The sequence below is a fragment of the Streptomyces sp. NPDC048650 genome, from assembly GCF_043199095.1.
In the GTDB taxonomy this organism is placed as follows: domain Bacteria; phylum Actinomycetota; class Actinomycetes; order Streptomycetales; family Streptomycetaceae; genus Streptomyces.
Genome location: NZ_JBICVM010000007.1, coordinates 112,909 through 225,445 on the forward strand (window position 1 = coordinate 112,909; position 112,537 = coordinate 225,445).

Annotated in this window: 116 protein-coding genes and 4 tRNA genes (2 of these 120 running past the window's edge); 99 read left to right on the forward strand and 21 right to left on the reverse strand. The window is 69.8% G+C overall.

Going from position 1 to position 112,537, the window contains the following annotated elements; genetic code table 11:
• The 5 genes from ACGFML_RS21010 to ACGFML_RS21030 all read right to left on the reverse strand — a co-directional run.
• Positions 1-716, reverse strand: the 5' portion of a protein-coding gene (locus ACGFML_RS21010) for a 2-oxoacid:ferredoxin oxidoreductase subunit beta (RefSeq protein ID WP_393545784.1). The gene continues 379 nt to the left of window position 1, outside the view; 716 of the gene's 1,095 nt are visible here — the first part of the coding sequence; it begins with the start codon at positions 714-716; its stop codon lies off the left edge, out of view.
• Entirely contained in the window at positions 709-2,649 is a 1,941-nt protein-coding gene (locus ACGFML_RS21015) for a 2-oxoacid:acceptor oxidoreductase subunit alpha (RefSeq protein WP_393545786.1), read from the reverse strand. The genes ACGFML_RS21010 and ACGFML_RS21015 overlap by 8 nt, the downstream gene beginning before the upstream one ends.
• Positions 2,650-2,944: 295 nt before the next feature.
• Positions 2,945-3,604 (reverse strand): response regulator, encoded by a 660-nt coding sequence (locus ACGFML_RS21020; protein WP_393546386.1) that lies wholly within the window; start codon positions 3,602-3,604, stop codon positions 2,945-2,947.
• Positions 3,605-3,833: 229 nt separating this feature from the next.
• The gene (locus ACGFML_RS21025) at positions 3,834-5,147 is read right to left on the reverse strand and encodes a sensor histidine kinase (RefSeq protein WP_393545788.1); all 1,314 of its coding nucleotides are present in this window, start codon (positions 5,145-5,147) and stop codon (positions 3,834-3,836) included.
• Between the two features lie 171 nt (positions 5,148-5,318).
• Positions 5,319-6,515 (reverse strand): sensor histidine kinase, encoded by a 1,197-nt coding sequence (locus tag ACGFML_RS21030; protein ID WP_393545790.1) that lies wholly within the window; start codon positions 6,513-6,515, stop codon positions 5,319-5,321.
• 417 nt (positions 6,516-6,932) lie between these two features.
• Between ACGFML_RS21030 and ACGFML_RS21035 the strand changes: the two genes are divergently transcribed.
• The 22 genes from ACGFML_RS21035 to ACGFML_RS21140 all read left to right on the forward strand — a co-directional run bounded on the left by ACGFML_RS21035 (position 6,933) and on the right by ACGFML_RS21140 (position 32,410).
• A complete protein-coding gene (locus tag ACGFML_RS21035) occupies positions 6,933-7,253 on the forward strand; it encodes a hypothetical protein (RefSeq protein ID WP_393546388.1) in 321 nt (106 codons plus the stop codon).
• A gap of 87 nt (positions 7,254-7,340) precedes the next feature.
• On the forward strand, positions 7,341-7,652 hold the full coding sequence (locus ACGFML_RS21040; protein ID WP_393545792.1) for a pore-forming ESAT-6 family protein: 312 nt from the start codon (positions 7,341-7,343) through the stop codon (positions 7,650-7,652).
• A 62-nt stretch (positions 7,653-7,714) separates the two neighbouring features.
• Positions 7,715-8,200, forward strand: a complete 486-nt coding sequence (locus ACGFML_RS21045; RefSeq protein WP_393545794.1) for a DUF6507 family protein — start codon at positions 7,715-7,717, stop codon at positions 8,198-8,200.
• Between the two features lie 58 nt (positions 8,201-8,258).
• Positions 8,259-10,886 carry a hypothetical protein gene (locus ACGFML_RS21050; protein ID WP_393545796.1) on the forward strand — a complete coding sequence of 876 codons (2,628 nt, stop codon included), beginning with the start codon at positions 8,259-8,261 and terminating at the stop codon, positions 10,884-10,886.
• Positions 10,883-11,416, forward strand: a complete 534-nt coding sequence (locus ACGFML_RS21055; RefSeq protein WP_393545798.1) for a hypothetical protein — start codon at positions 10,883-10,885, stop codon at positions 11,414-11,416. The genes ACGFML_RS21050 and ACGFML_RS21055 overlap by 4 nt, the downstream gene beginning before the upstream one ends.
• Before the next feature lie 166 nt (positions 11,417-11,582).
• Positions 11,583-11,858 carry a hypothetical protein gene (locus ACGFML_RS21060; RefSeq protein ID WP_393545800.1) on the forward strand — a complete coding sequence of 92 codons (276 nt, stop codon included), beginning with the start codon at positions 11,583-11,585 and terminating at the stop codon, positions 11,856-11,858.
• Between the two features lie 14 nt (positions 11,859-11,872).
• Positions 11,873-13,201: a type VII secretion integral membrane protein EccD gene (gene eccD / locus ACGFML_RS21065; protein WP_393546390.1), complete on the forward strand. Its 1,329-nt coding sequence runs from the start codon at positions 11,873-11,875 to the stop codon at positions 13,199-13,201.
• 662 nt (positions 13,202-13,863) lie between these two features.
• Complete coding sequence (locus tag ACGFML_RS21070) at positions 13,864-15,012, forward strand: hypothetical protein (RefSeq protein ID WP_393545802.1); 1,149 nt, start codon at positions 13,864-13,866, stop codon at positions 15,010-15,012.
• A complete protein-coding gene (gene eccCa, locus ACGFML_RS21075) occupies positions 15,009-19,115 on the forward strand; it encodes a type VII secretion protein EccCa (RefSeq protein WP_393545804.1) in 4,107 nt (1,368 codons plus the stop codon). Before ACGFML_RS21070 ends, eccCa begins: the two co-directional genes overlap by 4 nt.
• A complete protein-coding gene (locus tag ACGFML_RS21080) occupies positions 19,112-20,560 on the forward strand; it encodes a DUF6177 family protein (protein ID WP_393545806.1) in 1,449 nt (482 codons plus the stop codon). The genes eccCa and ACGFML_RS21080 overlap by 4 nt, the downstream gene beginning before the upstream one ends.
• Positions 20,561-20,799: 239 nt before the next feature.
• Positions 20,800-21,201: an NADH-quinone oxidoreductase subunit A gene (locus ACGFML_RS21085; protein WP_393545808.1), complete on the forward strand. Its 402-nt coding sequence runs from the start codon at positions 20,800-20,802 to the stop codon at positions 21,199-21,201.
• Positions 21,192-21,833, forward strand: a complete 642-nt coding sequence (locus ACGFML_RS21090; RefSeq protein WP_393545810.1) for an NADH-quinone oxidoreductase subunit B — start codon at positions 21,192-21,194, stop codon at positions 21,831-21,833. The genes ACGFML_RS21085 and ACGFML_RS21090 overlap by 10 nt, the downstream gene beginning before the upstream one ends.
• Positions 21,830-23,122 (forward strand): NADH-quinone oxidoreductase subunit C, encoded by a 1,293-nt coding sequence (locus ACGFML_RS21095; protein WP_393545812.1) that lies wholly within the window; start codon positions 21,830-21,832, stop codon positions 23,120-23,122. Before ACGFML_RS21090 ends, ACGFML_RS21095 begins: the two co-directional genes overlap by 4 nt.
• Positions 23,119-24,084: an NADH-quinone oxidoreductase subunit H gene (locus ACGFML_RS21100; protein WP_393545814.1), complete on the forward strand. Its 966-nt coding sequence runs from the start codon at positions 23,119-23,121 to the stop codon at positions 24,082-24,084. The genes ACGFML_RS21095 and ACGFML_RS21100 overlap by 4 nt, the downstream gene beginning before the upstream one ends.
• Positions 24,085-24,675 (forward strand): NuoI/complex I 23 kDa subunit family protein, encoded by a 591-nt coding sequence (locus ACGFML_RS21105; protein WP_393545816.1) that lies wholly within the window; start codon positions 24,085-24,087, stop codon positions 24,673-24,675.
• Positions 24,672-25,322 carry an NADH-quinone oxidoreductase subunit J gene (locus tag ACGFML_RS21110; protein ID WP_393545818.1) on the forward strand — a complete coding sequence of 217 codons (651 nt, stop codon included), beginning with the start codon at positions 24,672-24,674 and terminating at the stop codon, positions 25,320-25,322. The genes ACGFML_RS21105 and ACGFML_RS21110 overlap by 4 nt, the downstream gene beginning before the upstream one ends.
• Positions 25,322-25,690 (forward strand): NADH-quinone oxidoreductase subunit NuoK, encoded by a 369-nt coding sequence (gene nuoK, locus ACGFML_RS21115; RefSeq protein WP_393545820.1) that lies wholly within the window; start codon positions 25,322-25,324, stop codon positions 25,688-25,690. The genes ACGFML_RS21110 and nuoK overlap by 1 nt, the downstream gene beginning before the upstream one ends.
• Positions 25,687-27,684: an NADH-quinone oxidoreductase subunit L gene (locus tag ACGFML_RS21120; protein ID WP_393545822.1), complete on the forward strand. Its 1,998-nt coding sequence runs from the start codon at positions 25,687-25,689 to the stop codon at positions 27,682-27,684. Before nuoK ends, ACGFML_RS21120 begins: the two co-directional genes overlap by 4 nt.
• Positions 27,685-27,701: 17 nt before the next feature.
• Positions 27,702-29,309: a NuoM family protein gene (locus ACGFML_RS21125; protein ID WP_393546392.1), complete on the forward strand. Its 1,608-nt coding sequence runs from the start codon at positions 27,702-27,704 to the stop codon at positions 29,307-29,309.
• Complete coding sequence (locus ACGFML_RS21130) at positions 29,309-30,841, forward strand: NADH-quinone oxidoreductase subunit N (RefSeq protein ID WP_393545824.1); 1,533 nt, start codon at positions 29,309-29,311, stop codon at positions 30,839-30,841. The genes ACGFML_RS21125 and ACGFML_RS21130 overlap by 1 nt, the downstream gene beginning before the upstream one ends.
• A gap of 214 nt (positions 30,842-31,055) precedes the next feature.
• Entirely contained in the window at positions 31,056-31,919 is an 864-nt protein-coding gene (gene htpX / locus ACGFML_RS21135; protein WP_393545826.1) for a zinc metalloprotease HtpX, read from the forward strand.
• 98 nt (positions 31,920-32,017) lie between these two features.
• Positions 32,018-32,410, forward strand: a complete 393-nt coding sequence (locus ACGFML_RS21140) for a YccF domain-containing protein (protein ID WP_393545828.1) — start codon at positions 32,018-32,020, stop codon at positions 32,408-32,410.
• Between the two features lie 15 nt (positions 32,411-32,425).
• On the opposite strand, the gene ACGFML_RS21145 is transcribed toward ACGFML_RS21140, so the two are convergent.
• A complete protein-coding gene (locus tag ACGFML_RS21145; RefSeq protein ID WP_393545830.1) occupies positions 32,426-33,139 on the reverse strand; it encodes an antibiotic biosynthesis monooxygenase in 714 nt (237 codons plus the stop codon).
• 122 nt (positions 33,140-33,261) lie between these two features.
• Positions 33,262-33,750 carry a YajQ family cyclic di-GMP-binding protein gene (locus tag ACGFML_RS21150; protein ID WP_393545832.1) on the reverse strand — a complete coding sequence of 163 codons (489 nt, stop codon included), beginning with the start codon at positions 33,748-33,750 and terminating at the stop codon, positions 33,262-33,264.
• Positions 33,751-33,941: 191 nt separating this feature from the next.
• On the opposite strand from ACGFML_RS21150, the gene ACGFML_RS21155 reads away from it, so the two are divergent.
• A tRNA-Tyr gene (locus tag ACGFML_RS21155) sits at positions 33,942-34,023 on the forward strand.
• Between the two features lie 345 nt (positions 34,024-34,368).
• A complete protein-coding gene (locus ACGFML_RS21160; RefSeq protein WP_393545834.1) occupies positions 34,369-34,626 on the forward strand; it encodes a chitin binding peritrophin-A domain-containing protein in 258 nt (85 codons plus the stop codon).
• A 552-nt stretch (positions 34,627-35,178) separates the two neighbouring features.
• On the opposite strand, the gene ACGFML_RS21165 is transcribed toward ACGFML_RS21160, so the two are convergent.
• Both ACGFML_RS21165 and ACGFML_RS21170 read right to left on the reverse strand, forming a co-directional pair.
• Positions 35,179-35,841 carry an SDR family oxidoreductase gene (locus ACGFML_RS21165; protein ID WP_393545836.1) on the reverse strand — a complete coding sequence of 221 codons (663 nt, stop codon included), beginning with the start codon at positions 35,839-35,841 and terminating at the stop codon, positions 35,179-35,181.
• Positions 35,842-35,904: 63 nt separating this feature from the next.
• Entirely contained in the window at positions 35,905-37,176 is a 1,272-nt protein-coding gene (locus tag ACGFML_RS21170; RefSeq protein WP_393545838.1) for an amidohydrolase family protein, read from the reverse strand.
• Between the two features lie 182 nt (positions 37,177-37,358).
• Here ACGFML_RS21170 and ACGFML_RS21175 point away from each other — a divergent pair.
• The 6 genes from ACGFML_RS21175 (at position 37,359) to ACGFML_RS21200 (ending at position 39,899) form a co-directional block, all read left to right on the forward strand.
• Positions 37,359-37,431: transfer RNA gene (locus ACGFML_RS21175), tRNA-Thr, on the forward strand.
• Between the two features lie 46 nt (positions 37,432-37,477).
• Positions 37,478-37,550: transfer RNA gene (locus ACGFML_RS21180), tRNA-Met, on the forward strand.
• A gap of 88 nt (positions 37,551-37,638) precedes the next feature.
• A complete protein-coding gene (gene rpmG, locus ACGFML_RS21185; RefSeq protein ID WP_006604855.1) occupies positions 37,639-37,803 on the forward strand; it encodes a 50S ribosomal protein L33 in 165 nt (54 codons plus the stop codon).
• Between the two features lie 88 nt (positions 37,804-37,891).
• Complete coding sequence (locus ACGFML_RS21190) at positions 37,892-38,344, forward strand: MaoC family dehydratase N-terminal domain-containing protein (RefSeq protein ID WP_393545840.1); 453 nt, start codon at positions 37,892-37,894, stop codon at positions 38,342-38,344.
• 1 nt (position 38,345) lies between these two features.
• Positions 38,346-38,780, forward strand: coding sequence for a MaoC family dehydratase (locus ACGFML_RS21195; RefSeq protein ID WP_393545842.1), 435 nt, complete (start codon positions 38,346-38,348; stop codon positions 38,778-38,780).
• Between the two features lie 63 nt (positions 38,781-38,843).
• Entirely contained in the window at positions 38,844-39,899 is a 1,056-nt protein-coding gene (locus ACGFML_RS21200) for a UDP-N-acetylmuramate dehydrogenase (RefSeq protein WP_393545844.1), read from the forward strand.
• 41 nt (positions 39,900-39,940) lie between these two features.
• Here the strand turns inward: ACGFML_RS21200 and ACGFML_RS21205 are convergent, their stop codons facing one another.
• Together ACGFML_RS21205 and ACGFML_RS21210 are read right to left on the reverse strand one after the other, a co-directional pair.
• Positions 39,941-40,981, reverse strand: a complete 1,041-nt coding sequence (locus ACGFML_RS21205) for an adenosine deaminase (RefSeq protein ID WP_393545846.1) — start codon at positions 40,979-40,981, stop codon at positions 39,941-39,943.
• A gap of 158 nt (positions 40,982-41,139) precedes the next feature.
• Complete coding sequence (locus ACGFML_RS21210; protein WP_393545848.1) at positions 41,140-42,375, reverse strand: pyridoxal phosphate-dependent aminotransferase; 1,236 nt, start codon at positions 42,373-42,375, stop codon at positions 41,140-41,142.
• 183 nt (positions 42,376-42,558) lie between these two features.
• On the opposite strand from ACGFML_RS21210, the gene ACGFML_RS21215 reads away from it, so the two are divergent.
• The 47 genes from ACGFML_RS21215 (at position 42,559) to truA (ending at position 79,576) form a co-directional block, all read left to right on the forward strand.
• Positions 42,559-42,631, forward strand: a tRNA-Trp gene (locus ACGFML_RS21215).
• 108 nt (positions 42,632-42,739) lie between these two features.
• Positions 42,740-43,036, forward strand: coding sequence for a preprotein translocase subunit SecE (gene secE / locus ACGFML_RS21220; protein WP_393545850.1), 297 nt, complete (start codon positions 42,740-42,742; stop codon positions 43,034-43,036).
• 72 nt (positions 43,037-43,108) lie between these two features.
• Positions 43,109-43,984 (forward strand): transcription termination/antitermination protein NusG, encoded by an 876-nt coding sequence (gene nusG / locus ACGFML_RS21225; protein WP_393545852.1) that lies wholly within the window; start codon positions 43,109-43,111, stop codon positions 43,982-43,984.
• Positions 43,985-44,153: 169 nt separating this feature from the next.
• Positions 44,154-44,588, forward strand: coding sequence for a 50S ribosomal protein L11 (gene rplK / locus ACGFML_RS21230; RefSeq protein WP_127151674.1), 435 nt, complete (start codon positions 44,154-44,156; stop codon positions 44,586-44,588).
• A gap of 80 nt (positions 44,589-44,668) precedes the next feature.
• Positions 44,669-45,385, forward strand: a complete 717-nt coding sequence (gene rplA / locus ACGFML_RS21235) for a 50S ribosomal protein L1 (protein ID WP_393545854.1) — start codon at positions 44,669-44,671, stop codon at positions 45,383-45,385.
• Positions 45,386-45,557: 172 nt separating this feature from the next.
• On the forward strand, positions 45,558-46,400 hold the full coding sequence (locus ACGFML_RS21240) for a hypothetical protein (RefSeq protein ID WP_393545856.1): 843 nt from the start codon (positions 45,558-45,560) through the stop codon (positions 46,398-46,400).
• A 316-nt stretch (positions 46,401-46,716) separates the two neighbouring features.
• Complete coding sequence (gene rplJ, locus ACGFML_RS21245; RefSeq protein WP_393545858.1) at positions 46,717-47,268, forward strand: 50S ribosomal protein L10; 552 nt, start codon at positions 46,717-46,719, stop codon at positions 47,266-47,268.
• A gap of 81 nt (positions 47,269-47,349) precedes the next feature.
• Positions 47,350-47,736 (forward strand): 50S ribosomal protein L7/L12, encoded by a 387-nt coding sequence (rplL, locus tag ACGFML_RS21250; RefSeq protein ID WP_393545860.1) that lies wholly within the window; start codon positions 47,350-47,352, stop codon positions 47,734-47,736.
• Between the two features lie 628 nt (positions 47,737-48,364).
• Positions 48,365-51,850, forward strand: a complete 3,486-nt coding sequence (gene rpoB / locus ACGFML_RS21255; protein ID WP_393545862.1) for a DNA-directed RNA polymerase subunit beta — start codon at positions 48,365-48,367, stop codon at positions 51,848-51,850.
• Between the two features lie 100 nt (positions 51,851-51,950).
• A complete protein-coding gene (locus tag ACGFML_RS21260; protein WP_393545864.1) occupies positions 51,951-55,850 on the forward strand; it encodes a DNA-directed RNA polymerase subunit beta' in 3,900 nt (1,299 codons plus the stop codon).
• Positions 55,851-56,094: 244 nt separating this feature from the next.
• A complete protein-coding gene (locus tag ACGFML_RS21265; RefSeq protein WP_393546394.1) occupies positions 56,095-56,586 on the forward strand; it encodes a DUF1707 and DUF4190 domain-containing protein in 492 nt (163 codons plus the stop codon).
• A gap of 410 nt (positions 56,587-56,996) precedes the next feature.
• The gene (gene rpsL, locus ACGFML_RS21270) at positions 56,997-57,368 is read left to right on the forward strand and encodes a 30S ribosomal protein S12 (protein WP_030062899.1); all 372 of its coding nucleotides are present in this window, start codon (positions 56,997-56,999) and stop codon (positions 57,366-57,368) included.
• 2 nt (positions 57,369-57,370) lie between these two features.
• The gene (gene rpsG / locus ACGFML_RS21275; RefSeq protein WP_085925683.1) at positions 57,371-57,841 is read left to right on the forward strand and encodes a 30S ribosomal protein S7; all 471 of its coding nucleotides are present in this window, start codon (positions 57,371-57,373) and stop codon (positions 57,839-57,841) included.
• Between the two features lie 39 nt (positions 57,842-57,880).
• The gene (gene fusA, locus ACGFML_RS21280) at positions 57,881-60,001 is read left to right on the forward strand and encodes an elongation factor G (RefSeq protein ID WP_393545866.1); all 2,121 of its coding nucleotides are present in this window, start codon (positions 57,881-57,883) and stop codon (positions 59,999-60,001) included.
• Between the two features lie 155 nt (positions 60,002-60,156).
• Entirely contained in the window at positions 60,157-61,350 is a 1,194-nt protein-coding gene (gene tuf, locus ACGFML_RS21285) for an elongation factor Tu (protein WP_393545868.1), read from the forward strand.
• A gap of 439 nt (positions 61,351-61,789) precedes the next feature.
• Positions 61,790-62,098, forward strand: coding sequence for a 30S ribosomal protein S10 (gene rpsJ / locus ACGFML_RS21290; RefSeq protein ID WP_159481494.1), 309 nt, complete (start codon positions 61,790-61,792; stop codon positions 62,096-62,098).
• A 14-nt stretch (positions 62,099-62,112) separates the two neighbouring features.
• Positions 62,113-62,757 carry a 50S ribosomal protein L3 gene (rplC, locus tag ACGFML_RS21295; RefSeq protein WP_030986140.1) on the forward strand — a complete coding sequence of 215 codons (645 nt, stop codon included), beginning with the start codon at positions 62,113-62,115 and terminating at the stop codon, positions 62,755-62,757.
• An 8-nt stretch (positions 62,758-62,765) separates the two neighbouring features.
• The gene (gene rplD / locus ACGFML_RS21300) at positions 62,766-63,416 is read left to right on the forward strand and encodes a 50S ribosomal protein L4 (protein WP_393545870.1); all 651 of its coding nucleotides are present in this window, start codon (positions 62,766-62,768) and stop codon (positions 63,414-63,416) included.
• A complete protein-coding gene (gene rplW / locus ACGFML_RS21305) occupies positions 63,416-63,739 on the forward strand; it encodes a 50S ribosomal protein L23 (RefSeq protein WP_393545872.1) in 324 nt (107 codons plus the stop codon). The genes rplD and rplW overlap by 1 nt, the downstream gene beginning before the upstream one ends.
• A gap of 39 nt (positions 63,740-63,778) precedes the next feature.
• On the forward strand, positions 63,779-64,615 hold the full coding sequence (gene rplB / locus ACGFML_RS21310; RefSeq protein ID WP_364880221.1) for a 50S ribosomal protein L2: 837 nt from the start codon (positions 63,779-63,781) through the stop codon (positions 64,613-64,615).
• A gap of 12 nt (positions 64,616-64,627) precedes the next feature.
• Positions 64,628-64,909, forward strand: a complete 282-nt coding sequence (gene rpsS / locus ACGFML_RS21315) for a 30S ribosomal protein S19 (RefSeq protein ID WP_018090899.1) — start codon at positions 64,628-64,630, stop codon at positions 64,907-64,909.
• A 43-nt stretch (positions 64,910-64,952) separates the two neighbouring features.
• On the forward strand, positions 64,953-65,300 hold the full coding sequence (gene rplV / locus ACGFML_RS21320; RefSeq protein ID WP_006604878.1) for a 50S ribosomal protein L22: 348 nt from the start codon (positions 64,953-64,955) through the stop codon (positions 65,298-65,300).
• Positions 65,300-66,127, forward strand: coding sequence for a 30S ribosomal protein S3 (gene rpsC, locus ACGFML_RS21325; RefSeq protein WP_033269706.1), 828 nt, complete (start codon positions 65,300-65,302; stop codon positions 66,125-66,127). Before rplV ends, rpsC begins: the two co-directional genes overlap by 1 nt.
• Before the next feature lie 5 nt (positions 66,128-66,132).
• Entirely contained in the window at positions 66,133-66,552 is a 420-nt protein-coding gene (rplP, locus tag ACGFML_RS21330) for a 50S ribosomal protein L16 (protein ID WP_006604880.1), read from the forward strand.
• Positions 66,552-66,776: a 50S ribosomal protein L29 gene (gene rpmC, locus ACGFML_RS21335; RefSeq protein ID WP_030074787.1), complete on the forward strand. Its 225-nt coding sequence runs from the start codon at positions 66,552-66,554 to the stop codon at positions 66,774-66,776. The genes rplP and rpmC overlap by 1 nt, the downstream gene beginning before the upstream one ends.
• Positions 66,776-67,057, forward strand: a complete 282-nt coding sequence (gene rpsQ / locus ACGFML_RS21340) for a 30S ribosomal protein S17 (protein WP_006604882.1) — start codon at positions 66,776-66,778, stop codon at positions 67,055-67,057. The genes rpmC and rpsQ overlap by 1 nt, the downstream gene beginning before the upstream one ends.
• Before the next feature lie 103 nt (positions 67,058-67,160).
• Positions 67,161-67,529: a 50S ribosomal protein L14 gene (gene rplN, locus ACGFML_RS21345; RefSeq protein WP_003992364.1), complete on the forward strand. Its 369-nt coding sequence runs from the start codon at positions 67,161-67,163 to the stop codon at positions 67,527-67,529.
• A 3-nt stretch (positions 67,530-67,532) separates the two neighbouring features.
• Entirely contained in the window at positions 67,533-67,856 is a 324-nt protein-coding gene (gene rplX / locus ACGFML_RS21350) for a 50S ribosomal protein L24 (protein ID WP_393545875.1), read from the forward strand.
• Entirely contained in the window at positions 67,856-68,416 is a 561-nt protein-coding gene (rplE, locus tag ACGFML_RS21355) for a 50S ribosomal protein L5 (protein WP_046927447.1), read from the forward strand. The genes rplX and rplE overlap by 1 nt, the downstream gene beginning before the upstream one ends.
• A gap of 5 nt (positions 68,417-68,421) precedes the next feature.
• Positions 68,422-68,607: a type Z 30S ribosomal protein S14 gene (locus ACGFML_RS21360; protein WP_003956452.1), complete on the forward strand. Its 186-nt coding sequence runs from the start codon at positions 68,422-68,424 to the stop codon at positions 68,605-68,607.
• A 236-nt stretch (positions 68,608-68,843) separates the two neighbouring features.
• The gene (gene rpsH / locus ACGFML_RS21365; protein WP_393545878.1) at positions 68,844-69,242 is read left to right on the forward strand and encodes a 30S ribosomal protein S8; all 399 of its coding nucleotides are present in this window, start codon (positions 68,844-68,846) and stop codon (positions 69,240-69,242) included.
• 22 nt (positions 69,243-69,264) lie between these two features.
• Positions 69,265-69,804: a 50S ribosomal protein L6 gene (gene rplF, locus ACGFML_RS21370; protein WP_393545880.1), complete on the forward strand. Its 540-nt coding sequence runs from the start codon at positions 69,265-69,267 to the stop codon at positions 69,802-69,804.
• A 3-nt stretch (positions 69,805-69,807) separates the two neighbouring features.
• Positions 69,808-70,191, forward strand: a complete 384-nt coding sequence (gene rplR / locus ACGFML_RS21375) for a 50S ribosomal protein L18 (protein ID WP_393545881.1) — start codon at positions 69,808-69,810, stop codon at positions 70,189-70,191.
• Positions 70,192-70,237: 46 nt separating this feature from the next.
• Complete coding sequence (gene rpsE, locus ACGFML_RS21380) at positions 70,238-70,840, forward strand: 30S ribosomal protein S5 (RefSeq protein ID WP_006604888.1); 603 nt, start codon at positions 70,238-70,240, stop codon at positions 70,838-70,840.
• On the forward strand, positions 70,840-71,022 hold the full coding sequence (rpmD, locus tag ACGFML_RS21385) for a 50S ribosomal protein L30 (protein WP_393545883.1): 183 nt from the start codon (positions 70,840-70,842) through the stop codon (positions 71,020-71,022). The genes rpsE and rpmD overlap by 1 nt, the downstream gene beginning before the upstream one ends.
• A 1-nt stretch (position 71,023) precedes the next feature.
• Entirely contained in the window at positions 71,024-71,479 is a 456-nt protein-coding gene (gene rplO / locus ACGFML_RS21390) for a 50S ribosomal protein L15 (protein WP_393545885.1), read from the forward strand.
• Positions 71,480-71,704: 225 nt separating this feature from the next.
• Positions 71,705-73,018, forward strand: a complete 1,314-nt coding sequence (gene secY / locus ACGFML_RS21395) for a preprotein translocase subunit SecY (RefSeq protein ID WP_393545886.1) — start codon at positions 71,705-71,707, stop codon at positions 73,016-73,018.
• Entirely contained in the window at positions 73,018-73,677 is a 660-nt protein-coding gene (locus ACGFML_RS21400) for an adenylate kinase (protein ID WP_393545888.1), read from the forward strand. The genes secY and ACGFML_RS21400 overlap by 1 nt, the downstream gene beginning before the upstream one ends.
• A 120-nt stretch (positions 73,678-73,797) precedes the next feature.
• On the forward strand, positions 73,798-74,634 hold the full coding sequence (map, locus tag ACGFML_RS21405; protein WP_393545890.1) for a type I methionyl aminopeptidase: 837 nt from the start codon (positions 73,798-73,800) through the stop codon (positions 74,632-74,634).
• 168 nt (positions 74,635-74,802) lie between these two features.
• Positions 74,803-75,024 (forward strand): translation initiation factor IF-1, encoded by a 222-nt coding sequence (gene infA, locus ACGFML_RS21410; protein WP_014047798.1) that lies wholly within the window; start codon positions 74,803-74,805, stop codon positions 75,022-75,024.
• Positions 75,025-75,082: 58 nt separating this feature from the next.
• Entirely contained in the window at positions 75,083-75,196 is a 114-nt protein-coding gene (gene rpmJ / locus ACGFML_RS21415) for a 50S ribosomal protein L36 (protein WP_003956441.1), read from the forward strand.
• 199 nt (positions 75,197-75,395) lie between these two features.
• Positions 75,396-75,776 carry a 30S ribosomal protein S13 gene (gene rpsM / locus ACGFML_RS21420; RefSeq protein ID WP_393545892.1) on the forward strand — a complete coding sequence of 127 codons (381 nt, stop codon included), beginning with the start codon at positions 75,396-75,398 and terminating at the stop codon, positions 75,774-75,776.
• A gap of 64 nt (positions 75,777-75,840) precedes the next feature.
• The gene (rpsK, locus tag ACGFML_RS21425; RefSeq protein WP_004571845.1) at positions 75,841-76,245 is read left to right on the forward strand and encodes a 30S ribosomal protein S11; all 405 of its coding nucleotides are present in this window, start codon (positions 75,841-75,843) and stop codon (positions 76,243-76,245) included.
• A 26-nt stretch (positions 76,246-76,271) separates the two neighbouring features.
• Positions 76,272-76,898: a 30S ribosomal protein S4 gene (rpsD, locus tag ACGFML_RS21430; protein ID WP_393545894.1), complete on the forward strand. Its 627-nt coding sequence runs from the start codon at positions 76,272-76,274 to the stop codon at positions 76,896-76,898.
• 109 nt (positions 76,899-77,007) lie between these two features.
• On the forward strand, positions 77,008-78,030 hold the full coding sequence (locus ACGFML_RS21435) for a DNA-directed RNA polymerase subunit alpha (protein WP_003956430.1): 1,023 nt from the start codon (positions 77,008-77,010) through the stop codon (positions 78,028-78,030).
• A 129-nt stretch (positions 78,031-78,159) separates the two neighbouring features.
• Positions 78,160-78,636 (forward strand): 50S ribosomal protein L17, encoded by a 477-nt coding sequence (gene rplQ / locus ACGFML_RS21440; RefSeq protein ID WP_393545896.1) that lies wholly within the window; start codon positions 78,160-78,162, stop codon positions 78,634-78,636.
• Between the two features lie 85 nt (positions 78,637-78,721).
• Positions 78,722-79,576, forward strand: coding sequence for a tRNA pseudouridine(38-40) synthase TruA (gene truA, locus ACGFML_RS21445; protein WP_393545898.1), 855 nt, complete (start codon positions 78,722-78,724; stop codon positions 79,574-79,576).
• 48 nt (positions 79,577-79,624) lie between these two features.
• Here the strand turns inward: truA and ACGFML_RS21450 are convergent, their stop codons facing one another.
• The gene (locus tag ACGFML_RS21450) at positions 79,625-80,497 is read right to left on the reverse strand and encodes a hypothetical protein (RefSeq protein WP_393545900.1); all 873 of its coding nucleotides are present in this window, start codon (positions 80,495-80,497) and stop codon (positions 79,625-79,627) included.
• A gap of 103 nt (positions 80,498-80,600) precedes the next feature.
• Here ACGFML_RS21450 and ACGFML_RS21455 point away from each other — a divergent pair, with 103 nt between their 5' ends.
• From ACGFML_RS21455 to glmM, 4 genes are all read left to right on the forward strand, one after another.
• Positions 80,601-82,226, forward strand: coding sequence for an ABC-F family ATP-binding cassette domain-containing protein (locus tag ACGFML_RS21455; protein ID WP_393545902.1), 1,626 nt, complete (start codon positions 80,601-80,603; stop codon positions 82,224-82,226).
• 338 nt (positions 82,227-82,564) lie between these two features.
• Complete coding sequence (rplM, locus tag ACGFML_RS21460; RefSeq protein WP_393545903.1) at positions 82,565-83,008, forward strand: 50S ribosomal protein L13; 444 nt, start codon at positions 82,565-82,567, stop codon at positions 83,006-83,008.
• Between the two features lie 43 nt (positions 83,009-83,051).
• Entirely contained in the window at positions 83,052-83,567 is a 516-nt protein-coding gene (gene rpsI / locus ACGFML_RS21465; protein ID WP_393545905.1) for a 30S ribosomal protein S9, read from the forward strand.
• A gap of 159 nt (positions 83,568-83,726) precedes the next feature.
• Positions 83,727-85,085: a phosphoglucosamine mutase gene (glmM, locus tag ACGFML_RS21470; protein ID WP_393545906.1), complete on the forward strand. Its 1,359-nt coding sequence runs from the start codon at positions 83,727-83,729 to the stop codon at positions 85,083-85,085.
• An 87-nt stretch (positions 85,086-85,172) separates the two neighbouring features.
• Here the strand turns inward: glmM and ACGFML_RS21475 are convergent, their stop codons facing one another.
• Entirely contained in the window at positions 85,173-86,108 is a 936-nt protein-coding gene (locus ACGFML_RS21475; RefSeq protein WP_393545908.1) for a DUF389 domain-containing protein, read from the reverse strand.
• Between the two features lie 134 nt (positions 86,109-86,242).
• Positions 86,243-87,232: a type I pantothenate kinase gene (gene coaA, locus ACGFML_RS21480; RefSeq protein WP_393545909.1), complete on the reverse strand. Its 990-nt coding sequence runs from the start codon at positions 87,230-87,232 to the stop codon at positions 86,243-86,245.
• Between the two features lie 163 nt (positions 87,233-87,395).
• Here coaA and ACGFML_RS21485 point away from each other — a divergent pair, with 163 nt between their 5' ends.
• The 10 genes from ACGFML_RS21485 to ACGFML_RS21530 all read left to right on the forward strand — a co-directional run bounded on the left by ACGFML_RS21485 (position 87,396) and on the right by ACGFML_RS21530 (position 97,951).
• Positions 87,396-87,695, forward strand: coding sequence for a hypothetical protein (locus tag ACGFML_RS21485; protein WP_393545911.1), 300 nt, complete (start codon positions 87,396-87,398; stop codon positions 87,693-87,695).
• Positions 87,696-87,944: 249 nt separating this feature from the next.
• Positions 87,945-89,201, forward strand: a complete 1,257-nt coding sequence (locus ACGFML_RS21490; protein ID WP_393545913.1) for a hypothetical protein — start codon at positions 87,945-87,947, stop codon at positions 89,199-89,201.
• A 144-nt stretch (positions 89,202-89,345) separates the two neighbouring features.
• The gene (glmS, locus tag ACGFML_RS21495; RefSeq protein WP_393545915.1) at positions 89,346-91,193 is read left to right on the forward strand and encodes a glutamine--fructose-6-phosphate transaminase (isomerizing); all 1,848 of its coding nucleotides are present in this window, start codon (positions 89,346-89,348) and stop codon (positions 91,191-91,193) included.
• 52 nt (positions 91,194-91,245) lie between these two features.
• Complete coding sequence (locus tag ACGFML_RS21500) at positions 91,246-91,614, forward strand: holo-ACP synthase (RefSeq protein WP_393545917.1); 369 nt, start codon at positions 91,246-91,248, stop codon at positions 91,612-91,614.
• Positions 91,615-91,762: 148 nt separating this feature from the next.
• Entirely contained in the window at positions 91,763-93,187 is a 1,425-nt protein-coding gene (locus ACGFML_RS21505) for an NAD(P)H-hydrate dehydratase (protein WP_393545918.1), read from the forward strand.
• Positions 93,188-93,298: 111 nt separating this feature from the next.
• Positions 93,299-94,360, forward strand: a complete 1,062-nt coding sequence (locus ACGFML_RS21510) for a L,D-transpeptidase family protein (RefSeq protein ID WP_393545920.1) — start codon at positions 93,299-93,301, stop codon at positions 94,358-94,360.
• A 59-nt stretch (positions 94,361-94,419) separates the two neighbouring features.
• Positions 94,420-95,598, forward strand: coding sequence for an alanine racemase (alr, locus tag ACGFML_RS21515; RefSeq protein ID WP_393545922.1), 1,179 nt, complete (start codon positions 94,420-94,422; stop codon positions 95,596-95,598).
• Complete coding sequence (locus tag ACGFML_RS21520) at positions 95,595-96,926, forward strand: alpha/beta fold hydrolase (protein WP_393545924.1); 1,332 nt, start codon at positions 95,595-95,597, stop codon at positions 96,924-96,926. The genes alr and ACGFML_RS21520 overlap by 4 nt, the downstream gene beginning before the upstream one ends.
• 47 nt (positions 96,927-96,973) lie before the next feature.
• The gene (gene tsaE / locus ACGFML_RS21525) at positions 96,974-97,522 is read left to right on the forward strand and encodes a tRNA (adenosine(37)-N6)-threonylcarbamoyltransferase complex ATPase subunit type 1 TsaE (RefSeq protein ID WP_393545926.1); all 549 of its coding nucleotides are present in this window, start codon (positions 96,974-96,976) and stop codon (positions 97,520-97,522) included.
• A gap of 207 nt (positions 97,523-97,729) precedes the next feature.
• Entirely contained in the window at positions 97,730-97,951 is a 222-nt protein-coding gene (locus tag ACGFML_RS21530; protein WP_393545928.1) for a hypothetical protein, read from the forward strand.
• A gap of 35 nt (positions 97,952-97,986) precedes the next feature.
• Here the strand turns inward: ACGFML_RS21530 and ACGFML_RS21535 are convergent, their stop codons facing one another.
• On the reverse strand, positions 97,987-98,565 hold the full coding sequence (locus ACGFML_RS21535; RefSeq protein ID WP_393545930.1) for a hypothetical protein: 579 nt from the start codon (positions 98,563-98,565) through the stop codon (positions 97,987-97,989).
• 108 nt (positions 98,566-98,673) lie between these two features.
• Between ACGFML_RS21535 and tsaB the strand changes: the two genes are divergently transcribed.
• The 4 genes from tsaB to ACGFML_RS21555 all read left to right on the forward strand — a co-directional run bounded on the left by tsaB (position 98,674) and on the right by ACGFML_RS21555 (position 101,551).
• Complete coding sequence (tsaB, locus tag ACGFML_RS21540) at positions 98,674-99,333, forward strand: tRNA (adenosine(37)-N6)-threonylcarbamoyltransferase complex dimerization subunit type 1 TsaB (RefSeq protein ID WP_393545932.1); 660 nt, start codon at positions 98,674-98,676, stop codon at positions 99,331-99,333.
• A gap of 143 nt (positions 99,334-99,476) precedes the next feature.
• Positions 99,477-99,962, forward strand: coding sequence for a ribosomal protein S18-alanine N-acetyltransferase (gene rimI, locus ACGFML_RS21545; RefSeq protein ID WP_393545934.1), 486 nt, complete (start codon positions 99,477-99,479; stop codon positions 99,960-99,962).
• Positions 99,955-101,064, forward strand: a complete 1,110-nt coding sequence (tsaD, locus tag ACGFML_RS21550) for a tRNA (adenosine(37)-N6)-threonylcarbamoyltransferase complex transferase subunit TsaD (protein ID WP_393545936.1) — start codon at positions 99,955-99,957, stop codon at positions 101,062-101,064. The genes rimI and tsaD overlap by 8 nt, the downstream gene beginning before the upstream one ends.
• A gap of 121 nt (positions 101,065-101,185) precedes the next feature.
• Positions 101,186-101,551 (forward strand): hypothetical protein, encoded by a 366-nt coding sequence (locus ACGFML_RS21555; protein ID WP_393545938.1) that lies wholly within the window; start codon positions 101,186-101,188, stop codon positions 101,549-101,551.
• A 10-nt stretch (positions 101,552-101,561) separates the two neighbouring features.
• Here the strand turns inward: ACGFML_RS21555 and ACGFML_RS21560 are convergent, their stop codons facing one another.
• Entirely contained in the window at positions 101,562-102,794 is a 1,233-nt protein-coding gene (locus tag ACGFML_RS21560) for a methyltransferase domain-containing protein (protein WP_393545940.1), read from the reverse strand.
• A gap of 82 nt (positions 102,795-102,876) precedes the next feature.
• On the opposite strand from ACGFML_RS21560, the gene ACGFML_RS21565 reads away from it, so the two are divergent.
• Positions 102,877-103,746 (forward strand): polysaccharide deacetylase family protein, encoded by an 870-nt coding sequence (locus ACGFML_RS21565; RefSeq protein ID WP_393545942.1) that lies wholly within the window; start codon positions 102,877-102,879, stop codon positions 103,744-103,746.
• Positions 103,747-103,815: 69 nt separating this feature from the next.
• On the opposite strand, the gene ACGFML_RS21570 is transcribed toward ACGFML_RS21565, so the two are convergent.
• Positions 103,816-105,186 carry an FtsW/RodA/SpoVE family cell cycle protein gene (locus tag ACGFML_RS21570; RefSeq protein WP_393546396.1) on the reverse strand — a complete coding sequence of 457 codons (1,371 nt, stop codon included), beginning with the start codon at positions 105,184-105,186 and terminating at the stop codon, positions 103,816-103,818.
• A 456-nt stretch (positions 105,187-105,642) separates the two neighbouring features.
• On the opposite strand from ACGFML_RS21570, the gene groES reads away from it, so the two are divergent.
• The 3 genes from groES (at position 105,643) to ACGFML_RS21585 (ending at position 108,468) form a co-directional block, all read left to right on the forward strand.
• Positions 105,643-105,951 (forward strand): co-chaperone GroES, encoded by a 309-nt coding sequence (gene groES / locus ACGFML_RS21575; protein WP_393545944.1) that lies wholly within the window; start codon positions 105,643-105,645, stop codon positions 105,949-105,951.
• A 134-nt stretch (positions 105,952-106,085) separates the two neighbouring features.
• A complete protein-coding gene (gene groL, locus ACGFML_RS21580; RefSeq protein WP_393546398.1) occupies positions 106,086-107,708 on the forward strand; it encodes a chaperonin GroEL in 1,623 nt (540 codons plus the stop codon).
• Between the two features lie 100 nt (positions 107,709-107,808).
• Positions 107,809-108,468: a hypothetical protein gene (locus ACGFML_RS21585; RefSeq protein ID WP_393545945.1), complete on the forward strand. Its 660-nt coding sequence runs from the start codon at positions 107,809-107,811 to the stop codon at positions 108,466-108,468.
• A gap of 67 nt (positions 108,469-108,535) precedes the next feature.
• Here the strand turns inward: ACGFML_RS21585 and ACGFML_RS21590 are convergent, their stop codons facing one another.
• The 4 genes in view from ACGFML_RS21590 to ACGFML_RS21605 are tightly spaced (at most 53 nt apart) and all read right to left on the reverse strand, a layout consistent with a single transcriptional unit that may run on beyond the window.
• Positions 108,536-109,594 (reverse strand): hydroxyacid dehydrogenase, encoded by a 1,059-nt coding sequence (locus ACGFML_RS21590; RefSeq protein WP_393545947.1) that lies wholly within the window; start codon positions 109,592-109,594, stop codon positions 108,536-108,538.
• A 53-nt stretch (positions 109,595-109,647) separates the two neighbouring features.
• The gene (locus ACGFML_RS21595) at positions 109,648-110,565 is read right to left on the reverse strand and encodes a carbohydrate ABC transporter permease (protein WP_393545949.1); all 918 of its coding nucleotides are present in this window, start codon (positions 110,563-110,565) and stop codon (positions 109,648-109,650) included.
• Entirely contained in the window at positions 110,565-111,470 is a 906-nt protein-coding gene (locus tag ACGFML_RS21600) for a carbohydrate ABC transporter permease (RefSeq protein ID WP_393545951.1), read from the reverse strand. The genes ACGFML_RS21595 and ACGFML_RS21600 overlap by 1 nt, the downstream gene beginning before the upstream one ends.
• Positions 111,467-112,537 carry the 3' portion of an ABC transporter substrate-binding protein gene (locus ACGFML_RS21605; protein WP_393545953.1) on the reverse strand. 246 nt of this gene lie beyond the right edge of the window, so only the last 1,071 of its 1,317 coding nucleotides appear in the window; its start codon lies off the right edge, out of view; its stop codon occupies positions 111,467-111,469. Before ACGFML_RS21605 ends, ACGFML_RS21600 begins: the two co-directional genes overlap by 4 nt.

Below are 112,537 nucleotides of genomic sequence, written 5' to 3' on the forward strand. Positions count from 1 at the left end.
GCCTGCTCCTTGTCCTTGAGGGCCTCGAACGCGCCGTCGTTGAAGATGTTGCAGTTCTGGTAGATCTCCACCAGCGCCGTACCGGGATGGGCGGCGGCCTCGCGCAGCACCGAGGTGAGGTGCTTGCGGTCGGAGTCGATCGTGCGTGCCACGAAGGACGCCTCGGCGCCGAGCGCCAGCGAGACCGGGTTGAACGGCGCGTCCAGCGAACCCATCGGCGTGGACTTGGTGATCTTGCCGACCTCGGAGGTGGGGCTGTACTGCCCCTTGGTCAGCCCGTAGATCCGGTTGTTGAAGAGCAGGATCTTGAGGTTGACGTTGCGCCGCAGGGCGTGGATGAGGTGGTTGCCGCCGATGGACAGCGCGTCGCCGTCACCGGTGACGACCCACACCGACAGATCGCGCCGCGACGAGGCCAGGCCGGTGGCGATGGCCGGAGCGCGGCCGTGGATGGAGTGCATCCCGTAGGTGTTCATGTAGTACGGGAAGCGGGACGAGCAGCCGATGCCGGAGACGAAGACGATGTTCTCCTTCGCCAGACCGAGCTCGGGCATGAAGCCCTGCACGGCGGCGAGGACGGCATAGTCACCGCAGCCGGGGCACCAGCGCACTTCCTGATCGGACTTGAAGTCCTTCATGGACTGCTTGGCGTCGGCCTTGGGTACCAGGGAGAGTGCCTCGATCTGGGTGGCTCTCTCCGAGATCGTCTCAGTCATTGATGGCCTCCTTAAAGACCTCCGCGAGCTGCTCGGCCTTGAACGGCATTCCGCTGACCTGGGTGTGCGAGCGCGTGTCCACGAGGTACGTGGCGCGCAGCAGGGTGCTGAGCTGTCCGAGGTTCATCTCCGGCACGATCACCTTGTCGAAACGCCCGAGGACCTCCCCGAGATTCTTCGGGAAGGGATTGAGGTGGCGCAGATGTGCCTGGGCGATGTGCTGCCCCGCGCCCCGCACGCGCCGTACCGCCGCGGTGATGGGGCCGAACGTCGAACCCCAGCCCAGCACCAGGGTGTCGGCCTCGCCGGAGGGGTCGTCGACCTCGAGGTCGGGGACCTCGACGCCGTCGATCTTCGCCTGGCGGGTGCGCACCATGAAGTCGTGGTTGGCGGGGTCGTAGGAGATGTTGCCCGTGCCGTCCTGCTTCTCGATGCCGCCGATGCGGTGCTCCAGGCCCGGCGTGCCCGGCACCGCCCAGGGGCGGGCCAAGGTCTGCTCGTCGCGCTTGTAGGGCCAGAACACCTCGGTGCCGTCCGCCAGCTGGTGGTTGGGGCCGGAGGCGAACTGGACGCGCAGGTCGGGGAGTTCGTCGACATCGGGGATCCGCCAGGGCTCGGAGCCGTTGGCCAGATAGCCGTCGGAGAGCAGGAAGACGGGAGTGCGGTACGTCAGCGCGATACGGGCGGCTTCCAGGGCCGCGTCGAAGCAGTCGGCGGGCGTCCTGGGCGCCACGATCGGCACCGGGGCCTCGCCGTTGCGTCCGTACATCGCCTGGAGCAGGTCGGCCTGCTCGGTCTTGGTGGGCAGGCCGGTCGAGGGGCCGCCGCGCTGGATGTCCACGATCAGCAGCGGGAGTTCCAGGCTGACGGCGAGCCCGATGGTCTCCGACTTCAGTGCCACACCGGGGCCCGAGGTGGTGGTCACCGCGAGGGCGCCGCCGAACGCCGCGCCCAGCGCCGCGCCGATGCCGGCGATCTCGTCCTCCGCCTGGAACGTCCGCACGCCGAAGTTCTTGTGCTTGGACAGCTCGTGCAGGATGTCGGAGGCCGGGGTGATCGGGTAGGAGCCCAGATAGAGCGGCAGATCCGCCTGCCGGCCCGCGGCGACCAGGCCGTAGGACAGCGCGAGGTTGCCGGAGATGTTGCGGTACGTGCCGGCCGGGAAGGCCTTGGTGGCCGGCGCGACCTCGTAGGACGTCGCGAAGTCCTCGGTGGTCTCACCGAAGTTCCAGCCCGCGCGGAAGGCCGTGACATTGGCCTCCGCGATGTCCGGCTTCTTCGCGAACTTCGACCGAAGGAACTTCTCGGTGCCCTCTGTGGGCCGGTGGTACATCCACGACAGCAGCCCCAGCGCGAACATGTTCTTGCTGCGCTCGGCCTCCTTGCGGGAGAGCCCGAACTCCTTGAGCGCCTCGATCGTCAGCGTCGTCAGCGGCACCGGGTGGACGTTGTACGCCTCCAGCGAGCCGTCCTCCAGCGGGCTGGTCGCGTAGCCGACCTTCGCCATCGGGCGCTTGGTGAACTCGTCGGTGTTGACGATGATGTCCGCGCCCCGCGGTACATCCGCGATGTTCGCCTTCAGGGCCGCCGGGTTCATCGCCACCAGCACGTTCGGGGCGTCCCCGGGAGTGAGGATGTCGTGGTCGGCGAAGTGCAGCTGGAAGCTGGAGACGCCGGGCAGGGTGCCGGCGGGGGCCCGGATCTCGGCGGGGAAGTTCGGCAGCGTCGACAGGTCGTTGCCGAAAGATGCCGTCTCGGAGGTGAACCGGTCTCCGGTGAGCTGCATACCGTCACCGGAGTCCCCGGCGAACCGGATGATCACCCGGTCCAGACGCCGGACTTCTTTGCCTCCGCCGCCGTCACCGGGCGCGCGTTGTTCCCCGACAAGCGCACCGTCGGTCTTCTCGGCTGGGCTACTGACCTGGCTGGTCACTGCTTCGGACCTCCCTCGAGGGGTGCGGCGTCCCCGCCGGAGGCAGGGCTCGGGACGTGGCGTACCGGCCGGTTGTCCCATGTCCATCGTACGTGGGTAAGGGTCGCCTTCCCCGGGTCGGCCGCATAGTGGACCGCAGGATGAGACGCCGTAATGACGTGGTTTGTCATAAAATCACTACCCCCGTTACTCCTTCTTCAGAACGCTCCGGACTTCGTCCAATAGTTCTAGGTCCAAGGTCTTGGGACCGGGCGGGCACCCCTTCCGCCTGCGCATCTGGCAGGGCGTCAGGTCCTCAGGGGCTCAGGTAGGCGAGCACCGCGAGCACCCGACGGTGATCCCCGTCACTCGGGGAGAGGCCCAGTTTCAGAAAGATATTGCTCACGTGCTTCTCCACCGCACCCGCGCTGACCACCAATTGCCGGGCGACCGCGGAATTCGTCCGGCCCTCCGCCATCAGTCCCAACACCTCCCGCTCCCGGGGCGTCAGATACGCGAGAACATCCTGCTTGCGGCTGCGCCCCAGCAACTGGGCCACCACCTCCGGGTCCAGTGCGGTGCCACCTTCGGCGACCCGGACCACGGCGTCGACGAATTCCCGGACCTCGGCCACCCGGTCCTTGAGCAGATATCCCACCCCTCGGCTGGAGCCGGCCAGCAGTTCCGTCGCGTACTGCTCCTCGACATACTGCGAGAGCACCAGCACGCCCAGATCCGGATGCTCCTTGCGCAGCCGGATCGCGGCCCGCACCCCCTCGTCGGTGTGCGTCGGCGGCATCCGTACGTCCGCCACCACCACATCCGGGAGTGCGCCCTCGGTGGCGAGTTCCGCGATCACTTTGATCAGTGCCTCGGCGTCACCCACACCCGCCACGACGTCATGCCCGCGGTCGGTCAGCAATCGGGTCAGGCCCTCCCGCAGAAGCACCGAGTCCTCGGCGATGACCACCCGCACACTGTCCTCCACGGCTCACATTCCCCCGCACCTCGTACAACCCGCCCTGCGGCCCCAGCATTCCAGCATCCGGGGCACGGCGCGGCGGGAGCCGCAGAATCGGTGCGGGGCGGCGACCTATGGGGCAGGCGGGAGGCGGAAGGCGGAAGGCGGAAGGCGGAAGTGCGCCGGGGCCGGGAACGGGGTCGGACCCCTGCCCCGGCCCCGGACGTCGGCAGTCCGCTCCCCGCTAACTCCGCCACGGCAGCTCTGCGGATATGGAGGTCGGGCCGCCGTGCGGGGATTTCACGACGAGCAGGCCGTCCACGGAGTCCAGCCGCTCCGCCAGGCCCGCCAGGCCGCTGCCCTCAACGGTGGTCGCACCGCCCCGGCCGTTGTCCGTCACCTCCAGCATGAGCCGGCCGGCCGTGTGCCAGACATCGACCGTGGCGCCGGTGGCCCGGGAGTGCCGGGAGACGTTCTCCAGCAGCTCGGAGACGGTGAAGTACGCGATGCCCTCGACCGCGGCGGCGGGCCTGCCGTTCAGATCGACGGTCACCGTCACCGGCACCGTGCAGCGCGCGGACAGGGCCGACAGCGCCGGCCCGAGCCCCCGGTCGGTCAGGATCGCCGGATGGATGCCGCGGGCCAGCTCCCGCAGCTCCCGCAGCGCCGTCTTCACCTCGCCGTGCGCCTCGTCCACCATCCGGGCGGCGGCGCCCGGATCGGCGGTGACCTTCTCCTTGGCCAGGCCCAGCTCCATGGCGAGCGAGACGAGCCGGGCCTGTGCGCCGTCGTGCAGCTCCCGCTCGATGCGCCGCAGATCGGCCGCCGCGGTGTCGACTGCCACCCCGCGGTCCGCCTCCAGCTCGGACACCCGGCCGGCGAGGAGGGAGCGGCCCAGCAGGCCGCGCACCATCACCCGGTCCAGCTGCGTCAGCCCGTGGATCAGCCAGGGCCCGGCGAGCACCAGCAGCAGCCCGATACCGCTGACACCGGCGATCGCCAGGGGCGTGTCGAGATAGCGGCCGTGGCCGTCGCCATCCCCCCATACCTGGATGCCCGGCTGACCCAGATACCGGGGGAACGTCCACTGCCACAGCGGATAGGCCAGCAGACCCCAGCCGACGGCCCAGAAGGTCGTCGAGAAGATGAAGGAGAACAGCGCCCAGGGGAAGTGCAGGAGGCAGTGGACGAGGTGCCGCCAGGACGCCCCGCTCTTCAGTACGGCCCCGGTCCACCCCATCAGGCCCGGCTTGGCGGGGCGGAGCGGCGCCGGCCCGGCTACGTCCAGTCCCAGCAGGGCGCGGGCCCGCCCGCGCTCGAGGACGCCCAGCGCGCGGCCGCCGGCCAGCCCGCCGGCCAGCACCGGGATGCCCAGGAACGTGATCAGCAGGCCGGCGCTGAGTGCGATCACCGCTATCGCGTAGCCGAACATCAGGGTCGAGAGCGGGACGCTGAGGAAGAGATAGAGGAACTCGCGCCAGGTACGCCCGGAGAAGGGGGCGCGCAGTCCCACGGGCACCTGGGAGCCACGGGGCTGCGGTGCGTATGCGGTGTCCATCGACTCGGTGTCCGTTCTGCCGTGTGCGGTTGGTGATCGGCTCTTTTCCGCTACGACAAGCGTCCGCGAACGCCGCCGCCCGCACCATGAGGCTCAGCGCACTCTTCGTCTGGGGTTTTCCCCACCCCTGGACCTGAGGAAGAGCGCATACCGCAGGTCGGTACGGCCCCGTCAGCTCTTTTCCGTACGCGCCCGCCACGGCAGCTCCGCCGCCACCCGCGTCGGTCCGCCGTCCGGCGAATCCAGCACGAACAGCCCGTCCACCGATCCCAGTCGCTCGGCGAGCCCGGCCATTCCGCTGCCGCCGTCCAGCCGGGCCCCGCCCCGCCCGTCGTCCTCCACCCGGATCAGCAGCCGGTCCTCGACCCGCCACACCTCGACGGACGCCTGGCGCGCCGCACTGTGCTTCGAGACGTTCTGCAGCAGCTCGGAGACGGTGAAATAGGCGATCCCCTCGATGGCGGGCGCGGGCCGCTCGGCCAGGTCCACGGAGGTCGTGACCGGCACCGTGCAGCGCCCGGCCAGTGAGGCCAGCGCCGGCCCCAGCCCACGGTCCGTCAGGATCGCCGGATGGATGCCGCGGGCCAGATCCCGCAGCTCCTGAAGCGCCAGCTTCACCTCGCCGTGCGCCTCGTCCACCATCGCCGCCACGCTCTCGTCGGCCCGGCCCTCCAGCAGTTTCTCCTTCGCCAGGCCGAGCCCCATGGCGAGCGCCACCAGCCGGGCCTGCGCGCCGTCGTGCAGATCCCGCTCGATGCGCCGCAGATCGGCCGCCGCGGTGTCGGTGACCGTCATCCGGCCCGTCTCCAGCTCCGCGATCCGCCGCTCCAGCTCGTCGGAGGGCGAAAGCAGCCCGCGCACCATCGCCCGGTCCACGTTCGACAGCCAGCGCGCCAACCACGGCAGTGCCGGCCACACCACGAAGAGCGCGACGAGGGTGACCGCGAAGGTGAGAACGGCCCAGGGCAGCCGGACGAACGCGAACAGCGCGTGCCGCCAGGCGACCGGATCCTTCAGGCATGCCCACAACCAGGGGAAGAACCCCCGGTCAGCGGCCCGTAGCGGGCTCGGCTCGTCGACCCGCACACCGAGCAGCGCCCGCGCCCGTGCGCGTTCCAGCCTCCCGTACGCCCGGCACGCCACCAGGCCGCTCGCCAGCAGCGGCGCCCCGATGACGGTGACGGCCAGCCCGGCACCGAGCGCCAGCCAGACCACCAGCACCACGAACGCGATGACGCCCAGGGGGAAATTGGTGAGCAGATACGCGATCTCTCGCCAGGTCCAAGCGCTCAGGGCGGCGTCGGGCGGCGGGGGTGAGGTGCCGTCAGGGGCACCGTCGCCGGCACCGGGCAGGGGGCTCTCCGTCATACGCCCCAGCCTGCCCGGCGGCGGGTCGGCGTGCCATGGGGTTCGTCGGGGGCCGGGGGTGGGGTTTTCCCTACATCGCTCTGTGCCGCTCTGCGCCGTCGCCGTCGGCTGCCGTGGTGCCACGCGGCCGATTTTGCGTGGGCTCCGTCAGATACCGGCCTTCGCCGCGGAGGCGTTCGCGGTGTTGGGTCGAGGGGGGCCGGGGTACCGGCCGACGGCCATGCTCAGGGGGCGACCGGAAACCGATGGGTTGTCAGTGGCGTCTGGCATCGTGAGGGATGTTGCTGCGTCCGCCGGCGCAATCCGCTTGCCCGTGCGAGTGCCACGCCGGTTGGGTAAGGACGGGCAGCGCGGACCAGCGGGCGCCGCTGTGTACGCCAACGGGGAGGGTGAACGAACGTGGGGCTCAAGTTCGACATGGGCAGCCAGACGCTGTCGACGCTGTCGGGGCAGACACAGGGGTCTTCGGAGGACCTTGGTGCGCTGGTCAAGCAGCTGGTGGCGGCCGCGGAGCCGCTGGAGGGCAAGTTCAACGGCGCGGGCAAGGCGGCGTTCGACAACTTCAAGCGGAATTCCGATGGCATCGCCGCTTCGCTGAACAGCGCCCTGCGCTCGGTTCTGGGCGGCCAGAAGGGCATGGACAGGTCGTTCATCGCCGGGGAGCACGAAGCCGCTGACAACGCACGTCAGTCGATGTCTTCGGCCAACTTCGATGCGGCCCGCTTCTCGGGCCGCTGAGTCGGACGGCCCACACAGCACGGTCAGGACAAGGATCGACGGCACCACCCACGAGCTGCCACCGATCCCAACGGGGAGGATGAAGACATGACGGCTGGCGCGGACCGGCGTAGCTATGACACGGGCGCCTCGTCCGAGGCGCAGACGAACCTCCAGTCGGTGATTGCCCGCCTGGAGTCCCTGATCGGCGAGCGCGACCGCCAGGTGAAGGCGGCCATGGCGGACTTCACCGCCGACGGGGTGTCCGAGCAGTACCACGGTGCCGAGCAGCGCTGGAACCGGTCGGCGTCCGAGGTGCGGTCGATCATCCACCTGCTGCGCACCACGCTGGAGAAGAACGACAGCACGGCGCAGACGGCCCTGCAGCGGGCGAAGGCCGCGGTCGACGGCATCGGCTGACCAGCCGCGGCGAGCTGTTACGGGCAAGGGGGAGCCCGGCCCGGGGAACTGGAGCAGTGGGTATGACGGGGTGGGACATCACGCCTTCGGGCGTCCAGCACGTGCTGGGAAAGACCAGACACACGGCCGGGGAACTGGGTGAGCAGCTCTCCGTGTACGGGGGGCCGAAGGGCGACCTGCTCAAGGCCGCACACGCGGCGGGCACGCTCCAGATGGCAGGCGAGAAGCCGCCGTCCGGCCCGCCCGGCCCGGACGGCAAGGCGGCACCGTCAGGACTGCTCGCCAGCGCCCTGGGACAGTTCGCCGAGAAGACGCAGAACGACCTGACGTTCCTGCTGGCCCGGACGGCCAAGTCGGTGGACGGTGCCGCCAACGCGGCGCGGGAGTACCTCGAAGGCGATGAGCGGATGGCCTCGCACGTGCTGCACATCGCCCTGGGCGCGCCTGACCTGCACCCGGCGAAGCACGGCGGCGAGGGCAAGCACGGCGGCGAGGGCAAGCACGGCAGTGACGGCAAGCACGGCGGCGACGGGCAAGCACGGCAGTGACGGTAAGCACGGCGGCGGTGACAGACACAGCGGCAGCGGAAAGCAGGGGGACTTTCGAGTGAGCGCCGACCACATCGACCCGTCCCGCATACCCACGTACACGGGAGACCTCGAAGAGCTGGAAACGCGCGCCAAGGCCCTGAAGAAGGAAGCGGGCGCGATCCGCGACAAAGGCGCCGACATCCACTCCGAGTTCCAGGGGCTGCGGGCGTACTACACGGCACCCGAGGCGGAGCAGCTGTTCGCCACGACCAAGCCGGTCGCGACCAAGGCGGACAGGTTCGCCGACGATCTGGAGAAGGTCGGCGGTGCGCTGGACGGTTTCGCGGCCGAGGTGCGCCCTCTCATCGCCAAGCTCCACCAACTCGAGGGGGCGGCATCCCACTTCGTCGCCACCATCAAGGATGACGAGGACTGGCAGTACAACCCGGCCAAGGTCGCCTGGAACAGGCAGCTGGTGCAGGAAGTCTCCGCGACGGTCCAGGCGTTCTGGGCAGCTGAGGTGGCAGCCGCCGACAAGATCACGGCTCTGGTCCACGGCACCCAATGGTCCCTTGGCGACGGCAAGAAGAAGGACGGCCACACGTACGGCCTGACCAAGAAGGTCATGACGTCTGCGGGCAATACGCCGTGGGGCAAGGTCGTCGAGGAAAAGCGCCACTGGTACGACCCCAGAGCCGTGGGCAACTGGATCAAACACTTCGTCTGGGACGGCACGGTCGTCGACGGCGTCTGGGGCACCCTCAAGGGGCTCTGGTCACTCACCCCGTGGAGCGACAACTTCGGCGCCGCATGGAAGAGCATGGCGCACCTGGCCACGGTGGCGACCCTGGCGCCCATGGCTCCCTTTGTGGCGCCTCTCGTACCCCTCGGCCGCTATCTCCCCGACAGTGGCGTCAAGACCTGGATGAAGGACAGCCTGAAAACGACCGCGGAGGTCGGCAAGTCCCTGGTCGCCTGGGACCAGTGGAGCAAGGACTCGGGCCGGGCAGCGGGAGCGGCGTCTTTCAATGTCGTCACGGCCATCTTCACGCGTGGTGGGGCCGGAGCCGCGAGGACGGGGGCCGAAGCGGCCGGCGTCGGCGCCAAAATCGCCAATGCGGCCGGCAAGGTCGGCAAGGTCGGCCAATTGATGGATCCGACCACCCACATCGCCACGGCTGTCGGCGCTGCTGCCAAATTCGCCAAACTTGACGTGGCCGTCGGCAACGCATTCAAGGCCGTCAAAACAAGTACGGCCCTCAGCCATCTGCGTGACGCTTTCGCCGTTACCGGCAGGACCAGCCCCTCGGGCGAGATTCACCTGCCCAACGGCCAGGCCGTCGACCTCCACGGCCCGCTGCCCGACCTGCCCCCCGGAAAGACCGCCGTATACCTGCCCGACGGCGCCGGCAAGGTCCCGCCGGGGTCGGTGATGCACGACGCCGACACCTTCCTCACCCCCGACCGCAGGGTGGTCGACGCCAACGGCATCCCCAAGAAGGGCGCTGTCGCGATGGTGGAGCCGTCCGCGGCGGACCGGGAGGTCCTGGACGGCATCCCGCCCGAAAGGGCTGCTGCACCTGCGGATCACGAACTGGCCGCTGTGGGTGCCGAACATCGACACCAGGGCATGGCCGACGCGGGAGGCGGGGATCTGCCGCGGGGTGAACTCGGCCCGCAGGCAAGCCGTCAGTCTGCTGAGGGTGCCGGAGCAGCGGACAACAACGTCGCGACCGGCGGCGGAGTCGGCGACAACCTTCCGGGTGGCGCCACCAGCGACTTGCCCGGTGGCCATGCCGGCGATCTCCCGGCTGGCTCCTCTGCCAGCCATGAACCGCCCACCGACCACACTGGCAGCCACGGCGCCCCGAGCACAGGCGGCCAAGATGGACTCACCGGCGGCCACCGGGAGGGCTCGCATGGCGATGGCCATGCAGCGCATGCGAGCGGCTCGGAGGGCGGCTCTGGCGCCGACCACAGTTCCTCGTCGCCTTACGATCATGGCGGGCCCCCACACGAGGAGACCGTGCCCTCGGCCCACAGTGATCCTGAGTCGGGGACTCAGAAAGACTCGGCCGAGGAAGACGCAACTAGTTGGCAATATCCCGGCGGGGAATTTAACGGGAAAGAGGTCATCTATCCGGATCGCCCGGATCCGGATGCCGTGAAGGACTATGCGAAAATTCGCGCAATGACGGATGACGTTGAGAAGATAGCCGACAATACGAATATCGATGCAGCGGTCATTCAAAGGGTCAAGGAAAATCTCTTTCTGAAGACTCATGATTGTGCGATGGGTCCGGGTGTGATCAGGCGGGATGTGTTTTTCGTCGCCTATGATGAAATAGCCTATCTTTGGAAGAGGGCGATAAGGCCTGGCGGCTTGAAGCGGATGGATGAGGGCATGTTCAGGGGGCTAGTAGTTCATGAGTATGTTGAAAGTCGCTTGCTGGAAGCGGGACTTCCGTACGTTTCGGCACATCCGGAGGCTTGGACTCCTCAAGGATATAGGCCGACTCCTGAGCACTTCGGAGCCCATGATATTTCTCCCGAGTCTCTCAGTGGGTTTCCGGTTCAGGTCGAGAATGGCACTCTGAAGAAGTGGCCCAAGTACGGCCTTGAGGATCCAGGGTTTGCGATAGCCGACGACTTCTCTAACCTGGACGAGTTGGTCGACTATATGAAGGCGAGGATGGGGCTGTGACGCAAAGCGGCCAGGCAGAGGCGATGGTCGATAGGATCATGGCTATCGACTGGATGGACGAATCGAGGTCCGACAGGCATTCGAACTCCAGGTCATGGCTTATGGTCGAATATCTGCGAAGGTCTTCCCTGTGGGTTCAAGAATTTGATGGTGACGACGCATGGCCCTTCTTTGATGTCGCAGCCCGGGTGGATCCCTCGGTACGGGCTGACGCGGAGTTGGTGGACCGGTTGGATGACTTCACCTCTGATTACGTAGGTGGTTTCCTGCGTCCAAAGATGCTGCGGGCGATGGTGCACTGGGCGGCGCTTGACGATTCCGGTGATCCTCGCGTCATTCGTCATCTGCCTGATCCCTTCGAGCCGCTGATCGTCATGTTCGAGCGTGGGCCCGGACTCGTGGTCGAGAACGGTTTCGTTGACTTCTCGGATATGCGCGTTGCCATCAAGACGTGGCGTGACCATATTTCTGCGGAGCCTGCTGTCGCGATGGACTTCAGGAGCCTGGACGCCTTGGATTCCGGGCAGTAATAGCCGAAAACGACGGGTTTTGCCCTGGGGGTGCGCTGCAGGTCCGTTACGCGGCAAACCGTCGTCGGCCCCCGGACGGCTGGTCGGCGACCGTCGTGGACAAGCTGTCGGAGCCGCGCCGTATCGTATGCCGGTAGGGCGTGGGGATATCTGAGGAGGGGCGGCCATGGCGCGGGACTACGACAGTCAGTTGTTGGAGTCGGTTTCCGTGCGGCGGCGCAGGCTGCGGGATGCGTTGGTGTTCGGGGGGCAGCGGACGCGGCGGAGTCTGGATGAGAATTTTGGGAAGTTCTTCGGGAGCGTGGCGCTCGCGGCCGTGGTGTGTGCCGGGTGCGTGGGGTGGTCGTTCGTCGCGGGCAAGGTGGCGGACGGATCGCGGACTCCAGGGGTGAGTCCGGCAAGCCCGACCGGCAGCAACGCAGGGACCACGGCGACATGGTGAGTGTGAGTACGGGGATGGAATCGGGGGCCGTGTCGCGTACCTCGCTCAGCCGGGTGACCCTGGTGGGTGAGCGGCGTCGGGTCGATCTGGTGCTTCCCGCGCAGGAGCCCCTCGGTGTGCTGCTGCCGGACATCCTGCGGCTGCTGGGCGACCGGCCGGGAAAGCAGCCGCTGTTGCGACGGCTGGTGACCGCGGACGGGTCGGTGTTGTCGCAGGACGACTCGCTGGCCTCGGCGAAGGTGCTCGATGGGGCGGTGCTGCGGCTTGTGCGGGAGCACGAGACGCCGGCGGCGCCGGTGGTGCACGACGCGACGGATGAGGTCGCCGACGACCTGGATGTGCGCAGTTGGCGCTGGGGCAGGCGGAGCCGTACGTGGACGTCCGGGGCGGCGAGCGTGCTGCTGTCCCTGGTCGCAGGGGCGGCGGCGGCCGATTGGTACGGCCCCGGGAGCGCCGCCCCCTGGCTCGTTGTCGCCGGTGTTCTCGCCGCGGCCGTCGGAGCCGTCTGCGGATGGCTGAGGCGGCGCTCGCTGGGTACCGCACTGCTTCTGCTGGGGGGCGCGGTCGGCGCTCTCGCCTCGTGGGAGGCGGCCTCCACGGGCACGGTGCGGCTGGCAGCCGTCGGGCTGACCGTCGCCGCCGTGCTCGCCTTGCTCGGGGTGTGCACGGAGCTGGGGCGCGGTGGACTCGTCGGAGCGGCGACGGTCGCGCTCGTGGTGGGCGCCTGGGAGGCCGGGCTGGCGCTGACCAGCGTGGCGCGCACGGGAGTCGCGGTCGGTGTGGTCTCGGTGGTGGTGTTGGGATATCTGCCCCGACTGGCCCTGATGGCGGCCGGGTTGACCCGGCTCGACGATCAGCGCTCCGGGGGTACGCCGGTGAGCAGGCACCAGGTGGCGACCGCGCTCGGCGCGACCCACCGCGGTCTGGCGCTGGCCACCGTCGCGATGGCGGTCTCCGCAGGCGCGGCAGGGGTGCTCGCCGTCGGCCCGGGGGGCGGCTGGGCGGCCGCAGCCGCGGGCCTGTTGTGCGTGGTGTTGCTTTCGCGTGCGCGTGCCTATCCTCTGGCGGTTGAGGTCATCGCCCTACTGGCGGCCGGTACGGCCGTCGGGGTGCGTCTGGTGATGCAGTGGGCGGCGGGTACGGGTGAGCCGGAAGGTGCGCTGGTCGCGCTGTGCGTGCTGGCGGTGCTGCCGCTCGGCGTGCTTGCGGTGCGTGTGCCGGAGCACGTTCAGGTCCGGCTGCGCCGGCTGATGAACCTCGTCGAGTCGGTCGGTGTGGTGGCGCTGATCCCGGTGGCCCTCGGGGCGTTCGGGGTCTACAGCCGGCTGCTGCACACGTTCTGAGCCGGAAAGGCGGCAACGGGACCATGGCAGCAGAGGGACCAGCGGAGGGATCAGCAGATGGAGCAAGGGGGTCGGGTGCGCCGGCGCAGGGGGACTGGCAGCGCGATCTCCTGCGCGATCTCGGCGGGGGAGCGGTGACGCCGGCAGAGCATGCGGGATCGGACGGAGGGGGCGGCCCTGTCATACCCGCCCCCGTGGACGGGCCCGCGGCAGCCACTCCCGCGGAGGCCAGCGTGTGGGACACGCCCAGGACCGTGAAGCTGGAGAAGACCGCACCCCAGGCCGCGGCCGCGCCCGCAGGGTCCCCGTCGGCGCCCGCGCACCCCGCCACGTCGGGCGTCAGCGGTGTCGTGCACCCGGTGGTGTCCGCTGCTCCACCGCACGTACAGCACTCCGCCGCACCGCGGGTCGCCACTCCGGCGGCCCCTGCCGCCCACGCTGCGCCCGGTCCCATGCCCGCTGCCGCTCCGCCGGCGCATCCCGCACCGCAACCGGCTCCCGCACGGGAACCGGCTCCCGCACCGCAACCGGCTCCCGCACGGGAACCGGCTCCCGCACCGCAACCGGCTCCCGCACGGGAACCGGCCCCCGCTTCGCAACCGGCTCCCGGACCGACTCCCCACCCATCGCCCCCGCATACCGCCGCGCCCGCTTCCGGACACGTGCACACCCCCACGCCGCTGCGCGGGTCCGCACCCGCCCCGGTCTCCGTGCCGCTGATGCCGCCCGAGCTGGACGCGCTGCGGACCAAGCCGCGGCACGGGGAGACCGTCGCCCAGCGTGCGGGGCGGGCGGTCCGGCGGGCGATCGCGTCGTCGCCGGCCGCGGAGACCTCCGCTGTCACGGAGAACGCGTACGCCATTCAGCAGCCGGTGACCACCGGCCGGCAGATTTCCGTGACGAGCATCCGGGGCGGTGCGGGCAAATCCACCGTTGCCGCACTGCTGGCCCTCACCTATGCGCACTATCGCGCCGACCCGGTGCTGGCCCTGGAGGCCGATCCGGCGCTCGGCACGCTCCCGCACCGGCTGGGGGCGACCCAGGTGCGCTGGTCCGGCACCGACCTGGCACAGATAGTCGATCCCTCGATGCTGATCACGGACCTGACGGGCTATCTGATTCCGTTCCCGGGTGGCGGCTGGATGCTGCCCGGCAGCCAGGGGGCCATCGGCACCCGGCTGGACGTCGATACCTACCGGGTCGTGATGACCTCGCTGCGCCGGTACTTCGCCACCACTGTCGTCGACTGCGAGACGCTGCCCGCCGAAGTGGCGCGCACCGCGCTGGTGACGACGCAGGCACGGATCCTGGTCTCCCCGGCGACTCCGGAGGGGGTGGCGGCCACCCGCTCCATCCTGGACTGGGTGGGTGGGGTCCACCCCCGGATGCTGCCGACGACGGTCGTGGTGCTCAGCCATGCCGCACCGGACACCGGACTCGATGTCCGCAAGGCCGTCGAGCATCTGGGTGTCGGCGGCGCGGCCGTGCTTCCGCTGCCGTACGACCGCCATCTCGCGGCGGGCGGCGCGATCCGTACGGAACTGCTCGGCGAGCGGACGCTGCAGGCGGCGGCGCGGATCGCCGCCGAGGCGATGAACCGCGCGGTTTCGCGCGGACAGGACCGGCAGCGTACGGCCCGGAGCACACCGGCGACTCCCGGCGGCGCCGACCGGACCACGCCCTACGCCGGTCCGTACGCCGCCCCTTCCGCACCCGGCAACGCCACGCCTTACGCCCATCCCTCCGCGCCCGGCGGCACCATGCCCTACAGCGCTGCCCCGGCCAACCGCCACGGTGGTCCGCCTCGGTGAGTACTCGCATGGTGCACCGTCCGGCCCGTAGCACCCGGCCGTTGCCCGGTCCGTTAGAGCGCAGGATCGAGCCGCCCCCCAACCTCCCCGAGGGCAAGTCCGGTTCGGCGGCGACCTCGCTGCTGCCGATGGCGGGGGTCTGCAGCTCGGTCGTGATGATGACGATCGTCCGCAACAGCCAGTTCGCCGCGCTCGGCGCGATCGTGCTGGTGGTGGCGGTGCTCGGCGGGGTGTTGCTGCTCTTCTCGCAGCGCGGTCGCGCGCAGCGGCAGCGGCGCACACAGCGTGAGAGGTACCTGGAGTACCTGGAGGGAATGCGCGAGGAGCTGGGGGCGGAGGACGGTGCCCGCAGGGAGGCGGCCCGGGTTCTCGCCCCGCCGCCGGAGGCCCTGTACGACCTGGTGCGCGACCCGGCGCGGCGGTGGGAACGCCGGCGTACGGACGCGGACTTCCTGGAGGTGCGCATCGGGACCGGCTCGGTGCCGGTGCGGGTGCTCACGGTGGAGCGTCAGGGCAGCAGTGTGCTGACTCCGCCCGACCCGTTCATGCTCAATGAAGCGGCCGGTCTGCAGGAGCGGTTCGGCACCGCTTCGGAGATGCCGCTCACGGTCCCTCTGGACCGGGCGGGCAATGTCACCGTCATCGGTGAGCGTGCGGCGGCGCTGCGTGCCGTGAGGACGCTGGTCATGCAGACGGCGGTCTCGCACGCGCCCGATGACGTGGCGGTCGCCGTCGCCTGCCCCGAGGAGCGGCTGGCCGACTGGGAATGGGCGAAGTGGCTGCCGCACGTCCTCGACCCGCAGGAGTGGGACGGCCCGGTCAACGCCCGCCGTATCGCCACCGACAGCACCGCGCTGGGCGCCGGGCTCGCCGCCGAGCTGCGGCAGCGCGCGACGTACGCGGCGGAGGTGCGGCGCGGGTTGGCGGGCAAGGACGCCCTCGGCCTGACCAAGAGGCTGCTGGTCATCAGCGATGGTTACGGTGCGACGGCCCGCGAACTGCCGCGCCCTGATGAGGCGGTACCGCTCCAGGACATGGGCATCACCGTGGTGCATCTGGTGGCGGAGCAGGTCGACGAGCCGGGCGAGGTGAGTCTGCGGCTGACCGTCGCGGGCGGTGACCCCGGGGACGCCGCGGCTCCCGGCCACGTCACGATGGCGGACCTGCGGAGCGGGGCACCGCACCGCACCTCCGCCGGCCCGGCCGCCCCCGTACACGGCACGCTGGACGAGGTGACCGCGGCGGGAGCCCACGGGCTGGCCCGGATGCTCGCACCGTTGCGGCTCTCCGCGGAGTCCGCCGCGGCGGGTACGCCGTTGTCCGGTCCGGTGGACTTCACCGAGCTGCTGGGCGTTCCGGACCCGCGCGCCCTCGACGTGCGCAGGCTCTGGCAACCGCGCGGCGAACAGGCGTTCCTGCGGGTGCCCATCGGCCTGAACGACGACCGCGAGCCGGTGCTGCTCGATCTGAAGGAGTCGGCCGAACTCGGCATGGGGCCGCACGGGCTGTGCGTCGGGGCCACCGGATCCGGGAAGAGCGAGCTGCTGCGCACTCTCGTGCTGGCTCTGGTGGCCGGGCATCCGCCCGAGGACCTGTCGATGGTGCTGGTCGACTACAAGGGCGGTGCCACGTTCGCGCCGTTCGCGAATCTGCCGCATGTCGCCGGGGTGATCACCAACCTGGAGAATCGCGCGGGTCTGGTCGAACGCGTCCACACCAGCCTCGCCGGGGAGGTCAAGCGTCGGCAGCAGGTCCTCAAGGAGGCGGGCGACCTGCCCGATATCTCCACCTACCGTGCCGCCCGTGAGCAGCGTCCCGGCCTGCCGGCGCTACCGCACCTGTTCGTGGTGATCGACGAGTTCGGCGAACTGCTCACCGCAAAACCGGACTTCATCGACCTCTTCCTCTCGATCGGCAGGATCGGCCGGTCGATCGGAGTGCATCTGCTGCTGTCCAGCCAGCGCATCGAGGGCGGCAAGCTGCAGGGACTGGAGACCTACCTCTCCTACCGGCTGGGCCTGCGGACCTTCTCGCCGGACGAATCGCGCACCGTGCTGGACACCCCGGACGCCTTCCACCTGCCGCCCCTCCCGGGCTTCGGCTATCTGAAGGTGGACACCAGCCACTACGAGCGCTTCAAGGCGGGATACGTCTCCGGGCCGTACCGCGGCCCGGTGGCGCAGGACGACGCCGACGAGGGGCCGACGGTGCTCCCGTACCCGGCCTACAACACCCTCGCCTCCGGGGGGCCCGGGGGCGATGCCGCGCCCGTACCCGCGCGTCGTACGACCGGCCCCAGCCTCCTGTCGGTGATGGTCGACCAGCTCGCGGACGCGGCGCCGCCGGTGCCGCGGATCTGGCTGCCGCCCCTGCCCGCGGCCCTGCCGCTGGATGCCGCCGCGGGCCCCCTCGACATGGACGGCGGGCGCGGTATGCAGCTGTCGAGGCGGCCGCAGGAGCCGATGCGCGTGCCTCTCGGGCTGCTGGACGACCCGGCCCGGCAGCGGCAGGAGCCCTGGATCGTGGACCTGACCGCGGCAGGCGGGCATATCGCCGTCATCGGCGGCCCGCAGAGCGGCAAGACGACTTTGCTGCGCACCCTCATGTTGTCCCTCGCGCTCACCCGTACCCCGCAGGAGGTCGGCGTCTACGGCCTTGACCTGGCCGGAGGCGGGTTGCAGAGCATGGCTGGTCTGCCGCACGTCGGCGGCGTCGCCGGCCGGACGGACCGTGAGCGGGCCGCCCGCACGGTCGAAGAGGTGCGGGCGATGCTCACCGCCCGCGAAGACCTCTTCCGGGAGTACGGCATCGACTCGGTCGAGCAGCTGCGGCGCATACGCGCGCGGGGCTCGCTGGCGGCTCTGCCCGGCCTCGCCTCCACCGACATCGTCCTGATCGTGGACGGCTTCGGTGAGCTCAGGGAGGACTTCGAGGAGCTGGACGACGCCATCGGCGACCTGCTCAAACGAGGCAGCGGCTACGGCATCCATGTGGTCGCCGGCATGCTGCGCTGGAACGACGTCCGGATCGCGGCGCAGTCCGCCTTCGGGAGCAAGATCGAGCTGCGGCTCAACGACCCCGGCGACTCCATGATCAGCCGCAAGCTCGCCGAAACCCTCGCCCCGGACGAACGCGGCCGTGCGCTGACCGACCAAAAGCTCTTCGTGCAGGTCGCCCTGCCGCGCATCGACGCGCTCGGTACCGTGGATGATCTCGGCGAAGCGGCCGAGCAGGCAGTCCGAACGGTGCGCGCGGCCTGGAGCGGGGAAGGTGCCGCTCCCGTACGGGTGCTGCCGACGAGGCTGCCCGCGGCCCGGCTGCCGCTGCCGACGGAGGAGCCACGGCGGGTACCGCTCGGCCTTGACCAGGCGGGACTGCGGCCGGTCGTCCTCGATCTGTTCGACCGGGACCAGCACCTGCTGGTCTTCGGTGACGGCGAGTGCGGCAAGACCAATCTGCTGAGGCTCGTGGCACAGGGACTGATGGAGCGCTACGGCGACGACGAGCTGGTCTTCGCGGTGCTGGATCCCCGTCGTGGCCTGCACAGCCTGGTGCCCGAGGAGTACCGCGGCGGGTATGCGCACAACGCCCGGCTCGCGGCCGGCTTGTCCTCGGCCATCACCCAGGAGCTGCGGAAACGACTGCCCGACGATGCGGTGCCGCCGGAGGTGCTGGCGGCGGGGGCCGCCTCCTTCGCGGGCCCACGCATCGTGGTGCTGGTCGACGATTACGACATCCTCGCCTCGGCGGGGCAGCAGCCGCTGGAGCCCTTCCTCCCCTACCTGTCCTCCGCCGCGGACATCGGCCTGCACTTCGTCGTCGCCCACCGTGCATCGGGCGCGGCACGCGCGCTGTACGAGCCGTTCCTGATGACTCTGCGGGAGAGCGGGACGTCTGCGGTGGTGATGGCCGGCGACCGGGGCGAGGGGCAGCTCTTCCCCGGCGTCCATCCGTCGGACCAGCCGGCCGGACGCGGTGTGTTCGTACGCCGCGGGGAACGCAGCAGGCTCGTCCAGACGGCGATGGCGGCGGAGTCGGTTCGTGCCCCTGCGGAGTTCCGGGGGCCGGCCGAGACGGATCGACAGGAACGGGCTGACACGTGACGACAGATGTCATCGCGCTCACCGAGCGTATGCCGGACGTGTGGACGGTCGCAGCCGGGATGCTGGCGGGCGGCCCCGAGTCCCGGGTGGCCGCCGAGTCCGGCGGCGCGGTGCTCCAGCTGTCGGACGGCGAGGGCCGGCCACTCGCCTCCATCGAGGCGCCCATCCTGGTGCACACGCCGGGTGAGGCCGTGCGGTTGCTCGGCCCCGATTACGCGTGGGCGGGGCGGGACCGTCCCGTGTGGTGGACGGAGATCCGGGCGGCCACCGGCGCGCGGGGCGCGGACCGGCTCGCCGGCGTCATCGCGAGCCGCCTCGTCGGACGACTGGGCGGCACGGTGTGGCCTCGTGCGGCGGCAGTGGAGGAGTACGGGGAGACTGCTTCGGGCGTCGAGGCGAGCGCCGGCCGGATCACGGGGCAGGCCGCGATCGATGTGCTCACGGACAAGGCGGCGGTGATCATCCTCGACCGGCCGGTGGTCGCCATGACGGCGTGGCTTGCCGACGCCGTGCGGGCGACCGCCGGAGAGCGCGCCCTGCAGATCGTCACTCCGCCCGGCGCGCGGCTCACCCTGCCGGTGCGTACGGTCCTGTCCGGGCATCCCCATCGCTGGGTCGTCCAGGACGGCGAGGGCGGGTACTACGACGGCCTGTCGGGCTCCGAGGTGCACTGGCAGGACGGACAGTTCACGGCCAACGGTGAGCTGGCGGACGCGTTCGTCCGTGGCACGTTCGCGGAGGCGGCGCCGAGCCGGGGGGCTTCGCCCGCGGCACCCCCCGACGACAGGCCCGCACCGGGCGGACAGCTCCTGCTCTCGTTGCGCACCCACCATCCCGCCGAGGACGACCTGCTCCTGGGCGGCGCGCTGGAGGACATCTGGCACCGGCTCACCGGTGCTCCGCCCGCAGGCTGGGGTACGGAGGAGCCGGCCGCGTCGCGCTGGTCCCGACAAGAGCTGACGGCCCTCGTCCGCGACCGCGCACCCGAGCCCACCTGGCTGGTGGTCGTCGGCCGGCCGGAGCGTCCGGCGATCGCGACGCTGCGGGTGCGGCGTACGAGCGAGGGCGTGGAGGAGGACATGACCGTGGCCTTCGGCTTCGCCGACGAGGCCGAGGTCCCGCTCGACGAGCTGCCCGCGGTTGCGGAGCGCCTGGTGGCCCGGCACGGCCTGGAGTCCATGATCGTCCAACGGCGTGGCGCACGCGCGGATCTGGCCGTCCCCGCGCAGCTCGAGGCCCCGCCGCTGCCGGTGGCTTTCGTCCTGGGCAGCGAGGCGGTCCGCGAGGTGGGAATCGCCCGCGCTCGTCGTACGCCGCTGCCCGATCCACCACAGCAGCTCGGACCGGCGGCCGCGGCCGGTTTCCTCTACCCGCTGGGAGCGGCGGGAGCCGAAGCACTGGAACGGCTGATGGCGTACCTGCACCCGCCGGGTGAGGACGGATGACGGATGACGGGTGAGCGGTCGGCCGCATCGGCCACACCGTACGTCCGGTCCGTGAGACACCCCCTGAGACAATCGGGCCGGCCGTCCACGCTGCCGGCCGCCCAGGTAGGGCGAAGTGGGGACAAGCCCACCGTCCGCGACGATGCGGCTGCGGGGCGCGGCCGGGGCAGGGCCTAGACTCCGGTCCGTACAGATCGTCGAAGTCGTTGAACAAGCGCAGTAGGGAGCGAGGGGCGGACGTGCCGGACGCGACCGTACGCACCACCATCGCCACGGACTACTTCCAGGGCTACTCGGTCGTAGGGCTCATCGCCGTGATCGGCGTGCTCTTCGTGGCCGTGGCCTTCGGAGCCGGGCGATTGCTGCGGCCTGTGGTGCCGACGCCCGAGAAGCTGCTGACGTATGAATGCGGCGTGGACCCGGTGGGCGAGGGCTGGGCGCACACCCAGGTCCGCTACTACGTCTACGCCTTCCTCTACGTCGTCTTCGCCGTCGACTCGATCTTCCTGTTCCCCTGGGCGACGATCTTCGCCGCCCCCGGTTTCGGCGGCGTGACGCTGGTGGAGATGTTCATCTTCCTCGGCTTCCTCGCCGTCGGCCTGCTCTACGCATGGAAGAAGGGCGTCCTGGAATGGACGTGACCCCCGCCGCCAACGGAACGGCAGCCGCCTCCGAAGGCGCCGCCCCCGAGTACCTGCCCGAGCCCCGGCGTCTGGGCACGCTGGCCCGGCTCGCACCCGAACCGATGAAGGTGGTCCTCAACTGGGGCCGCCGCTACAGCCTGTGGGTCTTCAACTTCGGCCTCGCGTGCTGTGCCATCGAGTTCATCGCCGCGTCCATGGCCCGGCACGACTTCATCCGGCTCGGCGTGATCCCGTTCGCGCCCGGCCCGCGCCAGGCCGACCTGATGGTCGTCTCCGGCACGGTCACCGACAAGATGGCGCCCGCGGTCAAGCGGCTCTACGAGCAGATGCCCGAGCCGAAGTACGTCATCTCCTTCGGCGCCTGCTCCAACTGCGGCGGCCCCTACTGGGATTCGTACTCCGTCACCAAGGGCGTCGACCAGATCATCCCGGTGGATGTGTACGTACCGGGCTGTCCGCCGCGGCCCGAGGCGCTGCTGCAGGGCATCCTCAAGCTTCAGGAGAAGATCGCGCGCGAGTCGCTGAGCGAGCGCTACCAGCAGGGCGGCGGCCGGCCTTCGGCGGCCGCGCTGCGCAGCGGCCTGGTGGCACCGCCCGCACCCAAGCCGGCGGGGGAGGAGCCCCGATGAGCGAGCAGCCGGAGCAGTCGGCCGAGCGGCCCGAGGGGTCGGCCGGCCGGCCGGGGCCGCCCGAGCCCGAGCAGTCCGCCGAGCCGGTGGCCGAGCCGGTCGTCGGCTGGCTGCCGCGGCCCGCGAGCGAGATCTTCGGCCCGGGCGCCACGGCCGACGAGGCCTACGACCTGCTCACGGTCGACGTCCCGGCCGACGGCTGGATCGCCGGTCTGACGGCGGCCCGCGACGACCTCGGCTGCACCTATTTCGACTGGCTCAGTGCCGTCGACGAACCCGGCACCGGCTTCCGGATCTGCGCGCACCTCGCGGATGTGGCGCACCCCGGGTCCGTCCGCCGCCTGATCGTCCGTACGACCGTGCCGCACGATGCGGCCGCGCTGCCCACCGCGGTGGGCGTGTACGCGGGCGCGGAGTGGCACGAGCGCGAGACCCACGAGATGTTCGGTGTGGACTTCACCGGCCATCCGCACCTCGTCCCGCTGCTGCTGCCGGACAGCTTCGAGGGCCATCCGCTGCGCAAGGACTTCGTGCTCGCGGCGCGGGTCGCCAAGGCGTGGCCGGGGGCGAAGGAGCCGGGCGAATCGGAGCACGGCGGGCCCAAGCGGCGGCAGATGCTGCCGCCGGGCGTCCCCGATCCGAACGACTGGGGCCCGCTCAAGGGCCAGCTGCCGCCCGCCCCCGCACGGCCGGCGCGGGGCGCACGCGCCGCGGGCGGTGCGCGCGCGGCGGGTGCGGCGGGTGCGGCCGCGGGCGAACGCCCGGCGCGGCGCACCCGTACGGCCGAGGCCGGATCGGCGAGCCAGCAGGCCGCGGGGGAGGCCACCGCGGCCCCGGCCGCCGCCGAGGGCCCCGAGCGCCCGGCGCGGCGCACCCGTTCGGCGAGCGCGGGATCGGCGAGCCGGCAGGCGGCGCAGGCGGCCACGCCCCAGGAGGCCCCGGCTGCCGCGGCCCCGGCGGCGGAGCCCGCTGAGGTGAGCCCGGCCGAGGAGGCGGCACCGCCCGCCTCCGACGCCCCCTGGCACCACGCCCGCCCGGCCTTCGAGGGCTCGGAGAGGGCGTCCGAGCCGTCGAGCGGACCCGAGCAGGCACAGCAGTCCGGCCCGGAGAAGAAATCCGAGTCGGAGAAGCGGTCCGAGCCGCGGTCGACGGCCGAAGCGGAGCCGGAGCCGGAGCCCGGGGCGGAGGACGGGCCGGCGCCGAAACCCGCCGCCGAGCCGCAGCCGCAGCAGGATCCGCAGCCGCAGAAGGATGTTCCCGACGACCCGGCAGGAGGCGAAACCCCATGAGCGACACCCTCGCCATCGCCCTGCGCCTCATCGCCGTCTTCGCCGTCTTCCTGGTCCTCCCGCTGGTCGTCGGCCAGACCGAGCACAAGGTCATGGCCCATATGCAGGGCCGCCTCGGGCCCATGTACGCGGGTGGTTTCCACGGCTGGGCCCAGCTGGTCGCGGACGGCGTCAAGTTCGCGCAGAAGGAGGACATCGTCCCGGCGGGAGCCGACCGGCGGATCTTCCAGCTTGCGCCGGCCGTCGCCCTGCTCCCGTACCTCCTGGTCCTGGTCGCCGTCCCGGTCGGCCCGCACAACGCCGTGGGCCAGGCCCTCGACGCGGGCATCTTCTTCGTGCTCGCCGTCATGGGCGTCGGCGTGCTCGGCTCGCTGATGGCGGGCTGGGCGTCGGCCAACAAGTTCTCGCTGCTCGGCGGTCTGCGGACGGCCGCCCAGCTGCTGGCGTACGAGCTGCCGATGCTGCTCGCCGCCGCGTCGGTCGCGATGGCGGCCGGCACGCTCTCCCTGCCGGGCATCCTGGACGCCTTCCACTGGTGGTGGGTGCCGTGGCAGATCGTGGGCGGAGTCGTGTTCTTCACCGCCGGACTCGCCGAGCTCCAGCGTCCGCCGTTCGACATGCCGGTCGCCGACTCGGAGATCATCTTCGGCGCGTACACCGAGTACACGGGCCTGCGCTTCGCGCTCTTCCTCCTGGCCGAGTACGCGGGCATCGTCGTCCTCTGCGCGCTCACCTCCGTCCTCTTCCTCGGCGGCTGGCACGGCCCGTTCGGCCTCGACGGCCTGGGCTGGCTGTGGACGCTGCTGAAGACCGCGATCCTCGCCTTCGGCGTCATCTGGCTGCGCGTCACCTACCCGCGCCTGCGCGAGGACCAGCTGCAGAAGCTCGCCTGGACGGTCCTGATCCCGCTCGCCCTCGCCCAGATCGCCCTCACCGGCGTCATCAAGGTGGTGATCTCCTAAATGGGTATCCCCGGCAGCGGCCTCGCCAAGGGCCTGGCCGTCACCCTTCGCACGATGATGAAGCGTTCGGTCACCGCGCAGTACCCGGACGTCCAGCCCGACCTGCCGCCCCGTAGCCGCGGCGTCATCGGGCTGTTCGAGGAGAACTGCACGGTCTGCATGCTGTGCGCCCGCGAGTGCCCCGACTGGTGCATCTACATCGACTCCCACAAGGAGACGGTGCCGCCCGCCGCCCCCGGAGGCCGCGAGCGCAGCCGCAATGTGCTGGACCGCTTCGCGATCGACTTCGCGCTGTGCATGTACTGCGGCATCTGCATCGAGGTCTGCCCGTTCGACGCGCTGTTCTGGTCGCCGGAATTCGAGTACGCCGAGACGGACATCCGCGAACTGACCCACGAGCGTGACAAGTTGCGCGAGTGGATGTGGACGGTGCCCGAGCCCCCGGCGCTCGACCCGGCGGCCGAGGACCCCAAGGAACTCGTCGCCGCCCGCAAGGCCGCGGACAAGCTCGCCGCCCAGCAGGCGGCCGAAGCCGCAGCCGCAGCCGAAGCCCGGGAAGAGGCCCCGGACACCAAGGAGGAGGGGACGTGACGCTCGCCGCCACCGCCGCCGGCCACGGCTTCCTCTCGCCCAGTGGTGTCGAGATCGCCTTCCTCCTGGTCGGCATCGTGACCCTCGGCGCGGCCTTCGTCACGGTCACCACCAGGCAACTGGTGCACGCCGCCCTGTGGCTGGTGGTCGCCCTCGGCGGGATCGCCGTCGAGTACCTCCTCCTGACCGCCGAGTTCATCGCCTGGGTACAGGTGCTGATCTACGTCGGTTCGGTCGTCGTCCTCCTGCTCTTCGGGCTGATGCTGACGAAGGCGCCCATCGGCCGCTCCCCGGACGCCGATTCGGGCAACCGCTGGGCCGCACTCGTGGTGGCCGTCGCCGCCGCCGGTGCGCTGGTCTGGGTCGTCGTGGACGCCTTCCGGGCCACCTGGATCAACCTCGACGGCGCCGTGCAGGGCTCCACCGAGACCTCCGGACGCACTCTCTTCCAGTACTGGGTGCTGCCCTTCGAAGCGCTGTCCGTGCTGCTCCTCGCCGCGCTCGTCGGCGCGATCGTGCTGTCCCGGCGGACCGGAGAGGCGGCCGACGGGGGCGGCACCGCCCTGCGCGCCGGCACCGCCCCGCACGCCGAATCCGCCCTGCGAGCCGAGTCCGCCGCGCCCGCTCCGCGAGAGGACCAGCGCTGATGCATCTCGCCTATCCGGCCGTCCTCGCCGTCCTTCTCTTCTGCACCGGTCTGTACGGCGTGCTCGCGCGCCGCAACGCGATCCTGGTGCTGATGTCCGTCGAGCTGATGCTCAACGCCGTCAACCTCAACCTCGTCGCCTTCGACGTCTGGCTGCGCGACACGCTGCACGCCGGCCAGGCGCTGACCCTTTTCACCATCGCCGTCGCCGCCGCCGAGATCGGCATCGGCCTGGCGATCGTGCTGCTCGTCCACCGCAACCGCGGCACCGCCGACATCGACCGGCTCCGTGACCTCGCGGAGCGGCCCGACGATGCGGACCGCGACGCGCAGCCGCAGTCGGACACCAAGGCGGAGGCCACCGCGTGACGCTCACCACCACCGCCGTCCTCGTCCCTCTCCTGCCCTTCCTCGGAGCCGTCGCCGGCCTCCTCCTGGGGCGGCGCACGCCCGGTTTCGTACGGCCGCTGGCCGTGCTGCCGACGCTCGCCGCGGCAGCGCTCGCGATCTCCGTCGCCGTCCAGCAGGGCGGCGGCCCGGCCACCGACGTCGCCACCGAGCTCACCCCGACCGGCTCCGTCCCCATCGACCTGGCCCTGCACATCGACGGCTTCGCCGCGCTGATCGCGGTCCTGGTCGGTGTCGTGGCGACCTGTGTGCAGATCTACTCCACCGGCTATCTGCGCGACGACCCGCGCTATCCCTCCTACGCCGCGCTGGTCTCGCTCTTCACCTCCGCGATGCTGCTCGTCGTCTACACCGGCGACCTGATGGTGCTGCTGGTCGGCTGGGAAGTGATGGGCATCTGCTCGTACTTCCTCGTCGGCCACTACTGGGAGACCGAGGCCGCCCGCGCCGCGTCCCTCAAGGCTTTTCTCGTCACCAAGCTCGGCGATGTGCCCTTCCTCTTCGGCATCTTCGCGCTGGCGGCCGACACCGGGACGTTCCGGATCACCGGCATCCTGGGGCACGTCGCCAGCGGTGGTCTGGACCACCCGACGCTGATCGCGCTGCTGCTGCTGGGCGGCGTCGCGGGCAAGTCAGCGCAGTTCCCGCTGCACACCTGGCTCCCGGACGCGATGGCCGGCCCGACGCCCGTCTCGGCGCTGATCCACGCCGCGACGATGGTGGCGGCCGGTGTCTATGTCGTGGCCCGGCTCCTCCCCGTCTTCGCCGCCTCCGCCGCGGCGCTGGTCGTGCTCGCCGCCATGGCCGCGATCACCATGGTCGGCTCCGGCCTGGCCGCCCTCGCCCAGGACGACATCAAGCGCGTCCTGGCCTATTCGACGGTGGGCCAGCTCGGCTACATGCTCGGGGCACTGGCCGTCGGCGACCGCGGTGCCGCCGTCTTCCACCTCCTGACGCACGGTGCCTTCAAGGCGCTGCTCTTCCTCGGCGCGGGCGTGATCATCCACGCCGCCGGGACGAACTCGCTGGCCGCCATGTCCCGGATGACCGGCCTGTCCCGGCGCATCCCGGACGCCTACTGGACGGTGACCGTGGCGCTGCTCGCGCTCGCCGCGATCCCGCCGTTCGCCGGCTTCTTCTCCAAGGAGGCCGTCCTCGGTGCCGCCGAACACGCGGCCGGCGGCGACGCGCACGGCATTCCCGGCGCGGTCGGCTGGACCGTACTGATCTCCGGCCTGCTCACCGCCCTCCTCACCGCGGGCTACGCCACCCGCCTGTGGCTCCTCGCCTTCAAGGGCAAGGGCACCGAGGTCCCGGACCACGGCCGTCAGCCCGTCGTCATGAACGCCATGCTGTGGGTGCTGTTCGTCCCCACCGTCGCGCTCGGTCTCACGGGCCCCTACCTGCCCGACTGGTTCGACGGACGCTCGCTGGCCCCCACCCTGACCACCTCGGTCCTGGGCACCGGCGTCGCCCTCGTCGGCGTCCTGGTCACCTACGCGGCCTGGCGCCACACCAGCGCCGTCGCCGCCCGCACGCCCATCGGCGCGGTCGCGGTGGCCCCGGACGCCGCCCCCGGCCTCGCCGAGGAGCTGGCCATCGAGAGCCACGCCCCGGTCTACGGCGACGTCGCCGGCGCCCCGGACCCGGCCGACCCCGGCCGCCTCCTCCTCGGCCCGCTCCACCGCCACGCCGCCGTCGGCTTCCATCTCGACGCCGTCTACTCAGCGCTGTTCGTGCGGCCCGTGCGCGCCGCCGCCACGCTCGTCCGCTTCCTCGACCGCGAGGTCGTCGACACCTATGTGCGCGGCGCGGGCACCGCACCCCGCTGGCTGGGCGCCGCCGTCCGCCGCGCCCAGACCGGCAATGTGCAGACCTACCTCGGCGCCCTGCTGGCGGGCTCGCTCGTCCTGGCCGTCGCCGCCGTCCTCGTCGCTACGGGCACGGGAGCCTGACCGTGAATCACACCGCCATGCAGACCCTCCTCGCGGGCGTCGTCGTCCTCCCCCTCCTGGGCGCGCTCGCCGCCCTGCTCCCGGCCCCGCCCGGGCTGCGGGGCAAGAGCCCGGACCAGGCCGTCCTGCGGCACGGCGTGACCGTCACCGGTGTCGTGCTCGCCGCCGCCGTCGCCCTGGCCGCCGGCTTCGACCACGGCCATCCGGCCCGTATGCAGGCCACCACCGACATCAGCTGGATCCCGGCGCTGGACATCCGTGTCCACCTCGGCGTCGACGGCATCTCGCTCCCCCTGGTCGTCCTGACCGCGCTGCTGACCTTCCTCTGCGCGCTCTACAGCTACTTCAAGATGCCGACGGGCCCGTCCCCCAAGGCGTTTGTGGCCCTGCTGCTCATGCTGGAGGCCGGCACCCTCGCCAGCTTCGCCGTCCTCGACCTGGTGCTGTTCTTCCTCGCCTTCGAGACGGTCCTCATCCCGATGTACTTCCTCATCGCCCGCTGGGGCGGGGCGGGGAAGCAGGCGGCGGCCTGGAAGTTCATCCTCTACACGCTGCTCGGCTCGGTCGTGATGCTGCTCGGCCTCCTCCTCATCGGCGTGAAGTCCGGCACGTTCGACATGGTGGCACTGGCCACTGACAACGGCCCGAAAGCCCAGCTCAGCCACACGGTTCAGCTGCTCGCGGTACTCGCCGTCGGCATCGGACTGGCCGTCAAGGCCCCCATGTGGCCGCTGCACAGCTGGCTTCCGGACGCGCACACCGCCGCCCCCACCGTCGGCTCCGTGCTGTTGGCCGGTGTGTTGCTGAAGATGGGCACGTACGGGTTCGTCCGCATCGCGCTGCCGATCGCGCCCGAGGGCATGCACACCTTCGCGCCCTACCTCGCCGCGTTCGCCGCCGTCGGCATCATCTACGGCTCCCTCGCCTGCCTGGCCCTGGTCCGCAAGGGCGCCAAGGGCGACCTCAAGCGCCTGATCGCCTACAGCTCCGTCGGCCACATGGGCTTCGTCCTGCTCGGCATCGCCAGCATGACCCCCACCGGCGTCAACGGCGCGCTCTTCGCCAACATCGCCCACGGCCTGATCACCGGCCTGCTGTTCTTCCTGGTCGGCGCCCTCAAGGACCGCTACGGCAGCACCGACCTCGACACCCTCGCGGGCAGCACCGGCGCCGCCCTGTACGGCAGGGCCCCGCGCTTCGGCGGACTGCTCGCGTTCGCCGCCGTCGCCTCCCTGGGCATCCCGGGACTGGCCGGTTTCTGGGGCGAGATGCTCGCGATGTTCGGCGCCTTCCGGCCCGCCGCCGGCCTCAGCCGCCCCGCCTTTCTGACGTTCATGGTCCTGGCCGGCCTCGGCACCCTGCTGACCGCCGCCTATCTGCTGCTCGTCGTCCGCCGTGTCTGCATGGGCGGCACCGTCGTGTCCGAGCCGGCCCCCGTGGGAGTCGGCTCGTCCGCACCGGCGGCGGAGCCCGCCCCGGAGCTCGTCGTCCCCGACGTCGCGCGGCACGAATACGCGGCCTGGACCCCCCTCGCCGTCCTCACCGTCCTCGCCGGACTGTGGCCCGCGGCTCTCCTCGGCCTCACGAACCCGGCCGTCCAGCAGCTCCTCGGAGGCGGTAAGTGATGAGCCCGGTCACCTCTCTGGTCCAGTCCGTCGACTGGCTCGCCATCGCGCCGCCGACCATCGCCGCGGCCGTCGCCCTGGTGGTGGTCGTCGCCGACCTCTTCCTGCCCGCCGCCAGGAAGCCGCTGCTCGGCTGGGTGGCGACCGCCGGCCTCGCCCTGGCCGCGCTCTCGCTGCTGCCGCTGGTGAACGGCGACCGCAGCACCTTCTGCCTCACCGGCCACCCCGCGGTGTGCAGCTACGTGGCCGACCCGTTCGCCCTCGTCGTCCAGTTCCTGGTGCTGGCCGGGGCGCTGCTGACCGCCCTGCTGTCCATCGACACCATCAAGGACCACGACCTGCCCGCCGGCGAGTACTGGTTCCTGCTGCTCTCCTCGGCCGCCGGCGCCGCCCTGCTGCCCGCCTCCAGGGACCTCGCCACCCTCGTCATCGCCCTCGAAGTCGCCTCGCTGCCCGCCTTCGCCCTCGTGGGCCTGCGGCGCGGCGACCGGCTCTCCTCCGAGGCGGCGCTCAAGTTCTTCCTGTCCTCGGTGGCCGCCACCGCCGTCATGCTGCTCGGTGTGAGCTTCCTGTACGCCGCCACCGGCAGCCTGCACCTGTCCCGGGTGGCGCACGCCCTCACCGACCTGCCCGACCCCCGGCTGGCGACCCTCGCCACCGCCGGTGCCGCACTCACCCTCGTCGGCTTCGCCTTCAAGACCGCGGCCGCACCGTTCCACTTCTGGGTGCCCGACACCTACGTCGGCGCCCCGCTGCCCATCGCCGCGTACCTCTCCGTGATCGGCAAGGCCGTCGGCTTCTCCGGCCTGATCCTCGTCACGGTCCAGGGCTTCCCCTCGTACGCGAACGTCTGGGGACCGGCGCTGGCCGTCCTGGCCGCGCTCACCATGACCGTGGGCAATGTCGCCGCCCTCCGCCAGGACCCGCGCCGTGCGCACAGCGCCGTACGCCTGCTCGCGTGGTCGTCGGTCGGCCAGGCCGGCTACCTCCTGGTCCCCATCGCGGCGGCCGGCTACGCCGACGACCCGGCGCACGCCATCGGCTCCACCGTCGCCTACGCCCTGATGTACGGCGCGGTGAACCTCGGCGCCTTCGCCATCGCCGCCCTGGTGGCACGCACGCACCCCGCCAACCGCATCACCGACTACCGCGGCCTGTACGCCCGGCGGCCTCTGGCGGCGCTCGCCCTCGGCTTCTTCCTGCTCTGCCTCGCGGGCCTGCCGCCGGGCATCATCGGCCTCTTCGCCAAGGTGACGGTGTTCTCGGCGGCCGTCGACGCGGGCCTGGCCTGGCTCGCCGTCGTCATGGCCGTCAACGTCGTGATCGCGCTCTACTACTACCTCCAGTGGACCGCGGTCCTCTTCCGGGGCGCCGAGGCCACCGACGGCACCGGCGCCGCGGACCGGGCCGCGCCCCGCGCCAAGGTCCCGGCCGCCCTCACCACCGCCATCACCCTCGCCACGGCCCTGGGCATCGCCCTCTCCGGCGCCCCGCAGCTCGTCCTGCGCTTCGCCTCCGGGACGCTCCTGTAGCCGGACGGGGAGCGGGTCGGGGGCCCTGGACGGCCCCATGCCACCCGTATGGCCGCCGCCCCCTCCGGGCGCTGTCCGGTCCACCGCCCGGCGCCTCCGCGCGCACCGGGGAACCAGCCCTCCTCATCTCGCGTTGACCAGTGAGTAAGGGTCCACTGGAGAGTGGAGAAACGCAGCACAGGGTTCCCCTGCCGCACCGCTTGGAGGGCGTACCGTGCACCGCCGGCACAACGGGCTCAGGACCGCCGTACTCCTCGGGGGACTGTCCGCACTCATCATCGTCATCGGCAGCCTGTTCGGCCGTACGGGCCTGGTCATCGCCGTGCTCATCGCGCTGGGCACCAACGCCTACGCGTACTGGAACAGCGACAAGCTCGCCCTCAAGGCCATGCGCGCCCGCCCGGTCAGCGAATTCGAGGCCCCGCAGCTCTACCGCATGGTCCGTGAGCTGTCCACGGCGGCCCGCCGGCCCATGCCGCGCCTGTATCTCTCCCCGACCCAGGCACCCAACGCCTTCGCCACCGGCCGAAATCCGCGCAACGCCGCCGTCTGCTGCACCGACGGCATCCTCCAGCTCCTCGACGAGCGCGAACTGCGCGGCGTCATCGGCCACGAACTCAGCCATGTCTACAACCGCGACATCCTCATCTCGTCCGTCGCGGGCGCGCTCGCCTCGGTCGTGATGTTCCTCGTCAACTTCGCCTGGCTGATCCCGATAGGCAGAAGCGACGACGACGAGGGCCCCGGCCTCCTGGGCATGCTGCTGGTCATGATCCTCGGCCCGGTCGCGGCCTCGCTGATCCAGCTCGCCGTCAGCCGCTCCCGTGAGTACCAGGCGGACGCCTCCGGCGCCCAGCTCACCGGCGACCCGCTGGCCCTCGCCTCCGCCCTGCGTAAGCTGGAAGCGGGCACGCAGCAGCTGCCGCTCCCGCCCGAGCCGCGGATCGAGACCGCCAGTCACATGATGATCGCCAACCCGTTCCGGGCGGGCGAGGGCCTCTCCAAGCTCTTCTCCACCCACCCCCCGATGCGCGAACGCATCACCCGACTGGAAGAGATGGCAGGACACCGGCCCTGACGGGTGCCGATACTCGCAACGTTCCGGCACGTTCCGTGCGTCCAACAGGGCAGACACATTCTCAAGCGCACGTCGCGTGCCGTGGAAGGCTGCCGATCATGAAGCTCATCCTCAACGTCATCTGGCTCGTCCTGAGTGGATTCTGGCTGGCCATCGGCTATGTCATCGCGGGCATCGTCTGCTGCATCCTGATCATCACGATCCCGTTCGGCATCGCCTCCTTCCGCATCGCGGGCTACGCCCTGTGGCCCTTCGGCCGCACCACCGTCGAACGCCACGACGCCGGCGCCGGCTCGGCCCTCGCCAACGTCATCTGGATCGTCTTCGCCGGCTGGTGGCTGGCCCTGGGCCACATCGTCACCGGCATCGCCCAGTGCGTGACGATCATCGGGATCCCGCTGGGCATCGCCAACTTCAAGATGATCCCGATCTCGCTGCTCCCCCTGGGCCGCGAGATCGTCCCCACCGACGAGCTCTTCACCGCCCGCTGACCGGCCCGCCGGCCCTCACACCCGGACGAGCCCCCGAGGCTCCACGAACCGCTTGAACCCCAGCGGCTCCACGCCCTCCAGACCCGCGATGAAGCCCATCACGGGCCCGTCGTTCCGCAGGTTGGCGTCGATCTGGCGCTGGTGGGCAGCGGCATCCGTCCACTCGCTGTAGTTGACGACCCGGTGCCCGTCCGCGCTGAGGTGGAAGTGCGAGCCGAAAGCGCCCTCGCCGCCCTGGCGGCCGTCGAACATGTCCATCAGGCCGTCGACGAGCCGCCGGGCCGCCTCGTGCCCCGACGTCCCGAAGGCGACCCGTACGACGCAGCCCGGCGTCCCCGGCACCCCCTCGGGCAGCAGGCTGCGGTACAGCCGGAAGCGGCCGGGCCCGGGGTTGCCGACACCCCCGCCCCCCTCCAGGACGGCCGCGATCCGCTCCCGCAGCCCGGTGCCCTCGGTCCGTACGAACTCCCGGTGTGCCGCGTCGCTCGTCCACTGCGCGTAGTTGAGGACGCTGCTGCCGTCCGTCCCGGTGAACAGCACCCGGGAGAGAAGGCCCGCCGGCAGCGGGGTCCGGGCCCAGGCGCCGGCCACGCCCTCCACGACGGCCCGCCGGCCCTCGGGGCTGCCCGCGTCCCACTCGCTGATCAGTACGGCGCCGGCGTCCGGGCGCCGGATCTCCGGAAAGGTGTCGGTCAGAAACGCCTGCGGTGCGCTGCGCTGAGTGGTCATGGGCCCACCGTGCAACCTCGACCAGGATCGAGGTCAAGGTCCGCCCGCCGGCCCCGGGAACACCGGTGGGGCGGCACGCCGAAACGCGCCGCCCCATCCATGGACACCCGAAAGCCGGATTCCTACCGGTAGTTCACGAACTGAATGGCGAAGTCCAGGTCCTTCCCCTTCAGCAGCTGCTGCACCGTCTGCAGGTCGTCCCGGCTCTTCGAGCTGACCCGCAGTTCATCGCCCTGCACCTGCGCCTTGACGCCCTTCGGGCCCTCATCGCGGATGATCTTGGCGACCTTCTTGGCGTTGTCCTGAGAGATCCCCTCCTCGATCGAGGCGGAGATCTTGTGCTCCTTGCCCGAGGCCTGCGGCTCGCCGGCGTCCAGCGCCTTCAGCGAGATCCCGCGCTTGACCAGCTTGGACTGGAAGATGTCGAGTACGGCCTTCACGCGCTCCTCGGCGTTGGCCCGCATCTCGATCTTCTCGCCCGACCACTCGATCGAAGCGCCCACGCCCTTGAAGTCGTAGCGCTGCGAGATCTCCTTGGCGGCCTGGTTGAGGGCGTTGTCGACCTCCTGCCGCTCGACCTTCGAGACGATGTCGAAACTGGAGTCGGCCATGTTGAGTTGGCTCCTCGTACGTAGATGTGTCAGGGGTCACGGACCGTCCCCGGACCGCCCGCCAAGCCTAGCCACCCGGCCAAGATCCAGCGCTGTGGAATCGAGTGGCGGACCACCCCCAGCCATCGGGTATGGTTTACGTCGTTGCCACAGAGCACCGCACTACAGCGGATCTCCCGGCAGCAAACCCTGGCGGTGTGCCCGAGCGGCCAAAGGGAGCAGACTGTAAATCTGCCGGCTTCGCCTTCCCAGGTTCGAATCCTGGCGCCGCCACAGGTGTGAAGAGGTCCGTGACCAGCGTAGATGCTGGTCACGGGCCTCTTTTTCGTTTCCGGTCCCGGAGATCCCGCTGTAGGCGGTGTATCCCCGTCCGGCTCACCCTGTTTCGCGTGCTGACCAGGGTGCTGACCAGGGTGTGGGGCAGACGTGGGGACAGGGGTCGGGCGGGATCGGGACCACGCAGACCGCCTTCCGCAACGATGCTTCAGGCCGCGCCTGTTGTGGGACTCGCGGCACAGCGCAGCCGGCGGCAGTCAAGAGCAGAGGGCGCGACGGTGTGGGAGGTGGGCAGCGGCCCACTCAAGGTGACTCGCCGGTGCGGTGGTCGTTGACCGGATCATGCAGAAGACCACCACCGCCGCCCTGACGCTCCTGCTGGCCTTCGTCCCGGCAGCCGGTGCCCTGGCGGACGACGCATCGCCACGTGCCCGGTGTTCCACCGACAAGCTCATGCCCTACCCGGGTCACGCCGACAAGTTCATCCAGTGCTCGAACGGTGTCCCCTACGTGATGCCGTGTCCGGAGGGCCTGGAATTCAACTACCCCGAGCAGGTCTGCGACTGGCCCAGCCCCGCCGTCCCTCCTCACCGGGGCTGAACAGCGTCCTTGTGGGGCCCTGTGCGGCACGGGAACAGCCGACGGGGGGAAAGCCCAGCTCAGGTGCCCCTCGCTGGAGGGTCTGCAAATCTGCCGGCGTCGCCTTCCCGGGTTCGAATCCCGGCGCCGCCACAGGAAGTGAACGGCTCCCGACCCGCGTGCAGCGGATCGGGAGCCGTTTTCGTTGCCGCGCGAGCCCACCGAACCGCGCCGCGGGCTGCCGGACAGTGCGTCCGACGGCGCCCGGCCCACGACCGGCGCCCGCGGGGCCGCCACAGGGCGTACGGGCCCGCTCCGGGAGGGGGAGTGGCCCGGGGCCAAGGGCCGGCCCGGGCCCCCTCCACGGGCCGCTCACCGGCGCCGACGGCCCCGCAGCCGGTCGTGCGCTCCGCCTCTGCGGAAAGCCGCGACGGCCGTCACGGCTGCGGAGACCGCGAGGGCCGGGAAGGCCGGGAGGGCAGGGAAGGCCCCGGAGGCGGGCGCCCTGCGACGCCCCCCGGTGCGCTCCGGGGTGCCCGCAGCGCGCCGGAGCCCCGACGCTCCCTCCCGCCCTCAGTGCGCCGCCACGTTGCGCACCGCATCCGCCACCGGGACGTCGCCCGAGATCAGTTCCAACGTCCGTCCGGAGGTGGCCGGTTCGAGGAGCAGTTCCGCCAGGACGGCCGCCACGTCGTCGCGGGGCACGTCGGCGCGGCCGGTCGCGTCGGCCAGTGTCGCCAGGCCCGTACCGGGGTCGTTCGTCAGCCGGCCCGGCCGCAGGATCGTCCAGTCGAGGCCGGCGCGGGACCGTACGTCCTCGTCCGCGGCGCCCTTGGCCCGCAGATACGCCGCGAAGACCGGGTCCGTGCCCTCCGGCGGCTCACGGTCCGCGCCCATCGAGGAGACGACGAGGAACCGCCGCACGCCCGACGCCTCGGCCGCGTCCGCGAAGAGCACCAAGGCGCCGTGGTCCACGGTCTCCTTGCGCGCCACGCCGCTGCCCGGCCCCGCGCCCGCCGCGAAGACCGCCGCGTCGGCCCCCTCCATGTGCCGGACGACGTCCTCCACCGACGCCGACTCCAGGTCGCAGACCACCGGTTCGGCCCCTGCGGCCAACACGTCGCCGGCCTGCTCCGGCCGGCGGATGATCCCCGCGACCTCGTCCCCGCGCCCGGCGAGCAACCGCTCCAGCCGTAGCGCGATCTGACCATGTCCACCTGCGATGACAATGCGCATGATCCCGACCGTACGCCGATGTCCTCCGGCACACGGCGGGACCCGCGACGGCACCTGAGTGCTTCAGCGCTGGGACTGCCGCGGCAGCTCCAGCGCCACCTCCACCGCCGAGTCGCAGTACTCGCGCACCGCGCTGGTACGGGCGACCACCCGGCCCCGGTGCACCACGACCCGGCTGTACGCGAGCGAGAGCACCCCGGCGATCCGCTCACCCCGTACGGCCAGCAGTTCCGCGGGGAAGCCCGCCTCGACCCGCACCTCCGGCAGGCCCAGTGTCGCCCGCGCGGACGCGCTCACCGTCTCGTACGCCGCCTCCGGGGTGGCCTCCCCGAGGGACGCCAGCAGATACGCGGCCTCCAGAGGGTCGCCGCGCCCCACCGGATTCGCCACGTCCCGCAGCGCCCCACTGCCCGCCGCGACCCGCACCCCGGCGGCGCGCAGCAGCCGTACGGGGGCCGGCCGGGCCACCCGCGAGCCATGGCGTTCCAGGCCGGTGCAGTCACCCTGCGGCAGGCAGACGACGGCCACATCGGCGGCGGCGAGCTGTTCGGCGACCCGGGCCGCCACGCTGCGCGGCATCCGGGCCATCCCGGCGCACGGCCCGAGGGCGACGCCGGGCCGCAGCCCGCCGGCCATCGCCGCGAAGCGGGACAGCCGCGCGGGATCGTCACCGTCCGTGTGCAGATCGACCGGGCAGCCGTGCTCGCCCGCCACGTCCAGGACCGTCTCGACGTAGCCGGCCGGATCGGGGTCGAGGTCCGGGCAGCCCCCGATGACCGAGGCGCCCATCTTGACGGCGTCCCGCAGCATCGCCAGCCCGTCCGCGCCGGCCACCCCGGTCAGCACGCGCGGCACCGCGACCGCCGCCAGGTCCGCCAGCCCGCGCAGCGACCGGCGGGCCTGCAGCACCGCCTGAAGCGAGCGCAGGCCCTGCACATCGCCGATCCGGACATGGCTGCGGGACGCGGTGGCGCCGTGCCCGAGCTGCAGCAGCGCGGCCTCCGTCGTGCGCCGTTGGACGTCCTCGGGGGAGTCGGAGGCGGGGCCGTCGCCGTCCGCGGTCAGTGCGGTGTCGCAGTGCGCGTGCGGTTCGGCGGGGGCCGGGAGCAGCAGATACCCCGCGAGGTCCACGCGGGAGCCCTGCGGGGCGAGACTGCCGGCCGTCCCCACGGCCTCGATGCGTCCGCCGCCGAGCCGCACGTCCACCGTCCGGCCGTCGGCCAGCCGAGCGCCGCACAGGACCAGCGCGCCGTTGTCCGGCTCGGAGGACCGGCCGTCGCTCGGCTTTCTCCGCTTCCCCGGCTGAGGCTGCTGCGGTGAACTGCTGTCGGACATCGCGCTCCTCGAAGGCACGGGCGTGCAAGATCACGCAGCGGTGATCCGAGCGTAGGGGGCCGCCGGGAGAGCGTCGCGCAGGCGCGAAATAGTCGTACCGGTGTGGTGCGGGGGACGGTTGGTGCGGGGCCCGGTTACGGATTTCACCTTTGGCTGCGGGCCGTGTAATGTCTTCATCGCTCGCCCCAATAGCTCAGTCGGCAGAGCGTCTCCATGGTAAGGAGAAGGTCTACGGTTCGATTCCGTATTGGGGCTCTGATGTGTGAGATACCCGCCTTCGGGTGGGTGTCCCTCGCATCGCAGCGGTGTAGCTCAGTCGGTAGAGCAAGCGGCTCATAATCGCTGTGTCACCGGTTCAAGTCCGGTCACCGCTACTGACAGTAGCCGATTGTGGGGTCGGTCCTCCGATCGGCTACTCTTTTATGCGTTCATCCGTTCATCCGTCCGTCAAGGAGCACTCACGTGGCTGCCACAGACGTCCGCCCGAAGATCACGCTGGCCTGCGTGGAGTGCAAGGAGCGGAACTACATCACCAAGAAGAACCGGCGTAATGACCCGGACCGTCTTGAGATGAAGAAGCACTGCCCCCGTTGCAACTCGCACACCGCGCACCGCGAGACGCGATAACTCCAGGCTCAACCGTGAGGCCGCCCCCATTCGTGGGGGCGGCCTCACGGCGTTCATCACCGCATCAGTACTGGGAGGTTGCGAGCCCATGGCGCTCGATCCGTCTTTCGTCGGACGCACATACCCGCCCACCGACCCGTACGAGGTCGGCCGGGAAAAGATCCGAGAATTCGCCGAGGCGATCGGTGACACCAATCCCGCATACGTGGACACCGAAGCCGCCAAGGCGCTCGGACACCTCGATGTGATCGCGCCGCCGACGTTTGTGTTCGCCATCACGTTCAAGGCGGCGGGGCAGGTCGTCGAGGACCCGCAACTCGGTCTGGACTACAGCCGCGTGGTGCACGGCGACCAGAAGTTCGCCTACACCCGGCCGGTGCGCAGCGGTGACCGACTGTCCGTCACCTCGACCATCGAGGCCATCAAGACCATGGCGGGCAACGACATCATCGACATCCGCGGCGAGGTGCACGACGACGCGGGCGAACATGTGGTGACCGCTTTCACCAAGCTGGTGGCCCGCGCCGCGCAGGAGGCCTGACATGACCGCCAAGATTTCCTACGACGAGGTCGAGGTCGGCACGGAACTCCCGGCCCGGTCCTTTCCTGTGAGCCGCGCCACACTCGTGCGGTACGCGGGTGCCTCCGGCGACTTCAACCCGATCCACTGGAACGAGAAGTTCGCCAAGGAGGTCGGACTGCCGGACGTCATCGCACACGGCATGTTCACCATGGCCGAGGCGATCCGGGTGGTCACCGACTGGGCCGGCGACCCGGGCGCGGTCGCTGAGTACGGCGTGCGCTTCACCAAGCCCGTCATCGTCCCCAACGACGACACCGGCGCACTGATAGAGGTCAGCGCCAAGGTGGCCGCCAAGCTGGACGACGACGCCCGCACGGTGCGCGTCGACCTCACCGCGACGAGCGCCGGCAAGAAGGTGCTGGGCATGTCCCGCGCCGTGATCCGCCTGGCCTGAGCGGCAACGATCACGTACGGGGGCGGGCCGGGATTTCCGGCCCGCCCCCGTACCCTTGGGCGCGTGCAGGAACTCCATGACGCCCCCCTCGCCCCGCTGACCACCTTCCGCCTCGGCGGACCGGCGGCCCGCCTCGTGACGGCCACCACCGACGACGAGGTGATCGCGGCCGTCCGCGCCGCCGACGACGCCGGCACCCCGCTGCTGATCATCGGTGGCGGCAGCAACCTCGTCATCGGCGACAAGGGCTTCGACGGCACGGCCCTGCGCATCGCCACCGGCGGCTTCGCGCTGGACGGCACGGCGCTGGAGCTGGCCGCCGGCGAGAACTGGTCCGACGCGGTCGCCCGCACGGTCGAGGCGGGGCTGGCCGGCATCGAGTGCCTGGCCGGCATCCCCGGCTCGGCGGGCGCCACCCCGATCCAGAACGTCGGGGCGTACGGCCAGGAGGTCTCCACCACCATCACCGAGGTCGTCGCCTACGACCGCCGGACCGGCGAGACCGTCACCCTCCCGAACGACGAGTGCGGCTTCTCCTACCGCCACAGCCGCTTCAAGCAGCACCCCGACCGCTTCGTGGTCCTACGGGTGCGGTTCGCGCTGGAGGACGCCGGTGGCCTCTCCGCGCCCCTGAAGTACCCGGAGACGGCCCGCGTCCTCGGCGTCGAGGCCGGCGACCGGGTCCCGGCCGCCGCCGCCCGGGAGACCGTGCTGGCGCTGCGCGCGGGCAAGGGCATGGTGCTGGACACCGAGGACCACGACACCTGGTCGGCCGGCTCCTTCTTCACCAACCCGATCCTCACCGAGGCCGAGCACGCCGCCTTCCTGGAGCGCGTCCGCGACCGCCTCGGCCCCGATGTCGCCCCGCCCGCCTTCCGGGCCGGCGACGGCCTGGTGAAGACCTCCGCCGCCTGGCTCATCGACCGGGCCGGCTTCACCAAGGGATACGGCGACGGCCCGGCCCGTATCTCCACCAAGCACACCCTCGCCCTCACCAACCGCGGCGCGGCCACCACCGAGGACCTCCTGGCGCTGGCCCGCGAGGTCCGGGACGGCGTGCGGGCGGCCTTCGGCGTCACCCTCGTCAACGAACCGGTCACCGTCGGCGTCAGCCTCTAGGAGATGTCCGCACAGTCCCGCCCGGTCCGGGCGGACACCCCCTAGGGGCGTCCGTCCGCCCGCTGGCCCGCCAACCAGGCGTCGATGCCCGTCAGCAGTCGCTGCCGCTCCTCCTGCGGAGCCTGCGAGCCGCGGACCGACTGACGGGCCAGCTCCGCCAGTTCGGCGTCCGTGAAGCCGTGCGCGGTGCGCGCGATCTCGTACTGGGCGGCCAACCGCGCGCCGAACAGCAGCGGGTCGTCCGCGCCCAGCGCCATCGGCACCCCCGCGGCGAAGAGCGCCCGCAGCGGAACGTCCTCGGGCTTCTCGTACACGCCCAGCGCCACGTTGGACGCCGGGCACACCTCGCAGGTCACGCCGCGCTCGGCCAGCCGCCGCAGCAGCACGGGGTCCTCCGCCGCCCGTACGCCGTGCCCGACCCGGCCGGCGTGCAGATCGTCCAGGCAGTCGCGCACGCTCGCCGGCCCCGAGAGCTCGCCCCCGTGCGGCGCCGCCAGCAGGCCGCCCTCCCGGGCGATGGCGAAGGCCCGGTCGAAGTCCCGGGCGAAACCGCGGCGTTCGTCGTTGGACAGTCCGAAGCCGACGACGCCCTGATCGGCGTAGCGCACCGCGAGCCGGGCCAGCGTACGGGCGTCCAGGGGGTGCTTCATACGGTTCGCCGCCACCAGGACGCGGATGCCCAGGCCGGTGTCGGCTGAGGCGCGCCGCACCGCGTCCAGGATGACCTCCAGCGCCGGGATCAGTCCGCCCAGCCGAGGCGCGTACGACGTCGGGTCGACCTGGATCTCCAGCCACCCCGAGCCGTCCCGGACGTCCTCCTCGGCGGCCTCCCGCACCAGCCGCTGGATGTCCTCCGGGGAGCGCAGACACGACCGGGCGATGTCGTACAGCCGCTGGAAGCGGAACCAGCCGCGCTCGTCCGTGGCGCGCAGCCGGGGCGGCTCGCCGCTCCGGAGCGCCTCCGGCAGATGGACGCCGTATTTGTCGGCGAGCTCCAGCAGGGTCGTGGCCCGCATCGAACCGGTGAAGTGCAGGTGAAGGTGGGCCTTCGGCAATTGACGCAGATCACGAACGCTCTCCATCCGCAGATCTTGCCGTATCCGGACGCCACGCCGGTAGGCCCCGCCCCGAACGGAGGGTCTGCCGAAAGCCGGTGCGTACGAAAAAACGGCTGCGGGAGGCGGAACGTGTTCCGCCTCCCGCAGCCGGGGCACCTACCGTTGCCGCTGGGTGCGCGGGCTCACTTCGCCTCGGCGAGCAGCTTCTGCACCCGGGACACGCCCTCGACCAGGTCCTCGTCGCCCAGCGCGTACGAAAGACGCAGGTAGCCGGGGGTGCCGAAGGCCTCGCCCGGGACGACCGCGACCTCGGCCTGCTCCAGGATCAGCTCGGCCAGCTCGACGCTGGTCTGCGGGCGCTTGCCGCGGATCTCCTTGCCCAGGAGGTCCTTCACCGACGGGTAGGCGTAGAACGCGCCCTCCGGCTCGGGGCAGAGCACACCGTCGATCTCGTTGAGCATCTGCACGATCTTGCGGCGGCGCCGGTCGAAGGCCACCTTCATCTCCTCGACGGCCGCCAGGTCACCGGTGACCGCCGCGATCGCCGCTGCCTGGGCGACGTTGGAGACGTTGGAGGTGGCGTGCGACTGAAGGTTCGCGGCGGCCTTGATGACGTCCTTGGGGCCGATCGCCCAGCCCACCCGCCAGCCGGTCATCGCGTATGTCTTGGCCACACCGTTGACGACGATGCACTTGTCGCGCAGCTCGGGTACGACCACCGGCAGCGAGGAGAACTCCGCGTCGCCGTAGACCAGGTGCTCGTAGATCTCGTCGGTCAGGACCCACAGGCCGTGCTCGGCGGCCCAGCGGCCGACGGCCTCGACCTGCTCGCGGGTGTAGACCGCGCCGGTCGGGTTCGACGGCGAGACGAAGACCAGGACCTTGGTGTTCTCCGTACGGGCGGCCTCCAGCTGCTCCACGGTCACGCGGTAGCCGGTCGTCTCGTCCGCGACCACGGGGACCGGCAGGCCGCCCGCGAGCTGGATCGATTCGGGGTAGGTCGTCCAGTAGGGCGCCGGGACGATGACCTCGTCACCCGGGTCGACGATGGCGGCGAACGCCTCGTAGATGGCCTGCTTGCCGCCGTTGGTGACCAGGACGTTGGCCGCCTCGATCTCGTAGCCCGAGTCGCGGCGGGTCTTCTCGACGATCGCGGACTTGAGCTCGGGCAGCCCGCCGGCCGGCGTGTAGCGGTGGAACTTCGGGTTGCGGCAAGCCTCGACGGCCGCCTCGACGATGTAGTCGGGCGTGGGGAAGTCGGGCTCACCGGCGCCGAAGCCGATCACCGGGCGCCCGGCGGCCTTGAGGGCCTTGGCCTTGGCGTCGACGGCGAGGGTGGCGGACTCGGAGATCGCACCGATGCGGGCGGAGACCCGGCGCTCGGTGGGGGACGATGTCGAAGGAGTGGCAGCGCTCATGAAGGCATCGTCCCAGACCGCCGAGGAGCCCGGCACACGGGTTTGCGGGCACCACCCGAGAGGTCCCTGTTCGACGACCGGCCCCGAAGCACGTACACTCGCTGACCGTTGGCTCTCAACGGGTCGCCGCGACCCACGCACATAGTGCAGTCGGTCGTATGCGGTAGGTTGGGAAAACCACAAAGGGTCGTAGCTCAATTGGTAGAGCACTGGTCTCCAAAACCAGCGGTTGGGGGTTCAAGTCCCTCCGGCCCTGCTACACGCACTTCTCACCAAGAGTGCGTGCACGCGTACGTATGAAATGCACCGCCGTGCGGCTCAACCGGGCGCGGCACGGCCACGACCCGGATTCAGGTGAGGACGAGTGACGGACGCCCTGGGCTCCATCGACATGCCTGAGCGCGGTCGTTCCGAGGACGAGACCGCGGAATCCCAGAAGAAGCCCCGTCGTGGTGGCAAGCGCGGCAAGAAGGGGCCTTTCGCGCGTCTCGCGCTCTTCTACCGCCAGGTCGTGGCGGAGCTCCGCAAGGTCGTGTGGCCTTCGCGCAGCCAGCTGTCCACGTACACCAGTGTGGTGATCGTCTTCGTGGTCATCATCATTGGTCTCGTAACCGTGATTGACTTGGGAATCAACAAAGTCGTCGGGTACGTCTTCGGCTGATCCCGCGGGGGGGTACCTCAGCGGGCGGCCCTTCGCACGTTCAACCCCTTGAAGCAAGGAAGAAGCAGCCACGTGTCTGACCCGAACCTGAACGACGCCGCCAAGCCCGTCGCGGCTGCAGAGGCCGAGGTTGACGAGGCCGTCTCGGCCGAGGTCGAGGGCGATGACACCGCTCTGGAGATCGTCGAGAACGCCGACGGTGCCGACGAGATCGACGCCGAGGAAGCTGCTGCCGGCGAGCCCGCCGAAGAGGCCGCGGTGCACATCGAAGAGGACGCCGAAGCCGTCGCAGAGGTGGCCGAGGACGAGCTCGAGGAGGAGCAGGAGCCGGTCGACCCGGTGGCCGCTCTCCGTGACGAGCTGCGTGGCCTCCCTGGTGAGTGGTACGTCATCCACACCTACGCGGGCTACGAGAACCGCGTGAAGACCAACCTCGAACAGCGTGCCGTCTCGCTGAACGTCGAGGACTTCATCTTCCAGGCCGAGGTGCCGCAGGAAGAGGTCGCCCAGATCAAGAACGGCGAGCGCAAGACCATCCGCCAGAACAAGCTCCCCGGCTATGTGCTGGTGCGGATGGACCTCACGAACGAGTCCTGGGGCGTCGTCCGCAACACCCCGGGCGTCACCGGCTTCGTCGGCAACGCCTACGACCCGTACCCGCTGACGCTGGACGAGATCGTCAAGATGCTCGCCCCGGAGGCCGAGGAGAAGGCCGCCAAGGAAGCCGCGGCGGCCGAGGGCCGACCGGCTCCGTCCCGCAAGGTCGAGGTCCAGGTGCTCGACTTCGAGGTGGGCGACGCGGTCACCGTCACCGACGGTCCGTTCGCGACGCTGCAGGCGACGATCAACGAGATCAACGCCGACTCGAAGAAGGTCAAGGGCCTGGTCGAGATCTTCGGCCGCGAGACCCCGGTCGAGCTCAGCTTCGACCAGATCCAGAAGAACTAGGTTCTTCCGGAACACCAGCCGTACCGAGCAGGTCAGACGGGCTTCGCGGCCTGTCTGACCTGCTCGGTTTTTGGCCGCGCGACCATACCCGTTATCGTTGTGCGGTATGCCTCCATCCGGATGACCGGATTGCGGGGCGAAACAACTCTCACTAGGACCCGGAGAGAGCATGCCTCCCAAGAAGAAGAAGGTCACGGGGCTTATCAAGCTCCAGATCAGCGCCGGCGCCGCCAACCCGGCTCCGCCGGTCGGCCCCGCGCTGGGCCAGCACGGCGTCAACATCATGGAGTTCTGCAAGGCCTACAACGCCGCGACCGAGTCGCAGCGTGGCATGGTCGTGCCGGTGGAGATCACGGTCTACGAAGACCGCTCCTTCACCTTCATCACCAAGACCCCGCCGGCCGCGAAGCTCATCCTGAAGGCCGCGGGCGTGGAGAAGGGCTCCGGCGAGCCGCACAAGACCAAGGTCGCCAAGATCACCGAGGCGCAGGTCCGCGAGATCGCCACCACCAAGATGCCCGACCTGAACGCCAACGACCTGGACGCCGCGTCGAAGATCATCGCCGGCACCGCCCGTTCCATGGGCATCACGGTCGAGGGCTGAACCTCAGCCCTCAGGCAACCCGTGGCAGGACCAGGCGCTGGTCCGCACCACGACTCCACCCCTTTGCATCAGGAGCAGAAGTGAAGCGCAGCAAGACTCTTCGCAACGCGGACGCGAAGATCGACCGGGAGCGTCAGTACGCCCCGCTCGAGGCCGTCCGTCTCGCCAAGGACACCTCGTCCGCCAAGTTCGACTCGACCGTCGAGGTCGCCATGCGTCTGGGTGTCGACCCGCGCAAGGCCGACCAGATGGTCCGTGGCACCGTGAACCTCCCGCACGGCACCGGTAAGACCGCCCGGGTCCTGGTCTTCGCGACCGGTGACCGTGCTGCGGCCGCGGAAGCCGCCGGCGCCGACATCGTCGGCTCGGACGAACTGATCGACGAGGTCTCCAAGGGCCGCCTGGACTTCGACGCCGTCGTCGCCACCCCGGACCTGATGGGCAAGGTCGGCCGCCTCGGTCGCGTGCTCGGTCCGCGTGGTCTGATGCCGAACCCGAAGACCGGCACCGTCACCCCCGATGTCGCCAAGGCTGTCACCGACATCAAGGGCGGCAAGATCGAGTTCCGCGTGGACAAGCACGCGAACCTCCACTTCATCATCGGCAAGGTGTCCTTCGACGACGCCAAGCTGGTGGAGAACTACGCCGCGGCGCTCGAGGAGATCAACCGCCTCAAGCCGTCCGCCGCGAAGGGCCGCTACATCAAGAAGGCGACCATCACCACCACGATGGGCCCCGGCATCCCGCTGGACGCCAACCGCACCCGCAACCTCCTCGTCGAGGACGAGGCTGTCTGATCCTCGCCCGGTCCTCGCGGACCGGTCGATCGACGACGCCTCGTAGCGCGTGATCCCTGCCGTCAGGCCCCGCTCCCCGTCAAGGGAAGCGGGGCCTGACGCATGTGCTGCCGGAGTTCTGCACTACAGTCGCCCCCGAGGTCCATAGAGGAGAACTAAGGGGGAGCCTCACGTGCGTAGTACGCGTATCACCGCCATCGCGGCGGGTGTTGTCATCATGGTCGCCGGTCTGAGCGCCTGTAACGACGACGGTGGCAAGGCTGCCGGCAACGGCAGCGGCGGCAGCAGCAGCGGTGGTGGGAGTGACGCGGCAGGACAGAAGCCGGGATCCTCGCAGAACCCGGCCGACGCCCTGAAGGCCGCCCAGACGGCGACCGACGCCAAGAAGTCCGTGCAGATGGACGGCACCACGAAGACCGCCCAGGGCGAGCAGTCCACCAAGGGCGGCCTCGACTGGAGCGACGGCACGCAGATGAGCGTCGAGACGACCATGCCCGGCAGCAAGGGCAAGCCCATGAAGATGCTGTACACCAAGGACGCGGTGTACATGAACATGGGCCTGCCCGGCGGCAAGCCGTGGATGAAGTACTCGTACGACGCCCTGGCGAAGCAGCCGGGTGCCAGCGGCTCCATGCTGAAGGAGCTCCTCGCGACCGCCAGCCCGAGGAACCCCATCGAGTGGATGAGCGCCGCGCAGGACGTCAAGGTGGTCGGCAAGGAGGACGTCCGCGGCGTCCAGGCGACCCACTACAGCGGCACCATCTCGCTGGATGTGCAGGGCAAGAAGCTCAGCCCGGCGGCCCAGGCGGCGATCAAGAAGCAGCTGGAGAAGTCCGGCACGAAGAGCGAGAAGCTCGACATCTGGATCGACTCGAACAACCTGCTGGTCAAGAAGCAGGAGAAGCTCGGCGGTAAGCAGAGCACCGAGTCGACGGCGTACTACGCGAAGTACGGCACCAAGGTCGATGTGACCCCGCCGTCGGCGAGCCAGGTCACCACGCCTCCCGGCGCCTGACGGCTGCGCCACAGGCGATCTGAGGCCGGAGCGGGGGCGTCGAGGATGCCCCCGCTTCGCCGATTTGCCTGAGAGCAGGCCGCTCACGTACCGTACCCAAGAAGCCAAAGACCGCTGGTTGTCTCTGCGCGTTCGATCACGGACGTGTGGCGGCCGAAGGATCCGCTAGCTGCGGACGGCCTGCGCAGGTGTGTATGGATGAACTCCCGGACGGATTCCGCCCGGTCGAGTCACGCCCCGTGCGCCTGCGCCGGGGCGTTTGTTTTGCCCAGCCCCTTCTGCGCGGTCCTCATCACCCGGAAGGAGGCCGAGGCTCATGGCGACGTCCGACAAGATCGCAGCCGTTGCGGAGATCACGGGGAAGCTCCGTGACTCCAACGCAGCTGTTGTGACCTCTTACACCGGACTGACGGTGGCACAGCTCAAGGAGCTGCGCCGTTCTCTCGGCGAGAACGCTCAGTACCGTGTGGTGAAGAACACGCTGACCCAGATCGCGGCCAAGGAGGCCGGGATTCAGCTGGACGAGCACCTCAAGGGCTCGACCGCTGTCGCCTTCGTGACCGGTGACCCGGTCACGGCGGCGAAGGGTCTCCGTGACTTCGCCAAGGAGAACCCCGCTCTCGTCATCAAGGGCGGTGTCCTTGAAGGCAAGGCGCTGTCCGCCGACGAGATCAAGAAGCTTGCGGACCTCGAGTCCCGCGAGGTTCTGCTCGCCAAGCTGGCGGGTGGCATGAAGGCGTCCACGGCCAAGGCCGCGGCGACTTTCCAGGCCCCGCTCACGAAGTTCGTCCGCACCGCGGAGGCGCTTCGCAGCAAGGTCGAGCAGGGCGGTGCCGGTACGCCGGCTCCCGCCGAGGCTGCCGAGTAACCACTCGGAAGCCCAGCGGGCCCGTACGCCCGCCATTCATGTACATCCGGCACCAGCCGAATTAGTGGAAGGACCGCCACCATGGCGAAGCTCAGCCAGGAAGACCTGCTCGCGCAGTTCGAGGGCATGACCCTCATCGAGCTCTCCGAGTTCGTGAAGGCGTTCGAGGACAAGTTCGACGTCGAGGCCGCCGCCCCCGTCGCCGTTGCCGCCGCCGGCGCCCCGGGTGCCCCGGCCGCCGCCGAGGCCGAGGAGCAGGACGAGTTCGACGTCATCCTCACCGGTGCGGGCGACAAGAAGATCCAGGTCATCAAGGTCGTGCGTGAGCTGACCTCCCTGGGCCTGAAGGAGGCCAAGGACCTCGTCGACGGCACCCCCAAGGCCGTCGTCGAGAAGGTCGACAAGGCTGCCGCCGAGAAGGCCGCCGAGGCCCTCAAGGGCGCCGGCGCCTCCGTCGAGGTCAAGTGACCCCACTGAGCCTCTGGCTCACGTCCTGAGCGCCTGACGGCGCCCCTGGGCACTGCGAAGGGCGATCACCCATGCGGGTGGTCGCCCTTCGGCGTGCTCGTCACGGCTGCGTTGTCTCGCGCCTGAGTGCGAGTATGGTGATCTTCGCTGCCCGGACGTGCCCCCATGTGACGATCTCCCAGAGGTGGGGGGCCTTGACGAACCGGACGCGGCGCGCAATTCTCGGGACGCGACGCAGAAGCGATCCAGGGTTCGAGGCATGGATCGCGGACGAAGAGGGAAGCATCGGTGTGCGCCACTGGCGCAAGGGCTTTCGGCAGGCGCAGGGCATTGGGCGAAGAGAAGAACAACGAGGGGCTCCTCCGACGAGGAGGACGCGCCCTCCCGGAGGGAGAAGATCGGTATCACAGCGATGAACCGGTCTCCGGAAACTCGCTCTGGACATCAGTGTGCCAAGTGGCTACACTGACCCTTTGCGCTGCCTGTTAGCTGCTCCCTGCCCGTCACCAGGGGCATACCCGAGCCCGAGCATTGCTGAATGATACGCCCTGACCAGGGCTTTCTCTCACTTTGTTCGTTCGGGACCGGTACGCGCGTAGTGAGTCCGAGCCCTCGGAAGGACCCCCTCTTGGCCGCCTCGCGCAACGCCTCGACTGCCAATACGAACAACGGCGACAGCACTGCCCCGCTGCGCATCTCTTTTGCGAAGATCAAGGAGCCCCTCGGGGTTCCGAACCTCCTTGCGCTGCAGACCGAAAGCTTCGACTGGCTGCTCGGCAATGCCGCATGGAAGGGTCGCGTCGAGGCTGCGCTGGAGAGTGGGCAGGAAGTTCCCACCAAGTCCGGTCTCGAAGAGATCTTTGAAGAGATCTCGCCGATCGAGGACTTCTCCGGGTCGATGTCGCTGACGTTCCGCGACCACCGCTTCGAGCCCCCGAAGAACTCCATCGACGAGTGCAAGGAGCGCGACTTCACGTACGCGGCTCCGCTGTTCGTCACCGCCGAGTTCACCAACAACGAGACCGGCGAGATCAAGTCTCAGACGGTCTTCATGGGCGACTTCCCGCTCATGACCAACAAGGGCACCTTCTGCATCAACGGCACCGAGCGTGTCGTCGTCTCGCAGCTGGTCCGCTCGCCGGGTGTCTACTTCGACAGCTCCATCGACAAGACGTCCGACAAGGACATCTTCTCCGCCAAGATCATCCCGTCCCGGGGTGCCTGGCTCGAGATGGAGATCGACAAGCGCGACATGGTCGGTGTGCGCATCGACCGCAAGCGCAAGCAGTCCGTCACCGTCCTGCTCAAGGCGCTCGGGTGGACCACCGAGCAGATCCTTGAGGAGTTCGGCGAGTACGAGTCCATGCGCGCCACCCTGGAGAAGGACCACACCCAGGGCCAGGACGACGCGCTGCTCGACATCTACCGCAAGCTGCGTCCGGGCGAGCCGCCGACCCGGGAGGCCGCGCAGACGCTGCTCGAGAACCTCTACTTCAACCCCAAGCGCTACGACCTCGCCAAGGTCGGCCGGTACAAGGTCAACAAGAAGCTCGGCGGCGACGAGCCGCTCGACGCCGGCGTGCTGACCACCGACGACGTCATCGCGACGATCAAGTACCTGGTCAAGCTGCACGCGGGTGAGACCGAGACGCTGGGCGAGTCCGGCCGGACGATCGTCGTCGAGACCGACGACATCGACCACTTCGGCAACCGTCGTCTGCGCAACGTCGGCGAGCTCATCCAGAACCAGGTCCGCACGGGTCTGGCCCGTATGGAGCGCGTCGTGCGTGAGCGCATGACCACCCAGGACGTCGAGGCGATCACGCCGCAGACCCTGATCAACATCCGGCCGGTCGTCGCCTCCATCAAGGAGTTCTTCGGCACCAGCCAGCTGTCCCAGTTCATGGACCAGACCAACCCGCTGTCGGGTCTGACCCACAAGCGTCGTCTGTCGGCGCTGGGCCCGGGTGGTCTCTCCCGTGAGCGGGCCGGCCTGGACGTCCGTGACGTGCACCCCTCGCACTACGGCCGCATGTGCCCGATCGAGACCCCTGAAGGTCCCAACATCGGTCTGATCGGTTCGCTGGCCTCCTACGGCCGGGTCAACGTCTTCGGCTTCATCGAGACGCCCTACCGCAAGGTCGTCGACGGCCAGGTCACCGAGGAGGTGGACTACCTCACCGCAGATGAGGAGGACCGCTTCCTGATCGCGCAGGCCAACGCCAAGCTGTCCGAGGACATGCGGTTCTCCGAGCAGCGTGTGCTGGTCCGTCGCCGTGGCGGCGAGGTCGACCTCGTCCCCGCCGACGAGGTGGACTTCATGGACGTCTCGCCGCGCCAGATGGTGTCGGCCGCGACCGCCATGATCCCGTTCCTCGAGCACGACGACGCCAACCGCGCGCTCATGGGATCGAACATGATGCGCCAGGCCGTTCCGCTGATCAAGGCGGAGTCGCCGCTGGTCGGCACCGGCATGGAGTACCGCTGCGCGGTCGACGCCGGTGACGTCATCAAGGCGGAGAAGGACGGTGTGGTCCAGGAGGTCTCCGCGGACTACATCACCGTCGCCAACGACGACGGCACGTACACCACGTACCGCGTCGCCAAGTTCACCCGCTCCAACCAGGGCACCTCCTTCAACCAGAAGGTCGTCGTGGACGAGGGCGCGCGCGTCATCGAGGGCCAGGTCCTCGCCGACGGTCCGTCCACCGAAGAGGGCGAGATGGCCCTCGGCAAGAACCTGCTCGTCGCGTTCATGCCGTGGGAGGGTCACAACTACGAGGACGCGATCATCCTGTCGCAGCGCCTCGTGCAGGACGACGTCCTCTCCTCGATCCACATCGAGGAGCACGAGGTCGACGCCCGTGACACCAAGCTCGGCCCGGAGGAGATCACCCGGGACATCCCGAACGTCTCCGAAGAGGTCCTGTCCGACCTCGACGAGCGCGGCATCATCCGGATCGGTGCCGAGGTCGTCGCCGGCGACATCCTCGTCGGCAAGGTCACGCCCAAGGGCGAGACCGAGCTGACCCCCGAGGAGCGCCTGCTCCGCGCGATCTTCGGTGAGAAGGCGCGCGAGGTGCGCGACACCTCGCTGAAGGTGCCGCACGGTGAGATCGGCAAGGTCATCGGCGTCCGCGTCTTCGACCGCGAAGAGGGCGACGAGCTGCCCCCGGGCGTGAACCAGCTGGTCCGCGTCTACGTCGCGCAGAAGCGCAAGATCACCGATGGTGACAAGCTCGCCGGCCGTCACGGCAACAAGGGCGTCATCTCGAAGATCCTGCCGGTCGAGGACATGCCGTTCCTCGAGGACGGCACCGCGGTCGACATCATCCTCAACCCGCTGGGTGTCCCGTCCCGAATGAACCCGGGTCAGGTCCTGGAGATCCACCTCGGCTGGCTCGCCAGCCAGGGCTGGAAGGTCGAGGGCGTCGAGGAGGAGTGGAAGAAGCGTCTCCACTCGATCTCCGCCGACGAGGTCGCCCCCGGCTCCAACGTCGCCACCCCGGTGTTCGACGGTGCGCGCGAGGACGAGATCTCCGGTCTCTTCGAGTCGACGATTCCCAACCGCGACGGCGAGCGGATGGTCAAGGGCTCCGGCAAGGCGCGCCTGTTCGACGGCCGCTCCGGAGAGCCGTTCCCGGACCCGATCTCGATCGGGTACATGTACATCCTCAAGCTGCACCACCTGGTCGACGACAAGCTCCACGCGCGTTCGACCGGTCCGTACTCGATGATCACCCAGCAGCCGCTGGGTGGTAAGGCTCAGTTCGGTGGCCAGCGCTTCGGTGAGATGGAGGTGTGGGCGCTGGAGGCTTACGGCGCCGCATACGCCCTCCAGGAGCTGCTGACGATCAAGTCCGACGACGTGACCGGCCGCGTGAAGGTCTACGAGGCCATCGTCAAGGGCGAGAACATCCCCGAGCCCGGCATCCCCGAGTCCTTCAAGGTGCTCATCAAGGAGATGCAGTCCCTGTGCCTCAACGTGGAGGTGCTGTCCTCGGACGGCATGTCCATCGAGATGCGCGACACCGACGAGGACGTCTTCCGCGCTGCGGAGGAGCTCGGCATCGACCTGTCCCGGCGCGAGCCGAGCAGCGTCGAAGAGGTCTGACGGGAGTTCGGCCGGGGAGCCAGTGATGGTTCCCCGGCCGGCCCCAGGACCCCCGTTTCAGACCCCTAAGACTTACAACCCTGAGAGGGATTGACGCATAGTGCTCGACGTCAACTTCTTCGATGAGCTCCGGATCGGTCTGGCTACCGCTGACGACATCCGTCAGTGGAGCCACGGCGAGGTCAAGAAGCCCGAGACCATCAACTACCGCACCCTCAAGCCCGAAAAGGACGGACTCTTCTGCGAGAAGATCTTCGGTCCGACCCGGGACTGGGAGTGCTACTGCGGTAAGTACAAGCGCGTCCGCTTCAAGGGCATCATCTGCGAGCGCTGCGGCGTCGAGGTCACTCGCGCCAAGGTGCGTCGTGAGCGGATGGGCCACATCGAGCTGGCCGCTCCTGTTACCCACATCTGGTACTTCAAGGGCGTGCCGAGCCGGCTGGGCTACCTGCTGGACCTCGCGCCCAAGGACCTCGAGAAGGTCATCTACTTCGCCGCCTACATGATCACGTGGGTGGACGAGGAGCGTCGTACGCGGGACCTGCCCTCGCTGGAGGCCCACGTCTCCGTCGAGCGCCAGCAGATCGAGCAGCGCCGTGACTCCGACCTGGAGGCCCGCGCCAAGAAGCTCGAGACCGACCTGGCCGAGCTCGAGGCCGAGGGTGCCAAGGCCGACGTGCGCCGCAAGGTGCGCGAGGGTGCCGAGCGTGAGATGAAGCAGCTGCGCGACCGTGCGCAGCGCGAGATCGACCGTCTCGACGAGGTCTGGAACCGCTTCAAGAACCTCAAGGTCCAGGACCTCGAGGGCGACGAGCTCCTCTACCGCGAGCTGCGTGACCGCTTCGGCACGTACTTCGACGGCTCGATGGGTGCCGCCGCGCTGCAGAAGCGCCTGGAGACCTTCGACCTCGACGAGGAGGCCGAGCGCCTCCGCGAGATCATCCGTACCGGCAAGGGCCAGAAGAAGACCCGTGCGCTCAAGCGCCTCAAGGTCGTCTCCGCCTTCCTGCAGACCCGCAACAGCCCCAAGGGCATGGTGCTGGACTGCATCCCGGTGATCCCGCCGGACCTGCGTCCGATGGTGCAGCTGGACGGTGGCCGCTTCGCGACCTCCGACCTGAACGACCTGTACCGCCGTGTGATCAACCGCAACAACCGCCTCAAGCGTCTCCTTGACCTCGGTGCCCCCGAGATCATCGTGAACAACGAGAAGCGGATGCTGCAGGAGGCCGTCGACGCGCTGTTCGACAACGGTCGCCGCGGTCGCCCGGTCACCGGTCCCGGTAACCGCCCGTTGAAGTCCCTCAGCGACATGCTGAAGGGCAAGCAGGGTCGTTTCCGTCAGAACCTGCTCGGTAAGCGTGTGGACTACTCCGCGCGTTCCGTCATCGTCGTCGGCCCGCAGCTCAAGCTGCACCAGTGCGGTCTGCCCAAGGCCATGGCGCTGGAGCTCTTCAAGCCGTTCGTGATGAAGCGCCTGGTGGACCTCAACCACGCGCAGAACATCAAGAGCGCGAAGCGCATGGTCGAGCGTGGCCGCACCGTCGTGTACGACGTCCTCGAAGAGGTCATCGCCGAGCACCCGGTGCTGCTGAACCGTGCACCCACCCTGCACCGCCTGGGCATCCAAGCCTTCGAGCCGCAGCTGGTCGAGGGCAAGGCCATCCAGATCCACCCGCTCGTATGCACCGCGTTCAACGCGGACTTCGACGGTGACCAGATGGCCGTCCACCTTCCGCTGTCCGCGGAGGCCCAGGCCGAGGCCCGCATCCTGATGCTGTCCTCGAACAACATCCTCAAGCCGGCCGACGGCCGTCCGGTCACCATGCCGACCCAGGACATGGTGCTCGGTCTCTTCTTCCTCACCACGGATGAAGAGGAGCGCAAGGTCATCGGTGCGGGCCGCGCGTTCGGCTCGGCCGCCGAGGCGATCATGGCGTTCGACGCCAAGGAGCTCTCGCTCCAGGCGAAGGTCGACATCCGCTTCCCGATCGGCACCGTCCCGCCCCGTGGCTGGACCCCGCCGGTTCCGGAGGAGGGCGAGCCCGAGTGGCAGCAGGGTGACAGCTTCCGCCTGCGGACGACCCTGGGCCGTGCGCTCTTCAACGAGCTGCTGCCCGAGGACTACCCGTTCGTCGACTACTCGGTGGGCAAGAAGCAGCTCTCCGCGATCGTCAACGACCTGGCCGAGCGCTACCCGAAGGTCATCGTGGCGGCGACGCTCGACAACCTGAAGGCGGCCGGCTTCCACTGGGCGACCCGTTCCGGCGTCACCGTCGCCGTCTCGGACATCGTCGTGCCGGAGGCCAAGAAGGCCATCGTCGCGGGCTACGAGGCCCAGGACGAGAAGGTCCAGAAGCAGTACGAGCGCGGTCTGATCACCAAGGACGAGCGCACTCAGGAACTGATCAACATCTGGACCAAGGCGGGCAACGAGGTTGCCGACGCCATGAACGCCAACTTCCCCAAGACCAACCCCATCTTCATGATGGTTGACTCGGGTGCCCGAGGAAACATGATGCAGATGCGGCAGATCGCGGGTATGCGTGGTCTGGTGGCGAACGCGAAGAACGAGACCATCCCGCGTCCCATCAAGGCGTCGTTCCGCGAGGGCCTGTCCGTGCTGGAGTACTTCATCGCCACGCACGGTGCCCGTAAGGGTCTGGCGGACACCGCTCTGCGTACCGCCGACTCCGGCTACCTCACCCGTCGTCTGGTCGACGTCTCCCAGGACGTCATCATTCGCGAGGAGGACTGCGGCACGGAGCGTGGCCTCAAGCTGCGGATCGCCACGGCGGGCGCCGACGGTGTCCTGCGCAAGGCGGACGACGTCGAGTCCAGCGTGTACGCACGGATGCTGTCCGAGGACGTCGTCATCGACGGCAAGGTCGTCGCTCCGGCGAACGTCGACCTCGGTGATGTGCTCATCGACGCGCTGGTCAACGCGGGCGTCGAGGAGGTCAAGACCCGCTCGGTCCTGACCTGTGAGTCCGCGGTCGGCACCTGTGCCTTCTGCTACGGCCGCTCGCTGGCCACCGGCAAGCTGGTCGACATCGGTGAGGCGGTCGGCATCATCGCCGCCCAGTCCATCGGTGAGCCCGGCACCCAGCTGACGATGCGTACCTTCCACACCGGTGGTGTGGCCGGTGACGACATCACCCTGGGTCTGCCGCGTGTCGTCGAGCTCTTCGAGGCCCGTACGCCCAAGGGTGTCGCCCCGATCTCGGAGGCGGCCGGCCGCGTCCGGATCGAGGAGACCGAGAAGACCAAGAAGGTCGTCGTCACCCCGGACGACGGCAGCGACGAGATGGCCTACGGCGTCTCCAAGCGTGCCCGTCTCCTGGTCGGCGAGGGTGACCACGTCACGGTCGGCCAGCCGATGACCGTGGGTGCCGTCAACCCGCACGACGTGCTGCGGATCCTCGGCCAGCGTGCCGTCCAGGTCCACCTGGTCGGCGAGGTCCAGAAGGTCTACAACAGCCAGGGCGTGGCGATCCACGACAAGCACATCGAGATCATCATCCGGCAGATGCTGCGCCGTGTGACGATCATCGAGTCCGGCGACGCGGAGCTGCTGCCGGGCGAGCTCGTGGAGCGCACGAAGTTCGAGGGCGAGAACCGTCGTGTCGTGGCGGAAGGCGGCCACCCGGCCTCCGGCCGTCCGCAGCTGATGGGTATCACCAAGGCTTCGCTGGCCACCGAGTCCTGGCTGTCGGCGGCGTCCTTCCAGGAGACGACCAGGGTCCTGACCGACGCGGCGATCAACGCCAAGTCGGACTCCCTGATCGGCCTCAAGGAGAACGTCATCATCGGTAAGCTCATCCCGGCCGGTACGGGCCTTTCCCGCTACCGCAACATCCGGGTCGAGCCCACCGAGGAGGCCAAGGCCGCGATGTACTCGGCCGTCGGTTACGACGACATCGACTACTCGCCCTTCGGCACCGGCTCCGGCCAGGCGGTCCCGCTGGAGGACTACGACTACGGTCCGTACAACCAGTAATCCTGGTCCGTACGACAGCAACAGGGCGGTCACTCCTTACGGGGTGGCCGCCCTGCGGCGTTCGGCCGGGCACCGCCTGGAGGCCGCGGACCGACGTTCGGCTGGGCGAGGGAACTTGTCCTCCCATCTCTGCGTCTGTGATGAGAAGATGAAGACAACTGTCGAGCGGGGGGAGGTTCGCGAAGTGGCATTCCAGCCGTGGCAGGGTGGGCAGCCCGTTCAGCCGGCGAATCAGATGCCGGTGATGCGTGCCTCGCACGCGGATCGGGAGCGTGCGGTCGATGTGCTGAAGGCGGGATTCGCCGAGGGTCGGCTTCAGCAGCCCGAGTACGAGCAGCGGATGGGCCGGGCCTATCAGGCGCAGACCCACGCCGAGCTGCAGATGCTGGTCGCGGACCTGCCGCAGGGGCCGGTGCCGCAGGCGCAGTTCGCGCCGCGACCGGGGGTGCCTGCGACCTTCATGCCCATGCCCATGCCCATGCAGATGCCGATGCCGGTGCACACCAACAGCTCGGCGACGGGCGCGCTGATCTGCGGCATCCTGATGCCGATGACCTGGGGTGCGACCTCGATCCCGGCGGTCATTCTCGGCCACAAGGCGCGGGCGGAGATCCGTCGCACCGGTGAGCGCGGCGACGGTCAGGCCATCGCGGGCATCGTGCTGGGATGGCTGGGCATCGGAGGCTGGGCGCTGTTCCTTCTGGTGTTCGTACTGCTGGCCGCCACCGGGGGCTAGGGCCGTGACGGCGGACCGCCGGCCCGGGTGGCCGGGGCGGGTCCGCGGCCTTCTTCCCGATTGTCATCGATGCCACTACGGTGGCGGCAGCGCCGTGAGGAGTCCGGCGTGTCCTTCGCGTGTGCATTTGTTTTGACCGTGGCCGATGCGGTAGGTACGCTCTGACCTTGTGCCTGGGGTGTCCCTGGGCTGCCGTGCGCGCATCCTCCCGCTGGAGGTGCCTCCGGGCCATCAAGGCCCTGGGGGACTTCGGCCGGAGAGTGCCACGAGCACGGGAGCCGGGTTTTGACACCGCAAACCTGTTGCCACCCTCGTTCGCGAGGGGGCGGTCTACAGCTTTCGACACACCCGACCGCGTGGGTCGGTGACGTTCCAGGTTAGTTGTACCGAGACAAGAAACCGGAGAAACGGTGCCTACGATCCAGCAGCTGGTCCGAAAGGGCCGCCAGGACAAGGTCGAGAAGAACAAGACACCCGCCCTGGCGGGCTCGCCGCAGCGTCGTGGGACGTGCACGCGCGTCTTCACGACGACCCCGAAGAAGCCGAACTCGGCCCTCCGCAAGGTTGCGCGAGTCAAGCTGAGCAGTGGGATCGAGGTCACTGCCTACGTCCCGGGTGAGGGGCACAACCTGCAGGAGCACTCCATCGTGCTCGTGCGTGGTGGCCGTGTGAAGGACCTGCCGGGTGTTCGTTACAAGATCATCCGCGGCTCCCTCGACACGCAGGGCGTCAAGAACCGCAAGCAGGCTCGCAGCCGCTACGGCGCCAAGAAGGAGAAGTAAGAATGCCTCGTAAGGGCCCCGCCCCGAAGCGCCCGGTCATCATCGACCCGGTCTACGGTTCTCCTCTGGTGACCTCCCTCATCAACAAGGTGCTGCTGAACGGAAAGCGCTCCACCGCCGAGCGCATCGTTTACGGCGCCATGGAGGGTCTGCGCGAGAAGACCGGCAACGACCCGGTCATCACGCTCAAGCGCGCGCTCGAGAACATCAAGCCGACCCTCGAGGTCAAGTCCCGCCGTGTCGGTGGCGCGACCTACCAGGTCCCGGTCGAGGTCAAGCCCGGCCGCGCCGGCACCCTCTCGCTGCGCTGGCTCGTGGGTTACTCCCGCGCCCGCCGCGAGAAGACCATGACCGAGCGCCTCATGAACGAACTGCTCGACGCCTCCAACGGCCTCGGCGCTTCGGTCAAGAAGCGTGAGGACACGCACAAGATGGCCGAGTCCAACAAGGCCTTCGCGCACTACCGCTGGTAGTCGCAACCCACATCGAGACCGAGAGAAGATTGAGCCGATATGGCCACCACTTCGCTTGACCTGGCCAAGGTCCGCAACATTGGGATCATGGCCCACATCGACGCGGGCAAGACGACCACCACCGAGCGGATCCTGTTCTACACCGGTGTCTCTTACAAGATCGGTGAAGTCCACGACGGCGCTGCCACGATGGACTGGATGGAGCAGGAGCAGGAGCGCGGCATCACGATCACGTCTGCCGCGACGACCTGCCACTGGCCGCTGGAAGACGTCGACCACACCATCAACATCATCGACACGCCGGGCCACGTCGACTTCACCGTCGAGGTGGAGCGCTCGCTGCGCGTGCTCGACGGTGCGGTGACGGTGTTCGACGGCGTCGCCGGTGTCGAGCCCCAGTCCGAGACCGTTTGGCGTCAGGCGGACCGCTACGGCGTCCCCCGCATCTGCTTCGTCAACAAGCTCGACCGGACCGGCGCTGAGTTCCACCGCTGCGTCGACATGATCACGGACCGCCTCGGCGCGGTTCCGCTGGTCATGCAGCTGCCGATCGGCACCGAGATGGACTTCAAGGGCGTCGTCGACCTCGTGACGATGAAGGCCCTGGTCTGGTCCGCCGAGGCCGCCAAGGGCGAGATGTACGACACCGTCGACATCCCGGCCTCGCACGCCGAGGCCGCCGACGAGTGGCGCGGCAAGCTGCTCGAGGCCGTCGCGGAGAACGACGAGGCCATGATGGAGCTCTACCTCGAGGGCGAAGAGCCCTCCGTGGAGCAGCTCTACGCCGCCATTCGTCGCATCACGCTCGCCTCCGGCAAGGCCGACGCGACCACCGTCACCCCGGTGTTCTGCGGTACCGCGTTCAAGAACAAGGGCGTTCAGCCCCTGCTCGACGCGGTCGTGCGCTACCTCCCCTCCCCGCTTGACGTCGAGGCCATCGAGGGCCACTCCGTCAAGGACCCGGAAGAGGTCATCAAGCGCCAGCCGTCCGAGAGCGAGCCGCTGTCCGCTCTGGCGTTCAAGATTGCGAGCGACCCCCACCTGGGCAAGCTCACCTTCATCCGCATCTACTCGGGCCGCCTCGAGGCCGGCTCGCAGGTGCAGAACTCGGTGAAGGGCAAGAAGGAGCGCATCGGCAAGATCTACCGGATGCACGCGAACAAGCGTGAGGAGATCGAGTCGGTGGGTGCCGGTGACATCGTCGCCGTCATGGGTCTGAAGCAGACCACCACCGGTGAGACCCTCTGCGACGCGTCCAACCCGGTGATCCTGGAGTCGATGGAGTTCCCGGCCCCGGTCATCCAGGTCGCCATCGAGCCCAAGTCGAAGGGCGACCAGGAGAAGCTGGCCGTCGCGATCCAGCGGCTCGCCGAAGAGGACCCCTCGTTCCAGGTGCACACCGACGAGGAGACCGGCCAGACCATCATCGCGGGTATGGGCGAGCTGCACCTCGACGTGCTGGTCGACCGTATGCGCCGTGAGTTCCGCGTCGAGGCCAACGTCGGCAAGCCGCAGGTCGCCTACCGCGAGACCCTGCGCAAGCCGGTCGAGCGTCTCGACTACACGCACAAGAAGCAGACTGGTGGTTCCGGCCAGTTCGCGAAGGTGCAGATCGCGATCGCTCCCCTCGAGGGCGACGGGTACGAGTTCGAGAACAAGGTCACCGGTGGCCGTATCCCGCGGGAGTACATCCCGTCCGTGGACGCGGGCTGCCAGGAGGCCATGGAGTTCGGTGTTCTCGCCGGCTACCCGCTGACCGGCGTCAAGGTCACGCTCCTCGACGGTGCGTTCCACGAGGTCGACTCCTCCGAGATGGCCTTCAAGATCGCCGGTTCGATGGCCTTCAAGGAGGCCGCGCGCAAGGCTTCCCCGGCCCTGCTCGAGCCGATGATGAAGGTCGAGGTCACCACGCCCGAGGACTACATGGGCGACGTGATCGGCGACATCAACTCCCGCCGTGGACAGATTCAGTCCATGGAGGAGCGCAGCGGCGCCAAGCTCGTCACGGGCCTGGTTCCCCTTTCGGAGATGTTCGGCTACGTCGGCGACCTCCGCAGCAAGACGTCGGGTCGCGCAAGCTACTCGATGCAGTTCGACTCCTACGCCGAGGTTCCCCGGAACGTCGCCGAGGAGATCATCGCGAAGGCCAAGGGCGAATAGGTCCGTCTCCCGAGAGCCGGAACACGCTTTAGGCTTGACACCGTCTGCCGGGGTAATCCCCGCAATCCGTGAGGAATGCCCCGGCAGCCGGCATCCCAGCAAAGATCACCTGGCGCCGATGAGTAAGGCGTACAGAACCACTCCAGGAGGAACCAGTGGCGAAGGCGAAGTTCGAGCGGACTAAGCCGCACGTCAACATCGGCACCATCGGTCACATCGACCACGGTAAGACGACCCTCACGGCCGCCATTACCAAGGTGCTGCACGACGCGTACCCGGACCTGAACGAGGCCTCGGCCTTCGACCAGATCGACAAGGCTCCTGAGGAGCGCCAGCGCGGTATCACGATTTCGATCGCGCACGTCGAGTACCAGACGGAGAACCGTCACTACGCCCACGTCGACTGCCCCGGTCACGCGGACTACATCAAGAACATGATCACGGGTGCGGCGCAGATGGACGGCGCCATCCTCGTGGTCGCCGCCACCGACGGCCCGATGCCGCAGACCAAGGAGCACGTGCTCCTGGCCCGCCAGGTCGGCGTTCCGTACATCGTTGTCGCCCTCAACAAGGCCGACATGGTGGACGACGAGGAGATCCTGGAGCTCGTCGAGCTCGAGGTCCGTGAGCTCCTCTCCGAGTACGAGTTCCCCGGCGACGACGTTCCGGTCGTCAAGGTCTCGGCGCTCAAGGCGCTCGAGGGCGACGCCGAGTGGGGCAAGTCCGTCCTCGACCTGATGAAGGCCGTCGACGAGTCGATCCCGCAGCCCGAGCGCGACGTCGACAAGCCGTTCCTGATGCCGATCGAGGACGTCTTCACGATCACCGGCCGTGGCACCGTTGTCACCGGTCGTATCGAGCGTGGTGTCCTCAAGGTCAACGAGACCGTCGACATCATCGGCATCAAGACCGAGAAGACCACCACCACGGTCACCGGTATCGAGATGTTCCGGAAGCTTCTCGACGAGGGCCAGGCCGGTGAGAACGTCGGTCTGCTGCTTCGCGGTATCAAGCGCGAGGACGTCGAGCGCGGCCAGGTCATCATCAAGCCCGGCTCGGTCACCCCGCACACGGAGTTCGAGGCGCAGGCGTACATCCTGTCGAAGGACGAGGGTGGTCGCCACACCCCGTTCTTCAACAACTACCGCCCGCAGTTCTACTTCCGTACCACGGACGTGACCGGCGTGGTGACCCTCCCCGAGGGCACCGAGATGGTCATGCCCGGCGACAACACCGAGATGTCCGTCTCGCTGATCCAGCCGGTTGCCATGGAAGAGGGCCTGAAGTTCGCCATCCGTGAGGGTGGCCGGACCGTCGGCGCCGGCCAGGTCACCAAGATCAACAAGTAAGTTGATCCGGCTGACCCGGTAGCTCTCCGGAGCATTCGAGGAGCCCCGCTCACCATTAGGTGGGCGGGGCTCCTTGACAGTTGGGCCCCGATTGGCCTTACACATCCCGCGTATGGCACACTGTCCAGGTTGCTCGGTTGAGTGCCGATGCTGCGCGCCTCCCGCCGGGAGGACTGGAAGCGAGTCCCAGGTATTCGTCGTCCCATGCATTGCGCCGAGAGGTGCAGGGCCGGAAATACGGGAATCTTCCGGGAAGCGTCAGCGGGGTGCCTCGGCCAGGCGCCCGGTGGGTGTTCTTCCCCCACTTTCTCCTTCTTGAAGGATCTCCCGTGCGGAGATTTACGGGAAGGAGCGCGACACGCCCGACCGCGTGGGTCGGGGAAGGACGCGAACCTACCGGGTCCCAGAGCGTTACGAGAGACAGGACTACGAAGTAGCCATGGCGGGACAGAAGATCCGCATCCGGCTCAAGGCCTACGACCACGAGGTCATCGACACGTCGGCGAAGAAGATCGTCGAGACGGTGACACGTACTGGTGCGTCGGTCGCGGGCCCGGTGCCGCTGCCCACTGAGAAGAACGTGTACTGCGTCATCAAGTCGCCGCACAAGTACAAGGACGCGCGCGAGCACTTCGAGATGCGCACGCACAAGCGCCTGATCGACATCCTCGACCCGACGCCCAAGACCGTTGACTCGCTGATGCGCCTGGACCTTCCGGCCGGCGTTGACATCGAGATCAAGCTCTGAGAGGCGCGGAAGAGATGGCAAAGCAGATCAAGGGCATCCTGGGCGAGAAGCTCGGCATGACCCAGGTCTGGGACGAGAACAACCGTGTCGTCCCGGTGACCGTGGTGAAGGCCGGCCCCTGTGTCGTTACCCAGGTGCGCACCAATGACCAGGACGGCTACGACTCCGTCCAGATCGCCTTCGGCGAGATCGACCCGCGCAAGGTGAACAAGCCCCTCAAGGGCCACTTCGCGAAGGCCGACGTCACCCCCCGTCGCCACCTCGTCGAGGTTCGTACCACCGATGCCGGTGAGTACACCCTCGGCCAGGAAGTGACCGCTGAGACCTTCGAGTCCGGCGTCAAGGTGGATGTGACCGGCAAGAGCAAGGGCAAGGGCTTCGCCGGCGTCATGAAGCGTCACGGCTTCCATGGCGGCAAGGCGTCCCACGGTGCCCACCGTGTGCACCGTAAGCCTGGCTCCATCGGTGGCTGCGCCACCCCGGGCCGCGTGTTCAAGGGCATGCGGATGGCCGGCCGTATGGGCAATGAGCGGGTCACCACCCAGAACCTGACCGTCCATGCCGTTGACGCGGAGAAGGGCCTGCTGCTCATCAAGGGCGCAGTTCCTGGTCCGAACGGCGGCCTCGTCCTGGTCCGTACCGCGGCCAAGGGGGCCTGAGGTAACCGATGAGCACCATTGACATCCTTTCGCCGGCAGGCGACAAGGCCGGTACCGTCGAGCTCCCCACGGAGATCTTCGACGCCAAGGTCAGCATTCCGCTGATCCACCAGGTCGTTGTCGCACAGCTGGCCGCTGCCCGTCAGGGCACGCACAAGACCAAGACTCGTGGCGAGGTCCGCGGCGGTGGCAAGAAGCCGTACCGCCAGAAGGGCACCGGCCGTGCGCGTCAGGGTTCGACCCGCGCGCCGCAGTTCGCCGGCGGTGGCGTCGTCCACGGCCCCGTGCCGCGTGACTACAGCCAGCGGACCCCGAAGAAGATGAAGGTTGCCGCCCTGCGCGGTGCCCTCACCGACCGGGCCCGCAACAGCCGTATCCACGTCGTTGCCGGCGTGGTCGAGGGCGACATCTCCACCAAGGCCGCCAAGACTCTCCTCGGCAAGGTCAGCGAGCGCAAGAACGTGCTCCTGGTCGCCGAGCGCAGCGACGAGGCCGCGTGGCTGTCCGCCCGCAACCTGCCCCAGGTTCACCTCCTGGAGCCGGGCCAGCTGAACACGTACGACGTGCTCGTTTCGGACGACGTGGTCTTCACCAAGGCCGCCTTCGAGTCCTTCGTGTCTGGCCCCAAGGCCGCTGAGACCGAAGGGAGCGAGGCCTGATGACTGAGGCCGTCGTCACCAGCAAGACCTTCACGGACCCGCGCGACCTTCTGGTCAAGCCGGTGGTTTCCGAGAAGAGCTACGCGCTGCTGGACGAGAACAAGTACACGTTCATCGTCGCGCCCGGCGCGAACAAGACCCAGATCAAGCAGGCCGTCGAGGCGGTCTTCTCGGTCAAGGTCACCGGGGTCAACACGATCAACCGTCAGGGTAAGCGCAAGCGCACCAAGACCGGTTTCGGAAAGCGCGCGAACACCAAGCGCGCCATCGTGACCCTCGCCGAGGGCGACCGTATCGACATCTTCGGCGGCCCGACCTCCTGACGGAGGTCGAGTCGTCCGGAATCGGACGAGGACTGAGAAATGGGTATCCGCAAGTACAAGCCGACGACCCCGGGCCGTCGTGGCTCCAGCGTCGCCGACTTTGTCGAGATCACGCGGTCCACGCCGGAGAAGTCGCTGGTCCGCCCGCTGCACAGCAAGGGCGGCCGTAACAACGCCGGTCGTGTGACCGTTCGCCACCAGGGCGGTGGCCACAAGCGCGCCTACCGAGTGATCGACTTCCGTCGTCACGACAAGGACGGCGTGCCGGCCAAGGTCGCGCACATCGAGTACGACCCGAACCGCACCGCGCGCATCGCGCTGCTGCACTACGCAGACGGCGAGAAGCGCTACATCATCGCGCCCCGTGGCATGGCCCAGGGTGCTCGGATTGAGAACGGCCCTGGCGCCGACATCAAGCCGGGCAACAACCTGCCGCTGCGTCACATCCCCGTGGGTACGACGATCCACGCGATCGAGCTGCGTCCGGGCGGCGGTGCGAAGTTCGCCCGCTCGGCCGGTGCCTCCGTACAGCTGCTGGCGAAGGAGGGCCGCATGGCCCACCTTCGTATGCCGTCCGGTGAGATCCGCCTGGTCGACGTCCGCTGCCGCGCCACTGTCGGCGAGGTCGGCAACGCCGAGCAGTCGAACATCAACTGGGGCAAGGCCGGCCGCATGCGCTGGAAGGGCGTCCGCCCGACCGTGCGTGGTGTCGTGATGAACCCCGTCGACCACCCGCACGGTGGTGGTGAGGGCAAGACCTCCGGTGGTCGCCACCCGGTCTCGCCGTGGGGTCAGAAGGAGGGTCGTACTCGTTCGCCGAAGAAGGCGAGCAACAAGTACATCGTCCGCCGCCGCAAGACGAACAAGAAGCGCTAGGAGCGGGTTTAGATGCCGCGCAGTCTCAAGAAGGGGCCCTTCGTCGACGACCACCTTTCCAAGAAGGTGGACGTACAGAACGATGCTGGCACCAAGAACGTCATCAAGACCTGGTCCCGCCGCTCCATGATCGTCCCGGCCATGCTCGGCCACACGATCGCGGTGCACGACGGCCGCAAGCACGTCCCGGTGTTCGTCACCGAGTCGATGGTCGGCCACAAGCTCGGCGAGTTTGCGCCGACCCGCACCTTCCGCGGCCACGAGAAGGACGACCGCAAGTCGCGGCGTCGTTGATCGGCGGAGTGCGAAGACTATGACTGACACCGAAGGGACAACCATGGAAGCCAGGGCCCAGGCGCGGTACATCCGCGTCACGCCCATGAAGGCCCGCCGCGTGGTGGACCTTATCCGTGGCATGGATGCCACGGAGGCTCAGGCGGTCCTGCGTTTTGCCCCGCAGGCCGCGAGCGTGCCCGTTGGCAAGGTGCTGGACAGCGCCATTGCCAACGCTGCGCACAACTACGACCACACCGACGCCGGCAGCCTCGTCATTTCCGAGGCGTACGTCGACGAGGGCCCGACCCTGAAGCGGTTCCGTCCGCGTGCACAGGGTCGCGCCTACCGGATCCGCAAGCGGACCAGCCACATCACCGTGGTCGTCAGCAGCAAGGAAGGAACCCGGTAATGGGCCAGAAGGTTAACCCGCACGGGTTCCGGCTCGGCATCACCACCGACTTCAAGTCGCGCTGGTACGCCGACAAGCTGTACAAGGACTACGTCAAGGAAGACGTCGCCATTCGTCGCATGATGACGAAGGGCATGGAGCGCGCCGGTATCTCCAAGGTGGAGATCGAGCGCACCCGTGAGCGCGTCCGCGTTGACATCCACACCGCTCGTCCGGGCATCGTCATCGGCCGCCGCGGCGCCGAGGCCGACCGCATCCGCGGCGAGCTGGAGAAGCTGACCGGCAAGCAGGTCCAGCTGAACATCCTCGAGGTCAAGAACCCCGAGACCGACGCTCAGCTGGTGGCCCAGGCCGTCGCCGAGCAGCTGTCCTCCCGCGTCTCCTTCCGTCGCGCCATGCGTAAGAGCATGCAGTCGACGATGAAGGCCGGCGCCAAGGGCATCAAGATCCAGTGCGGTGGCCGTCTCGGCGGCGCCGAGATGTCCCGCTCGGAGTTCTACCGCGAGGGCCGTGTGCCCCTGCACACGCTCCGTGCGAACGTCGACTACGGCTTCTTCGAGGCCAAGACCACCTTCGGCCGTATCGGCGTGAAGGTCTGGATCTACAAGGGCGACGTCAAGAACATCGCCGAGGTGCGTGCCGAGAACGCTGCCGCCCGTGCGGGCAACCGCCCGGCCCGTGGTGGCGGCAACGACCGGCCGCGTCGTGGTGGCGAGCGTGGCGGCCGTGGTGGCCGCAAGCCGCAGCAGCAGAGCGCCGCTGCCGAGGCCCCCAAGGCCGAGGCCGCTGCCGCTGCTCCGGCGGAGACCCCCGGAACGGAGGCCTGACCGACATGCTGATCCCTCGCAGGGTCAAGCACCGCAAGCAGCACCACCCGAAGCGCAGCGGTATGGCCAAGGGTGGCACCGAGCTGGCCTTCGGTGAGTACGGCATTCAGGCCGTCACCCCGGCTTACGTGACGAACCGGCAGATCGAGTCCGCTCGTATCGCCATGACCCGTCACATCAAGCGTGGCGGCAAGGTCTGGATCAACATTTACCCGGACCGCCCGCTCACGAAGAAGCCGGCCGAAACCCGCATGGGTTCCGGTAAGGGTTCTCCGGAGTGGTGGGTCGCGAACGTCAAGCCCGGTCGGGTGATGTTCGAGCTGTCCTTCCCGAACGAAAAGGTTGCCAAGGAGGCGCTGACCCGCGCCGCCCACAAGCTTCCGATGAAGTGCCGCATTGTGCGGCGCGAGGCAGGTGAGTCGTGATGGCGGCCGGTATCAAGGCGACCGAGCTGCGCGAGCTGAATGACGAGGACCTCGTCGGCAAGCTTCGTGAGGCCAAGGAGGAGCTGTTCAACCTCCGCTTCCAGGCGGCGACCGGACAGCTCGAGAACCACGGTCGGCTCAAGTCCGTCCGTAAGGACATCGCCCGGATCTACACCCTGATGCGTGAGCGCGAGCTGGGCATCGAGACGGTGGAGAGCGCCTGATGAGCGAGAAGAATGTGACTGAGACGAACGAGCGCGGTTTCCGCAAGACCCGTGAGGGTCTCGTCGTCAGCGACAAGATGGACAAGACCGTCGTCGTCGCTGTCGAGGACCGCGTCAAGCACGCGCTGTACGGCAAGGTCATCCGCCGTACCAACAAGCTCAAGGCGCACGACGAGCAGAACGCTGCCGGTGTCGGCGACCGCGTCCTCCTGATGGAGACCCGGCCGCTGTCCGCCACCAAGCGCTGGCGCATCGTCGAGATCCTCGAGAAGGCCAAGTAATCCCTCCTGGGGGACCCCCTAGGAACAGTTCCGCCAGGCTCGGCGAGAAGCGCGACACACTCGCGCTTCTCGCCGGGAACCGGCAGACATTCAGGAGATAGACGTGATCCAGCAGGAGTCGCGACTGCGCGTCGCCGACAACACTGGTGCGAAGGAAATCCTTTGCATCCGTGTTCTCGGTGGCTCGGGTCGCCGCTACGCGGGCATCGGTGACGTCATCGTCGCCACCGTCAAGGACGCGATCCCCGGTGGCAACGTGAAGAAGGGTGACGTCATCAAGGCGGTCATCGTTCGCACCGTCAAGGAGCGCCGCCGTCCGGACGGCTCGTACATCCGCTTCGACGAGAACGCGGCCGTCATCCTCAAGAACGATGGCGACCCCCGCGGCACCCGTATCTTCGGCCCCGTGGGCCGTGAGCTGCGCGAGAAGAAGTTCATGAAGATCATCTCGCTCGCGCCGGAGGTGCTGTAACCGATGAAGATCAAGAAGGGCGACCTGGTCCAGGTCATCACCGGTAAGGACAAGGGCAAGCAGGGCAAGGTCATTCAGGCCTTCCCCCGCGAGGACCGCGTCCTGGTCGAGGGTGTCAACCGGGTCAAGAAGCACACCAAGGCCGGTCAGACGGCTCGTGGTTCGAAGACCGGCGGCATCGTGACGACCGAGGCCCCTGTCCACATCAGCAACGTTCAGCTGGTCGTGGAGCAGGACGGCAACAAGGTTGTCACCCGCGTCGGGTACCGCTTCGACGACGAAGGCAACAAGATCCGCGTTGCCAAGCGGACCGGTGAGGACATCTGATGACTGCCACCACCAACGCGCCGCGTCTGAAGCTGCGCTACCGCGAAGAGATCGCCGGGAAGCTGAAGGACGAGTTCTCCTACGAGAACGTCATGCAGATCCCCGGTCTGACCAAGATCGTGGTCAACATGGGTGTGGGCGACGCCGCCCGCGACTCGAAGTTGATCGAGGGTGCCATCAAGGACCTCACCACGATCACCGGCCAGAAGCCGGCCGTCACCAAGGCCCGGAAGTCCATCGCGCAGTTCAAGCTGCGTGAGGGTCAGCCGATCGGCGCCCACGTCACCCTCCGCGGTGACCGCATGTGGGAGTTCCTGGACCGTCTGCTGTCGCTCGCGCTGCCGCGCATCCGCGACTTCCGTGGTCTGTCCCCGAAGCAGTTCGACGGCCGGGGCAACTACACCTTCGGTCTCACGGAGCAGGTCATGTTCCACGAGATCGACCAGGACAAGATCGACCGTACCCGGGGTATGGACATCACCGTGGTCACCACGGCGACCAACGACGACGAGGGCCGGGCCCTCCTTCGTCACCTCGGCTTCCCGTTCAAGGAGGCGTGAGCGAGATGGCGAAGAAGGCTCTGATTGCCAAGGCTGCTCGCAAGCCGAAGTTCGGTGTGCGTGCGTACACGCGCTGCCAGCGCTGCGGCCGCCCGCACTCCGTTTACCGCAAGTTCGGCCTGTGCCGCGTGTGCCTTCGTGAGATGGCTCACCGTGGCGAGCTGCCGGGCGTGACCAAGAGCTCCTGGTAATCCCCTAGTTGGGATTTCCCGGAAGCTCTCGGTAAGCATCCGGTCGGCGGGCGCCCGCCCCTTCCCGTACAGTGGAAGGGTTTGGGCGCCCCGCCGCCCGAGACCGACCGCGGGCCGAGCCCGCATAACGTCGCTTACTACGCCGTAGGTCCCCGCGCCGCACCCGTCCCGACTCTGCTCGGGGAGAGGGATGGCGCACATAGGAAACCCCGGCGAGAGAGGCCGAAGGCCAATTCATGACCATGACTGATCCCATCGCAGACATGTTGACCCGTCTGCGGAACGCGAACTCGGCGTACCACGACACCGTCGAGATGCCGCACAGCAAGATCAAGTCGCACATCGCGGAGATCCTCCAGCAGGAGGGTTACATCACCGGCTGGAGCGTCGAGGACGCTGAGGTCGGCAAGAACCTCACCCTCGAGCTGAAGTTCGGCCCGAACCGCGAGCGCTCGATCGCCGGCATCAAGCGGATCTCGAAGCCGGGCCTGCGGGTCTACGCAAAGTCCACCAACCTGCCGAAGGTCCTCGGCGGCCTGGGCGTGGCGATCATCTCCACGTCCCACGGTCTCCTGACCGGCCAGCAGGCCAGCAAGAAGGGCGTGGGTGGGGAAGTCCTCGCCTACGTCTGGTAACCAGGGAACGGAGGAATAGCTAATGTCGCGTATTGGCAAGCTGCCCATCCAGGTTCCCGCTGGTGTGGACGTCACCATCGAAGGCCGCACGGTTTCGGTGAAGGGTCCCAAGGGCTCCCTTTCGCACACCGTCGCCGCGCCCATCGAGGTCGCCAAGGGTGAGGACGGCATCATCGCCGTCACCCGCCCGAACGACGAGCGTCAGAACAAGGCCCTGCACGGCCTGTCCCGCACGCTGGTGGCGAACATGATCACCGGCGTGACCCAGGGCTACAGCAAGGCGCTCGAGATCAGCGGTGTCGGCTACCGCGTCCAGGCGAAGGGCTCCAACCTGGAGTTCGCGCTGGGCTACAGCCACCCCATCCTGATCGAGGCTCCCGAGGGCATCTCCTTCAAGGTGGAGTCCCCGACCAAGCTGAGCGTCGAGGGCATCGACAAGCAGAAGGTCGGCGAGGTTGCGGCGAACATCCGCAAGCTGCGCAAGCCTGACCCGTACAAGGCCAAGGGCGTCAAGTACGCCGGCGAGGTCATCCGCCGCAAGGTCGGAAAGGCTGGTAAGTAAGCCATGGCATACGGTGTGAAGATCGCTAAGGGCAACGCCTACAAGCGCGCTGCCGCTAAGCGTCGCCACATCCGCATCCGTAAGCGGATTTCGGGTACGCCGGCGCGTCCGCGTCTGGTGGTGACGCGGTCCAACCGTGGCATCACCGCGCAGGTCATCGACGACATCGCGGGCCACACGCTGGCCTCCGCGTCGACCCTCGACGCGTCGATCCGAAGCGGTGAAGGCGACAAGAGCGCTCAGGCCAAGAAGGTTGGCGCCCTGGTTGCAGAGCGCGCCAAGGCCGCCGGCGTTGAGGCTGTCGTGTTCGACCGTGGTGGCAAGCAGTACGCCGGGCGGATTGCCGCTCTGGCCGACGCCGCCCGCGAAGCCGGGCTGAAGTTCTAAGCCCCGGTTCCGGAGCTAGCGGACGTAACAGAGAGAGGTAAATCCAATGGCTGGACCCCAGCGCCGCGGGAGCGGTGCCGGTGGCGGCGAGCGGCGGGACCGGAAGGGTCGCGACGGTGGCGCTGCCGCCGAGAAGACCGCGTACGTTGAGCGCGTAGTTGCGATCAACCGCGTCGCCAAGGTTGTCAAGGGTGGTCGCCGTTTCAGCTTCACCGCGCTGGTCGTGGTGGGCGACGGTGACGGCACCGTAGGTGTCGGTTACGGCAAGGCCAAGGAAGTTCCGGCTGCCATCGCCAAGGGCGTGGAAGAGGCCAAGAAGAACTTCTTCAAGGTCCCCCGTATCCAGGGCACCATCCCGCACCCCATCCAGGGCGAGAAGGCTGCGGGCGTCGTCCTGCTCAAGCCGGCTTCCCCCGGTACCGGTGTGATCGCCGGTGGTCCCGTGCGCGCCGTTCTGGAGTGCGCGGGCATCCACGACGTCCTGAGCAAGTCGCTCGGTTCGTCGAACCCGATCAACATCGTGCACGCCACGGTGACCGCGCTTCAGGGCCTCCAGCGCCCCGAGGAGATCGCGGCCCGCCGTGGCCTGCCGCTGGAGGACGTTGCCCCCGCAGCTCTGCTGCGGGCGCGTGCCGGGGTGACCGCGTAATGGCGCACCTCAAGATCACGCAGACGAAGTCCTTCATCGGTAGCAAGCAGAACCACCGCGACACCCTGCGGTCGCTCGGGCTCAAGCGCCTGAACGACTCGGTTGTCAAGGAGGACCGCCCCGAGTTCCGCGGCATGGTGCAGACCGTCCGCCACCTCGTGACGGTTGAGGAGGTCGACTGACATGGCGGAGAACAACCCGCTGAAGGTCCACAACCTCCGGCCCGCCCCGGGCGCCAAGACCGCCAAGACCCGTGTGGGTCGTGGTGAGGCGTCCAAGGGTAAGACCGCTGGTCGTGGTACCAAGGGCACGAAGGCCCGTTACCAGGTTCCGGAGCGCTTCGAGGGCGGGCAGATGCCCCTCCACATGCGCCTCCCGAAGCTGAAGGGCTTCAAGAACCCCGCCCACAAGCAGTTCCAGGTCGTGAACCTGGACAAGCTGACCGCGCTCTACCCGCAGGGTGGCGAGGTTACGGTGGCCGACCTGGTCGCCAAGGGCGCGGTGCGCAAGAACGAGCTCGTCAAGGTGCTCGGCGCCGGCGAGGTCTCCGTGGCGCTGCAGGTTTCGGTTGACGCCGTTTCCGGCTCCGCCAAGGAGAAGATCGCCGCTGCCGGCGGCACCGTCAACGAACTCCTCTGAGTTCGTCGGTTCAACTGACCGGGGATGCCCATTGATTGGGGCATCCCCGGTTGGTCGTTCCACGGGGGTACGGTCGCCGGTAAGGTGGCAGGCACTGTTGTTTTCCGGGGTTCTGCCCCGGACCCCCGCCGCACGGGCTCTGCCGGTGCGGTTTGGCCGCCAAGTATTCGTCGATCCTCAAGACCGTCACCTCTCGCACTCGAGGCGGGAGGCGCAGGAGGCACCGTGCTCACCGCGTTCGCCCGAGCGTTCAAGACGCCCGACCTGCGCAAGAAGCTGCTGTTCACGCTGGGCATCGTGGTGCTCTATCGGATCGGGGCGCACGTCCCGGTCCCAGGGGTGAACTACGCGAACGTCGAGACCTGCATGAAGCAGGCCGGCGGCAACAGCGGGTTGTTCGCCCTGGTGAACATGTTCAGCGGTGGTGCGCTACTGCAGATCACGATCTTCGCGCTGGGGATCATGCCGTACATCACGGCGAGCATCATCCTCCAGCTGCTGACCGTGGTGATCCCGCGGCTGGAAGCCCTCAAGAAAGAGGGGCAGACCGGCCAGGCGAAGATCACCCAGTACACCCGCTATCTGACCGTGGCGCTCGCCATCATGCAGGGCACCGGCCTGGTGGCCACGGCCCGCAGCGGCGCGCTCTTCCAGAACTGCCCGGTCGCCAGCGAGATCGTGCCCAGCGACTCCGTCTTCACCACCATCACGATGGTCATCACGATGACGGCCGGTACGGGCCTGATCATGTGGCTCGGTGAGCTCGTCACCGACCGCGGCATCGGCAACGGCATGTCGATCCTGATGTTCATCTCGATCGCCGCCGGCTTCCCGGGCGCGCTGTGGCAGATCAAGCTCACCGGCAAGCTCGCCGACGGCTGGATCGAGTTCTTCGGTGTGATCGTCGTGGGCCTGGCGATGGTGGCCCTGGTGGTCTTCGTCGAGCAGGCGCAGCGGCGCATTCCGGTGCAGTACGCGAAGCGGATGATCGGCCGCCGGTCCTATGGCGGTACGTCCACCTACATCCCGCTCAAGGTGAATCAGGCGGGTGTGATTCCCGTCATCTTCGCGTCATCGCTGCTCTACATTCCGGCTCTCGTCGCACAGTTCAGCGGGTCGAAGGCGGGCTGGGCGCAGTGGGTCGCCACCAACTTCACCAAGGGAAATCACCCGGTTTACATCGTTACGTACTTCCTGTTGATCGTCTTCTTCGCCTTCTTCTACGTGGCCATCAGCTTCAACCCCGAAGAAGTTGCCGACAACATGAAGAAGTATGGTGGCTTCATCCCGGGCATCCGGGCTGGTCGCCCGACGGCCGAGTACCTCAGCTACGTGCTCAACCGGATCACGTGGCCGGGCTCGCTGTACCTGGGGCTGATCGCACTCGTGCCAACAGTGGCGTTGGTGCTGTTCAACGCGAACCAGAACTTCCCGTTCGGCGGGACGAGCATCCTGATCATCGTGGGTGTGGGTCTGGAGACCGTGAAGCAGATCGAGAGTCAGCTTCAGCAGCGCAACTACGAAGGGTTCCTCCGCTGATGCGAATCGTCCTCGTCGGACCTCCGGGGGCCGGTAAGGGTACGCAGGCCGCGTACCTCGCCAAGAACCTCGCGATCCCGCACATTTCCACGGGGGACCTGTTCCGCGCGAACATCAGCCAGGGCACGCCATTGGGCGTCGAGGCGAAGTCCTACATGGACGCGGGGAACCTCGTGCCGGACTCGGTGACCATCGGTATGGCCGAGGACCGTATGCAGCAGGAGGACGCCGTCGACGGCTTCCTGCTCGACGGCTTCCCGCGGAACCTCGGCCAGGCCCAGGCGCTGGACGACTACCTCAAGGCCAAGAACCTCAAGCTGGACGCCGTCCTGGACCTCGAGGTCCCCGAGGACGAGGTCGTCAAGCGGATCGCGGGTCGGCGGATCTGTCGCAAGGACAGCAGCCACGTCTTCCACGCGGAGTACAACAAGCCGAAGACCGAGGGCGTCTGCGACGCCTGCGGCGGCGAGCTGTACCAGCGCGACGACGACCGCGAGGAGACCGTCCGCAAGCGGCTGGAGGTCTACCACACCGAGACCGAGCCGATCATCGACTACTACAAGGCCCAGGATCTGGTCGTGACGATCCCGGCGCTCGGCAAGGTCTCCGAGGTGACGCAGCGGGCGATGGCCGCGCTGCAGGCCGGCGAGCAGCAGTAGGCAGGACCGTACGGATACGGCCGCGGTGCCCGGAAGGGCGCCGCGGCCGTATCGTGTATGGGGCGGTCGTGACGGCCGCCGGACAAGCGTTGCAGTCGGTTCAGGAAGGCATCAGCCGTAATGGTGGAGATCAAGACCCCCGACCAGATCGCGAAGATGCGCGAGGCGGGGCTGGTGGTCGCCGCCATCCACGCGGCGACCCGGAAGGCCGCGGTGCCCGGCGCCTCGACCAAGGATCTGGACGACGCGGCGCGCAAGGTGCTGGCCGAGCACGGCGCGAAGTCGAACTTCCTCGGTTACGGCGGGTTCCCGGCGACGATCTGCACCTCGAAGAACGACGTCGTGGTGCACGGCATCCCCGACACCGAGACGGTCCTCGAGGACGGGGACATCATCTCCATCGACTGCGGCGCCATCGTCGACGGCTGGCACGGGGACGCGGCGTACACCGCTTTCGTCGGGTCCGGTCACTCCGCGGAGCTGGTCGAGCTCAGCCGGGTCACCGAGGAGTCGATGTGGGCGGGTGTCGCGGCCGTCGCCAAGGGCAACCGGCTGGTCGACATCTCCAAGGCCATCGAGGGCTACATCCGGCGCCAGCCCCGCCCGTCGAGCGGTAAGTACGGCATCGTCGAGGACTACGGCGGCCACGGCATCGGCTCGCAGATGCACATGGACCCGCATCTGCTGAACTACGTCGACCGCAAGCGCGGCCGCGGCCCCAAGCTGGTGCCCGGGTTCTGCATCGCGATCGAGCCGATGATCAATCTCGGTACGGCCAAGACGCACGTCCTGGACGACGACTGGACGGTCAAGACGAACGACGGCAGCTGGTCCTCGCACTGGGAGCACTCGGTCGCCCTGACGGAGGACGGCCCGCTGGTGCTGACCGCGGTGGACGGTGGCAAGGCGAAGCTGGCGGAGCTGGGGATCACGGTGGCGCCGGACCCCCTGGCCTGATGCCTTGTGGAGTAAGAATCTTCGCTGGTGGGCAATAATCCTGGATTCGTCTTTTCACAGGCACTGGCGTAGACTGACGCGTCGGCTCTCGTGCATCCGTGTGCCCAGAGATGGGTTGCGACTCTGATGCCGAGTGTCGATCAAGGTAGCCGATTCGAAAGGCGAAGCGTGGCCAAGAAGCAAGGTGCCATCGAGATCGAGGGCACCGTGATCGAGTCTCTGCCGAACGCAATGTTCCGTGTAGAGCTCCAGAACGGTCACAAGGTCCTCGCGCACATCAGCGGCAAGATGCGGATGCACTACATCCGTATCCTCCCGGATGACCGGGTCGTGGTGGAGCTTTCTCCGTACGACCTGACGCGTGGCCGGATCGTCTACCGCTACAAGTAGATCTTGTCGGCGCCCCGCTGCTGTGGGGTAACGGCACTGACCCGGAGAACCTCACCCCATGAAGGTCAAGCCGAGCGTCAAGAAGATCTGCGACAAGTGCAAGGTGATCCGCCGCCACGGCCGGGTCATGGTCATCTGCGACAACCTGCGCCACAAGCAGCGCCAGGGCTGACGCACGCCGACCGACCTGCATTTCGCAGTACTTCGCGCGACGCACGTAATTCGTACATACGCAGACACCCGACCCCCGCATCACCTGCGTGGGGACGACACCCCCGGCTCGGAGGCCGGGGACCCGGCTCGTAATGCTCAAGAGTCTTACGGGAACGGTGCTGTGGAAGACCTCCGAATAGCCATCAGGAGCCACATCAATGGCACGCCTCGCAGGCGTTGATCTCCCGCGCGAAAAGCGCGTCGAGGTCGCCCTCACCTACGTCTTCGGTATCGGGCGCACGCTGTCGCAGCAGACCCTCGCCGCCACCGGCGTGAACCCGGACACCCGTGTTCGCGACCTGGCCGAGGAAGACCTGGTCAAGATCCGCGAGTACGTGGACAACAACCTCCGCACAGAGGGTGACCTCCGTCGCGAGATTCAGGCCGACATCCGCCGCAAGGTCGAGATCGGCTGCTACCAGGGTCTGCGTCACCGCCGCGGCCTGCCGGTGCACGGACAGCGCACCAGCACGAACGCCCGTACCCGCAAGGGTCCGCGTCGCGCGATCGCCGGCAAGAAGAAGCCGGGCAAGAAGTAGTCCTCAGCAGGACGCTTATCAGCGGTCTTCGCTGTAGGACCGACCACCTCCACGGGAGTAATGAATGCCTCCGAAGGGCCGTACGGCCGGCGCCAAGAAGGTGCGCCGCAAGGAGAAGAAGAACGTCGCCCACGGGCACGCTCACATCAAGAGCACGTTCAACAACACGATCGTTTCGATCACCGACCCCACGGGCAACGTGATCTCTTGGGCCTCTGCCGGCCACGTCGGCTTCAAGGGCTCGCGCAAGTCCACCCCCTTCGCCGCGCAGATGGCAGCCGAGTCGGCCGCCCGCCGCGCGCAGGAGCACGGGATGCGCAAGGTCGACGTCTTCGTCAAGGGTCCCGGCTCCGGCCGTGAGACCGCGATCCGCTCCCTCCAGGCCACCGGCCTCGAGGTGGGTTCGATCCAGGACGTCACCCCCACCCCGCACAACGGATGCCGCCCGCCCAAGCGCCGCCGCGTCTGACCAGCTGAAGTAGGAGACAAGACAATATGGCGCGTTACACCGGGGCCGACTGCAAGCGTTGCCGTCGGGAGAAGCAGAAGCTGTTCCTCAAGGGCAGCAAGTGCGAGAGCGCAAAGTGCCCGATCGAGATCCGTCCTTACCCCCCGGGTGAGCACGGTCGCGGGCGCACCAAGGACAGCGAGTACCTGCTGCAGCTTCGTGAGAAGCAGAAGTGCAGCCGTATCTACGGTGTCCTTGAGAAGCAGTTCGTGAACTACTACAAGGAAGCGAACCAGAAGACCGGCAAGACCGGTGAGAACCTTCTGCGCATCCTTGAGACCCGCCTCGACAACGTGGTCTACCGGGCCGGCTTCGCCAAGTCCCGCGACCACGCCCGTCAGCTGGTCCGTCACGGACACATCAACGTGAACGGCCGCAAGACCGACATCCCGTCGGCTCGTGTGTCCGCCAACGACATCATCGAGGTCCGCGAGGGCTCTCGGAACCTGACCCCCTTCCAGGTGGCGCAGGCCGAGGCCGGCGACCGGACCGTTCCGGCCTGGCTGGAAGCGATCCCCTCGCAGCTCCGTGTCCTCGTGCACAGCATGCCCGAGCGCCCGGTGATCGACACCCAGGTGCAGGAGCAGCTGATCGTTGAGCTCTACTCCAAGTAAGAGCTGAATGGTCTGGGCGGTACGGAGCCAATGGCGCCGTACCGCCCGTACCCTTTGAAGTACAGCGGACGTCAAATAGCGGGCGTCCACGACTGAAGGATGAAACACCATGCTGATTGCTCAGCGTCCGTCTCTGACCGAAGAGGTCGTCGACGAGTACCGCTCCCGGTTCGTGATCGAGCCGCTGGAGCCGGGCTTCGGCTACACCCTCGGCAACTCCCTGCGTCGTACGCTCCTCTCCTCGATCCCGGGTGCGGCGGTCACGTCCATCCGCATCGACGGTGTCCTGCACGAGTTCACCACCGTGCCGGGCGTCAAGGAGGACGTCACCGACCTCATCCTCAACATCAAGCAGCTGGTCGTCTCCTCGGAGCACGACGAGCCGGTCGTGATGTACCTGCGCAAGCAGGGTCCCGGCCTGGTCACCGCTGCTGACATCGCGCCCCCGGCCGGTGTCGAGGTGCACAACCCGGACCTGGTCCTCGCCACGCTGAACGGCAAGGGCAAGCTGGAGATGGAGCTGACCGTCGAGCGCGGTCGCGGCTACGTCTCCGCCGTCCAGAACAAGCAGGTGGGCCAGGAGATCGGCCGGATCCCGGTCGACTCCATCTACAGCCCCGTGCTCAAGGTCACCTACAAGGTCGAGGCGACCCGTGTCGAGCAGCGCACCGACTTCGACAAGCTGATCGTCGACGTCGAGACCAAGCAGGCCATGCGTCCCCGCGACGCCATGGCGTCGGCCGGTAAGACCCTGGTCGAGCTGTTCGGTCTGGCGCGTGAGCTCAACATCGACGCCGAGGGCATCGACATGGGCCCGTCCCCCACGGACGCCGCCCTCGCCGCCGACCTGGCGCTGCCGATCGAGGAGCTGGAGCTCACGGTCCGCTCGTACAACTGCCTCAAGCGTGAGGGCATCCACTCCGTGGGTGAGCTCGTGGCGCGCTCCGAGGCCGACCTGCTCGACATCCGCAACTTCGGTGCGAAGTCGATCGACGAGGTCAAGGCGAAGCTGGCCGGCATGGGCCTGGCCCTCAAGGACAGCCCGCCCGGATTCGACCCGACCGCCGCCGCCGACGCCTTCGGCGCCGACGACGACGCGGACGCCGGGTTCGTGGAGACCGAGCAGTACTGAGTTCGTCCGGCCGGGGTCCGGGGAGCGATTCCCGGGCCCTTGCCATGTGAATCTTCCGCGGGGCGGCCGCCTCGCGGGAACTGACACCGGTACCTGATACGGCCGGTGCAGCAATGAAGGAGAAACACCATGCCGAAGCCCGCCAAGGGTGCCCGTCTGGGCGGCAGCGCGGCGCACGAGCGCCTCATGCTGCGTAACCTGGCCACCGCGCTCTTCGAGCACGGCCGCATCACGACGACCGAGGCCAAGGCCCGTCGTCTGCGTCCGTACGCCGAGCGTCTGGTGACCAAGGCGAAGAAGGGCGACCTTCACAACCGCCGTCAGGTCATGCAGCTGATCTCGGACAAGAGCGTCGTCCACACGCTCTTCACCGAGGTCGCCCCGCGGTTCGAGAACCGCCCGGGTGGCTACACCCGCATCACCAAGATCGGTAACCGTCGTGGCGACAACGCTCCCATGGCCGTCATCGAGCTGGTGGAGGCGCTGACCGTGGCCCAGCAGGCCACCGGTGAGGCCGAGGCGGCGACGAAGCGTGCCGCCAAGGACGCCGAGGCGAAGGCTGCCGAGACCACCGAGGCCCCGGCCGAGGAGTCCAAGGACGCCTGAGGCTCTGCCCGGCTGTGAGCGGGTCCGTTCCCTCAGGGGGGCGGGCCCGCTTCGCGTTGCCGCGGGGTGAGGGAGGATTGCCGGTGTGAGCGATGAAGTGGAGCCCGGTTTCGTCCGGGTGCGGATGGACCTGTCGTACGACGGCAAGGAGTTCTCCGGGTGGGCCAAGCAGGCCGGTGGCCGGCGGACCGTGCAGGCGGAGATCGAGGATGCGCTGCGGACGGTGACGCGCTCGGAGCGGTCGTACGAGCTCACCGTCGCCGGGCGCACCGATGCCGGGGTGCATGCGCGGGGGCAGGTGACGCATGTGGATCTGCCCGCGGAGGTGTGGGCCGAGCACCGGGACAGACTGCTGCGGCGGCTTGCCGGGCGCTTGCCGAAGGATGTGCGGGTGTGGCGGCTGGCGGCGGCGCCGTACGGGTTCAACGCGCGGTTCTCGGCGATCTGGCGGCGCTACGCGTACCGGGTGACCGATCACCACGGCGGAGTCGACCCGCTGCTGCGCAGCCATGTGCTGTGGCACGACTGGGAGTTGGACGTCGAGGCGATGAACGCGGCGTCGCAGCCGCTGCTGGGGGAGCACGACTTCGCGGCGTACTGCAAGCGGCGCGAGGGCGCGACGACGATCCGCACCCTGCAGGAGCTGAGCTGGGTGCGCGGGGCGGACGGGATCATCACCGCCACGGTGCGCGCCGACGCCTTCTGCCACAACATGGTGCGGTCGCTGGTGGGCGCGATGCTCTTCGTCGGTGACGGGCACCGGCCGGTGGAGTGGCCCGGGAAGGTGCTGGCGGCGGGGGTGCGGGACTCCGCGGTGCACGTGGTGCGGCCGCACGGGCTGACGCTGGAGGAGGTCGGCTACCCGGCCGACGAGCTGCTCATGGCGCGTAACAAGGAGGCGCGGAACAAGCGGTCGCTGCCCGGAGGCGGCTGCTGCTGACGGGACCGGTGGTGGCGCCCCCGGGCGGGGTGGCGCCACCACCGGACGTCAGGACTGCTGCTGCGCCTTGCGGCGGGCTTCCTTGGCCTGTTCGGCGCCGGCCTTCGCGGCCTGGTCCTTGCCGCGCTGGGTGATCCGGGTGAAGGCGTACGAGGCGCCGTCCCGGCCGATCTGCTGGGCCTTGGTCTCGGAGGCGTCGGTGGCCTTGCCGTTGTTGTAGCCCGAGATCGTGAAGTACGCGTAGCGGCCGGTGGCGTTGATCGTCGTACGGCACCGGGTGCCCTGGCAGAAGCTGGCGGGGACGCCGCCGCCGGCGAGCGGGGTGATGTTGCCGCCGTCGAGCCGGTTCATGACCCTGGTGGCCTTGGCGGGGGAGGCGAAGACCGCGACACCGACCGTGGTCGAGACGCCGCCCTTGGAGTAGGTGGCGCGCAGCAGCTTGGCGCAGCCGTTGTGCGCCAGCAGGGAGCCGAGCGCGCCCTGGCTGGCCGCGGTGCAGTCGTTGGTCGCGGCGGTCTTCGTCCGCGGATAGGTGTGCTCGCCGATGACCATGCTCTTGTCCGGGAAGAGCGTGGCGGGGGTGATCGGCGCCGTGTCCTTCCTGGGGTCGGAGATGTAGTCCCGCGGGTTCGGCGGCGGCGGTACCGAGACGTCGGGGAAGGACGGCTTGTCGTCCGGCTCGGTGACCTGGCCGGAGGCCGTCGGCCCGGCGGTCGGATCGCCGCCCGGTGAGCCGCCGCCGCTGTTGACGACGGCGAGGGTGACGATGCCGGCCACCGCCAGCGCGGCGAGGGCGCCGCCGCCGATCAGCACCCACTTCTTGCGTCGGGAGGCCACCTCGCTCTCGTTGGCGAGCGCGTCCCAGTCCGGCGTACCGGATCCCCCGGGGCCGTCGAACGGCCCTCCTTGCCCAAAGCTCATGCCGCGCATCCTAACGACCCGCAGGACACGGGAAAGCGGCGCTCCGGCGGCTCTTTCGTCAACCGATTGGTGGAATACGCGGCGGGCCGTGACAATCCAGCCCATGGGACATCTGGAAGCCGGGCACCTGGAGTACTACCTGCCGGACGGGAGGGCCCTGCTGGGGGACGTCTCCTTCCGGGTGGGGGAGGGCGCCTCGGTCGCGCTGGTGGGAGCCAACGGCGCCGGGAAGACGACACTGCTGCGGCTGATCGCGGGGGAGCTGCAGCCGCACGGCGGGGCGGTGACGGTCAGCGGCGGGCTGGGGGTGATGCCGCAGTTCGTGGGGTCCGTCCGGGACGACCGCACGGTCCGCGACCTGCTGGTCTCCGTGGCCCAGCCGCGGATCCGGGAGGCGGCGGCGGCGGTGGACACCGCCGAGCTCGCGATCATGAACGCCGATGACGACGACGAGGCCGCGCAGATGACCTACGCGCAGGCCCTCAGCGACTGGGCGGAGGCGCGCGGCTACGAGGCCGAGACCGCCTGGGACATCTGCACGACGGCGGCGCTGGGGATGCCGTACGAGAAGGCGCAGTGGCGGCAGGTGCGCACGCTGTCCGGAGGTGAGCAGAAGCGGCTGGTACTGGAGTCGCTGCTGCGCGGCGGCGACGAGGTGCTGCTGCTGGACGAGCCGGACAACTATCTCGACGTGCCGGGCAAGCGCTGGCTGGAGGAGCAGCTGCGCGAGACCCGGAAGACGGTGCTGTTCGTCTCGCACGACCGGGAGCTGCTGGCGTCGGCCGCGGAGAAGATCATCAGCGTCGAGCCGGGGCCGGCCGGCTCGGACGTGTGGGTGCACGGCGGTGGCTTCGGCACGTACCACGCCGCCCGCAGGGAGCGCTTCGCCCGCTTCGAGGAGCTGCGGCGGCGCTGGGACGAGAAGCACGCCCAGCTCAAGAAGCTGGTGGTCTCGCTGCGGCAGGCCGCGTCGGTCAGCCACGAGATGGCTTCGCGGTACTCCGCCGCGCAGACCCGGCTGCGGAAGTTCGAGGAGGCCGGGCCGCCGCCGGAGCCGCCGCGCGAGCAGGAGATCACGATGCGGCTGCGCGGCGGGCGGACCGGCGTCCGGGCGATCACCTGCGAGGACCTGGAGCTGACCGGGCTGATGCAGCCTTTCTCCCTGGAGATCTTCTACGGCGAGCGGGTGGCCGTCCTGGGGTCGAACGGCTCCGGCAAGTCCCACTTCCTGCGGCTGCTCGCCGGGGAGACCGTGGCGCACACCGGCGGGTGGAAGCTGGGCGCCCGCGTCGTCCCCGGTCATTTCGCGCAGACGCACGCCCACCCCGAGCTGCTGGGCCGCCCGCTGCTCGACATCCTGTGGACCGAGCACGCCAAGGACAAGGGCCAGGCGATGTCCGCGCTGCGCCGCTACGAGCTGGAGAAGCAGGCAGAGCAGCGCTTCGAGCGGCTGTCGGGCGGGCAGCAGGCCCGCTTCCAGATCCTGCTGCTGGGGCTGGCCGGCACGACGGCGCTGCTCCTGGACGAGCCGACCGACAACCTGGACCTGGAGTCGGCGGAGGCGCTGCAGGAGGGGCTGGAGGCGTACGACGGGACGGTGGTGGCGGTGACGCACGACCGGTGGTTCGCGAAGTCCTTCGACCGCTTCCTGGTCTTCGGGTCGGACGGGGTGGTGCGGGAGACCGCGGAGCCGGTGTGGGACGAGCGGCGGGTGGCCCGCGAGCGGTAGGGCCGGCGCGGGTGGGCGCCGCCGTGCGGCGGCGCGGGCGGGACCCGGAACGGGTGGGACGCGGCGCGGGCGGGACGGGGACGAGGGAGCGGAGGTCGGGCCCGAGTCGCACGCCGGTTCGGGGGGCGTTTTGACCCCGCCGGTGCCGGGCCGGTATTCTGCCAGTTCGTTATGCGTATTGGCTTGCTCTATCTCACGTGAGGGGCCCTTACGCCGGTCCACCGGACCGATGACCAGCGGCGGACGATCGGGTTGCGTCACCCGTAGTGCCGCCCTGCTGCGTGATCAGACTTGGTGACCAGTACAGGACCCATCACTCACGAAGCGAAGGCTAAGACGTGCGTACGTACAGCCCCAAGCCCGGCGATGTTCAGCGCCAGTGGCACATCATTGACGCGCAGGACGTTGTCCTGGGCCGTCTGGCCTCTCAGGCCGCGTCCCTCCTGCGGGGCAAGCACAAGCCGGTCTACGCGCCTCACGTTGACACCGGTGACTTCGTCATCATCGTCAACGCCGACAAGGTGCACCTGTCCGGCAACAAGCGGACCCAGAAGCTGGCCTACCGCCACTCGGGTTTCCCGGGCGGTCTGCGCTCGGTCCGCTACGACGAGCTGCTGGACAAGAACCCCGAGAAGGCCGTCGAGAAGGCCATCAAGGGCATGCTCCCCAAGAACACCCTGGGCCGTCAGATGCTCTCGAAGCTGAAGGTCTACGCGGGTGCCGAGCACCCGCACGCTGCGCAGCAGCCGGTCCCGTTCGAGATCACCCAGGTCGCGCAGTAAGTCCGGCCACACCCCCTAAGACGAACAGAATCTGAGGAGCATCGTGGCCGAGACCACTCCCGAGACCCCCGTCATCGAAGACGAGACGGCCGTCGAGGAATACACCACCGAGACCGAGGTCGTGGAGTCGGAGTACACCTCCGAGTCCCTCGCCTCCCGCTTCGGCGACCCGCAGCCGGCTGCCGGCCTGGGCCGTCGCAAGAACGCCATCGCCCGCGTCCGGATCGTCCCGGGCACCGGTCAGTGGAAGATCAACGGTCGCACCCTTGAGGGCTACTTCCCCAACAAGGTGCACCAGCAGGAAGTCAACGAGCCCTTCAAGGTGCTCGAGCTCGACAACCGCTACGACGTGGTCGCCCGCATCGCCGGCGGCGGCATCTCCGGCCAGGCCGGTGCGCTGCGTCTGGGCGTCGCCCGTGCGCTGAACGAGGCGGACGTGGACAACAACCGCGCCCCGCTGAAGAAGGCCGGATTCCTCAAGCGTGACGACCGTGCGGTCGAGCGCAAGAAGGCCGGTCTCAAGAAGGCCCGTAAGGCGCCGCAGTACAGCAAGCGCTAATCGCGCTCGCTGCATCAGCAGCCCTGGCGAACGCCCCGGTGGCACTTTCCGTGCAGCCGGGGCGTTCGGCTATCCGGGACCGGACGCGTTTACCGGAGGCCAGAGGCGTATACCTGGACTTAAAGCTCTGGTCCAAGCTCAGAAACTCGGAGGACACCAGTGGGACGACTCTTCGGCACGGACGGTGTGCGCGGCGTCGCCAATGCTGACCTGACGGCGGAGCTCGCGCTCGGGCTGTCGGTCGCTGCGGCGCATGTGCTCGCGGAAGCCGGCACATTCGAGGGGCACCGGCCGGTGGCGGTCGTCGGGCGCGATCCACGTGCGTCCGGGGAGTTCCTGGAAGCCGCGGTCGTCGCCGGGCTGGCGAGTGCCGGTGTGGACGTCCTGCGGGTGGGTGTGCTGCCGACCCCGGCGGTGGCGTATCTGACCGGCGCGCTCGGCGCGGACCTCGGCGTGATGCTCTCCGCCAGCCACAACCCGATGCCCGACAACGGCATCAAGTTCTTCGCCCGCGGTGGCCACAAGCTCGCCGACGAGCTGGAGGACCGCATCGAGCGGACCTACCGTGCGCACCGCACCGGCGAACCGTGGGAGCGGCCGACCGGCGACGGCGTGGGCCGGGTCACCGTCTACGACGAGGGCTTCGACAACTACGTCGCGCATCTCGTCGGCGTCCTGCCCAACCGCCTGGACGGGCTGAAGGTCGTCATCGACGGCGCGCACGGCGCGGCGGCGCGGGTCTCGCCCGAGGCGTTCGCGCGGGCCGGGGCCGATGTGATCACCATCGGCACCGACCCCGACGGCCTGAACATCAACGACGGCTGCGGCTCCACACATCTGTCGCTGCTGCGGGAGGCCGTCGTCGAGCACGGCGCCGATCTGGGCGTCGCACACGACGGTGACGCGGACCGCTGCCTGGCCGTGGACCGGGACGGCAACGAGATCGACGGCGACCAGATCCTGGCCGTCCTCGCGCTCGGCATGCGGGACGCGGGGAGCCTGCGCAAGAACACCGTCGTCGCCACCGTCATGTCCAACCTGGGCTTCAAGCTGGCCATGGAGCGCGAGGGCATCGAGTTCGTCCGGACCGCGGTCGGCGACCGGTACGTCCTGGAGGAGATGAAGGCGCACGGCTTCGCCCTGGGCGGCGAGCAGTCCGGGCATGTCATTGTGCTGGACCACGCGACGACGGGGGACGGCACGCTGACCGGCCTGATGCTGGCGGCGCGGGTAGCCGCCACCGGCCGGCCGCTCGCCGACCTGGCCGGCGTCATGGAGCGGCTGCCGCAGATCCTCATCAACGTCCCGGACGTCGACCGGTCCCGCGTCGCCACCTCGGCCGAGCTGACCGCCGCGGTCACCGAGGCGGAGCGCGATCTGGGAGCCACCGGCCGGGTGCTGCTACGGCCCTCGGGCACCGAGCCGCTCGTCCGCGTGATGGTCGAGGCCGCGGACATCGAGCAGGCGCGCGCCGTCGCCGAGCGGCTCGCGGACGTGGTCAAGTCCGCGCTGGGCTGACCGGCCGGGAAACCACCGGGCGGGCACACGGCTACGGCCGTGCGCCCGCCCGTACGTGTTCGACCGGCGTGATTTCTCGAAAGGCTCTCAAGGGCGGTGCCGTGGCGCCTGCCGGGCCCACAGGGACTTCTGTGCCGTCAGCGTGAGCGTGCCCGCGAGCACGATGCCGGCGAGGTTCAGCAGCAGCTGCTCCAGGGAGTGCCAGGCCTGGCCGTATTCCGCGTAGCTGAGCGCGACCGCGGCATTGGCGGCGGCCGGGACCGTGGTCACGGAGATCGCCACGCCGACCAGCGCGCCCGATTTCGCGGAGGTCAGCGAGAGTACCCCGGCGATGCCGGCCAGGACCGCGACGACGAACGAGAACCAGTCCGGCCGGTAGATGAAGTGGGTGTTGGGGCGGTCGGCCTGCAGGGCGTAGAGGTGGAAGAGACCGACCGCGTCCATGAGCACGCTGAAGCCGACCGTCAGCGCCGTCGCCACCGCGAAGCCGACGACCAGCGCCACCGTGGAACGCCAGGCCAGGCGTGGGGTGCGCCGGACGAGCGCGGTACAGAGGCCGGCCAGCGGACCGAACTCCGGCCCCACCGCCATCGCGCCCACGATCAGGACGGCGTTGTCCAGGACCACGCCGCAGGCCGCGATCATCGTTGCGAGGGTCAGGAACGCGAGATAGGTGACCGAGAGCGTGGACTCCTCGTGGGTGGCGTCGGTCAGGGACTCCCACAGGACGGCGTCGGCGCCTTCTCCGGGGGCCGCGTCCTCGGCCCGGTCGGCCCGTACCGACAGCGACAGATCGATGTTCTCGACCGCGATCGAGCCGCCCTTGTCCAGGCCCATGCCGCGCAGTGCGGCCAGCAGCCCGTCCGCGGCCTCCCGGGCGACGTCGCACTGCACCACATCGCCCTGCGGGTCGCGGGCGGCACCGGAGAAGACCGCGAGATGGGTGGTCCCGACGGTCGACTCCAGCAGCCGGGAGACCTCGTCCGTACGGTCCGCCGGGACCATCAGCCGCAGATGCAGCACCGGTTCCCGCCCTCCTGTTTGTTTGGTTCCTGGCCCTTGGTTCCTGGTTCCTGGTTCCTGGTTACTGCTTCGTGCTTCGTGCTTCGTGCTTCGTGCTTCGTGGTTCTTGGTTCTTGGTACTTGGTACTTGGTTCCTAGAGCTTGCGCAGCGACAGCCGCTGCACCTTGTGGTCGGGGCCCTTGCGCAGCACCAGACTGGCGCGGCCGCGGGTCGGGGCGACGTTCTGCTGGAGGTTGGGCTTGTTGATGGTGCGCCACATCATGCGGGCGTAGTCCAACGCCTCGTCCTCGGAGACCTGGGTGTACTTGCGGAAGTACGAGAACGGGTTCTGGAACGCCGTCTCGCGCAGCTTGCGGAACCGGCCCAGATACCACTTCTCGATGTCCTCCGTCCGCGCGTCCACGTAGACGGAGAAGTCGAAGAAGTCGGCGAGACCGAGGCGGGTGCGGCCGTCCTTGCCCGGCAGGGCGGGCTGGAGGACGTTGAGGCCCTCGACGATGAGGATGTCCGGGCGGTGCACGGTCAGCCGCTCGCCGGGCACGATGTCGTAGATCAGATGCGAGTAGACGGGCGCGCTGACCTCGGCCTTGCCCGACTTCACGTCCGCGACGAACCGGGTCAGCGCCCGGCGGTCGTACGACTCGGGGAACCCCTTGCGGGACATCAGCCCGCGCCGGTGCAGCTCCGCGTTGGGGAAGAGGAAGCCGTCGGTGGTGATCAGCTCCACCCGCGGATGCTCCGGCCAGCGGGCCAGCAGTGCCTGCAGCAGCCGCGCCGTGGTGGACTTGCCGACCGCGACGCTGCCCGCGACTCCTATGACGAACGGGGTGCCGGGCTGGGCGCCCTGCCCGTCGCCGGCATCGCCCAGAAAGGTGTTCAGCGCCCCCCGCAGATTGCTGGTGGCGCCGACGTAGAGATTGAGCAGCCGGGACAGCGGCAGGTAGACGTCCCGCACCTCGTCGAGGTCGATGACATCGCCCAGGCCGCGCAGCCGCTCGAGCTCGTCGGCCGTCAGCGGCAGCGGGGTTTTCTCCCGCAGGGCACTCCACTGAGCGCGCGTCAGATCGACGTACGGGGAGCTGTCGGCGCGGCGTCGTTGCTGCGGATCCGTCGAGAGGGGCACGCGCCCATTGTGCGCAGCCGCGCCCGGCGGTTCCGCCCGGGGGGCCGGGTGGGGGTGTCGCGGCGGGACGGCGTGGCGGATTGGTGACGGTTCGTCCGGAGGTTGCCCCGAGCGTCTGTACCCGACGGATATTGCCCGGTACGGTCGCCGAAGGATGAGACAGGTGAGACAGGGGGTGGGCGTGCGCACGCGCCTGTTGGGACTGCTGCGACAGCGAGCCGAGGACAAGCGTCGGCCGAGCGCCGACGATATCGCCACGCCGGAGATCGCCACACCGGATTTCGCCGCCCGGGTGCGCGCGGAGCTGGCCGAGGACCTGCCCGAGGAGGACCTGGGCGAGGACCTCGCCGACCTCCTGGCGAACTACGAACGCGGCAGCCGGCCCGGTACGGACGAGGACGAGGACGAGGAGTTCCTGGAGACGGTGCGGGAGGCGCTGGAGAAGATAGAGCGGGGGTACTGAGCCGCCGGGGCGGTCCGACCCGCACGTCTCGATCGATGGTGCGACCGGCGGAATCGGCGCCGTCCTGGCGGGAGTTGGTCAGGCGGCGCTCCGAGACGATGATGAGCCGGAGAAGAAGGAGACCGAGGCCAGGACGGCTCCTCAGAATCGCAGTGTGAAGGACACGTTCGGATGATTCGGGTCCGTGCCATCAACATCTTCCTGACGGTCGCCGGTGGGGGACTGGCGGCGGCAGCGGCGCGTGTGTTGATGCGGCCCTCCGCCGCGTTGCCGCGGTGGGATCTGCTCGCTTGTCTCGCGCTGACCGTGTTCGGCATCGCGGGCGCCCTGCTGAGCCTGCGGGACGGGCCCGTCCCGCAGTCGCGCCCGGCGGAGGCGACCAGATTCTGGTGGCCCGATCGAAGCCACGGGTGGATTGTCGCCGGGCTGTGGGCGATGGTCCTGCCTGTGGGGCTGTTCTTCTACGCAGCCCTTTCCTTCTCTCCCGAGGCCGTTCGGATCACCGATGCCAAGGGCGGTATCCAAGCGGTATCCGTCGAGAAGGTGGTCTCCTCCGAGTACGTCCGCAAAAAGAACACTCGTCATTACCGCGTGATCGCCCGGGTCTCCGTACCGTTCGATTCCGGCGCACAGTCCGAGAAGGTCGAGTTCTCCTCGGAGTACCAGGTGGCGAGCGGCGACAGGGTCTGGGCTCTCTTCGCGTCGTCCTCGGAGAACCTCGGAGTTCTCGTCAACAGCGACCGGGAAGCGCTGGAGGAGAAGACGGGGGGCTCCGCTCGCGGGCCGGTCCTTGTCGCGGCGCTGGTCATGACGGCCTTCTGCCTGTTCCTGGCCGGCGTCTTCGGCGGCTTCTCCCGGGTGTCCCGGAGTCTGCGGCGTCCGCTCAAGAAGGGTCTCTGCCGCTCTCTTGCCGTCACGGTGAGAAGTGTGGACGTGGTGATGGACAGCACCACCGACACCAAGGGAGTGGTGACCACCAAGCCGAAGCCGCGGCTCGCGCTCGAAGGGCGCGCGGGGGAGTGTCCGGAAGTGCTGCTCGACCCGTTGCTCGACCCGTCGCATCTTTCGCCGGAAGTGGAAGGCCGTCAAGCGAAGCTGTACTGGGTGAAGATGGCGGACCGGCCCGGGCCGAGGAGGGCACGCGCCGTGCTGGTGCTGGATGGGCAGCGGTGCCTGAAGGGGGTCCTCAGGGTGGCAGCCGATTCCGACCGTCCCGAGGGATCCCCTGTGCCTGCCGTCGGATCTCTCCCCGAGGGAGACGGCCTCCGGGCGATACGTACGTATCCGACCTGGCATCCGGGACTTCATGCCGAGGGGCTCTGGTATCTCCAGGCAGGAGTGGTTGCCCTCGGTCTCGTGGCCTTCGGCGTGGGGCGGTGGGCGACGTTCATCCTGTGCATCTGCGCCTACGGGGCCCTGTTCATGGCGCGGATGGTGACGACGGACAATCGTGCGCGGTATCTGGAGAGCTTCCTGCCGGGCGGCGGACCGGAAGCCGGTCCCTGAGCCTTCCTGCGGCGCGGTGAGTGCGGACCCCGACCAGTGCGGCCCGGGCCCTCGTCGGTGGCCCGGGCCAGGCGCAGCACGGCACTCGTACCCGGCCGCGGGACGAGCGGCGGGTCGCTGGGGGAGCCGTCGTAGGGTGCCCCCATGTGCGGAATCGTGGGTTATGTGGGCGGGCAGCCTGCCCTGGACGTTGTGCTGGCCGGGTTGAGGCGGCTGGAGTACCGCGGCTATGACTCGGCGGGGGTTGCCGTGCTGGCCGACGGGGGGCTGGCGGCGGCCAAGAAGGCGGGGAAGCTGGCGAATCTGGAGAAGGAGCTGGCGGCCCGGCCGCTGCCGACGGGGACGACGGGGATCGGGCACACGCGGTGGGCCACGCACGGCGGGCCGACGGACGAGAACGCCCATCCGCATCTGGACAACGCGGGGCGGGTTTCCGTCGTCCACAACGGGATCATCGAGAACTTCGCCGTGCTGCGCGCCGAACTGGCCGAGCGCGGGCACTCGTTGCGGTCCGAGACGGACACCGAGGTGGTCGCGCATCTGCTTGCCGAGGCGTACTCGTCGTGCGGGGAGCTGCCGGAGGCGATGCGGCAGGTGTGCCGGCGGCTGGAGGGGGCCTTCACGTTGGTCGCGGTGCATGCGGATGCGCCGGATCTGGTGGTGGGCGCGCGGCGCAACTCGCCGCTGGTGGTGGGGGTCGGCGAGGACGAGGCGTTCCTCGCCTCGGATGTGGCGGCGTTCATCGCGCACACCCGGGAGGCCATCGAGCTGGGTCAGGACCAGGTCGTGGAGTTGCGCCGGGACGGGGTCACGGTCACGGACTTCGAGGGGGCGCCGGCGCCGGTGCGGGCGTACCACGTCGACTGGGACGCGTCGGCGGCCGAGAAGGACGGCTACGACTACTTCATGCTGAAGGAGATCGCCGAGCAGCCGAAGGCCGTCGCGGACACCCTGCTGGGGCGGATCGACGGTGCCGGGGTGCTCTCCCTCGACGAGGTGCGGATTCCCGGGGAGGTGCTGCGCGAGGTCGACAAGGTCGTCATCGTGGCGTGCGGGACGGCCTATCACGCCGGAATGATCGCCAAATACGCGATCGAGCACTGGACCCGCGTGCCCTGTGAGACGGAGCTGGCCAGCGAATTCCGTTACCGGGACCCGATTCTGGACCGGCGGACGCTGGTGATCGCCATCAGTCAGTCGGGCGAGACGATGGACACCCTGATGGCGCTGCGGCACGCCCGGGAGCAGGGCGCCAAGGTGCTCGCCATCTGCAACACCAACGGGTCGACGATTCCCCGGGAGTCGGATGCCGTGCTCTACACGCATGCCGGGCCCGAGGTCGCGGTGGCGTCGACCAAGGCGTTCCTGACCCAGTTGGTGGCGTGCTATCTCGTCGCGCTCTACCTCGCGCAGGTGCGGGGCACCAAATGGGGCGACGAGATCCAGGACGTGGTGCGTGAACTGGCGGCCATGGGCACCCAGGTGCAGCAGGTGCTCGGGACGATGGAGCCGGTGCGGGAGCTCGCGCGCGGACTGGCCGACAAGAACACCGTGCTCTTCCTGGGGCGGCACGTCGGATATCCGGTGGCGCTGGAGGGCGCGCTGAAGCTCAAGGAACTCGCGTACATGCATGCGGAGGGATTCGCGGCGGGCGAGCTCAAGCACGGTCCCATCGCGTTGATCGAGGAGGATCTGCCGGTGGTGGTGGTCGTGCCGTCGCCGCGTGGCCGGTCGGTGCTGCACGACAAGATCGTGTCGAACATCCAGGAGATCCGGGCGCGCGGGGCGCGGACCATTGTGATCGCGGAGGAGGGCGACGAAGCGGTGGTGCCGTACGCGGATCACCTCGTACGGATTCCGCGGACGCCGGTGCTGCTGCAGCCGCTGGTGTCGGCCGTGCCGTTGCAGGTCTTCGCGTGTGAGCTGGCCACCGCGCGCGGCAACGAGGTCGATCAGCCGCGCAACCTCGCCAAGTCGGTGACGGTGGAGTGAGGCGCGCGGTGAGCGGTGCGGAGTGCGGCGGAGCGATCGGTGGGGTGACCGGATGATCATCGGGGTCGGGATCGACGTGGCCGAGATCGCACGGTTCGGCGCGGCGCTGGAGCGCACGCCGGAACTGGCGCAGCGGCTGTTCATCCACACGGAGCTGACGCTGCCCAGCGGCGAGCGGCGGGGCACCGCCTCGCTGGCCGCGCGCTTCGCGGCCAAGGAAGCGGTGGCCAAGGCGCTGGGCGCGCCGGCCGGGCTGCACTGGACGGACGCCGAGGTGTACGTCGAGGACAGCGGCCGGCCACGGCTGCGGGTACGCGGCACGGTGGCGGCGCGGGCGGCGGAACTGGGCGTGCTGTCCTGGCATGTGTCGCTCAGTCATGACGCGGGGGTCGCCTCCGCGGTGGTGATCGCCGAGGGGTAGCCCCGGCCCGGGCGGCCCGGGCGGCCCGGGCGGCTCGGGCGGCCCGGGCGGCTCGGGCAGTACGGGCGGTGCGGGCAGTACGGGCGGTGCGGCGGGGGCCTCGCGTGTGGCGGGCCCCCGCCGCCGCTCCGGTGTGAGACTGGGCCCCATGAGGACTGCCTACAGCGTGGAGACCGTACGGGCCGCCGAGCGGGAGTTGATGGCGCGGCTGCCGGCGGGGGCCCTGATGCAGCGGGCGGCGGCCGGACTCGCCGTCGCGTGCGGGGAGCTGCTGGGCCGGGTGTCCGGCAGCCGGGTGACGCTGCTGGTGGGCAGCGGCGACAACGGCGGGGACGCGCTGTACGCCGGGGCCCGGCTGGCGCGGCGCGGGGCCGGGGTGGTGGCCGTGCTGCTGTCGCCCGAGCGGGCGCACGCGGGGGGCCTGGCCGCGCTGCGGGCGGCCGGCGGGCGCGTTTCGGACGATGCCCGGCGGGACGTGGCGTGGGCCGATCTGGTCGTGGACGGGATCGTCGGCATCGGGGGCAAGGGCGGTCTCCGTCCCGCTGCCGCCCAACTCCTCGACGCGGTAAGGGAATCGGCGATCATGGTGGCGGTCGACCTGCCCAGCGGTGTCGACGCCGACAGCGGCGAGGTGCACGGCGACGCGGTGCGCGCCGATGCGACGGTGACGTTCGGGGCGTACAAGCCGGGACTGCTGATCGACCCGGCCCGGGAGCGGGCGGGCGCGCTGCGGCTGGTGGACATCGGGCTCCGGCCGTCGGCGGACGCCGAGGCGGAGGCGTTGCAGCACGCCGACGTGGCGGAGCTGCTGCCGCGCCCGGCGGCCGAGAGCGACAAGTACCGGCGGGGCGTGGTGGGCGTCGTCGCCGGGTCGGCGCGGTACCCGGGCGCGGCGGTGCTGGCGGTGGCCGGTGCGCTGCGGGGCGGTGCGGGGGCGGTGCGGTACGTGGGGCCGGCGGCGGACGCGGTCCTGGCGCGCTTCCCGGAGACGCTGGTGCACGCCGGGCCGCCGGACAAGGCGGGGCGGGTGCAGGCATGGGTGATCGGGCCGGGCATCGGCGACGAGGCCGAGGCGCTGGCCGATGTGCTGGCGGCGGACGTACCGGTGCTGGTGGACGCCGACGGGCTGCGCTTTCTGACGCCGGAGCGGGTGCGGGCGCGTACCGCCGGGACGCTGCTGACACCGCACGCCGGGGAGGCCGCGGCGCTGCTCGGCCGCGGCCGGGAGGAGATCGAGGCGGCGCGGCTGCGGTCCGCGCGGGAGCTGGCCGGGCGGTACGGGGCGACGGTGCTGCTGAAGGGATCGACGACGCTCGTCGCGGAGGCCACCGGTCCGGTACGGGTCAACCCCACCGGGACGAGTTGGCTCGCCACGGCGGGCAGCGGGGACGTGCTCTCGGGAGTGACGGGGTCCCTGCTGGCCACCGGGCTCTCGCCGCGCGACGCGGGCTCCGTGGGGGCGTATCTGCACGGTCTGGCGGCCCGCCGTGCGGCCGGGCCGCAGGGGGCGCCGATCCTGGCCACCGAGGTGGCCGACCACCTGGGCGACGCCTGGCGCGACGTGCTGGACTGACGCGCGGTCGGGAGCGGCCGTTACGCCCCGCGAGGGAACGCCACGGGCCAGCAGGGCGAACCTGCCGGGTGGCGGGCGGTACGGCCGTCCGGCCACGGCATGGGTGAGTGCATGAATCGCACCCTCCCGGCGCTGCTGATCGGCGCCTCGCTGTTCACCGTCGTCGGAGTGCCCACGGCCGCCGCCGGGCCGGTACCCGTCCCCCACCCGGCCGCCGCGCGGACCGTGGCGCGGCTGGCCGCACACGGCCCGCATCCCGCACCGCGGAGCCCCGCGGCCGCCGCCCGACCGTCCGCGGCGCAGGCGGCCCGTGCGGCCACCGCCGGTGTGCAGCCCCTCCCGCACGGGCCGACCCGACCCGCGCCCCGCCCGGAGCTGGGCGGCGCGGCCGACCTGGTCCCCGGTGTCGCGGTGCCACACCCCTTCCGGCAGCAGCAGGAGCAGCTGCTGCCCGACCAGGCCCTGCCGCCGAACATCCCGCACGGCCGCAGCCCCGCGGGGCCGGAGCCCGAGCGGCCCACCGAGCCCATCCGGCACATCGAGCTGGTGCCGCGGTCCGAGGTGCAGCGCGACCCCCACGCGCCGGCGCGGTGCAGCAAGTCCAGCGGCCCCGCCCAGCAGACGGTCGAGGAGTTCCTCGAGCGCGAGGCGGACGGCCGGCAGTCGGCCGAGGACTGCCGCGCGATCCAGGCCCTCCAACGCGAGAACCACATCGAGCCCGCCACCGGCTACGCGGGACCGGTCACCGGCGCCGTCGTGCGACTGCTGCGGGCCCAGGAGAACCCGAACCGGGAGGGGCAGTGCCCCAGCCGGGCGGGGCGGGTGGTCTGTGTGGACCTCGCCCGGCAGATCGTGTGGGTGCAGCAGGACGGGCGGGTGATCTTCAAGCCGGTGGCGATGCGCTCCGGCCGGCCGACGATGGAGACCCGGACCGGCTCGTACCGGATCTACTGGAAGAACAAGAACCACGTCTCGTCGCTCTACCACACGCCGATGCCGTTCGCGCAGTTCTTCGACGGCGGTGAGGCGCTGCACGGCGTCTACGACGACGTCTACGCGGGGTCCGGCTCGCACGGCTGCATCAACCTCGCCTGGGAGGATGCGCAGAGGCTGTGGAACGTGCTGCAGAAGAACGACGTCGTCCATGTCTGGGGCCGCAAGACCGGAGTGTGAGGACGCTTTTCCCACCGGTGCCCCGGGGCGGGGCGGTCCCGCCTGAGACACTGAGGGGGATGAACGAGACAGCGAAGCGCGCCCGCGCCACGATCGACGTCGCCGCCGTGCGGTCGAACGTGCGCGCGCTCCGAGACCGCGCACCCCGGGCCGAGCTGATGGCCGTGGTCAAGTCCGACGGGTACGGACACGGCGCGGTGCCCTGCGGCCGCGCCGCCCGTGAGGCCGGCGCGAGCTGGCTGGGGACGGCGCTGCCCGAGGAAGCCTTCGCGCTGCGCGCGGCCGGCGACACCGGGCGGCTGCTGTGCTGGCTGTGGACGCCGGGCGGCCCCTGGGCCAAGGCCGTCGAGCAGGACATCGACGTGGGCGTGAGCGACCTGTGGGCGCTGCGCGAGGTGAGCGAGGCGGCACGGGCCTGCGGCCGTACGGCGCGGGTCCAGCTCAAGATCGACACGGGGCTGGGCCGCAACGGCTGCCAGCCCGCCGACTGGCCGGAGCTGACGGCCGCGGCCCGCAAGGCGGAGGTCGACGGCGTCCTCAAGGTCACCGGCCTGTGGTCGCACTTCGCCTGCGCCGACGAGCCCGGACACCCCTCCATCCCGCTCCAGACGGCCGCCTTCGAAGCGGCGCTGGCGGTCGCCGGGGCGGCCGGGCTGCGCCCCGAGGTGCGGCACATCGCCAACACCCCGGCGCTGCTGACCCTCCCCGAGGCGCACTTCGACCTGGTCCGTACCGGCATCGGCATCTACGGCATCTCGCCCGGCCCCGAGGTCGGCACGCCCCAGGACTTCGGGCTGCGGCCCGCGATGACGCTGGAGGCGTCCCTGGCGTCGGTCAAGCGCACTCCCGGCGGCCACGGCGTCTCGTACGGCCACCACTACACGACGCCCGGTGACACCACCCTGGCCCTGGTCCCGCTCGGCTACGCCGACGGCGTTCCGCGCCATGCCTCCGGCAGCGGCCCGGTGCTGGTGGCCGGCAAGTGGCGGACGGTCGCCGGGCGGATCGCGATGGACCAGTTCGTGGTCGACCTGGGCGGCGACGCCGCCCGGCCGGGCGATCGGGCCGTGCTGTTCGGCCCGGGCGACGGCGGGGAGCCGACCGCGGAGGACTGGGCGCGTGCGGCCGGAACCATCGGGTACGAGATCGTCACGCGGATCGGGACGCGGGTGCCGCGCGTCCATATCGACAGCGAGGGCACCGACGTGGACCGGACGCACACGGGGGATGCGGTATGAGCGACAGCCAGGACGTGGCTGCGAGGGTGGTCGAGACGGCTGCGGACTCGGTCAACAACTGGGCCCGCGCCGGGCGGCATGCGGGGATCGCGGGTACCGCGATCGGCGTGATCGCGGCGGGCGCGGCGGCCGGTGTGGCGATAGAGCGGATGACCGTGGGCCGCGGCATGCGGCGGCGGGCGCGGCTGGCGCTGGACGCCGAGGGCCCGTACGGCACGCTGCGCGGCACTCCGGGCTCGGCGGTCGCCGAGGACGGCACCGAGCTGTACTACGAGGTGGACGAGCCGGGCGAGGTGCCGGCGAGCGGCAACGGCGGCAAGGGGGGCCGGGCCGCGAAGAACACCAGGACGGCCAAGAACGGCTCCGGCACCAAGGACGGCAAGGACGCCCGCGCCGCCCTGGACGGCCAGGTGCAGGGCGTCCGCAAGCGGCTGCTGACGGTGCTGGGCCGCCGCTCCGTGGCGCCCACCGTCGTCTTCAGCCACGGCTACTGTCTCAGCCAGGACTCCTGGCACTTCCAGCGCGCCGCGCTGCGCGGCATCGTGCGGACCGTGCACTGGGACCAGCGCAGCCACGGCCGCTCGGCGCGCGGCCACGCCCAGATCGACGGTTCGGATCCGGTCACCATCGACCTGCTGGGCCGCGATCTCAAGGCGGTGCTGGACGCGGCGGTGCCCGAGGGGCCGATCGTGCTGGTCGGGCACTCCATGGGCGGGATGACGGTGATGGCGCTGGCCGATCAGTTCCCCGAGTACGTCGCGGAGCGGGTCGTCGGGGTGGCGCTGATCGGCACCTCGGCGGGCAAGCTCAGCGAGGTCGCCTTCGGGCTGCCGTCGATGGGGGTGAAGGCGTTCCACGCGGTCGCGCCGGGGCTGCTCAAGGCGCTGGGCTCGCAGAGCGAGATCGTCGAGCGGGGGCGGCGGGCCACCGCCGATCTGTTCGCGGGGCTGATCAAGCGGTATTCGTTCGGGACGCCGGAGGACGTGGACCCGGGGATCGCGCGCTTCGCGGAGCGGCTGATCGAGGCGACCCCGATCGATGTGGTCGCCGAGTTCTATCCGGCCTTCGCGGTGCACGACAAGACCGAGGCGGTGGCCGCGTACGACGCGAAGCCGGCCCTGGTGCTCGCCGGGGAGAAGGATCTGATCACCCCGGCCGAGCACAGCCGGACCATCTCCGACCTGCTGCCGCACGCCGATCTGCTGTGCGTGCCCGGGGCCGGGCACCTGGTGATGCTGGAGCGGCCCGAGCTGGTCAACGACCAGCTGGTGTCGCTGGTGGAACGGGCCAGCGTCGCGGCCCGCGGCCCCCGCTCGGCCAGGGCCTGAGACGGCGGTCGGCGGTGGGGGCCCGTCCGGGCCGTACCATTTGCGACATGAGCACCACCCGCGAGAATGCCCATGTCACGGTCAAGTCACCCGAGCAGATGCAGGAGTTGGGCCGCCGGCTGGCCGGTCTGCTGCGCCCCGGCGATCTGGTGCTGCTCACCGGTGAGCTGGGGGCCGGCAAGACCACGCTGACCCGGGGCCTGGGGGAGGGGCTGGGCGTCCGCGGCGCCGTGACGTCCCCCACCTTCGTCATCGCCCGGGTGCACCCCTCCCTGGTCGGCGGCCCCGCCCTGGTGCACGTCGACGCCTACCGCCTGGGCGGCGGCCTCGACCAGATGGAGGACCTGGATCTGGACGTCTCGCTGCCGGAGTCGGTGGTCGTCGTGGAGTGGGGCGACGGCAAGGTCGAGGACCTGTCCGAGGACCGGCTGCACGTGGTGATCGGACGGGCCGTGGGGGCCGATGTGCCGGGTGGGCCGGACGCCGTCCTGGCGGATGCGCTGCACGGCGACGCGGACGATGTGCGCGAGGTGACGGTCACCGGGATCGGCCCGCGCTGGGCGTCGGCGGGGCTCGCCAGGCTGGCGGACGGCTGACGGTTCCGGGTGCCGGTCGACGGCCTGCAGCGGGCCGACCGACCCGTACGGCCGCGTCCTCTCCCGGATAGTTTCCGACAAGGCGTCGGCAAGATGTTGCGCGGGCGGTGCCGCCCGTGGTCACATGGGTCAGGAGAGTACGGGTTAGGTCAGCCTAAGTTGGGCGGCCTGGCCTCCGTCGCTTGCCCAGGAGCCCGGGAGGCGCCCATGTCGGCCCACCAGCCTTTTGATGCGGCGGCCCGGCGCGCCGAAGACGGTGCGCCGGAGCAGCCGCCGACGATGACCGAACTGCTGGCGGCGTGCGCCGCGGCCAGCGCCGTGTCGACCCCGCCGGACACCACCGCACCGGACACCACGGCACCGGCCCGCCCGGACGAGCCGGCCGGGGAAACGGCACCCACGTCCACCGAGGGGCGCGAGGCGGCGTAGCCCGAAGAGGCGAAACCGTCGCTCGCCGCGGGCGCTCAGGCGACGACGACGACCTTGGTGCCGACCATCGCGAAGTCCCACATGGCCTTGCCGTCGTCCCGCGTCTCGCGGATACCGCCGGTCTTCTTCGTCGCCGGACCGGGCTTCGGGGCGGCGCCGTCGACTGCCGCGCTGAAACCGATCACGACGCCCTGGGCGCTGGTGAACCGCACGACGTGCTCGATCGCGATGCCGTCGGAGCCGGTCACGCTCACCGACCGCCCGTTCGGGGGGACCTGGTAGGCCCCGGTGGCCGGGCTGACCGTGCTGGGAGTGACGTGGTACGTACGCTGCGCCCTGCCGTCCGCGCCCACCAACCAGACCTGCTTGGCGCCCAGGGAGTAGACGACCCGCTTGCCGGTGCCGGAGGCCGCGGGGACCTCGGTGGGGCGCGGCGGCGCGGGCTCCTTCGGCGGCTTGCTGTGGTGTGCGGGGTGCTGCTCGGCGTGGTGGCCCCCGCCGCGGGCCGAGAGGTGGTCCGGAGCGGACGCCGCGGCCTGGTAGCCGAGCACACCGACCACGGCCAGGGCGACCACGGTCAGAGCGGTGACGATCGTGCTGCTCTTAGCGGGCACCGCTGTGCCACCTTTCCGCTCTGCTGGCCCGTGCGGGGCCGTCGGCTGTACAAGAGCCGACGGTAGCACCGCAACGGGCACCACCGGCCGAGCCGTAGTCTTGGGGGCGTGCTGCTGCTAGCTCTTGACACCGCCACCCCCGCCGTCACCGTCGCCCTGCACGACGGCTCCCGTGTGCTCGCCGAGTCCCGCCAGGTGGACGCCCGCCGGCACGGCGAACTGCTGCTGCCCGCCGTCGACCGGGTGCTGACCGAGGCCGGGCGCAAGCTCGACGCGGTCAGCGGCATCGTGGTCGGCGTCGGGCCCGGCCCGTACACCGGACTGCGGGTGGGCCTGGTCACCGCGGCGACCTTCGGCTCCGTCCTGGGGGTGCCGGTCCACGGACTGTGCTCGCTCGACGGGATCGCCTACGCCGCCGGCCTGGACGAGCCCTTCGTGGTGGCGACGGACGCCCGCCGCAAAGAGGTCTACTGGGCCCGCTACGCCGACGCCCGCACCCGGCTGACCGAACCCGCCGTCGACCGCCCCGCGGACATCGCCGGCGAGGTCGCCGAGGTGCCCGCCGTGGGCGCGGGGGCGCTGCTGTACGACGAGGTGTTCACCGGCGTGCGGCGCGCGGGGCCCGAACACCAGTCGGCGGGCGCGCTCGCCTCGCTGGCCGCCGAGAAGCTCGCCGCCGGCGAGGAGTTCCTGCCCGACCGGCCGCTGTATCTGCGCCGCCCCGACGCCCAGGTCCCGGCCAACTACAAGGTGGTCACCCCCAAGTGACCTCCCACCCGTCGCCCGACCACCGCCCCCCAACGGCGCCGCTGCGCGGCGGTACCTCCCATTCGTCGCCCGACCACCGCCCCCCAACGGCGCCGCTGCGCGGCGGTACCCCCCACCCGTCACCCGGGCCTGTGCTGCGCGAGATGCGCTGGTGGGACATCGAGCCGGTGCTGGCGCTGGAACACGAGCTCTTTCCCGATGACGCCTGGTCGGTGGGGATGTTCTGGTCCGAGCTGGCCCGGGCGCGCGGCGCGGGCGCCACCCGCCGCTATCTCGTCGCCGAACAGCACGGCCGCCTCGTCGGCTACGGCGGCCTGTGCGCCATCGACGCCACCGGCGACATCCAGACCATCGCCACCGCCCGCGACCAGTGGGGCACCGGCCTGGGCGCCCGCCTGCTGGCCGAACTGCTGTCGGCGGCGACCGCCTTCGAGTGCCGCGAGGTGCTGCTGGAGGTACGGGTCGACAACCTCCGCGCGCAGCGCCTGTACGAGCGCTTCGGCTTCGAGCCGATCGGTTTCCGCCGCGGCTACTACCAGCCCGGCAACGTCGACGCATTGGTCATGCGCCTCACCACCGAATCTCCTTCGCCCGCATCTCCCGTACAAGGAAACCGGACCCATGGCTGACGAACCCCTCGTCCTCGGTATCGAGACCTCCTGCGACGAGACCGGAGTCGGCATCGTCCGCGGCCACACGCTGCTGGCCGACGCGATCGCCTCCAGCGTCGACGAGCATGCCCGCTTCGGCGGCGTCGTCCCGGAGGTGGCCTCGCGGGCGCACCTGGAGGCGATGGTCCCCACCATCCAGCGCGCCCTGAAGGACGCCGGGGTGGCGGCGAGCGACCTCGACGGCATCGCGGTCACCGCCGGGCCCGGCCTCGCGGGCGCGCTCCTGGTCGGCGTCTCGGCCGCGAAGGCGTACGCCTACGCCCTGGGCAAGCCGCTCTACGGCGTCAACCACCTGGCCTCGCACATCTGCGTCGACCAGCTCGAACACGGCGCGCTGCCGGAGCCGACGATGGCGCTGCTGGTGTCCGGCGGTCACTCCTCGCTGCTGCTCGCGCCCGACATCACCTCGGACGTACGGCCGCTGGGCTCGACGATCGACGACGCGGCGGGCGAGGCGTTCGACAAGATCGCGCGGGTACTGCACCTGGGCTTCCCCGGCGGCCCGGTCATCGACCGCTACGCGCGCGAGGGCGACCCGGCCGCGATCCGCTTCCCGCGCGGGCTGACCGGCCCCCGCGACCCGGCCTACGACTTCTCCTTCTCGGGCCTGAAGACGGCGGTCGCCCGCTGGATCGAGGCCAAGCGGGCGGCCGGTGAGGAGGTGCCGGTGGCGGACGTCTCGGCGTCGTTCCAGGAGGCCGTGGTCGATGTGCTGACCCGTAAGGCGGTGCGGGCCTGCAAGGACAACGGCGTCGACCACCTGATGATCGGCGGCGGGGTCGCGGCCAACTCCCGGCTGCGGGCGCTGGCCGAGCAGCGCTGTGCGGACGCCGGGATCACGCTGCGGGTGCCGCGACCCAAGCTGTGCACCGACAACGGTGCGATGGTGGCGGCGCTGGGTGCCGAGATGGTGGCCCGCAACCGGCCCGCCTCCGACTGGAGCCTGTCCGCGGACTCCTCCCTGCCGGTCACCGAACCGCACGTCCCCGGCGCGGAGCACTCCCACGGCCACGACCACGATCATGTGCACGAGCTGAGCAAGCAGAACCTCTACTCCTGAGGCACGTCCTCCCGGGCCGGGTGCTCAGGAGGTGCGCAACTCCCGAAGAGCCCTGACCGCGGGCCGCCGGAACGTCCTACCCTGGCTGCGGCGCAATGTCCGTGGGCGGGAGGGGCAGGCTGTGGACTGGTTCTGGTGGGTCTTCATCTTCTTCATGGCGGGCGGCTTCGCGAAGGCCGTGGACGCCGCCCGCACGGCGCTGCGCACCCGGCACGAGCGCAGGATGGAGCGGCTGGAGTCCGCCCGCCTGGAACGCCAGGAGCTGGCCGCCGCGCGGCAGCCGCCGCAGCCGGTGTGCGGCTGCACCCACCACCTCGCCAAGCACGACAAGCGCGGCAAGTGCCATGAGCGGGTCGAGGTGGCGGTGGTCTGGGACGAGGACCACCGGCCGGTGCAGTACGAGGCCGGACAGTGCACCTGCCAGCAGTACGTCGGGCCGCAGCCGCTCTCCCAGATCTACGCCGAGGACCTCACCGACCTGGCGTGAGCGCCCGCGCTCACGCCGCGGCGGCCGGCTGCCCCAGCAGCATCGTGGGCGCGCCCGCGACCCGGGTCAGAAAGATCGTGCAGGAGTGCGGGCCGCCGCCGAGCTTCAGCTTCTTGCGCAGCTCCTCCGGTGAGACCGCCGAGCCGCGCTTCTTGATCACTGCGATGCCGACCTCGCGCTCGCGCAGCAGCGCCCGCAGCTTCTTGACGTTGAAGGGCAGCACATCGGTGATCTCGTAGGCGGTCGCGTACGGCGTCGAGGTCAGCCGGTCCGCCGTGACGTACGCGATCGTCGGGTCGATCAGTCGCCCGTCGATCCGCTGGGCGACATCGGCCACCAGATGCGCCCGGATGACGGCGCCGTCCGGTTCGTACAGCCAGCCGCCGACCGGCCCCGGCTCGGGATCGGGCAGCCCGGCGCCGAGCAGCGCGGCGCCGCCCGGGAGCAGGGTCGCGCGGCGGCCACCGGGGACGACGGCGGCGGTGTGGTCCGTGGGCCCGCCGAACCACAGCACGGCCTCCTTCACCTCGCCCCCGTCGGAGATCCACTCCGTCTCGGCGTCCGCGGGCAGCGCCTCGTGCGGCACCCCGGGCGCGATCTTCAGCGCCGCGCAGGGTGCCGTGCGGGCCGCCTCGACGGCCCACGACAGTGGCGGTGAATACGCCTCCGGGTCGAAGATGCGCCCCGCGCCCCTGGCCGGGCCGCCGCGCCCCGCCCGCCGCGCCGGGTCGACGAAGACCGCGTCGTACCCGGCCGTGTCCACCTCCGTCACCTCCGCGCAGCGCACCTCGATCAGGTCCGCCAGCCCCAGCGCCTCGGCGTTCGCCCGGGCCGCTGCGCAGGCCAGCGGGTCGTGATCGACCGCGAGGACCGAGACGCCGGCGCGGGCCAGCGCGATGGCGTCGCCGCCGATCCCGCAGCAGAGGTCGGCCAGGGTGCGGACGCCCAGCGCGGCGAGTCGGGCGGCGCGGTGGGTGGCGACGGTGGCGCGGGTGGACTGCTCGACACCGTTCGGGGTGAAGTACATCCGCCGGGCGTCCGCCCCGAACTTCGCCGCCGCGCGCTGCCGCAGCCGGGCCTGACCGAGCGCGGCGGACACCAGCGGCGCGGGGTGGGTACGGCGCAGCCGGGTCACGGCCGCCAGATCGTCGGCCGGATCGTGGTCGCGCAGGGCGGCCAGGAGTTCCTGTCCCTCGGGGGCGAGCAGCGCGGAGAAGGTGTCGAGATCGGTCACCTGCCCCATTGTGGGCCAGTCGGCTGACCGGTTCGGCGTGGCGGGTTGTGTCGCCGTGGCGAGCCGGTGACCCGCTGCCAAGATCCATGTTATGCAGATTGTCAGATTTTTCCGATCTGTTCGGGTACGGGGTGAGGGCGCGGCGGCGGACACGGGACCCGCCGCCGGGGCTCGGGGCCTGGCCGCCCTCTCCGTACTCGGACTGCTGGCCGCCGGCTGCGGGACGGTACGCGGCGAGGACCTGCTGGACAACCTGCCGGCCGGGCCGGTCCTCGTCGCTCCCGACGCGGGCGCGCTGCGCTCCCAGGCGCGCATGCTGGAACGGGCGCACGCACGTCAGGTGGCGGCCGCCCGGCGCTACCGGCTGCCGGGGGTGCCCCTCAGCCCCCCGCGGTCGCCGACCTTCAAGCCGTTCCTGACCACCGAGCCGCAGCTCTCCCGCGGCGGCGGCGCGGGCCCGCCCGCGGTGATCTCCCGGGTGCCGACCCGCGCCCGGGTGGTGTTCCTGACGGTCGGCGACACGGACGCCAAGGACCCGAAGTTCGTCCGGATGATGCGCGCACTCGACGTGCCCTACCGCGTCTTCCCCGCGTCGCGTCGCGCCCTGCCGCGACTGTCCCCGGCCGTCCAGCGCGCGGAGATCTGCGGGCCGCAGCACGCGCGGCGCCGCGCCACCGGGCCGCGGCTCTTCCGGCCGCCGCTCGGCGCCTACAGCGCGGCGACGCTGCGCATCGCGGCCGACTGCGGCGTCAAGGTCGTACCGCTGTGGAACGAGGAGGCGTTCCCCGGCCGGATGGCCTACCGCGCCCGGGATCGCCGGCTGCACCCCGGCGACATCGTCCTGCTCCGCCCCGGCGCCGGCCGTGACCGGTCCGCCGCGATGGTCCACGCGGCGCTCGGGGCGCTGCGCACGGCCGACCAACAGGGTTTCGCCGTCGGGCAGTTGGAGGACTACGTCTGAGCGGGCCGGCGAGCCGGCGGGGCGTCACGGCCGGGCCCGCCGGCCCCGTGGCCTGCCGGCCTGCGACCCCTAGGTCCGCGGCCGGGGGCCCACCGGCTCGCGGCGGCGCTGGGCGGTGTCGCTGATCCGCAGCAGCAGCGCGACCATCACCCAGTTCGCGACGAGTGACGAGCCGCCCTTGGCCAGGAACGGCAGTGCCTTGCCGGTGAGCGGGATCAGGCCGGTGACGCCGCCGGAGACGATGAAGACCTGGAGGATCAGCGCGCTGGAGAGCCCGACCGCCAGCAGCTTGCCGAACGGGTCGCGGGAGGCCAGACCTATCCGCAGGCCGCGCTGGGCCAGCAGCACGTACAGCATCACCACCGCCATCACCCCCGCCAGCCCCAGCTCCTCGCCGACGGTGGTGAGGATGAAGTCGCTGTTGCCGGCGAAGCCCACCAGCTCGGGGCGGCCCTGGCCCAGCCCCGTGCCGGTGATCCCACCGGACCCGAAGCTGAAGAGGGCGTCTCCCAGCTGCATCGACAGGCCGGCCTTCCTGCCTTCCGGGGTGAACGCGGCCATCGGGTCCAGCCAGGCGGTGACCCGGCCGTGGACGTGCGGCTCGACGGAGCCGACCGTCACCGCGCCCACCGCGGCCATCAGCAGGCCGCACAGCACCCAGCTGGTGCGCTCGGTCGCCACGTACAGCATGATCACGAAGACGCCGAAGAAGATCAGCGACGTACCGAGGTCCCGCTCGAAGACCAGCACCAGGAGACTGACGACCCAGATGGTGAAGATCGGCGCGAGCTGACGGCCCGGCGGCAGCGGGACGCCCAGGACGCGCCGGCCGGTCAGCGCCAGCACGTCCCGGTTGACGGTCAGGTAGCCGGCGAAGAAGACCGCGATCACGATCTTGACGAACTCGCCGGGCTGGAGGGACAGAGGGCCGAGGAAGATCCAGCGTTTGGCGCCGAAGGTGTCGCCGGGGAAGAACGCCGGCGCCATCAGCATCACCAGCCCGAGCGCCATCGTGAGGTAGATGTACCTCTGCAGGCGCCGGTGGTCGCGCAGCATCACCAGCACGCCCAGGCAGACCGCCACCCCGATCCCCGTCCACACCAGCTGCCCGGGCGCGGCCTGCGGCATCATCAGCCGGGGATGGGCGGCGTAGGTGAGGTCCAGGCGGCTGAGCAGCACCAGGCCGAGGCCGGTCAGCAGCGTCGCCAGCGGCAGGATCAGCGGATCGGCGCGGGCCGCGTAGCGGCGCAGTACCAGGTGCGGAAGCCACGCCATGGAGAAGACGACGGCGGTGAATCCGGCCAGGTTGCCGGGCAGTCGGCCGGTCATCGACAGGCCCGTGTAGGTGTAGCCGAAGACGGTGATCAGGACGACGAGGGCGAGCAGCCGGGCCTCGGTCCGGCGGCGGTCCGGGGCCTGGTCGAGGGCGGCGAACGTCATCGTGCGCTCGGCGTCGCTCTCCCGCCTCCTCCGGGCAGCCCGGGAATCGCTGGTCGGTCCGTGCACGCGCGTCCTCCGCCATCGGTCGGTGCGCCATCGGCGCGTACATCGGTAGTAAGGGAACCCCGGGCCCTGGTGGCAAGGGCCCGGGGGTGGCTCGGCAGTCGGGGAGGGAGACGGGGTGGCGAGTGGTCTGGTTGCGGGCGATGCGAGGGGTGTGTCCGGATTCCGCCTCTCTGTGGTGATCGGTGGGTCCGCACGGGCGACAGGCCGAAGCCTCGATTGGCACTCCGCTTGACCGAGTGCTAACCGCGTCATAGTCTCGGCGTTGGCACTCTCCACCGGTGAGTGCCAACTCAGCGCGACGGGCAGGTCCGGCACCCGCGACGACGGATCCACCTGGTCGCCACCTCAGACAGTTAACCCCGTGAGATCTCCGAAGGGGGAGGTCGGATCGTGACGACCGCCAGCTCCAAGGTTGCCATCAAGCCGCTCGAGGACCGCATTGTGGTCCAGCCGCTCGACGCCGAGCAGACCACGGCTTCGGGCCTGGTCATTCCGGACACTGCCAAGGAGAAGCCCCAGGAGGGCGTCGTCCTGGCCGTGGGCCCGGGCCGCTTCGAGGACGGCAACCGTCTTCCGCTCGACGTCACCGTCGGCGACGTCGTGCTCTACAGCAAGTACGGCGGCACCGAGGTGAAGTACAACAACGAGGAGTACCTCGTTCTCTCGGCTCGCGACGTTCTCGCGATCGTCGAGAAGTAATTCACCCAGTTCTGCCTTGATCTGCGCCCCTGGTTCCCGCGTCTAAACAACCGGGGCAGGGGCGCAGTTCGTATGAGCGACAGCGGTCACGGCGGCGAGGCCGACGATCGCAACGAGAGGACTTGAAGCAACTCATGGCGAAGATCCTGAAGTTCGACGAGGACGCCCGTCGCGCCCTTGAGCGCGGCGTCAACAAGCTTGCCGACACGGTCAAGGTGACGATCGGCCCCCGCGGCCGCAACGTCGTCATCGACAAGAAGTTCGGCGCCCCGACCATCACCAACGACGGTGTCACCATCGCGCGCGAGGTCGAGGTCGAGGACCCGTACGAGAACCTGGGCGCCCAGCTCGTGAAGGAGGTGGCGACCAAGACCAACGACATCGCGGGTGACGGCACCACCACCGCCACCGTGCTGGCCCAGGCACTGGTCCGCGAGGGCCTGCGCAACGTCGCCGCGGGTGCCTCCCCGGCCGCCCTGAAGAAGGGCATCGACGCCGCGGTCAAGGCCGTGTCCGAGGACCTCCTCGCCACCGCCCGTCCGATCGACGACAAGGCCGACATCGCCGCCGTGGCCGGCCTGTCCGCGCAGGACACGCAGGTCGGCGAGCTCATCGCCGAGGCGATGGACAAGGTCGGCAAGGACGGTGTCATCACCGTCGAGGAGTCCAACACCTTCGGTCTGGAGCTGGACTTCACCGAGGGCATGGCCTTCGACAAGGGCTACCTCTCGCCGTACATGGTCACCGACCAGGAGCGGATGGAGGCCGTCCTGGAGGACCCGTACATCCTCATCCACCAGGGCAAGATCGGCTCGATCCAGGACCTGCTCCCGCTGCTGGAGAAGGTCATCCAGGCCGGTGGCTCCAAGCCGCTGCTGATCATCGCCGAGGACGTCGAGGGCGAGGCCCTGTCGACCCTGGTCGTCAACAAGATCCGTGGCACCTTCAACGCCGTGGCCGTCAAGGCCCCCGGCTTCGGTGACCGCCGCAAGGCGATGCTCGGCGACATGGCCACCCTCACCGGTGCCACCGTCATCGCCGAGGAGGTCGGCCTCAAGCTCGACCAGGCCGGTCTGGACGTGCTGGGCACCGCCCGCCGCGTGACCGTCACCAAGGACGACACCACGATCGTCGACGGCGGCGGCAACCACGACGATGTCGTCGGCCGCGTCAACCAGATCAAGGCCGAGATCGAGTCCACCGACTCGGACTGGGACCGCGAGAAGCTCCAGGAGCGCCTCGCCAAGCTCGCCGGTGGCGTCTGCGTCATCCGCGTGGGTGCGGCCACCGAGGTCGAGCTCAAGGAGAAGAAGCACCGTCTGGAGGACGCCATCTCCGCGACCCGCGCCGCGGTCGAGGAGGGCATCGTCTCCGGTGGTGGCTCCGCTCTGGTCCACGCCGCCAAGGTGCTCGAGGGCTCCCTGGGCAAGGAGGGCGACGAGGCCACCGGTGTTGCCGTCGTCCGCCGCGCCGCCGTCGAGCCGCTGCGCTGGATCGCCGAGAACGCCGGCCTCGAGGGCTACGTGATCACCGCCAAGGTGGCCGAGCTCGACAAGGGCAACGGCTTCAACGCCGCCACCGGCGAGTACGGCGACCTGGTCAAGGCCGGCGTCATCGACCCGGTCAAGGTCACCCGCTCCGCCCTGGAGAACGCCGCTTCCATCGCGTCGCTGCTGCTGACGACCGAGACCCTGGTCGTCGAGAAGCCGGCGGAGGAAGAGGCCGACGCCGGTCACGGCCACGGCCACGCGCACTGACCCGTGCAGTAGCCCGCTACGGCTTCGAGGCCCGGTCCCCGCTGATGCGGGGGCCGGGCCTCGGCCGTGGGCACCGGGTGGTCTTGGATACGCTTCCATCATGTCCATGCCGCCCAGCCTCGCTCCGTCGCCCGACGCCACGGTCATACGCACCGGCCGTCGAAATCTCCTCAGGGGCAGCCGCGTCTGCGCCCTCCTCCTCGTGATCGGCCTGCTCGGCCCCTTCACCGCCCTCGTGAAAGACCACCACGGACGCGGTCTCGTCGCGGGTGAACTGGTCGGAGGGCTCGTCTGGCTGCTGCTCTGGGGCGGCCTCACCGCCCTCCTCCTCCAGCTCATGTGGAAGAGCCGCAACGTCGAGGTGGCCGTCGACCACACCGGTCTCTGGTACTTCAACGGGCAGGCCCGGAACGTCATCCCCTGGCACACGCTCGCCGGCGTCGGCCTCTGCTGGTGCCACGCCGGTGGGCGGCGCTACCGCACCAAGGAGTACTCCCTCGAGCTGTGCCCCCACCAGCCGATCGACCGCGACGACCCGGTGCTGTGGCCCCTGGTCCGCGACGAGGAGCCGCTGAGCCCCACCCTCCCGCGTCTGCGCCACCGCCTCCCCCTCAGCCCCGCGACCCAGCGCCCGGTGACGGACGCCGTCCGCCGGTACGTGCCCCAGCTGTGGCTCGGCGAGTCCGAGCGCGAGCGGGGCTACCGGGGCCTGCCCGACGTCAAGGGCCATCGGGAACGCACCGGCGGCCACGCCCGCTGAGTTCGGCCCGGCGGGGCATGGCGCCCGCACGGCGGCCGGGTGTCTTCCCGGCGCCGTCGGGGGCGGGTCAGGCCGAATGCCCCAGCCCCTCCGGGCGCACCGGGTCGGCAAAGGGCAACCCCTGGGCGTAGCGCTCCAGTTCGTCCAGCGCCAGGTCGGCCATGCGGTGGAGTTCGTCGCCGAGGGAGCCGGCGATGTGCGGGGTCAGCAGGACGTTGGGAAGGTCGTACAACGGGGAGGAGGGCGGCGGGAGTTCGGGGTCGGTGACGTCGAGTACGGCGTTCAGGCGGCCCGTCGTCAGCTCGGTCAGGAGCGCCCGCTCGTCGACGAGGGAGCCCCGGGCGGTGTTGATCAGGGTGGCCCCGTCCGGCATCAGGGCCAGCTCGCGGGCGCCGAGCATGTGGTGGGTGGCCGGGAGCTGGGGGGCGTGGACGGTGACGATGTCGCTGCCGGCGCAGAGGGCGTCGAGGGGGACCGGCGTCGCGCCCAGTCGGGCGGCCCCGGCGGCGTCCACGAAGGGGTCGTGGAGGAGGACCCGCAGGTCGAAGGGGCGTAGCAGCTCGATGAGGCGGCGGCCGATGCGGGAGGCGCCGATGACGCCCACGGTGCGGCCGTAGTTGCCGGCGCCGGCCATCTCGTGCTGCCAGTCGTGCGGGGCGCGCAGGGTGCGGTAGCGGTGGGCGGCGGGCAGGACGCGTTTGTTGGCGAAGAGGATCGCGGCGAGGGTGTACTCGGCGACCGGCAGTGCGTTGGCGGCGGCGGCCGAGGTGACGGCGATGCCGCGCTGCCAGCAGGCGTCGGTGATGTGGTGCTTGACGGAGCCGGCCGCGTGGACGACGGCCCGCAGCCGCGGGGCCGCGTCCAGGATCCGGTCGGTGAGCGGCGGGGCGCCCCAGCAGGTGAGGAGCACCTCGGCGTGGGCGAGGGCCGCGGCGATCTCGGGGGCGGGGTCGGCCAGGTCGTGGGCGACGAGGCGGCAGTCGGTGCGGGCCAGCGCCGCCAGGCGGGTGTGGTGGCGGGGCGAGAGCAGCCGGTCGGCGATGCCGGGGCCCATCGCGAGCAGCAGGGCGGGCCGGACCGGCGGTACGTCCGCGGCCCCGGGCGGATGGTCGGTGGTGGGGTGCATGGTGCGGAACGGCGCTCCTTCGCGCTCGCCCGTCGGCCGCCCGCGCTCGCCCGTCATTTGACGCTGCCGGCGGCCAGCCCGGCCTTCCAGTGCCGCTGGAGGGCGACGAAGGCGACGATCAGCGGGAGCACGGCGAGGAGCGAGCCGGTGACGACGAGGGGGTAGTAGGACGGCTCGGCGTGGGTGTTGCTGTTCCATGCGTACAGGCCGAGGCTCAGCGGGAAGAGGTGCTGGTCGGAAAGCATGACCAGGGGGAGGAAGAAGTTGTTCCAGATGGCGGTGAACTGGAAGAGGAAGATGGTCACGAAGCCCGGCATGACCATCCGCAGGCCGATGGACCAGAAGATCCGCAACTCGCCCGCGCCGTCCATCCGGGCCGCCTCGACGGCCTCGCCCGGTATGTAGCCGGTGCTGAAGACCCGGGCGAGATAGACGCCGAAGGGGTGCGCGAGGACGGGTATCAGGACGGCCCAGTAGGTGTTGACCAGCCCGGCCTTGCCGGCCAGCAGGTACAGCGGCAGCGCGAGGGCCGTGGTGGGGACCAGCACACCGAGCAGTACGGCCCCGAACAGCCGCTCCTTGCCCGGGAATTCATAGGTGGCGAAGGCGTAGCCGGCGGCCACCGACACCAGCGCCGAGAGCAGGGCGCCGCCGCCCGCGTAGAGCAGGCTGTTGGCGTACCAGCGGAAGTAGATGCCGTCGTGGAAGGACGCCAGACGGGAGAGGTTGCCGCCGAGGTCGAAGCCGTCGAAGGAGAGCGCGTCACCGGCCAGCAGGCCGCCGGCGTCCTTGGTCGCGGCGGTGAGCAGCCAGACGAGGGGGAAGAGCGTGTAGAGGGCGGCCAGGGCGAGGGTGCCGTTGACCGCGCCCTTGGAGAGCCAGCGGCTGCGGGACGGCCGGGCCGCGGCGCGGACGATGCCGCCGCCGGGGGCCGGCCGCGGCCGGCTGCGGTCCGTCAGGGTGGGGGCCATCACGTCGTCCTGCCCTTCTGCCGGGTGCGGGGCGCGCGGTGCGAGAAGCGGGTGACGGCGAAGGAGAGCGCCGCCGCGGCGAGGGCGAGCAGCACGGACGCGGCTGCCGCCAGGCCGTAGTCGTTACGGGTGAACGCCGCGGCGTAGGCGTACATGTTCGGGGTCCAGGAGGAGTTGAGCGCGGCGGCGGAGGCCTGGTTGATGATGAGGGGCTCGGTGAAGAGCTGGAGGGAGCCGATGACGGTGAAGAGCGCGACCAGTACGACCGAGGACCGGATCAGCGGGAGCTTGACCCCTGTCGCGATCCGCCAGGCGCCCGCACCGTCCACCGTCGCGGCCTCGATCACCGACCGGTCGATGGCCTGGAGAGCGGCGTAGAAGATCACCATGTTGTAGCCGAGCCACTCCCACAGCGCGATGTTGACGACCGCGGGCAGCGCGCCGGAGGGGGAGAGGAACGAGAAGGCCGGCCCTCCGGAGCGCAGTGCGCCGATGACCGGGCTGAGCTGCGGGGTGTAGAGGTAGACCCAGACGAGTGCGGCGATGATGCCGGGCACGGCATGCGGCAGGAAGAGCGCGAGCTGGAAGAAGCGCCGGGCCCGTGCCAGCGCCGAGTCCAGCAGCAGTGCCAGCGCCAGGCCCCCCGCCAGCAGCAGCGGGAGGTAGCACGCGCAGTAGCCGGCCAGGACGAGGAAGCCGTCCCGGAAGGCCTGGTCGCCCAGCGCGGAGAGGTAGTTGCCCAGGCCGGTGAAGACTGTCTCCGTACCGCCGAAGCCCAGGCCCGACTGCTTCTCGGTGAACAGGCTCAGCCAGAGCGCGTAGCCGATCGGCAGCACCATCACCACGGTGAACAGCGCGAAGAAGGGCGTCAGCAGGACGCCGACGGCGCGGGCCTTGGCGCTCACCGGCCGGCGACCTTCAGGCCGCGCCGGTGCAGCTCCCGCACGGTCGCGTCCCGGGCGGCCCGTACGGCGTCGGCGAGGGTGCCGTCGCCGTCCGCGGCCTTGCCGAAGGCGTCCTTGAGGGCGGTGTGGGTGGTGCCGCCGGCCGGGCCCCACGTCCAGTGCGGCTCGATGGCGGCGGCGGCGCCGTCGAAGAGCCGGTAGACGTCCTGCCCGCCGTAGAAGCGGGTGTCGAAGGCCTTCGCGGCCACGGGGCGCAGCGGCGCGGCGGCCGGGTAGGCGCTGGACTCGCCGGAGGAGAGTCGGGCCTTGACGGCCTGCGGCGAGGTGGACATCCAGGTCGCGAACCGCACCGCCGCCGCGGCGTGTTCACTGCCCTTGGTGACCGCCCAGGTGGAGCCGCCGAGCATGCCGCCGGCCGGCTTCCCGTCCCAGCTGGGTATCGGGGCGGCGGCCCATTTGCCGCTCTGGTCGGGCACCAGGCCCTTCAGCACGCCCGCGCCCCAGGAGGCGCCGAGGTAGCCGACGGTGTCGCCCTTCTTCAGGGCGCCGGTCCAGGCGGGGCTGAAGGAGGTGGCGCTGTTGACCAGCCCGTCGTCGAGCAGGCCCTGCCAGTAGGCGGTGACCTTCTTGGTGGCCGGGTCGTCGGTGGCGACCTTCCAGGCGTCGCCCCGGGTGGCGAACCACCGCCCGCCCGCCTGCCAGGCCATCGCCTCGAAGGTGGTCGGGTCGTCCGGGAAGAACGTGCCGATCCGGGCGCGCGGGTCGGCCTTCTTCGCCGCGGCGGCCGTGGCCCGGAACTCCTTCCAGGTCCGGGGCACCGTGAGGTGGTGCGCGCGGAAGAAGTCCTTGCGGTAGTAGTACGTCTGCGGGGCGGCGTCGAAGGGCACCGCCCAGTTCCTGCCGCCGAGCGTGGTCAGTTCCAGGGCCTGCGGCAGCAGCTTCTTCTTGAGACCGGCGGTGAGGTACCCGCTGATGTCCTGCAGCGCGCCCTGGCTGACGAATTCCGGGAGCGAGGGGTACTCGATGCTGACGAGGTCGGGTGCGTCGCCGGCCTTCACCGCGTTGGA

Excerpts from the sequence above, each read along its gene's own strand:
- ACGFML_RS21025 (WP_393545788.1), bottom strand. The coding sequence starts at position 5,147 with ATGGACACCGCATACGCACCGCAGCCCCGTGGCTCCCAGGTGCCCGTG.
- ACGFML_RS21030 (WP_393545790.1), bottom strand. The coding sequence starts at position 6,515 with ATGACGGAGAGCCCCCTGCCCGGTGCCGGCGACGGTGCCCCTGACGGC.
- ACGFML_RS21035 (WP_393546388.1), top strand. The coding sequence starts at position 6,933 with ATGGGCAGCCAGACGCTGTCGACGCTGTCGGGGCAGACACAGGGGTCT.
- ACGFML_RS21040 (WP_393545792.1), top strand. The coding sequence starts at position 7,341 with ATGACGGCTGGCGCGGACCGGCGTAGCTATGACACGGGCGCCTCGTCC.
- ACGFML_RS21045 (WP_393545794.1), top strand. The coding sequence starts at position 7,715 with ATGACGGGGTGGGACATCACGCCTTCGGGCGTCCAGCACGTGCTGGGA.
- ACGFML_RS21060 (WP_393545800.1), top strand. The coding sequence starts at position 11,583 with ATGGCGCGGGACTACGACAGTCAGTTGTTGGAGTCGGTTTCCGTGCGG.
- eccD (WP_393546390.1), top strand. The coding sequence starts at position 11,873 with ATGGAATCGGGGGCCGTGTCGCGTACCTCGCTCAGCCGGGTGACCCTG.
- ACGFML_RS21090 (WP_393545810.1), top strand. The coding sequence starts at position 21,192 with ATGGACGTGACCCCCGCCGCCAACGGAACGGCAGCCGCCTCCGAAGGC.
- ACGFML_RS21095 (WP_393545812.1), top strand. The coding sequence starts at position 21,830 with ATGAGCGAGCAGCCGGAGCAGTCGGCCGAGCGGCCCGAGGGGTCGGCC.
- ACGFML_RS21100 (WP_393545814.1), top strand. The coding sequence starts at position 23,119 with ATGAGCGACACCCTCGCCATCGCCCTGCGCCTCATCGCCGTCTTCGCC.
- ACGFML_RS21105 (WP_393545816.1), top strand. The coding sequence starts at position 24,085 with ATGGGTATCCCCGGCAGCGGCCTCGCCAAGGGCCTGGCCGTCACCCTT.
- nuoK (WP_393545820.1), top strand. The coding sequence starts at position 25,322 with ATGCATCTCGCCTATCCGGCCGTCCTCGCCGTCCTTCTCTTCTGCACC.
- ACGFML_RS21125 (WP_393546392.1), top strand. The coding sequence starts at position 27,702 with ATGCAGACCCTCCTCGCGGGCGTCGTCGTCCTCCCCCTCCTGGGCGCG.
- ACGFML_RS21130 (WP_393545824.1), top strand. The coding sequence starts at position 29,309 with ATGAGCCCGGTCACCTCTCTGGTCCAGTCCGTCGACTGGCTCGCCATC.
- ACGFML_RS21140 (WP_393545828.1), top strand. The coding sequence starts at position 32,018 with ATGAAGCTCATCCTCAACGTCATCTGGCTCGTCCTGAGTGGATTCTGG.
- ACGFML_RS21145 (WP_393545830.1), bottom strand. The coding sequence starts at position 33,139 with ATGACCACTCAGCGCAGCGCACCGCAGGCGTTTCTGACCGACACCTTT.
- ACGFML_RS21150 (WP_393545832.1), bottom strand. The coding sequence starts at position 33,750 with ATGGCCGACTCCAGTTTCGACATCGTCTCGAAGGTCGAGCGGCAGGAG.
- ACGFML_RS21160 (WP_393545834.1), top strand. The coding sequence starts at position 34,369 with ATGCAGAAGACCACCACCGCCGCCCTGACGCTCCTGCTGGCCTTCGTC.
- ACGFML_RS21165 (WP_393545836.1), bottom strand. The coding sequence starts at position 35,841 with ATGCGCATTGTCATCGCAGGTGGACATGGTCAGATCGCGCTACGGCTG.
- ACGFML_RS21170 (WP_393545838.1), bottom strand. The coding sequence starts at position 37,176 with ATGTCCGACAGCAGTTCACCGCAGCAGCCTCAGCCGGGGAAGCGGAGA.
- ACGFML_RS21190 (WP_393545840.1), top strand. The coding sequence starts at position 37,892 with ATGGCGCTCGATCCGTCTTTCGTCGGACGCACATACCCGCCCACCGAC.
- ACGFML_RS21195 (WP_393545842.1), top strand. The coding sequence starts at position 38,346 with ATGACCGCCAAGATTTCCTACGACGAGGTCGAGGTCGGCACGGAACTC.
- ACGFML_RS21205 (WP_393545846.1), bottom strand. The coding sequence starts at position 40,981 with ATGGAGAGCGTTCGTGATCTGCGTCAATTGCCGAAGGCCCACCTTCAC.
- ACGFML_RS21210 (WP_393545848.1), bottom strand. The coding sequence starts at position 42,375 with ATGAGCGCTGCCACTCCTTCGACATCGTCCCCCACCGAGCGCCGGGTC.
- rplK (WP_127151674.1), top strand. The coding sequence starts at position 44,154 with ATGCCTCCCAAGAAGAAGAAGGTCACGGGGCTTATCAAGCTCCAGATC.
- rplJ (WP_393545858.1), top strand. The coding sequence starts at position 46,717 with ATGGCGACGTCCGACAAGATCGCAGCCGTTGCGGAGATCACGGGGAAG.
- rplL (WP_393545860.1), top strand. The coding sequence starts at position 47,350 with ATGGCGAAGCTCAGCCAGGAAGACCTGCTCGCGCAGTTCGAGGGCATG.
- ACGFML_RS21265 (WP_393546394.1), top strand. The coding sequence starts at position 56,095 with ATGCGTGCCTCGCACGCGGATCGGGAGCGTGCGGTCGATGTGCTGAAG.
- rpsG (WP_085925683.1), top strand. The coding sequence starts at position 57,371 with ATGCCTCGTAAGGGCCCCGCCCCGAAGCGCCCGGTCATCATCGACCCG.
- fusA (WP_393545866.1), top strand. The coding sequence starts at position 57,881 with ATGGCCACCACTTCGCTTGACCTGGCCAAGGTCCGCAACATTGGGATC.
- rpsJ (WP_159481494.1), top strand. The coding sequence starts at position 61,790 with ATGGCGGGACAGAAGATCCGCATCCGGCTCAAGGCCTACGACCACGAG.
- rplC (WP_030986140.1), top strand. The coding sequence starts at position 62,113 with ATGGCAAAGCAGATCAAGGGCATCCTGGGCGAGAAGCTCGGCATGACC.
- rplD (WP_393545870.1), top strand. The coding sequence starts at position 62,766 with ATGAGCACCATTGACATCCTTTCGCCGGCAGGCGACAAGGCCGGTACC.
- rplW (WP_393545872.1), top strand. The coding sequence starts at position 63,416 with ATGACTGAGGCCGTCGTCACCAGCAAGACCTTCACGGACCCGCGCGAC.
- rplB (WP_364880221.1), top strand. The coding sequence starts at position 63,779 with ATGGGTATCCGCAAGTACAAGCCGACGACCCCGGGCCGTCGTGGCTCC.
- rpsS (WP_018090899.1), top strand. The coding sequence starts at position 64,628 with ATGCCGCGCAGTCTCAAGAAGGGGCCCTTCGTCGACGACCACCTTTCC.
- rplV (WP_006604878.1), top strand. The coding sequence starts at position 64,953 with ATGGAAGCCAGGGCCCAGGCGCGGTACATCCGCGTCACGCCCATGAAG.
- rpsC (WP_033269706.1), top strand. The coding sequence starts at position 65,300 with ATGGGCCAGAAGGTTAACCCGCACGGGTTCCGGCTCGGCATCACCACC.
- rplP (WP_006604880.1), top strand. The coding sequence starts at position 66,133 with ATGCTGATCCCTCGCAGGGTCAAGCACCGCAAGCAGCACCACCCGAAG.
- rpmC (WP_030074787.1), top strand. The coding sequence starts at position 66,552 with ATGGCGGCCGGTATCAAGGCGACCGAGCTGCGCGAGCTGAATGACGAG.
- rpsQ (WP_006604882.1), top strand. The coding sequence starts at position 66,776 with ATGAGCGAGAAGAATGTGACTGAGACGAACGAGCGCGGTTTCCGCAAG.
- rplX (WP_393545875.1), top strand. The coding sequence starts at position 67,533 with ATGAAGATCAAGAAGGGCGACCTGGTCCAGGTCATCACCGGTAAGGAC.
- rplE (WP_046927447.1), top strand. The coding sequence starts at position 67,856 with ATGACTGCCACCACCAACGCGCCGCGTCTGAAGCTGCGCTACCGCGAA.
- ACGFML_RS21360 (WP_003956452.1), top strand. The coding sequence starts at position 68,422 with ATGGCGAAGAAGGCTCTGATTGCCAAGGCTGCTCGCAAGCCGAAGTTC.
- rpsH (WP_393545878.1), top strand. The coding sequence starts at position 68,844 with ATGACCATGACTGATCCCATCGCAGACATGTTGACCCGTCTGCGGAAC.
- rplF (WP_393545880.1), top strand. The coding sequence starts at position 69,265 with ATGTCGCGTATTGGCAAGCTGCCCATCCAGGTTCCCGCTGGTGTGGAC.
- rplR (WP_393545881.1), top strand. The coding sequence starts at position 69,808 with ATGGCATACGGTGTGAAGATCGCTAAGGGCAACGCCTACAAGCGCGCT.
- rpsE (WP_006604888.1), top strand. The coding sequence starts at position 70,238 with ATGGCTGGACCCCAGCGCCGCGGGAGCGGTGCCGGTGGCGGCGAGCGG.
- rpmD (WP_393545883.1), top strand. The coding sequence starts at position 70,840 with ATGGCGCACCTCAAGATCACGCAGACGAAGTCCTTCATCGGTAGCAAG.
- rplO (WP_393545885.1), top strand. The coding sequence starts at position 71,024 with ATGGCGGAGAACAACCCGCTGAAGGTCCACAACCTCCGGCCCGCCCCG.
- ACGFML_RS21400 (WP_393545888.1), top strand. The coding sequence starts at position 73,018 with ATGCGAATCGTCCTCGTCGGACCTCCGGGGGCCGGTAAGGGTACGCAG.
- map (WP_393545890.1), top strand. The coding sequence starts at position 73,798 with ATGGTGGAGATCAAGACCCCCGACCAGATCGCGAAGATGCGCGAGGCG.
- rpmJ (WP_003956441.1), top strand. The coding sequence starts at position 75,083 with ATGAAGGTCAAGCCGAGCGTCAAGAAGATCTGCGACAAGTGCAAGGTG.
- rpsM (WP_393545892.1), top strand. The coding sequence starts at position 75,396 with ATGGCACGCCTCGCAGGCGTTGATCTCCCGCGCGAAAAGCGCGTCGAG.
- rpsK (WP_004571845.1), top strand. The coding sequence starts at position 75,841 with ATGCCTCCGAAGGGCCGTACGGCCGGCGCCAAGAAGGTGCGCCGCAAG.
- rpsD (WP_393545894.1), top strand. The coding sequence starts at position 76,272 with ATGGCGCGTTACACCGGGGCCGACTGCAAGCGTTGCCGTCGGGAGAAG.
- ACGFML_RS21435 (WP_003956430.1), top strand. The coding sequence starts at position 77,008 with ATGCTGATTGCTCAGCGTCCGTCTCTGACCGAAGAGGTCGTCGACGAG.
- rplQ (WP_393545896.1), top strand. The coding sequence starts at position 78,160 with ATGCCGAAGCCCGCCAAGGGTGCCCGTCTGGGCGGCAGCGCGGCGCAC.
- ACGFML_RS21450 (WP_393545900.1), bottom strand. The coding sequence starts at position 80,497 with ATGAGCTTTGGGCAAGGAGGGCCGTTCGACGGCCCCGGGGGATCCGGT.
- ACGFML_RS21455 (WP_393545902.1), top strand. The coding sequence starts at position 80,601 with ATGGGACATCTGGAAGCCGGGCACCTGGAGTACTACCTGCCGGACGGG.
- ACGFML_RS21490 (WP_393545913.1), top strand. The coding sequence starts at position 87,945 with ATGCGGCCCTCCGCCGCGTTGCCGCGGTGGGATCTGCTCGCTTGTCTC.
- glmS (WP_393545915.1), top strand. The coding sequence starts at position 89,346 with ATGTGCGGAATCGTGGGTTATGTGGGCGGGCAGCCTGCCCTGGACGTT.
- ACGFML_RS21500 (WP_393545917.1), top strand. The coding sequence starts at position 91,246 with ATGATCATCGGGGTCGGGATCGACGTGGCCGAGATCGCACGGTTCGGC.
- ACGFML_RS21505 (WP_393545918.1), top strand. The coding sequence starts at position 91,763 with ATGAGGACTGCCTACAGCGTGGAGACCGTACGGGCCGCCGAGCGGGAG.
- ACGFML_RS21510 (WP_393545920.1), top strand. The coding sequence starts at position 93,299 with ATGAATCGCACCCTCCCGGCGCTGCTGATCGGCGCCTCGCTGTTCACC.
- alr (WP_393545922.1), top strand. The coding sequence starts at position 94,420 with ATGAACGAGACAGCGAAGCGCGCCCGCGCCACGATCGACGTCGCCGCC.
- ACGFML_RS21520 (WP_393545924.1), top strand. The coding sequence starts at position 95,595 with ATGAGCGACAGCCAGGACGTGGCTGCGAGGGTGGTCGAGACGGCTGCG.
- tsaE (WP_393545926.1), top strand. The coding sequence starts at position 96,974 with ATGAGCACCACCCGCGAGAATGCCCATGTCACGGTCAAGTCACCCGAG.
- ACGFML_RS21530 (WP_393545928.1), top strand. The coding sequence starts at position 97,730 with ATGTCGGCCCACCAGCCTTTTGATGCGGCGGCCCGGCGCGCCGAAGAC.
- rimI (WP_393545934.1), top strand. The coding sequence starts at position 99,477 with ATGCGCTGGTGGGACATCGAGCCGGTGCTGGCGCTGGAACACGAGCTC.
- tsaD (WP_393545936.1), top strand. The coding sequence starts at position 99,955 with ATGGCTGACGAACCCCTCGTCCTCGGTATCGAGACCTCCTGCGACGAG.
- ACGFML_RS21560 (WP_393545940.1), bottom strand. The coding sequence starts at position 102,794 with ATGGGGCAGGTGACCGATCTCGACACCTTCTCCGCGCTGCTCGCCCCC.
- ACGFML_RS21565 (WP_393545942.1), top strand. The coding sequence starts at position 102,877 with ATGCAGATTGTCAGATTTTTCCGATCTGTTCGGGTACGGGGTGAGGGC.
- ACGFML_RS21570 (WP_393546396.1), bottom strand. The coding sequence starts at position 105,186 with ATGACGTTCGCCGCCCTCGACCAGGCCCCGGACCGCCGCCGGACCGAG.
- groL (WP_393546398.1), top strand. The coding sequence starts at position 106,086 with ATGGCGAAGATCCTGAAGTTCGACGAGGACGCCCGTCGCGCCCTTGAG.
- ACGFML_RS21585 (WP_393545945.1), top strand. The coding sequence starts at position 107,809 with ATGTCCATGCCGCCCAGCCTCGCTCCGTCGCCCGACGCCACGGTCATA.
- ACGFML_RS21590 (WP_393545947.1), bottom strand. The coding sequence starts at position 109,594 with ATGCACCCCACCACCGACCATCCGCCCGGGGCCGCGGACGTACCGCCG.
- ACGFML_RS21595 (WP_393545949.1), bottom strand. The coding sequence starts at position 110,565 with ATGGCCCCCACCCTGACGGACCGCAGCCGGCCGCGGCCGGCCCCCGGC.